Here is an 87,620-nt window from a genome sequence, read left to right on the forward strand (position 1 = left end):
GTCGGTCGTCCCGGACCAGGCATCTGCGGCTCCTTCGGTAGAGGTTCTACCCCCTGAAACCGCCCCACCCCAACCGAAATTCCCGAATCCAGCAATTATCTCACGAAACAACCTGACAGGACACTAGCGCGCCAGCGGACGCTCGGCCAGGGCGTCCAGCTTCTCCGGATTGTTCACCATCAGCACCTGGGTGATCCGGCCGTCGACGATCACCACCTGGATCGCCGAGGTGACCCGCTCGCCGAGCCGGGTCAGCCAGCCCCGGTGGCCGTTCACCATCGCATGCTCGACCAGGCCATAGGCGTTGTCGGGTGCCGATGCCGATTTGACGACCACCCCGAGCAGGAACCGGGCGACTGGATCGGATCCGTGGATCGGACGCCGGGCCGCGCTGACCAGTCCGCCGCCGTCGGAGAGCAGCACCACATCGGGGGCCAGGACGTCCATCAAGGCCTGCAGGTCGCCGCCCAGCACGCTGCGTTCGAACTCGGCGCGCACCCGGTCGGCCGTCGCGGCGTCCGCGCTGAACCGGGGGCGTCGCGCCTCGACATGGCCGCGCGCCCGATGGGCCAGCTGTCGGACGGCGGCCGGAGTGCTGTCCACCGCCTGGGCGATCTCGTCATAGCTGTAGCCGAACACCTCGCGCAGTACGAAGACCGCCCGCTCCTTCGGACCCAGCGACTCCAGCACCACCAGCAGGGCGAGCGACACCGACTCGGCCAGCACCACGTCGTCGGCGACGTCGGGGGAGGTCAGCAGCGGTTCGGGCAGCCACGGCCCCACGTAGTCCTCGCGGCGGCGGGCCAGGGTGCGCAGCCGGTTCAGCGCGAGCCGGGTGACCACCTGGACCATGTAGGCCCGTGGATGGTCGACCGGCCTCGACGGCCGTCCCGACCAGCGCAGGTAGGCGTCCTGCACCACGTCTTCGGCGTCGGCCACCGAACCCAGCAGTTCGTAGGCGATGGTGAAGAGCAGCGACCGATGGCGATCGAAGACCGCGGCGTCGTCGTTCATTCCGCCGACGGTAGCTGGCAGCTGGCCGAGAAGCCCTGGGAGACCAGGCCGAGGGTCGAGTTGAACCGCGAGCGCTGATTCTCGATCGCCACGATCATGGCGAGCTCGATCAGCCCGGCGTCGCCGAGGGTCGCGCGCAGCGGTGCCACCATCGCGTCTGTGACCTCGGTGGGCGTCCGGGTGGCGGCGACGGCGAACTCGATCACCTGCTTCTCCAGGACGGTCAGGTTCTCGGCGGTGCTCCAGTTCGGCACCGCCGCCAGCTTGGCCAGGTCGAGGCCCTCGGTGTGGGCCAGGTGGTAGCCGAAGTCGATGCACCAGGTGCAGCCGATCTCGGCGGCGGCCGCCATGGTGGCGAGCGCCTTCAGACCCGGATCGAGCCGGTCGAATTTCGCCACGCGGCGTTCGTAGGCGAAGGTGGCGAGCAGGACGCGGCGGTTGAACGCCATCGCGTGGGCGTTGTCGAGCGGTCGGCCGTACATCCGGCGGCAGGCCCAGGTGAGGAGCCGTCCGAACGGTCCGGCCGGCGGATCGATCGGGACACGGGCGAGCCGCCGCCGCGCCTCCCATTCGGTGCCAGGGCCGGGCGTGACAGAGACCAGTGGGGGAGTTGGGTGCGGTGTGGTGTTCATGACTCTGGGACACCGCGGCGTCCCTGGTTGTGACAGGTTTCGCGGCCGGTGTCGTCCGAATCGTCGCGCGGTGCGGGTAGTGGTCAGCGCTCCGTCATCGGCAGCCGAGGCACGGACGGCAGCGGGTCGTTCGGCAGCCGGCTGTAGGCGACGACGTCCAGCCGTTCGCCGTCGATCAGCAGCTTGCTGCGCTCCAGGCCCTCCTGGACGAAGCCAGCGGCACGGGCCACGGCGCCCGAGGCCGGATTGTTCACCCGATGACCCAGTTCGAGCCGATGCAGCCCGCCCTCGCCGAGCGCCCAGTCGGCGACTGTAGCGGCGGCCCGCGACGTCCAGCCTCGACCCCGGAAACGCGCATGCATCCAGTACCAGAACCAGCCGTTGCGGTTCCCGGTGTCGACCGTGACCCCGACCACGCCGACCACCTGCTCCTCGTGAACGATCGCAAAGGCAATGTGCGGCCCGGCCGCCTCGGTCAGCCGCTCGACGTACGCGAGCGCCCCCTGCGCGTCGGTCACCGACCCTTGGCGGGCCATGTCAGACGCCGCGACGAACGCGGCCAGCACGTCCGGCGCATCGGTGGTCCGCAGCCTGCGCAGCTCCGGGTCGTTCATGCCCTGTGACGCTACGCTGCGCGGCAAGCCCGGGCGATGGTGTCCACGCCGTCCGGCACCGTTTGTGCTCGGACGTGACCGGACCGCTACGCTGGTGCCCTTGCGGATGTAGCTCAATGGCAGAGCCCCAGCCTTCCAAGCTGGTCATGCGGGTTCGATTCCCGTCATCCGCTCCAATGTTCATGAGCCTAAACTCGGCGCATGAGTGTCGAGAGAACTGAGTTGCATGAACTCGTCGACCGGCTCCCTGACAACGAGTTGGCAGGCATGCTCGCCGTTGCCAGACGACGCTTGGTCGCCGTGTCGGTGGGTGCAGGCTGGCGTCCGGAGTTTTTCGGCATCATCGATGGTTCCGAGGTACCTGCGGATGTCGCCGACAATGTCGACGTGTATCTCGCCGCCGATGGGTTCGGGCAGGACTCGATGTGATCTTGTGAGATTCGGGGACCCTTATCGCCGCCGCGATCCTAAGCCAGCCCTCGTATCGCGCGTGCGTCGACCTGTTTACCGGGCTCCGGCTCGCTGGTCGGCAACTACTCGTCCCCGCCACGGTGGCCGCGGAGGTCGGGTTCATGCTCGAGAAGCTGGGTGGCGTCGAGCGGAGACGGCATTCTGCGAGCCCTCGCGAATGGTGATCTTCACCCAGTCGAAGTCACGGAGGGCGACTACGCGCGGATGGCCGATCTGGGCCAGCGGTACAGCGATCTCCCCGTGGGTACCACCGATTTGGGTACCACCGATGCCTCGGTAGTGGCGCTTGCCGAACGTCTCGGCATCACCGAGATCGCCACTCTCGATCGTCGTCACTTCACTGTCGTTCGGCCCCGCCACGCTGGTGCGTTGACCCCGCTGCCCGAGCGCCTCTGAGCACGGACGCCTCGTTGCGGGCGAGCGTTGGTGGCGGTCGAGGGTGTAGTCTGCGAGACGGTCAGACACCGAGTTCAGCGACCGATCGGCCCGCCTGGCCCCCTTCGCACGCTGGTCATGCGGTTCGTTTCCTTGTTATCCGCTCCGGTTCATGACCGCACTGAAATACCACCGATCACAGGAGCACCACGTTGCCCAGCACCGTCGAGCAACTCAGCCCGTCACGGGCGAAGCTGACCGTCGAGATTCCCTTCGCCGAGCTTCAACCTCACCTGACCAAGGCCTACCGCGAGATCGCCCAGAGCGTCACCATCCCGGGCTTCCGCAAGGGCAAGGTGCCGTCGGCGGTGATCGACCAGCGGTTCGGCCGCGGAGTCGTCCTGCAAGAGGCGATCAACGCCGCGCTGCCCAATGCCTACGGCCAGGCGGTCGAGGCCAACAAGCTGATCCCGCTGGGTGATCCCGAGGTCGAGATCACCAAGCTCGAGGACGGCGACCTGGTCGAATTCGTCGCCGAGGTGGACGTCCGCCCCGAGCTGACCCTGCCGGCCTTCGACACTCTGGCCGTCACTGTTCCGGTGCTCGCCGAGTTGGACGCCGAGGTCGACAGCCGGATCGAACTGATCCGCGAGCGGTTCGCCACCACCACCGAGGTCGACCGCCCGGCCGCCGATGGCGACGTGGTCACCATCGACCTGGTCGGCACGCGCGACGGCGAGGCGCTGCCCGACGCCACCGCCGAGGGCATCACCTACACGATCGGCTCCGACGGCATGCTGGACGGCCTGGACGAGGCCGTCACCGGTCTGTCCGCCGGCGAGTCCGCCGACTTCAGCTCCGTCCTGGTGGGCGGCCCGCTGGCCGGTGAGCAGGCCGACATCCACGTCGCCGTCAGCAAGGTGTCCGAGCGGCAGCTGCCCGAGCTGGACGATGAGTTTGCCCAGCTGGTCTCCGAGTTCGACACCGTCGAGGAGATGCGTGACGATCTGACCAAGGGCGTCGAGCAGATGCTCCGCGCCGACCAGATCAACGCGGCCCGCGACAAGGTGCTGGAAGACCTGGTCGCCACGGTCGAGTTCGAGTTGCCCGGCAAGCTGCTGGCCGCCGAGATCGAGGCCCGGCACAACCAGATCGAGGAGCAACTCAAGAGTGCCGGGCTGACCCTCGACCGCTACCTGGCGACCGCCGAGGACGAGGACGCCGGCACGCCCGAGGAGTTCTGGGCAGTCGTCGACTCCCGTGCCGAGCAGGGGCTGCGCGCGCAGATCCTGCTGGACGCCATCGCCGATCAGCAGGAGGTGGGTGTCGAGCAGCACGAACTGACCGACCTGATCGTCCGCAAGGCGCAGGCGGCCGGCTCGACGCCCGAGCAGGAACTGCAGCACATGATGGACCACGATCACATCGGTGCCTGGATGCAGGAGATCCGGCGCAACAAGGCGCTCGGCCTGATCCTGGCCGCCGCGACCGTGACCGACGAGGCCGGCGCGCCGGTCGAGGTCGCTCCGGCCGCCCCCGAGGCGGGCGCCGAGGCTGAGGAAGAGGCTTCGGCCGAAGCCTGACCGTGATTCACCCGACGGGGCCCGCGCAGCAGCGCAGGGCCCCGTCCGGCGTCTCCGAGAGCGTTGGGCTCCGGTCCGGTCACTGGGGACGGTTCTCTCGGTCAGCGGGGACGGTTGTCTTGGTCACTCCGGTGCTACCCGTGGTCTGTGCTTCGAAAGGGGACGGTTCCCGCGGTCACTCGGGGCCGTGCGGTCTGCCGTCAGCGAACAGCAGTGGGATGTTCTTAGTTTTGTCGGTGCCGTTGGATAGGTTCGCAGCGTGAACGACATGCGACCATTGCCCCCCTCGGCCGCCGCACCGATGCGCGCCGCGGCCGGTCTCAGCCCGGCCGGTATGAACGACTCGGTCTACCAGTCGCTGCTGGCCAACCGGATCATCTTCCTCGGCTCCGAGGTGCGCGACGAGAATGCCAACGCGATCTGCGCGCAGATGCTGCTGCTGAACGCCGAGGACCCGCGCTCCGACATCTACCTGTACATCAACTCTCCGGGCGGTTCGGTCGACTCCGGCATGGCGATCTTCGACACCATGCAGTGGATCAGCAACGACGTCGCGACAGTGGCGATGGGGCTGGCGGCGTCCATGGGCCAGTTCCTGCTCAGTGCCGGCACCAAGGGCAAGCGGTTCGCGCTGCCGCACAGCCGGATCATGATGCACCAGCCGTCCGGCGGCCTGGGCGGCACGGCGTCCGATATTCGTATTCAGGCCGAGCAGTCGCTGCACATCAAGAAGACGATGTCGAGCCTGATCGCCCAGCACACCGGTCAGACCGTCGAACAGATCGAGGCCGACTCCGATCGCGACCGCTGGTTCACCGCCGAGCAGGCGCTGGAATACGGCTTCATCGATCACGTCTACGAGCGTGCCGCCCAGATCAGCACGAACTCCCCGAACCAGTGAGGACCGTCATGACCACGCCCGCTCTGCCCGGTGGACTGGCCACGGCCGGTCCGTCGATGGACTACTACATTCCGCAGTGGGAGGAGCGCACCAGCTACGGCATCCGGCGCGTCGACCCCTACACCAAGCTGTTCGAAGACCGGATCATCTTCCTCGGCACCCCGATCAGCGACGACATCGCCAACGCGGTGATGGCGCAGCTGCTCTGTCTACAGTCGATGGACCCGGAACGTCCGATCAGCATCTACATCAACTCACCCGGTGGCTCGTTCACCGCGCTGACCGCGATCTACGACACGATGCGCTACATCAAGCCCGACGTGCAGACCGTGTGCCTGGGCCAGGCTGCTTCGGCGGCGGCGGTGTTGTTGGCCGCCGGCACCAAGGGCAAGCGCCTGGCGTTGCCGAACAGCCGCATCCTGATCCACCAGCCGGCCACCGAGGGCGGCTACGGGCAGTCGTCCGACCTGGAGATCCAGGCCCGCGAGATCCTGCGGATCCGCTCGCTGATGGAGGGCATGCTCGCCGAGGCCACCGGCCAAGAGGTGGAGAAGATCTCCCGCGACATCGAGCGCGACAAGTACCTGACCGCTGAGGAGGCCGTCGAATACGGCATCGTGGACGCCATCCTCACCTCGCTGAAGGACGTCGAGAGCTGACCTGCCGCGCCGGGTTGCCTCCTTGCGGAAGCGGCCCGGCGGGCTAGGGTGACTCTCATCGGAAGGAGGGGTGGCGTGGCTCGAATCGGAGAGACCTCCGAACTGCTCAAATGCTCGTTCTGCGGAAAGAGCCAGAAGCAGGTCAAGAAGCTGATCGCGGGTCCGGGTGTCTACATCTGCGATGAGTGCATCGATCTGTGCAACGAGATCATCGAGGAGGAATTCTCCGAGGCTGCTGACGTCGGCCTGCTCGACGATCTGCCGAAACCCCGCGAGATCTGCGCCTTTCTCGACTCCTATGTGATCGGCCAGGAGGTGGCCAAGAAGGCCCTTAGCGTGGCCGTCTACAACCACTACAAGCGGGTTCAGGCGCAGGCCAGCAATCCTGGCGGACGGCGCGCCGTCGAGGAAGAGTCGGTCGAACTCGGCAAGTCGAACATCCTGCTGATCGGCCCGACCGGCTGCGGCAAGACCTATCTGGCCCAGACCCTGGCGCGGATGTTGAACGTCCCGTTCGCGATGGCCGACGCCACCGCGTTGACCGAGGCCGGCTACGTTGGCGAAGACGTCGAGAACATCCTGCTCAAGCTCATCCAGGCCGCCGATTTCGACGTCAAGAAGGCCGAGACCGGCATCATCTACATCGACGAGATCGACAAGGTGGCCCGCAAGAGCGAGAACCCGTCGATCACGCGCGACGTGTCCGGCGAGGGCGTCCAACAGGCGCTGCTGAAGATCCTCGAGGGCACCACGGCGTCCGTACCGCCACAAGGTGGCCGCAAACATCCGCATCAGGACTTCATCCAGATCGACACCACGAACATCTTGTTCATCGTCGGCGGCGCCTTCGCCGGGCTGGAAGAGATCATCAACGCACGGGTCGGCAAGCGTCCGCTGGGCTTCAACAACGACGCCGCGATCCGCAAGCCGGCGTCCACCAACCCGTTCGAAGAGGTCCGTCCCGAAGACCTGCACCGCTACGGCCTGATCCCCGAGTTCATTGGCCGGCTGCCGATGATCTCCACGGTTGCCTCGCTGGACGCCGAGGCCCTGGTCCGCATTCTGGTCGAGCCGAAGAACGCGCTGATCAAGCAGTTCCGCAAGCTGTTCGAGATGGACGGCGTCGACCTACAGTTCACCGACGACGCCATCGCCGCGGTGGCCGAGATGGCGCTGCATCGGGGAATCGGCGCCCGCGGGCTGCGTTCGATCCTGGAAGAGATCCTGCTCAACGTGATGTACCACGTGCCCAGCGACGACGATGTGGCACGGGTGCTGGTCACCGACGAGGTGGTTCGCGACGGCATTGCACCCACGCTGGTCTCGCGGGCCCAGGTGGCGCGCAGCGACCGGCGCGAGAAGAGCGCCTGACCTCCCCGCCCCGGACGCCTACTCCCGTGCGGGTGTGGTAGGGCTCGACGGATAGGCGTCAACTAGGCCGTGCAGTCGTGCCAGGCTGACCGCGACCAGGCGATCGTGGACGCCGAGCTTGCGATAGATGTTGCCCAGGTGCTTGTGCACGGTTCGCGGCGACAACTGCAACCGGGACGCGATCGACGTAGCCAGCAGTCCTTCGGCGAGCAGCGCCAACACCTGGAGCTCGCGGTCGGTCATGTGGTTCTGGTCGACCGCCGCCCGCACCCAGTCCTGCGCCTGCTGGGCGCGCACCGTCCGGGTAGCGTGCGGCCAGAACGCGACCAGGGCCTCCTGCGCCCGTTCCAGCACCAGCAGATCAGTGGCGTCGTAGGGTCGGGACCGCAGGAACACGAGCACCCGTCCGAGGCCCGGCCGGCCCGGCTCGTCGAGGTCGCCCGGGCGCATCGCCAGGGACGCCACATGGCCGAGATCCCTCAGGTATTCGACGCTGGACTGCTCCTCCCCGGTGTGCAGCATCCGGCTCACCAGGATGTCGGCGATCGCCAATGCGTCCGCGGTGTCCGGCGAATAGCAGACCAACTGGACGCTGCCGTCGGCCTCGAGGGCGATGGTGGCTGCCACATCGGCGGCCAGGCCGCGCGCCAGATGCTCGCAGACCACCCGGTCGGCCGAGCAGTTCGCGCTGAGTGCCCGCATCGCCTCGCACAGCATCTCCAACACCACCGTCGAAGGCTCGACCCGCGGTGCGTCATCCTCGTTCAGTGTCACGCAGGCGTCCCTTCGGCCGATCGTGCACACATCGACAACCATGGCGGCTCCTCCCGTCGCACAAGAGGAGCCGTGGCCGGCCTCGCGAAATACGGTGGCACAACTGCGTATTGCCGCTCAAGGTTTGCGGCGGTCAGGCTATGCCGATATCTGCCCACCGCGGCGCTTTCGCCTTGATCGCCCCTATCGGGCCGCCATATATTGACTCCAGACCGCAGGCAACCCGATAGCCTTGCCGTGTCATCACCCAGGTCCTCTGGGCCATACGTACAAAGGAGTCTCCATGGCCACCCGTGAAGTAGCGATCGGTTCGTCCGTCGGTCTGCACGCCCGCCCCGCTTCCATCTTCGTCCAGGCCGCCACGGCCACCGGAATTCCGGTCACCATCGCCAAGGCCGGTGGCAACCCGGTCGACGCCCGCAGCATCCTGGGCGTGATGGCGCTCGGCGCCAAGAACGGCGAGGTCGTCACGCTGTCCGCCGACGGCGACGGTGCGGACGCCGCACTCGACTCGCTGGTCGCGCTCCTCGCGCGAGATCTGGACGCCGAATGAGCGAACTGCACTCGACGCTGAGCGGCATCGGGGTCAGTGCGGGCGTGGCGGTCGGCCCTCTGGTCATCGTCAGCCCGCCGCCCTCCCCGCCCGCGGGCGAGGCGGTCGTCACGGATGTGGCGGCGGCGTCCGAGCAGGTGCGCGACACGCTGAAGGCGGTGGCCGAGGGCTACCTGGCCAAGGCCGCCAATGCCGATGCCCACGCCAAACCGATCCTCGAAGCCGGCGCCATGATGGCCGGCGACCCGGGTCTTGCGGGCGCGATCGATACGCAGTTGCAGAGTGGCACCAAAGGCATCACCACCGCCGTGTCGGCTGCTGTCGATGAGTACTGCGCGATGTTCGAGTCACTCGGCGGCTACATGGCCGAGCGGGTCACCGACCTGCGCGACGTCCGTGACCGTACCGTGGCCCGGCTGCTCGGCCAGGCCGAGCCCGGCGTCCCGACCCTGACCACGCCGAGCGTGCTGGCCGCGGTCGATCTGGCGCCGGCCGAGACCGCCACCCTGTCGGTCGACACCTGCCTGGGCATCATCACCTCGGCGGGCGGGCCGACCAGCCACACCGCGATCCTCGCGGCGCAGCTGGGCATCCCGGCGATCGTGCAGGCCACCGGCATCCTTGATGTGCCGTTCGGCACGACGGTTGCCCTGGACGGCGGTGTCGGCGAGATCATCGTCAACCCGAGCGAAGCCGAGCAGCAGGCACTGGCCGACCGCAAGGCTCGTCGCGAGAAGGCCCTGGCGGCCGGCTCCGGCAAGGGCATGACCCGCGACGGTCACCCGGTCCAGCTGCTGGCCAACATCGGCACTGTCGGCGACGCCCACAAGGCCGCCGCTCAGGACGTCGAGGGTGCCGGACTGTTCCGGTCGGAGTTCCTGTTCCTCGACCGGGACACCGCGCCCACCGTCGAAGAGCAGACCGCGACCTACACCGAGATCCTGCAAGCCTTCGGTGACCGCAAGGTCGTCGTCCGGACTCTCGACGCCGGCGCCGACAAGCCGCTGGCGTTCGCCGATCTGGGCCACGAGGAGAACCCGGCGCTGGGTCGTCGCGGCATCCGGCTCGGTGCGGTGCGCACCGACCTGCTCGACGATCAGCTGCAGGCGCTCGCCAACGCCCACAAGGCGACCGGTGGGCAGCTGTGGGTGATGGCGCCGATGATCGCCACCCGTCAGGAGGCCCGCTGGTTCGCCGAGAAGGTGCGCGCGGTGGGTCTGCCCAAGGTCGGCGTGATGATCGAGGTTCCGGCGGCCGCGCTGCGCTCGTTCGACGTGCTCAGCGAGGTCGACTTCGCCAGCCTCGGCACCAACGACCTCGGTCAGTACACGATGGCCGCCGACCGCATGCAGGGCGAGTTGGCCGAGTTGCTGAACCCGTGGCAGCCGGCTCTGCTCGACGTCATCTACTACGCCTGCGACGGCGGCGCCAAGACCGGTCATCCGGTCGGCGTCTGCGGTGAGTCGGGCGGCGATCCGCTGATGGCGTTGGTGTTGGCCGGTCTGGGTGTCGCCAGCCTGTCGATGGCGCCGAGCAAGGTCCGGGCCGTCCGGACGGCGCTGGCCCTGCACGATCTCTCCCAGTGCCAGCAGATGGCCGCCGCCGCGCGGGCGTCCGTTGGTCCGAAGGAGGCGCGTGAGGTCGTGCTCAGCATGGCCGATCCGATCATGCTCGACCTGCTCTGATCAGGCACAGCAAACGGCGAGGGCCGGCAACCATCACGGTTGCCGGCCCTCGCCGTTGTCACAGCCCCCTCCCTAACTACTTCTGCCCTCCCACATGTGGGAGGGCAGAAGTAGTTAGGGAGGGGGCTGGTGGGCCGGGGGACGGGCGGACGCCGTAGCGGCGTCCGTTATTTGGCGACGCCCTTGAGGCTGCCGGTCACCCCGCCGTCCTTCGCGCCGGCGAGGCACAATACCTCGCGGTCGCCGGTGGCCCAGGACTCCTGGACGGGGTACAGGTAGTACATGTCGTAGCTGGAGTCCTTGGCCGCCACCCCGACGAAGGTGTTGAACTCGGCGGTGCAGAATTTGTCCGCCTGCTTGGTCACCTCGGAGTCGCCTGGGAAGTTCCCGTCGGGCAGATCGGTCTTGGCGTACGCCTCGAAGTAGTGGCTCTGATCGCACGGCATCACTTCGACGCGTCCGACATCGCCGCCGTCCTTCATCGACCCGGTGCAGTCGCCGACCACGATCTGGAACGAGTCGATGGTCGCCGGGGCGGTGATCTGGCCGGCCGAGTTCCGCGGCACACCGGCCACCGCGCAGCCAGCCAGTAGTAGGCCGGTTGCAGCCAAGCCAGCGAGAACGCCGAACGCCCGAATCACTGGTCCACCGTACTGGACGGATCGTTTGAGACTGACGAGGCGACGACCGTTGGGGGATTGGCGTTCGTGGTCACTGAGATCGGCGGGACGGCTAGCGTCATGCCGCTGACCCTAAGCGGGCCGTCGTCCACGCTGATCTCGATCTCGCCGGTGATCCGGCCGACTGCCCTCAAGTCGTCCAGCACCGGGGCCACCCGGTCCAGCGCGGCCTGCGGTCCGGAGACCGTGACGGCGGATACCCCAGTCTTCATCGAGGCCTTAGCGTTCGATTTCCTGCCACGGATGCTCATCAGCAGCCCGGCCACATCGGTGAGCACCGCCGGGTCACCGCCGACCGGGATCTCCTCGGGCACTGGCCAACGACTGAGATGAACCGACCCGGACTGCCACCACGACCACACCTCTTCGGTGACGTACGGCATGAACGGGGCGAACAACCGCAGCTGAATGCTGAGCGCCAACTGCAACGCCGCGCGGGCGGACGCCGCGGCGTCCGGGCCCTGAGCGCCGTAGGCACGCTCCTTGACCAGCTCCAGGTAGTCGTCGCAGAACGACCAGAAGAACCGCTCGGCCACCTCCAGCGCGGCGCTGTAGTCGAACGCCTCGAAGGCATCGGTGGCGCGCACCACCACCTGGCGGAGCCCGGCCAGAATGGACAGGTCCACTGCCTCGGTGATGGCCTCGGCACCGACCAGGCCGTCGCCCATGCCGAGCACGAATTTGGACGCGTTCAGCACCTTCATCGCCAGCCGGCGTCCGACCTTCATGCCGGTCTCGTCGAAGGGTGAGTCCATCCCCGGACGGGCCATCGCGGCGCGCCACCGGACGGCGTCCGCACCGAACCGCTCCAGGATGTCGGTCGGCACGATGGTGTTGCCCACCGACTTGCTCATCTTCTTGCGGTCCGGGTCGACCACGAAGCCCGAGATGGCCACCGTCTTCCACGGCGCCACATGCTCTTCGAAGTGCGCTCGCACCACCCGGCTGAACACCCAGGTGCGAATGATGTCGTGCGCCTCGGGGGCGAAATCCATCGGGAAGGTCAGGCTCCACAACTCCGGATCGGTGTCCCAGCGGCAGGCGATCTGCGGGGTCAGGGACGAGGTGGCCCAGGTGTCCATGATGTCCGGGTCGCCGACGAAGCCGCCGGCCACGCCACGCTGCTCGGCGGTGTAGCCGGGCGGGACGTCCGAGGACGGGTCGACCGGCAGGGCGTCCTCGGCGGCGAAGATCGGACGGCCATGGTCGGGCTCGCCGTCGGTGTCCACCGGGTACCAGACCGGGAACGGCACGCCGAAGAACCGCTGCCGGCTGATCAGCCAGTCGCCGTTCAGGCCGTTCACCCAGTTGGAGTAGCGGTGCCGCATGTGGTCGGGCACCCACTGCAGCTCCTCGCCTCGGGCCAGCAGGGCCTGCTTGAGGTCGTCGTCCCGTCCGCCGTTGCGGATGTACCACTGCCGGGTCGAGACGATCTCGAGCGGCTTGTCGCCCTTCTCGTAGAAATTCGCCTTCCGGGTCGTCGGCGTCGGCTCACCGTCCAGGTCACCGGATTCGCGCAGCAGCGTCACCATCGCGGCCCGCGCCGAGAACGGCGTCTTGCCGGCCAGCTCTGCATACGGCTCAGGGTTGGTCAGCCAGTCGGGGGTCTCCCGGGCGAGGCGTCCGTCGCGCTGGATGACGGTGCGGGTCGGCAGCTGCAGCTCGCGCCACCACTGCACGTCGGTGGCGTCGCCGAAGGTGCAGCACATCGCGATGCCGGCGCCCTTGTCGGGCTCGGCGGCATGATGGGCCAGTACCGGAATCTCGACGCCGAACACCGGCGAGGTGACTGTGGTGCCGAACAGGTGCTGGTAGCGCGTGTCGTCGGGATGGGCGATCAGCGCGCACACGCTCGGCAGCAGCTCGGGCCGGGTGGTCTCGATGAAGACCGTCTCGCCGTCCGGGCGGTGGAAGGCCACCCGGTGGTAATGGCCCGGGTAGTCCCGGGCCTCCTGCTCGGCCTGAGCCACCGCGGTCTGGAAGGTGACGTCCCAGACCGTCGGCGCCTCGGCCAGGTAGGCCTCACCGCGGGCGCAGTTGCGCAGGAAGGCGCGCTGCGAGACCCGGATGGCGTCGGACGAGATGGTCGCGTAGAGGTGGTTGTCCCAGTCGACGCTGAGCCCCAGCGTCCGCCACAGGTTCTCGAACGCCTGCTCATCGACCTGGGTCAGCTGGTGGCACAGTTCGATGAAGTTCATCCGGCTGATCGACACCTGCCGCTTCGGGTCCGGCTTGGCCGGCGGGGTGAAGTCTGGGTCGTACGCGATCGACGGATCGCACCGGACACCGTAGAAGTTCTGCACCCGGCGCTCGGTGGGCAGCCCGTTGTCGTCCCAGCCCATCGGGTAGAAGACGTGCTTGCCCTGCATCCGCTGGTAGCGGGCGACCAGGTCGGTGTGGGTGAAGCTGAACACGTGCCCGACGTGCAGCGACCCGGACACCGTCGGCGGGGGAGTGTCGATCGAGAACACCTGTTCGCGCGATTCGGGCCGGACGAAGGTGTAGGTGCCGTCCTGCGCCCACTTCGCGGCCCATTTGGCCTCCAAGCCCTCCAGCGCCGGGCGATCCGGCACCACTACCGCCGAGCCCGGATGCGGGGTCGCGGCGGACACGGGCGGGCGAGATGTGACGGTCATGGGCTGCATCTTACGAAAGGGCGCGGCGCGGCAACCAATCGGCGGCCGGCCGCTGATCACTGGTCACCCAGTGGGCCGAGGCGTGTCAGTCCTTGCCCTCGGTCGACAGGATCAGCTGGCGGAAGGCGTCCGGCGTGGTCGCCTTTCCGATCGTCGCGTTGTCGATCGTGGTGCCGTTGACCCGCAGGGTGGGCGTCGAGGTGACGCCGGCCTTGGCGGCCAGTTCGTTGGTGCCGGTGACGAAGGCCGCCGTGGCCTTGGAGTCATAGCAGCTCTGGAAGGTGGTCAAGGCGTCACCGGTGATTCCGGCGGTTGCCGCGAAGTCGGCCCGCAACTGCTGGGTGGTGTAACCGGTGCCCTCGGTGGCGGGCTGCCCGGCGAACACCGCATTGTGATAGGCGGAGTACTTCCCGGCGTTGTCGGCGCAGGCGGCGGCGATGCCGGCCCTGGACGACGAGTCGTTGCGCAAATTGCCGTCCATGAAGGTCAGCGTCCGGTAGACGAGTTCAATCTGGCCCTGATCGGCCATGTCGTCCAGCGTCGAGCCGAACGCGTCCTCGAACTGCTTGCAGATCGGGCACTGGTAGTCGAAGAAGAGCTCCACCTTGGGTGCGCCCTGGGCGGCCTTGCCGGGGTTCACCACGATGCCGCTGCGGTCGGAGGTCGCGTTCGGCGGGATTGCCGCCGCGTTGGCGGTGTTGCCCTTGTTGAGTTGGCTGAAGAAGATCGTGGCGAACACCCCGACCACCACGATCGCCAGCACGATGGCGCCGACGATGACGATCCGCTGGGTGCGCTTGGCCTTCGCCTGCGCCTGCTGTTTGCGGCGAAGGGCTTCGCGACGACTCTCGCTCATACTGGGGACTCCTCGAGTTCTTCTTCGGTGATGTCGGCGGGGGTACGGAACAGCCACGTGTCGAGCGACAACGGGGAACGGGGGAACAGCGCGGCCCAGATGCCGCAGGCGAACAGTCCGGTATCGCGGGCGATATCCCACGGGTATTGGGCCATGCCGTTCTCGACCTCGCCGCCACCGCCGAAGCAGCCGCAGTCGATCGACAGGCCGTGCGCCCAGACCCAGGCGATGCCGATGACGAACGCCACCATCACGGCCGCGCCGATCCAAGCGGAGATGCGGGTGAACAGGCCCAGAACCAGCAGCAGGCCCACCGCCACCTCGAGCACCGGCAGCGCATAGCCGACCGGGCGGGTGAGGTCGAAGGGCAGCAACTGGTAGGCGCGCACCGCCTGCACGGACGCCTCCGGCCAGGGCAGTTTGAGTGCACCGGCGACGATCAGCGTCCAGCCGAGAATCTGCCGCGCAGCGAAGGTCGCCCACCGCACCCAGCGGCGTCCGGCAAAGGCGTGCGGCATGGCGTGAGTATACCCGCCGTCAAACGATCAACTATCTGTGGCGGCACTAGGCTGGGCGGCACCATGCCCGAAACACATCACGAGATCGTCCAGCGCCTGATCTCCCGCTGGCCCGAACACCGGATCGCCCCGGGAACCGCGCGCGTCGAGGCGCTGTGCGAACTGCTGGGGACGCCGCAGCGGGCCTACCCGGTGATTCAGATCGCCGGCACCAACGGCAAGGGCAGCACCGCGATCATGGTGGACGCCCTACTGCGCGCGCTCGGGCTGCGCACCGGACGGTTCACCAGTCCGCACCTGATCGACCTCACCGAACGGATCTGCATCGACGGCGAGCCGATGGACGCCGACGCCTTCGACGAACTGGTCGCCCACACCCAGCCGCTGATCGACATGATCGACGCCCAGGCCATCGGCGGCGTCTCGATGACCTTCTTCGAGGTGATCACCGCACTGGCCTATGAGGCGTTTGCCGAGGCGCCGGTGGACGTGGCGGTGGTCGAGGTCGGGTTGGGCGGCGTCACCGACGCCACCAATGTGATGGATGCCCAGGTCGCGGTGATCTGCCCGGTCGACTACGACCACACCCATCTGCTCGGCGACACGCTGACCGAGATCGCCACCGAGAAGGCCGGCATCATCAAGCCGGGCTCCCAGGTGGTGATGGCCGGTCAGCAGCCCGAGGCGGCGGCGGTGCTGATCCAGCGCTGCGCCGACGTCGGCGCGAAGGTCTACCTGGAGGGTGTCGAGTTCGGGCTGCTGGAACGGACGCCGGCCGTCGGCGGCCAGGTGCTGCGGATCGACACCGCCGGCGGCCCGGTCGGCGACCTGCTGCTGCCGCTGTTCGGCGCCCACATGGCGCACAACGCGGCGCTGGCGGTGGCGGCGGTGGAGGCGTTCCTGGGCGGGAAGCCGCTGGCCCCGGACATCATCGCCGAGGGGCTGGCTGCGGTGGACGCGCCGGCCCGGCTGGAGATCGTTCGCCGCTCGCCGACGGTGGTGCTGGACACCTGCCACAACCCGCACGGAGCCCGCGCCACCATGGCGGCGGTCACCGAGGCGTTCGCCTTCACGCCGCTGATCGGCGTGGTGGCGGCGATGGCCGACAAGGACGTCACCGGCCTGCTCGAGGTATTCGCGGAGGAGATGACCACCATCGTCTGCACGACGGCGTCCGGCACCAGCCGCGCGCTCTCCGCGGAGGCGTTGGGCGAGCTGGCCGCCGGAATAGTCGGCGCCGACCGGGTGCGAGTCGCCCCGACCATGGTGGACGCCATCGAGGCTGCGGTGGCTCTCGCCGACGACGCCGGCCAGGGCGCCGGCGTCCTGATCGCCGGATCGGTGATCGCGGCGGGCGAGGCGCGGGCATTGCTGCGGCGTGAGGAGGAACGATGAGGCTGGTGCCGACGAACCCGATGAATCGGGCGCTGATGTCCATCTTGATCTTCGAGGCGATCTGCTGCGGGTTGGCGATCCCCGGGATGATCCAGGTCGGGGACGCCTCGGTCGGGCTGGCCTTCGGGCTGGGCGGGACGGCGTTGCTGCTGTGCCTGGCGGCGTCCGGGATGTTGCGGCGTCCGATCGGCTGGACGCTGGCCTGGGCCGCGCAGCTGGCCTGCGTGGCGCTGGGCTTCGCGGTGGCCATGATGTTCGCGGTCGGCGCCGTCTTCCTGGTGCTGTTCGCGATCGGCTTCGTGCTGGGCAAGCGGCTCGAAGCGACCCGCACCGCGGGCTGACCGTCCGTCGACGGCCCTGCCACTGGGGGTTATGGGCGGGTCGGGCCGGTGGTGGCGTCCTAACCTCTAAGGTGGGCGATCATGAGCGAGCGTACTTTCGTGATCATCAAGCCGGACGCGGTGCGCCGCGGCCTGGTCGGCGCGGTCCTGTCCCGATACGAGGCGAAGGGGCTGCGGATCGTCGCACTCGAGCAGCGCACCATCGACGCCGAGCTGGCCGACCGGCACTACGCCGAGCACTGCGACCAGCCCTGGTACCCGCCGTTGCGCGACTTCATCACCTCCGGTCCGCTGGTGGCCCTGATCCTCGAAGGCGACGCCGCGATCGACGCCGTTCGGATCCTGAACGGGGTGACCGACGGACGCCGCGCGGCCCCCGGATCGATCCGCGGAGACTTCTCGCTGTCGAACCGGGAGAACCTGGTCCATGCCTCCGACTCGCCCGAGTCGTCGGCCCATGAGATAGCGCTCTGGTTCCCGAGCCTGGCATGACCCAGCCCCCGGTTCAGCCGAGCGGTTCCGGCTGGCAGTCGGCCGGCCCCGGACAGTCGTGGCAGGCGGTCGGCGGGACGCCGCCGGCGTCCGGCCAAGGCCCGCACCCCTGGCTGCCCACCGTGGTGGTGGCGAAGCCGTCCGTGCTGCCGGTCGAGCCGCGCGAGTACCACGAGTTCCTGCGGACGCCGAGCTTCCGCTGGTGGCGTCCGTTGCTCGCACTGACGATGGGCGTCGCACTCTACTTCGTCGCCAGTGTGATGCTCACGCTGCCGGCGCTGTTCTACGACGTCTCGACCGGACGCACTACCTGGGCCAGTTACGGCTCGCTCACCGGCATCACGGTGACCCCGGTGCTGTTCCTGGCCAACAACCTGGCGCTGGCCGCCTGCGTGCCGATCGCGACGCTGACCCAGTGGGCCTGCTTCGGGCAGCGACCCCGGTGGCTGTCGTCGGTGACCGGACGTTTCCGCTGGCGCTGGTTCGGCGAATGCCTGCTCTGGATTCTGCCGCTCTATCTGGTCTACCTGGTCGTGGGGATGGTGCTCGGCGGGCTGGGCGATCTTCGAGTCGGTCCCGACACGGCCTTCATGATCGCCGCCATCCTGCTGACCACTCCGCTGCAGGCTGCCGGTGAGGAGTATCTGCTGCGCGGTCTCGGGCAGCGCGCGGTGGCGTCCTGGCTGCCGCGGACGGCTGGGCTGGTGGTGAGCACGGTGGTCACCGCGGTCGTCTTCATGCAGTTGCACGGCGCCGGCGACCCCTGGCTGAACGGGTTCTACCTGTTCTTCGCCGTCGTCGGCTCGGTGCTGGCCTGGCGGACGGGAGGCCTCGAGGCGGCCGTCGCGCTGCACACGGTCAACAACGTGGTCTCGATGGCGGTGCTGCCGTTCACCGACTTCTCTACGATGTTCAACCGGCAGGCGGGTGCCGGCAGCCCGGCGGTGCTGGTGCAGGCAGCGCTGCTGGCCTGCGCGCTGGTCCTGGTGCTGTGGCGGGCGCGGGTCCGCGACGTGGTCGTCCGGACCGCTCCCGGAGCGCCGAGCCCAGGCGCCCCGCCGCCGGACGGCGGGCTGCCTACGTCCGGCGGCCCCATGCCGTCCCCACCGGCATCGACGATGCCCGTCACCTGGAGGCAGGACAGTGGAAACTAAGCCGGCTGAACCGATGCGCCGGGACGCCGGGATCTCCTGGCTGGTGTCGCGGATCCGGCCGCGAGCCGGACGCACCCTAGTCGGCATCGACGGTGTGGACGGCGCCGGGAAGACGACGTTCGCCGACGATCTGGCCGCCGAACTCGCCGATTCGGGGCTGACCGTGATCAGGATCAGCCTCGACGACTTCCTGAACCCGGCCGAGGTGCGGCACGCCAAGGGACGGACCTCGCCCGAGGGCTTCCTCGCCGACAGCTACGACTACCAGCGGTTCACCGACGACGTCCTGGAGCCGCTCGGCAGCGACGGCTGTGGCCGGTATCGGGCGAAGTCCTACGACGGACTCACCGAGACGCCGGTCAGCCCGCCCTGGCAGGTCGCCCCGGACGCCGCCGTCGTCGTGGTCGACGGACTCTTCCTGCACCGCGACCGGCTGCGGAACGCCCGCGGTCGCAAGGTGTGGGATCTGTCGGTCTGGCTCGACGTCCCGTTCGAGGAGTCGGTGCGCCGGCTCGCCCAGCGCGACGGTTCGCCGTCCGATGTGGACGACCCGCGAATTCGCCGCTACGTGGAGGGCCAGCGCCGCTACATCGAGCGGTACCGTCCGGCCGAGCGCGCCGACCTGGTCATCGACAACACCTGAACCGCTGCCACCGGTAACGGAGCACCGTGCCGAGGCCGATACACTGACGAACCCCGCCCGCGATCCGACTCCTCCCATCGGTGTCGAGAGAGGGAGTCCGTGATCAGCAGCATCGTTGTCGCCCATCTGGTGGTGGCTCTGTGTGCACCCTGGCTCGCCCGCCGGATGGGTTCCAACGGCTATCTGGCGATGGCGATCGTCCCGGCCGTCGGGTTCGGCTGGCTGATCGGTCTGGCGCCGCTGATCACCTCGGGCGGCCGCTATGTCGAGACGATGCCGTGGATTCCGCAGTTGGGCGTCGAGATCCATTACCAGGTCGGCCTCTTGCAGTGGCTGCTGGCGCTGATCGTGACCGGCATCGGCGCGCTGGTCCTGTTCTACTGTCGGTGGTACTTCGAGGCCGGAGCCAACCCGCGGACGATGGGGGTGCTGACCGCGTTCGCGGCTGCGATGCTCGGTCTGGTCACCGTCGACGACCTGGTCATGCTGTACGTGTTCTGGGAGCTCACCACGGTGTTCTCCTATCTGCTGATCGGCTACGACCCGACCAGGAGGGCGAATCGGTCGGCAGCCATCACCGCCCTGGTGGTCACCACCACCGGCGGCCTGGCGATGCTGGTCGGCATCGTCGCGCTCGGCTTCACCGCCGGCACGTTCAGCCTGTCCGCGATCCTGGCCCAACCGCCGACCGGGACGCTCTCGACGGTCGCTGCGCTGTTGCTGCTGGTCGGCGCGCTGAGCAAGTCCGCCCTGGTGCCGTTCCACTTCTGGCTGCCCGGCGCGATGGCCGCCCCGACCCCGATCTCGGCCTACCTGCATGCCGCCGCCATGGTGAAGGCCGGCGTCTATCTGGTCGCGGCGATGGCGCCCGTGTTCGCCGCCGTCCCCGGCTGGCGGCTGGCGGTCGGTCTGCTCGGCGCCTGCACGATGATCGTCGGCGGCTGGCGAGCACTGCGGCAGAACGACATCAAGCTGCTGCTGGCCTACGGCACGGTCAGTCAGCTCGGCTTCATGGTGCTGCTCAGCGGCTTCGGCACCCAGGCGACCATGCTGGCCGGCCTGGCGATGGTGATCGGGCACGCCCTGTTCAAGGCGACCCTGTTCCTGATCGTCGGCGTGGTCGACCACTCCACCGGCACCCGCGACCTGACCCGCCTCACCGGCGTCGCCCAGAAGCTGCCGCTGGTCGCCGTGCTGGCCGGTGTGGCGGCGGCGTCCATGGCCGGTTTGCCGCCCACCTTGGGCTTCATCGCCAAGGAGTCGGCGCTGGAGTCGCTCAGCTATCTGGCGGACGCCGGCGACGGCACCGGGCTGACCCCGCTGGTCGCGGCGCTGATGGTCGCCGCCGTGGTGGCCGGATCGGTGCTCACCGTGGCGTATTCGGTGCGCTGGTGGTGGGGCGCCTTCGCCGACAAGGCGGGGGTGGCCGAACTGGACGTCCATCGTCCGGCCACCGGGTTCCTGGTGCCGCCCCTCGTGCTGGGGGCGGCCTGCCTGGTCGGCGGCTTCCTCGGCGGTCCGATCACCGACCTGTTGGCCCCCTACGCGGCCACCGTCGGCACCGGGCACGCCAGCCACGGCCTGGCGTTGTGGCACGGGTTCACCGTGCCGCTGGGGTTGTCGCTGCTGGCGATCGCCGGCGGCGGCGTCCTGTTCTGGCAACGGGACGCCATGGCCCGCGTCCAGGCGACGTTCCCGAAGGTGCTCGGCGCCGACGAACTGTACGCGCTGGCGATCAAGCGGGTGGACGCGATCGCGGTCGAGGTGACCGCGCGCACCCAGCGCGGTTCGCTGGCCAGCTACACCTCGATCGTGCTGGTCATGGTGGTGGTGCTGGCCGGCGGTTCGCTGTTGTTCACCACGCACTGGCCGGCGTCCGTGCAACTCTTCGACCAGCTGCCCCAGGTGCTGATCGGGGCCGCGATGATCGCCGCCGGCGTGCTGGCCGCGACCTCCCGCGGCCGGGTCCGGGCGGTACTGCTGGTGGGTGTCACCGGCTACGGCACGGCGCTGCTGTTCCTGCTGCACGGCGGACCCGATCTGGCACTGACGCAGGTGCTGGTCGAGACGGTGTCGCTGATCGTGTTCGTGATGGTGCTGCGCCGGCTGCCGAAGTACTTCACCAACCGTCCGTTGCATTCCACCCGTTGGTGGCGCACCGTGCTGGCCGCCCTGGTCGGCGGCAGCGTCACCCTGCTGGCCATCGTCTCAGCCGGGGCGCGGGTCGCGGTGCCGGTGTCGGTGGACTACTACGAGGCGTCCTACGAGTTCGGCTACGGCAAGAACATCGTCAACGTGACCCTGGTCGACACCCGAGCCTGGGACACCATCGGCGAGATCTCGGTGCTGGTGATCGCGGCCACCGGCGTGGCCAGCCTGATCTTCCTGCGCTCGCGGGTGCAACGCGTCCGGCCCCGCGAGGGGGACGCCGCCTTCGGTGCGCGCGGCCTGTGGCTGCGGGCCAGCGGGGCGCTCGATCCGGGGTCGCGCTCGCTGATCTTCGAAGTGGTCACCCGGATCATGTTCACCGTGATGATGGTGGTCTCGCTGTTCCTGCTGATCGCCGGCCACAACGCCCCCGGCGGCGGGTTCGCCGGCGGACTGGTCGCCGGCATCGCGCTGATGATCCGCTATCTGGCCGCCGGACGCCGTGAGCTGGACGACGCCGCACCGTTCGACGCCGGACGCCTGCTCGGCCTCGGCCTGGCGATCGCCGTGCTCAGCGCGATCACCCCAGCGCTGCTGGGCGGCAAGATCTTCCAGAGCTACGACCTGAAGATCGTCATTCCTGGCTGGGAACACCTCGACACCCCCTGGGGCGCCTGGACGCTGCTCGGCGAGATGCACTTGGTCAGCTCGACCGTCTTCGACGTCGGCGTCTACCTGATCGTGATCGGCGTCGTGCTCGACCTGACCCGGACGCTGGGCGCCGGCATCGACATCCAGTCCGAACAGGACCAGGCACCGGTGCCGCAGCCCGAGTCGACCCGCGCCCTGCCGGCGCTGACCCCCGAATCGGAGCAAGTCATCCGCTACACCACCGGCGGCGGAAAGGGGCACTACACATGACCCCGAACGTGACCCTGGCCATCGTCGCCGGCGCGCTGGTCGCCTGCGGCGTCTACCTGATCACCGAACGCTCGCTGAGCCGCATCCTGATGGGCGTGATGGTCGCCGGCAACGGCGTCAACCTGCTCTTCCTGGTCGCCTCCGGGGCGGCCGGCGGTCCGCCGCTGATCGGCGTGACGCCCAAGGAGGAGATGTCCGACCCACTGCCGCAGGCGATGGTGCTGACCGCGATCGTGATCGCCCTGGCCACCGCGGCATTCCTGGTCACCATGGCCTACCGGTCGTTCCAGCTGAACGGCCATGACGAGGTCGCCGACGATGTCGAGGACGCCCGGATCCGCGAGTTGGCGCGGGCCGACGAGGCGTCCGACAGCTTCGAGGAGATCAAATTCACCGACACCGGGGTGGACGTGGTGAGCGAATGAACAATCTGCTCCCGCTGCCCGTGCTGCTGCCAATGTTCGGGGCGGCGCTCACCTTGGTGCTCGGACGCCGTCCGCGGCTGCAACGCGCGGTGTCGATCCTCAGCCTGGCCGGGGTCTGCCTGGTCGCCGGCTCGTTGATCTGGATCACCGACACCTACGGCGTCCAGGCGTTGTGGGTGGGGGCATGGGCGCCGCTGGGCGTGGTGCTGGTCGCCGACCGGCTGGCCGCGCTGATGCTGACCGTCGCCTCGCTGGTCACCCTCGGCGTCCTGATCTACGCCACCGGGCAAGACCAGGAGGAGGTGCACCGGGAGACCCCGGTGTCGATCTTCCACCCGACCTTCCTGCTGCTCTCCGCCGGGGTGTCGGACGCCTTCCTGGCGGGCGACCTGTTCAATCTGTTCGTCGGCTTCGAGGTGTTGCTGTTCGCCTCGTACGTGCTGATCACGATGGGCGGAACCGGCGAGCGGATCAGCGCCGGATCGATCTACGTGGTGATCAACCTGGTCAGTTCGCTGCTCTTCCTGACCGCACTGGCGGTCACCTATGCGGCAACCGGCACGGTCAACATGGCGCAGCTCAGCCTGCGCTTCGCCGAATTGCCCGGCGACGTCACGATCGGCATCCAGCTGTTGTTACTGGTGGTCTTCTCGATCAAGGCCGCGGTCTTCCCGCTGTCGTTCTGGCTGCCCGACTCCTATCCGACCGCACCGGCCCCGGTCACCGCGGTGTTCGCCGGCCTGCTCACCAAGGTCGGCGTGTACGCGATCCTGCGCACCCAGACCGCGATCTTCCCGGACAACCCGCTGACCGATCTGCTCGGCTGGACGGCGTTGGCCACGATGGTGATCGGCATCCTCGGCGCCATCGCGCAGTCGGAGATCAAACGATTGCTGTCGTTCACCCTGGTCTCGCACATCGGCTACATGATCTTCGGTATCGCGTTGGCGACCCAGGCCGGCCTGGCCGGGGCGATCTTCTACACCGCCCACCACATCACCGTGCAGGCGGCGTTGTTCCTTGTCGCGGGCCTGATCGAGCGGGTCGGCGGATCGACCTCGATGGACCGGCTGGGCGGCCTGGCCAGCACCGCGCCGGTTCTCGGGGCGCTGTTCTTCATTCCGGCGATGAACCTGGCCGGCATCCCGCCGCTGTCCGGGTTCGTCGGCAAACTCGGCCTGTTGATGTCGGGCGTCGAGGTCGGGACGCCGCTGGCCTGGGCCCTGGTCGGCGGCAGCGTGCTGACCAGCCTGCTCACCCTGTACGCGGTGGCCAAGGTCTGGAACCGGGCGTTCTGGGGGACGCCGGTGCTCGGCCCGCAGGCCCCCGACGAGTTCACCCTGGACGACGACTCGCGGGCGGGGCGGATGCCCGGTGTGATGGTCGGGGCCACCGCGGCGTTGGTCTGTCTCGGGCTGGCGCTGACCTTCGTGGCCGGTCCGCTCTACGGCTACGTCGACCGGGCCGCCGCGGGCGTGCTGGGCAATTCCTATCTGGAGGCTGTGCTGTCGGGGGTGGCGCGATGAAGCGATCGTCGAGCCGGCGCCGGCTGCGCTGGCGGCTGCAGTGGCGGGCGATCCTGGCGCTGACCGTGATCTGGGTGATCCTCTGGGGCAACTACTCCCTGGTCGACGTCCTGGTCGGCATGCTGCTGTCCTGGCTGGTGACGGTGACTTTCCCGCTGCCCCCGATTCGCTATCACGGACGGCTCCGGCCGCTGGGCCTGCTGCGCCTGGTGGCGGCCACCGTGCGCGACCTGGCGGTGTCGTCCTGGAGGCTCGCGCTGGCGGCGTTCGGCCGGCAGATCGACTTCCAGCCCGCGGTGATCCGGGTCCGGTTGCGCAGCAACCAGGACCTGTACCAGGTCGAAACCGCCGAACTCATCTCGATCGTGCCCGGCTCGATCGTGATCGACGCCCGGCGGGCGAACCGCACCCTCTACCTGCATCTGGTGGACGCCGCCGGCCCGGACGGTGTGGAGCACGCTCGGCAGCAGGCTCTCGACGTGGAGCGGCGGGTGCTGGAGGCGGTCGCCAGCACCGAGGAGCTCGCCGAGTTCCGCCGGAAGGAGCCGAGATGACCCAGGTGCTGATCTGGCTGGCCATCGCGATGATCTCGGTCGCGGTCGTGCTGACCTTGTGGCGCATGACGACCGGCCCGTCCACCCTCGACCGGATCGTCAGTTCCGACGTCCTGGTCTCGATCGTGCTGGTGTCGATCTGCCTGGTGATCGTGGTCACCGGTGACACCAGCGCGTTGCCGATCCTGCTGGTGCTGGCCATGGTCGCCTTCACCGGCGGGGTGAGCGTGGCCCGGATGCTGACTCCCGGAGCACCGGACCGGCAACGCTACCGCCGCGACCGGGAGGAGGACCGATGAGCCCGGACGAGGTGTACGAGCTGATCGGGGCGCTGTTCCTAGTGGGCGGTGCGTTCTTCTGCCTCGGCGGCGCACTGGGTCTGGTGCGCTTCCCGGACGTCCTGGCCCGGATGCATGCCGCGACGAAACCCCAGGTGTTCGGCCTGTTGTTGGTGCTGCTCGGGGTGGCCTTCTCGATCCGCGACCCGAAGGTCTGGCTCAGCCTGCTGGTGGTGATCGTGCTGCAGATCCTGACCGCACCCGTTGCCGGGCATCTTGTCGGACGCGTCGCCTACCGCTCCGGTGCCTGGGAACCCGGCGACCTGCTGGTCGATGAGCTGGCGGACGACCTGCGCGACGCCGGTTTCACCCGCAACGAGGAATTCCGTCCGGAGCGCGGCAAGGACCGCCCGGCGCGTCCCACCGACTGAACCGCGGGGACGGTTCTCAAAGCTGCGAAAATCGTCACCGTGGGGACGGTTCTCAAGGATTCGAGAATCGCACTTTTGAGAACCGTCCCCAACGGTTCGAGAATCGCATTTCGAGAACCGTCCCCGAATCGTTGAACGGCGTTCGATCGGTCAGTTGGTGGCCAGTTCGGCCGGCGACCGCAAGATGCAGAACTCGTTGCCCTCGGGGTCGGCGAGAACCACCCAACCGGTGCCGGGTCCGGTGATGCCGCGATGATCGGCGACCAGGGTCGCGCCCAGGGCCAGTACCCGCTCGACCTCGTCGTCCCGCGATCCGGTGCCTGGCCGCAGGTCGAAGTGCATCCGGTTCTTCACGGTCTTGGGTTCGGGCACCTCGATGAACAGCACCCGGTGCCCGTGGTCGGCGGTCGATCCCGAAAATCCCCCAGTCGATTGCTCAGAGGCGGGCGACACGCCGGGCGAGGGCGATCGAGTAGGGGATTTTCGGGATGGCATGGGTTCGACGATCATGCATTCAGGGTCACCGGGGGAGTTCGGATCGTCCGGAAGGTCGATGTAACCGAGCACCTGCTTCCACCACTCCGACAGCGCGTAGGCATCGGCGCAGTCCACGCTGGTGTGGGACACGAAAGACGTCATGACGCCACCCTGCCTCGAAGCCGGTCGACGCACCAGGGTGGGCCCGGCGCTTGTGGGCGATATGTCGAACGTATGGCAGTGTCACTATGCGTATGCATAGCTGCCCTGGTGACTTCCGACGACCTCATCGATGAGGCCCTGGCCGCTATCGCGGCGTCCCGCGCACATCTCGACCCGGACTATCCGCGGTCCCACCTCGCGCCTCCGGTCGGACGTCTGAAAGACCCGAACGGCCTGGTGGTCGGCGACGGCCCTTGCCACGCCTCTATCGGTTCGGTCCGTTCTTCCCGACCCGCATCTGGACTGCCTCGACTTTCAGATCCGGACGAAGCTCGGGAAACTCGACCGGGGCTTCGAGTTCTACGCCCCACAGGTGTTCCGCCTCTCCGACCCGGCGGGCCCATTCCAGCACCGTGCCGGCCATCAGGTCGTCGGTGGCAAAAAGGCGTCCAGGGCGGCATTGAGCAACCGGGTGCGCTCCGCTCAGTGTCGGCGCGTGTCCCATGCAGTTCCAAGCAGGGCTCGGTACCCGGCTTGACCAGTGCCCGCTCGACATCTGCCGCCATCTCGTCGAAGAACGCCTGCGCCACCCGGTCCTTGGTGTGCTGGCTGAGGTAGCCGCGATTGTTCAGCACCGCGACACCGTGGTCGGAGAGAGGCCGGCGCGAGCGGCCACGTCAGAGAGGCTCGGCTCGCGTTTCGGGTTCGGCCACCTTTCATCCGCTCCACCGGGTTCTTAGGCATCCTGGCCCGCCGGCCGGCGGTCGAAACCGGCTACCGGCCGCAAAAGGGCAAGTCACGGGCCGGTTCGAGGGCGTTTCGGGCGACCGGCGGGTGCTGCCCGGTCACCAGCGGAGCCCAGCGGGACGTCACTCCCAGGGTGCCGGCAACACCTCGACGTCGTAGCGGACCCGGCTCACCGCGCCGTCCGGGGCAGCGAGTTCGACGCGCCAGGCGTCCGCGAACTGGTCGACGCCGGGCAGCATCGGAATGGTGCCGCTCATCACCACCGTTCCCGGGCGCAGCAGGCCGGCCGCGCCCATCCGCTCGATCCAGTAGTCGGGAGCGAGCAGCAGGGCGGGGGAGCCGTCCTGGATCAATTCCTCGACGCCGTCGTTGGTTACCCAGGCGCGTAGCGTGAACGAGTCGAAGGCGTCCCGGACGTCGCCCCAGCGCCAGGCCAGGTCGCCCAGGAAGTCGGGGGCCGACTGTTTACTCCAGGCCACCCCGTGCACCTCCAGGGCGCGGTCGGTGTGGTCGCAGGCGGCGGTCACCAGATAGTCGTCGGACGAGGTCGCGCCCGCGGGAATCAGCAGCGCCCACTCCGCCTCGCCGGAGGTCCGTCCGTGCGGCACCTGGACGTGATCGCCCTGCACCGCCAGCGTCCCGGACAGCGGGTAGAGGGTCGGGATCGTCGTCGGCCCGGGGACGCCGAGTTCGGCCAGTTCGTCGATGTGGTGCTGCACCTGCTCGCCGTCCCGGCCGGCGTAGCCGCCGTTGAGGGCATACCTGGTTTCGACCGGAACGGTTCCGCCGCCCGGTAGGGCGAAGTTCAGCCGCGCCATGTTTCCTCCTGAAGTCAGAACTGCCGAATCTCTTGCCTGTGCCGCCTGTATACAACGAGTATGGGGCCACGACAAGGGAGAGGGACGGATGACCGAGACAACACCCCAGACCGTGACCGAGCGGCGAAACCTGCGCAAGGCGTTCGTGGCCAGCCTGTCCGGTACTGCGCTCGAGTGGTACGACTTCGCGCTCTTCGGAGCCGTCACCGGCAGCGTGTTCAGCAAGCTCTTCTTCGACGGCTCCGACCCGGGCATGGACACGATCAAGGCGTTCCTGACCTACGGTGCGGGCTACGTCGCGCGACCGGTCGGCGGCATCTTCTTCGGACGCCTCGGCGACGTCGTCGGACGCAAGAAGGTGCTGGTCTGGACGCTGACGCTGATCGGCGTCGCCACTTTCGCGATCGGGTTGCTACCCACCTACCAGAGTGCCGGGATCTGGGCGCCGATCATGCTGGTGGTGCTGCGCTTCGCCCAGGGCGTCGGGGTCGGCGGCGAATGGGGCGGCGCGGTGCTGCTGTCCTCGGAGTTCGCCCGGCCGGGCACTCGCGGGCTCTGGGCGTCGGCGGCCCAGACCGGGGTGCCGCTGGGCAGCTTCCTGGCCAACCTGCTGCTGGTCGTGATGACGGTGTCGATGTCGAACGAGGCGTTCGTCAGCTGGGGCTGGCGGGCCGCCTTCATGCTGTCGCTGGTGCTGGTCGGGTTCGGCCTGTGGATCCGCCACCAGTTGGAGGAGACCCCGGTCTTCCAGAAGATCATGGAGCGTGGTGAGGCCCCCGAGGCGCCGGTCTCGGAGGTGTTCCGCACCCAGGGCCGGGCGCTGCTCGGCGCCGTCCTGGTCCGGTTCGGGCCGGACGTGCTGTACGCGTTCTTCGCCGTCTACGTGATCACCTGGTTGCAGGCCGGCCCTACTCCGCTGACCAACCAGCAGGCACTGACCGCCACCATGACCGCCGGGTTCGTCCAGGTGTTCACCATGCCGTTCGCGGGCTGGCTGTCCGACCGGATCGACCGCCGGCTGCTCTATGCGATCGCCACCGTGCTGGGCGCGATCTGGGCGTTCGTGTTCGTCGCGATGCAGGAGCAGCGTTCCTTCGGGATGGCTGTCTTCGGGGTGATCGTCGGGCTGATCTTTCACTCGTTCATGTACGCGCCGCAGGCCGCGCACATCGCCGAGCAGTTCCACGCCCGGCTGCGCTACACCGGCAGCTCGCTGGCCTACACCTTCGCCGGGATCTTCGCCGGCGGCCTGGCCCCGACCATGTTCGCGCTGTTCTGGGCGAACGGGCAGAACAGCTGGGCGATCGCCGGCTACATAGCCGCGGCCTGCGCGATCACCCTGGTCGGCCTGGCGATGGGCCGGGCGGTGGTCGACGAGGTGGACGAGGCGCTGCTGGAGGACTCCGCCGCGTGACGGTGGGGACGGTTCCTTTCCGGTTCAGGGGACGGTTCCTTTCCGGTTCACCGGACGCCAGTCGCAGTGTCGGGTCAGGCCCGCGAATGCCTGGTCACGGTGCGCAGCAGGTGGGCGCGCAGGGCATGCTCGACGGCTGCCTCGTCGCCGGACGCGAACGCGTCCACGATGGTCTGATGCTCGTCGATCACCTGGTGCCGGCCGTCGGGGTCGCGCTCCAGCGCGGCGACGCCGATCACCACGTGGCGCACCCGGACAGCCTCGTACATGTGGGTGATCACCGGGTTCCGGCCGGCCGCCACCAGCTGGGTGTGGAACTCCCGGTCGACGGCGATGAAATCGGGGGCCGGGCAGTCCGCCGGCAGCTCGCGTTGCCGCCGCAGGGTCGCCTGCATCTGATCGAGCGGCACGGCCAGGTTGCGCATCGCCTCGCGGGCCGCCCAGACCTCGATCACAGCGCGGGCCTGCAGAATCTGATGCACCTCTTCGGCCGACAAGGCCGGGACGAACGCGCCCCGGTTCGGGATCAGCTGCACCAGGCCCTGCGCCGACAGCAGCAGCAAGGCTTCCCGCACCGGCGTCCGGGAGACCCCGATCCGCTTGGCCAGGGTGCCCTCGTCGATGAAGGTGCCCACCATGGAGGGGTCGGTCAGCAACGCGCTGCGCAGGTGCTGATAGGCGGCCTCCCGCCCCGACCGCGGGCTCATGAGCCATGTATACCGGAGAGAAGACCATGACCACAGCACTGCGACTGGCCGCCTGCCAGTTCTCCGCCACCGCCGACTGGGCCGCCAACCTGCAGCGGCTCGGCTTGGACGCCCGGACGGCCGCCGAACGCGGCGCCCAGGTGGCCGTGTTCCCCGAGGCCGCCATGGCCCGGTTCGGCAGCGAGACAGCGGCGCTCGGCCAGGCCCTGGACGGGCCGTTCGCGGACGGCGTCCGTGCCCTCGCCGAGGAAACCGGGCTGCTGATCGTGGCCGGCATGTTCACCCCGTCCGGCGACGGCCGGGTGCGCAACACGCTGCTGGTCAGCGGTGCCGGAGTCGAGACCCGGTACGACAAGATCCACCTCTTCGACGCCTTCGGATCGCGGGAATCCGATGTGGTGGCGCCGGGGGACGCGCTGGTCACCATCAATGCGTTCGGCACCACCTTCGGGCTGGCCACCTGCTTCGACCTGCGCTTCGCCTCCCAGTTCTCTGCCCTCGGACGCCTGGGCGCCGAGGTGCTGCTGGTGCCGGCCTCCTGGGGCGAGGGTCCCGGCAAGGCCGAACAGTGGGATCTGCTGGTCCGGGCGCGGGCGATGGACGCTCAGGCTTGGCTGCTGGCCTGTGACCAGGCTTGGACTCCGCCCGCCGGCACCGACCCGTTGGGCATCGGACGCAGCGCCTGCATCGATCCGCTGGGCGGCGTCCGGGCCCGGCTGGCGGCGGGGGAGGGCATCCTGCTCGCCGATGTGGAACCGAGCCTGGCGGCCGACGTCCGGGCACGGGTTCCGGTGCTGTCCGCGGACGCCTGAACACCCTCGTCATCCCGGACCCCCGACTTGCTCCGGGATCTGGGTGGTCGCGTGGCTGGTCGGGCTGCGGGGATCCCGACGTTCGCCGGGATGACGAGGTCTGGGTAACGCGTCGGCCGCCCTGGACTACAGGCGTAGGACGCGGGACTCCCACGGCGCCAGTATGGTCCCCACGGCGTCCGGATGGGTGCCCAGCAGCAATTCGGTGTTGTCGAGGCGGGGTAGGCCGTCGGACGGGATCTCGGCCGGTTGGGAGGAGCAGTTCGCGACCACGAGCAGCGTCTCGTCGCCGAGGGTGCGGGTGAAGGCCCAGAGCTGGTGGTGGTCGGGCAGCAACAGTTGGAAGCGTCCTTCGCGTACAGTCTCGTTCTGGTGGCGCAGCCGGATGAGCTTCTGGAAGTGGGCGAACACCGAGTCGGGGTCGTGGCGGGCGGCTTCGGCGTTGATCTCGCGGTAGTTGGGGTTGACGGCGCTCCACGGGACGCCGGTGGTGAAGCCGGCGTAGGGGGTGTCGTCCCATTGGACGGGGGTGCGGGCGTGGTCGCGGCTCTTGGCGGCCAGTGAGCGCAGCACTTGTTCTTCAGAGACTCCGGCGGCGGTGGCCAGGGCGTGGTAGTTGAGGGATTCGACGTCGAGGTAGTGCCCGATCTGGGTGAGTGGGGCGTTGGTCATGCCGAACTCTTCGCCCTGGTAGATGTACGGCGTCCCTTTGTGGAGGTGCAGTACGGTGGCGAGGGTCTTGGCGGAGTTGACCCGGTGCTCGGGGGAGTCGTCGCCGAACCGGGAGACGGCGCGGGGCTGGTCGTGGTTGTCGTAGTAGAGCGAGTTCCAGCCGTTCTCGGCCAGGCCGTTCTGCCAGGCGGCGAGGTTGCCCTTCAGCTTCGGCAGTGGCAGGTCGGCCAGGTCCCATTTGCTCCAGGACGCCTGGTCGAGGTTGACGTGTTCGAAGGTGAACACCATGTTCAACTCATGCCGGGCCGGGTCGGTGACTCGTTGCGCGACCTTGATGGTGGCGCCGGGCATCTCGCCGACGGTCAGCAGGTTCTTGGCGTCGAGGCCGACCTCGCGGTTCATCTCGACCAGAAACTCGTCCAGCCGAGGACCGTTGGCCATCCGACGCAGGCTGCCCTGGCCTGGCTCAATGGGCCTACCCGAGGTCAACTCCTCGGGCTTGGCGATCAGGTTGATCACGTCCATCCGGAAGCCGTCGACACCACGGTCGACCCACCAGCGCATCATCGCGTAGACCGCCTGGCGGACCTCTTCGTTTTCCCAGTTGAGGTCGGGCTGGCCGGGGCTGAACACGCCCAGGTAGTACTGGCCGCTGGCCGGGTCGTAGGTCCAGGCCGAGGGGGCGAACGCGGCCTGGCTGTCGTCGGGTTCGGCGCCCGGCGTCCCCGGTTCGCAGCCCGGTCGGGCCGGACGCCAGAAGTACCAGTCCCGCTTGGCCGAGGACGGGTCGCGTGACTCGACGAACCAGGGGTGCTGGTCGGAGGTGTGATTCACCACCAGGTCCATCACCAGCTTGATTCCGTGCTGGTGTGCGGCGGCGATCAATGCATCCAGGTCGGCGAGGGTGCCGAACAGCGGATCGATGTCTTGGTAATCGCTGATGTCGTAGCCGTTGTCGACCTGCGGCGACCGATACACCGGCGACAGCCAGATCACGTCCACCCCCAACTCGGCCAGATAATCCAACCGGCTGGTGATGCCCGGGATATCGCCGACCCCGTCGCCGTTGGAGTCTTGGAACGAACGCGGATAGATCTGATACACGACAGCCGAACGCCACCACCCGTCGGGTCGCGTCGTGCCGTCGGATTCGACGGGGGTGGTCATGGTGGCTCTCCTCCCGGAAACGCGCACTGAGCCGTGTGCGACACGAACGTGCGGCGAAAGCAGTGTGGAATGGAATCCCGCGCCGGAGTCCAACTCTGGACTCGGGACGTCCGAAGCGGGACGGACCGCGTCAGCCTACTGGATGGCGCCTCCTCAGCGACGGCCCGAGCCGTCGTTGGCCGTCTACGGGCCAGGTGGGGGAGCGCAACCGGACGGCCAGTAGAAGCGTTTGCCCGCTGGGGTGCGGGGAGGCGGATTCGGCCGGATGCGGAGGTCCCGGCGACCGGGCCCTGGCTACACGGTCGGACGCGCGGAGACTCGCCAGAGCGGATCCCTTGACGGGGCCCCTGCCCACACCTATATTCCTCTTTGTCCAGCAACTAGATTTATCGCGATCTGGCCTGCTGCTGAGATTCCAACGGAGGAACCTGTGCCAGTGTCCCAGCCACCCTGACCTGTGGGCAGCACGACCCAGGCCAAGGGCGGACCCACGGCACAGCCGCCGCGGGCACGCCGGACATCCGCGAGCTTCCCACGCGCGATCACCTACCTTTCGTGGTCGGCGGCAGGCGGTTCCCGGACCGCACAGATTCCACGACAGCCAGCTTCCAACACCGCAAAGTTAGGAAAGTACAAGACATGGCCAACGTTTCGTTTCGAAAAGCGACACTGCAATATCCAACACTGGACCGACCGACCATCAACAAGCTCGACCTCGAGGTAGAGGACGGTGAGTTCGTCTGCGTCGTCGGCCCGTCCGGTTGCGGCAAGAGCACCACCATCCGGATGCTCGCCGGGCTGGAGTTCATCACCGGCGGCCGGGTCTACATCGGTGGCAAGGACGTCTCCGCAGTCCCGCCGCGTGACCGCGACATCGCGATGGTCTTCCAGAATTACGCCCTCTACCCGCACATGACGGTGGCCGACAACATCGGCTTCCACCTGATGCTGCAGAAGACGCCCAAGGAAGAGATCCGCAAGCGCGTCGAAGAGGCCGCCAGCCTGCTCGACCTGGGCCAGTACCTCGATCGCAAGCCGGCGAACCTCTCCGGTGGTCAGCGTCAGCGTGTCGCCATGGGCCGCGCGATCGTCCGGCACCCGCAGGTGTTCCTGATGGACGAGCCGCTGTCCAACCTGGACGCCAAGCTCCGCGTCCAGACCCGCACCCAGATCGCCAAGATCCAGCGCCGCCTCGGCGTCACCACCATGTACGTCACCCACGACCAGGTCGAGGCCATGACCATGGCCGACCGGATCGCGGTGCTCAAGGACGGCCTGCTGCAGCAGTACGCCTCGCCGGCCGAGATGTACCACCGCCCCGGCAACGTCTTCGTCGCCGGCTTCATCGGCTCGCCGTCGATGAACCTGCTCGAGTTCGACGTGGTCGGCGAAGGCCAGATCGCCTACGGCAACTTCGGCATCCAGCTCGGCCCGGCGCAGCGCGCCGCACTGACCGGCAAGAAGGTCGTGGTCGGCAGCCGCCCCGAGGCCTACTACGTGCTCGACCACGGCGAGCCCGGCGTGCACGCGATCATCGATGTCGTCGAGGATCTGGGCAACGACGTCTACCTCTACCTGTCCACCGAAGAGGCGCAGCCGCGGTCGATCACCGTGCGTCGTCCGGGTGGCTCGGTGCACCACGTCGGCGAGGGCATCACCCTGCGTCCCTCCCGGGCGGCTATGCACGTCTTCGACCAGGCCACCGGCCTGCGGCTGCCCGACTACGACGGCGACGGCAGCGACGCTGCCCTGCCCGGTGGGGCGCTCTGAGGTGGCGGGCGGATTCACCCGCAGGTCTTTCCTGCGCGGCGCAGGTGCTGCGGCCCTGTTCGCTACCGCCGGGGGAACCCTCTCGGCGTGCGGCAACAGCGGCGGGGCGACGGCGATCCGGTTCTCCGCGACCAAGCGCGAGACGGTCAAGTACTGGAACGACGTAGTCGCGGAGTACAACGCGAGCCAGTCGGAATACAAGATCATGCGCGAACTCAGCACCAATCTGGTGGCCGATTTCGTCCGCGACACGCCAGTCCCGATCGGGCTGGCTGGCTTCGACATCAAATTCGGCAGCTACGTGCAGCGGGGCGTTCTCGCAGACCAGCGCGACAACCCCATCGTGGAGACGCTGCGTCCCGACGCCATCGAGTTCTCCCGGCAGTTCGGCACCTACAAGGACGACATCAGTTCGCTGCCGTACTCGATCGCCGGACAGGGTGTGATCTACAACCGCGAGATGTTCGCCAAGGTCGGTGCGGAGATCCCCAAGACATGGAGCGACATGCTCGCCGTCTGCGAGAAGCTCAAGTCGGCCGGGATCACCCCCTTCATGGGCACCTTCACCGACCTCTGGACGATCAAGCAGGGGCCGTTCAACTACGCCTTCGGCGGCATGCTCAATGCCTCGGAGTTCTTCGCGAAGCTGAACGCGCTGGGCACTCAGGCAACGGATTCGTCCGAGGTCTCCTTCCAGAAGGACTTCAAGGCTCCGTTGGTGAAGATCAAGGAGTTGCTGCCCTACTTCAACAGCGATGCGAAGAACATCGCCTACGACCAGGGCAACCGCGACGTCGGCCAGGGCAAGGCCGCCATGCTGATGCAGGGCCCCTGGGCCTACGCCGGCATCCTCAACGCGAATCCGGACTTCAAGGGCGGCATGTTCCCGTTGCCGATGACCGACGACCCGGCCAACATCGTGGTGACCGCGAACCTCGACCTGACCGCCTTCACCCCGGCGTCGGGCAAGGGTGCCACCCGTGACGGCGCGCTGAAGTTCCTCGACTACATCTTCCGGACCGACGTGCTGCACAAGTACAACGCCGAGAACCAGGCCTTCTCGCCCGACAAGGACGCGCCCAAGCAGGAAGACCCGTTGGTTTCCGACCTGAACGAATACATGCTCAGTGGCAGGTACGTGCAGGGGCCGTCGCTCTACGTCCCGGCAGCCATCCCGCTGGAGACGTACATTCAGGAGTACTTCTACGGCGGCAGCGTCGACGAGTTCCTGTTCAAGCTCGATCGGGACTGGAGGCGGCTGGCCGTTCGGCTGGCTGCCTGAGCCGATAAGAAAGGAGTCTCACTATGTCGAATACACAAGCACCTTCGTCGGCTCAGGCCACCGAGGACTTCACCGAGTACCCACCCGGGCAGGTCGACCCGGGCCTGCCGAAGAAGAAGCCCGCGCTCGCCCACTACCTGATGGTGCTGCCGGCGTTGCTCGGCTTCACGCTGTTCATCGTCGTGCCCGCCGTCCAGGGTGCGTTCTACAGCTTCACAAACTACGCAGGCTACGGCGACTGGCACTTCATCGGCTTCGCGAACTACGTCGCGATGTTCTCGGATCCGAACGTCGGCCAGGCGTACACCTTCACCCTGATCTTCGCGATCGTGACCACGCTGCTGCTCAACGCGATCGCGCTGTTCCTGGCGGTGCTGCTCAACTCGAAGACCAAGTGGCCGAACCTGTGGAAGGGCATCTACTTCATTCCGATGGTGCTCTCCGGTCTGGTCGTCTCGTACTGCTTCCAGTACCTGATGAACCAGTCGATTCCCAAGATCATCACCTGGGGTCCGCTCGGCGAAGGAATTCTGACCAACGCCAACTGGGCCTGGCTCGGCGTCGTGTTCGTCACGATCTGGGCCAGCTTCCCCGGCACCGTGATCATCTACCTGGCCGGTCTGTCCTCGATCGGCGGGGAGGTCTACGAGGCCGGTGAGCTCGACGGCGCTACGGCCTTCGGGCAGTTCCGCCACATCACGTTGCCGCTGCTCGGATCGTTCATCGTGATCAACACGGTTCTCGGCCTGAAGAACCTGCTCAACGCCTATGACATCATCATCGGCCTCACCAACGGTGGTCCTTCGGGGGCCACCACGTCGATCGCCATGTCTATCACGTCGACAGTGAGCAGCAGCGACGTCGCCTACGGCAGCGCAAACGCGATGGTGTTCTTCGTCGTCACGATCCTGCTGTCAGTGGCGCAGCTGGGCGTCGTCAAGCTGATGGGAGAGAAGAAGTAATGACCGCAATCGCCAACCAGCCGGAGACCGAAGAGGATTTCGGCCCGGAACTGAAGCCTCCGCGCCCGTACAACCTGATGGTCACGACGGTGCTCGCCGTCGGGTCGCTGGTCGTCCTGGTGCCGCTGTACTTCATCCTCGCGATGTCGCTGAAGACCGGAGCCAACAGCGACGCCGGTGCCGGTTTCGCCTTCCCGTTCGACGCGGCCTTCGGCAACTTCGCCGCGGCCTGGGAGATGGTGAACGCGCCCGTCGCCTTCACCTGGAGCGTGATCATCAGCGCGATCGCGGTGATCGGGAACATCCTGATCCCGTCCATGTTCGCCTGGGCCGTCGTCCGCAACTGGGATCATCCACTGTTCCGGTACAGCTACGTCGCCCTGTTGGCCGGCATGTTCATCCCGTTCGTGGTGCTGGTGCTGCCGCAGATCAAACTGATGGCAGCGTTCCATCTCGACAACCCGTTCGGTGTCGCGATCCTGCACATCATGTTCGGGCTGGCGTTCAACTCGCTGATGTTCTACGCGTACATCCGCAACCTGCCAGTCGAGTTGGAAGAGAGCGCGGCGCTGGACGGCGCCACCCCGTTCACCATCTTCCGCAAGGTGGTCTTCCCGCTGCTCTCGCCGATGGCGGCGACGGTCGGTATCTTCGCGTTCCTCAACTCGTGGAACGACTACATGATGCCGTCGCTGATCATCGCCGACGTCACCCAGCAGACGCTGCCGGTGGTGCAGGCGTCGTACCGTGATGCGCTCTCGTTGAACATCAACGTCGCATTCGCGTCCTACGCCCTGGCCATGATCCCGGCCATCGTCGGCTACCTGATCGGCCAGCGCTGGATCATCGCCGGTGTCATGCGAGGCTCCATCAAGTGAGGCACGAGACGGGGTGGGCGGCCAGGACGGCGCCCACCCCGACTCATTGGCTTTCGTAAAGACGTGCGGGGCAGCGTCCCGTCGTCAGGTCGGTACCGGAACAGACCAGACCCTCGCTCCACCTCTGAGCGGCTGCACCGTGTTCGCGGAACATGGTTGGCAGCCGTTAAGCGCAATTAGTAGCCACTTAAATATAGGCAGCACAGGAAATTCTTCTCCAGGTAGGCTGCCGCAAGCTCGCACCGACGGTCAAGGGGGATGGACGGATGAACCTCGCCGACGGCCACCTGCGCTACCGGGCGAGCACGGCCGCGGTCCTCGATTTCGCGTGGGACGCCGGACCTTTCCGGGCCGACCACGTGATCGCGGCCCTCGATCTCACCCGATCGACCGCACTCACTGCGCTGGACGCCCTCATCGACCTCGGCCTGATCAGCGAGTTGCCCAGCGCCGGCCCCGAACACGGCTACCGGCTGGGACGTCCCGCTCGCCGCTTCGAATTGCGGGCCGAAGCCGGTGTGGTCGTCGGAATCGACGCCGGCGACCGTCGCTTCACCGCCACAGTCGCAGATCTGGCCGGCTGCATTCTGGCGCGGGAGCAGATCGAGGCCACCCGTAGTTGGATCGATGTCGATCCGCGCGCGGCCCACATCGACTCCTCAGAACGACCACGTGCCGCCTTCCGAGCGATCGACGCGGTGCTCGCCGCCGCCGGCCGGACCCGTGCCGACGTGATCGGCGTCGGGGTGGGCATCCCGGCCCCGGTCGATGCCGACGGTCACTCGCCGGTACATCCCAGCGGGTTCTGGCAGTACATGAACAGCGGACTCCAAGAGGTGCTGGCCGCCGAGTTCCCCGCCGTCCGGGTCGAGAACGATGCCGCGCTCGCCGCGGTGGCCGAGGGCAGTCTGGGTGAGGCTCGCGGCTACGACGACTTCATGGCGATCCTGGTCGGACGCCGGCTCGGCTCCGGCGTGTTCCTGGACGGCCGGCTGGTCCGAGGGGCACACGGCGGCGTCGGCGAGCTCGAGGGCTTCAGCTACGTCTCGGACATCGGCACCACCGAGGGCATCGGTCCCCGTGTCGAAACCTGGCTGCGCGAGGCGCATGCGCGTGGGCAGGTGCCCGCCGGTCATCCCTGGGCCAGCCTGTCCGGCGCCAACGTCACAGCGGAGGCTGCGCTTGCCGTGGCGAGCCTCGAAGACCCGGTCACGCGTCCGTTGTTGGAAGAGCTCGGCAGGAAGCTGGGGCGGATCTGCAACGTCGTGTCGCGGTTCTACGACCCCGACCTGATCGTGGTCTGCGGCGCGATGGCGGGAGCCTTGGGCGACGTGCTCGAACTGGCCCGTGGCCACGTCCAGGCCGAAGCCGATCTTCCCCCGTCTGGGATCGTCGCGTCCCGATTCGGCGGCGACATCGTGTCGTTGGGCGCGGTCTCCGCCGCCCGTGAGGCGGCGCAGGGCATCGCGCTCGCGCTCTTCTCCGCGCGCCATCGCGAGTGGGAATCGGTGCACTGACCCTCGTTCGGCGGTGACGGTAAAGACCTCGCCGGTCGAGCTCGTCGAGGCTCTGCGCCACGGTGCCGACGTCCCAACGGCCGGTGGCGTGAGTATCACTCACAGCCGGCACGCAGCTGTGTGGCATAATCACTTTCAGGACGAGTCCGCGCAGCGGACTCACTCGATCCGGCACTATCGAGGTGACAGCTCGATGATCAGCCGACCCGACCGCGACGGCGACGACCGCGGGGGTTGGCTGACGGATCTCAGTCCACAGGCTTTGCCACTCAAGTGGCTGACATCACGCGGCGCCCCCACGCCGACGAAGGGGAGCAGATGCTCGACAACGATTCGCCCGTACTCGCAACCTCTGATTCCGCCGGACAGCCGGTAGCGCCACGGCGGCGTCGCTCGGCCAGCCGTCCGGCGGGTCCCCCCCCACAGCGTGAGGTCGCGGCACCGGCCCCCGTGGAGCCGACCTCCGCCGAGGTCGCCGGCGAACTGCACGATGCGACCGCCCAGGATCACGGGGATGCCGAGAGCAGCGATGTCGTCGCGGTGGAGAGCGATCCGGCTGCTGACCTGGACGAGGCAGCGGCGGACGCCGAGGCTGAGACGTCCGAGGACGGCGAGCCCACCGACGCGGTCGAGGTTGAGGAGTCGGCGGACGCGGCTGAGCGGCCTGGTGACGCGTCTGGGGACGAGGCGCCGGTGGCCGCCGAAGACTCGGTGCCGGACGAGGCGCTTGCCGAACCTGCGTCGGCGGAGGCGTCCGTCGAGCCCGCGTTGATCGAGGCGTCCGTCGAGCCGGCGTCCAAGCCGGCCTCGCGCCGGCGGCGGGCTCGGGCGACCATCACCGAGGTCGCAGTCGAACAGTTGCCCGCCGATCCGGCGCCCGAGCCGCTCAGCCTCGACGAGTTGCCCACCCTGGACGAACTGGTCCCGAGGCCGGCCGCGCCCCACGGGCGTCGCCGGCGTCGGCAGCCCGAACCGGTCGAAGCGGCAGAGGCAGGGGCGAACGGTGCGGACACTGATCCGGTCGCGGAAAGCCTGGTGCAACTGAGCCGCACCCGCGGACGCCGACGTGCGGCGAAGACCGAGTCGGAGGCCGCGGCGGCTTTGGACGAGCTCGCCGCAGCCATCGGCAGCCAACTCGGCGCGACCGCCGACGAGCCCACCGAGGAGTCGGACGAGTCGGCGACGCCGCAAGAGGTCGAGGCGGAGGTTGTGGTCGAGGCGGACACCGAGACCGACAGCGAGGATGAAACGGACGCCGAGCAGGCCGACGCCGGTGAGGACGGCGACGAGTCGGGCGAGGGTCCGCGCCGCCGCCGGCGTCGCCGGGGCGGACGCCGCCGTCGTCGCGGGGGTGCCATCGAGACCACCGACGACGGCAGCGAGGACGCCGAAGCCGCCGATGGCGAGGGCGAGTCCGATGTCGACGGCGAAGCCGAGGCATCCGAGGGCGACGGTGAGGCGGACTCCGCGGGGGAGACGCCCGAGGGTGGCATGTCCACCCGGCGGCGTCGGCGCCGGCGTCGCCGTGGCGAGGACACCACTGGTTCCGACGACGATCCGACCGATGTCGTCGTCCGGGTGCGTCAGCCGCGCCGGTCGAAGGCCAGCGACGAGGTCACCGGTATCGACGGCTCCACCCGGATGGAGGCCAAACGGCAGCGGCGTCGCGAGGGTCGCGCGGCCGGGCGCCGCCGGGCGCCGATCCTGTCCGAGGCGGAGTTCCTGGCCCGCCGCGAGGCGGTCGACCGGAAGATGCTGATCCGCCAGGCCGACGACTACACCCAGATCGCGGTTGTCGAGGACGGCATCCTGGTCGAGCACTATGTCGACCGTGCGTCCGCCACCTCGATGATCGGCAATGTCTACCTGGGCAAGGTGCAGAACGTGCTGCCCTCGATGGAGGCGGCCTTCATCGACATCGGACGCGGCCGTAACGCCGTGCTGTACGCCGGCGAGGTCGACTGGGACGGCTTCGGCGTCACCGGTGGCGACCGCAAGATGGAGAAGGTCTTCAAGTCGGGTCAGAGTGTGCTGGTCCAGGTCAGCAAGGACCCGGTGGGCGCCAAGGGCGCCCGGCTCACCGCGCACGTGTCGATCCCGGGCCGGTACGTGGTCTACTCGCCGGGCGGTCAGCTGTCCGGCATTTCCCGCAAGCTCCCGGAGGGGGAGCGCAGCCGGCTCAAGGGCATACTCGACGATCTGGTCGGCGACACCGCGTCGGTGATCGTCCGGACTGCCGCCGAGGGGGCGTCCGAGGAGGAACTGGTCCGCGATGTCAACCGGCTGAAGGCACAGTGGGAGATCATCGAGAAGAAGGTGAAGGCCGGCAAATCGCCGACCATGCTGTACGCCGAGCCCGACCTCACCGTCCGGATCGTCCGCGACCTGTTCACCGAGGACTTCGGCCAGCTGATCGTCGACGGCAACGGGCAGGGCGAGGACGCCTGGGACACCGTGGACGCCTACGTCAGCCATGTCGCTCCACACCTGAAGGAGCGGCTGCAGCACTGGAACCGGGACGAGTCCGGCGACCTGTTCCAGGCGAACCGGATCGATGAGCAGATCGCCAAGGCGCTGGAGCGCAAGGTGTTTCTGCCCTCGGGCGGTTCGCTGATCATCGACCGCACCGAGGCGATGACCGTCATCGACGTGAACACCGGCAAATTCACCGGCACCTCGGGCAATCTCGAAGCCACCGTGACCTCCAACAACCTGGAGGCGGCCGAAGAGATCGTCCGGCAGCTGCGGCTGCGCGACATCGGCGGCATCATCGTGATCGACTTCATCGACATGGTGCTGCCGGCCAACCGCGAACTGCTGCTGCGCCGGCTGGTCGAATGCCTGGGCCGCGATCGCACCCGCCACCAGGTGGCCGAGGTCACCTCGCTGGGCCTGGTGCAGATGACCCGGAAGAAGATCGGCACCGGACTCGCTGAGGCGTTCACCGTCACCTGCGAGACCTGCCACGGACGCGGCTACCACCGCCACGACACCCCGGTCGACTCCCAAGCTCCCTCCGACGGCGGCGAGCGCGATCACGGACGCCGCCGCCGCAACTGAGGGCAGACGGTTCGGACCTGCGGAGCCCGGTCATCCCGGCGAACGCCGGGATCTCCCATCCGGCCACGCAACGACCCTCGTCGGTCTCCGGACCACCGGGATGCCACGTTCGGTCGCCGGGGACGGTTCCTTGAACGGTTCAACGAACCGTCCTCTGCGCTGGATCGGAACCGTCCCCTTCCGGTTCAGAGCGACCAGGCGCGGGCGCGGACCATCGTCGCGCGAGGCACGGACCATTGCGTCGCCGATCTTGGCGACACGGGTTGAAATGCGCTGTTCGGGACGGCGGTCGCGGTCGTAGGGTTCTCGGCTGGAAGGGAGACACCCCAATGACCGCTACCTCCGCACCGCATGCCTCGTCCCCATCGCCGGCTCCGCTCAATACGCCGGCGCGGGTGATCGCTGCCAGCCTCATCGGCACCACCATCGAGTTCTACGACTTCTACGTGTACGCCACGGCCGCTGTGCTCGTGTTCCCGCAGCTGTTCTTCCCGACCGGTAACCCGACCACCGCGCTGATCGCGTCCTTCGGTGTCTTCGGTGCTGCGATGATCGCTCGTCCGATCGGCGCGATCGTCTTCGGACACCTGGGTGACAAGCGCGGACGCAAGACCACCCTGGTGCTCAGCCTGCTGGTGATGGGCATCGCGACATTCCTGATCGGCCTGCTGCCGACCTACACGTCGGTCGGCCTGCTGGCGCCGATCCTGCTGCTGATCCTGCGGCTCGCTCAAGGCTTCGCGCTCGGCGGCGAGTGGTCCGGTGCGGCGCTGGTCGCCACCGAGAACGCCCCGGCCGGCAAGCGCGCCTGGTACGGCACGTTCCCGCAGCTCGGGGCGCCGCTCGGCTTCATCATCGCCAACGGACTCTTCCTGATCATCAACTTCGCACTGCCGCACCCCGGCGACCCGCTGCTGAAGTCGGACGCGTTCCTATCCTGGGGCTGGCGGGTGCCGTTCCTGTTCTCTGCGGTGATGGTCGCGGTCGGCCTGTGGGTGCGGCTGCGGCTGGTCGAGTCCGAGGCGTTTGTGAAGGCTGAGAAGCGCGGCGCCATCCGCAAGGTGCCGCTGGGCGCCACCTTCCGATTCCACTGGCGCGAGGTCGTGCTGGGCACATTCATCATGTTGGCCACCTACGTGCTGTTCTATCTGATGACCAGCTTCACTCTGACCTACGGCACCGCGAAGGCCACCCCAGCGCCGGGCGCACCGGGCGGACTGGGTTTCAGCTACACCGATTTCGTGTTGATGCAGATCATCGGTGTGGTGTTCTTCGGCCTGTTCACTTTGCTCTCCGGACCGGTCGCGGACGCCATCGGTCGCCGCAAGCTGCTGATCTGGACGACGGTCGCGATCATCCTGTTCGGACTCAGCTTTGCGCTCTGGTTGCGGCCGCAGGCCACTCCGGCATTCAGCGGCGCGATGACCCAGTCGTTCTTGATCTTCGGATTCCTGCTGATGGGCATCACGTTCGGCCCGATGGGCGCATTGTTGCCCGAGCTGTTCCCGACCAATGTTCGCTATACCGGTTCGGCGGTCGCCTACAACGTGTCGAGCATCCTGGGCGCCGCGCTGGCCCCGATCATTGCGGTCGCGCTGTGGAGTTGGGCAGGCGGCAGCACCTGGCCGGTCGGGGTCTACCTGGCGCTGGCCGGCGTCCTGACCCTGGTCGCGCTGCTGTTCACCCGTGAGACGAAGGACACCGACTATTCGGCGGCCTCCGCCGAGGACGAACTCGACGCGGTAACCGAGCCCGACGTGCTGCACTAGTACTGCCCGACGAAGGCACCGAGCGGGTCTTCCGGTGCCGCCGTCGTCCCGGATCAAAGTCCGAGATAACGCTGCGGCACACGGCGCAAAGGAACAACAGGGCGATGGCGTGGACGCCGATGCCGGCCACGCAGCCGACGACGGGTGCCGTTGACCCTGATGAACTCGCTGCACCGCCCGGACGGCGCGCCGTTTTCAGTTCGGACGCCCCGCGGTCAGCACGCCGTCGACCGAGGATCATCCCCTCGGGTGCCGGCCCAGGTCTGCACGAGGGCCGGCGGCCGTCGATGGCCCCCCGAGCACTGTGGGACGATGAGAGGCGGTTCCGCCACTCACGCACGCACCCGGAAAGTTCGCCATGGCCATTCCTTCTTTCGTCGACTCCGCCACCTTGACAGTGGCCGGCGGCAACGGCGGGCATGGTTGCGCGTCCATCCGCCGGGAGAAGTTCAAGCCGCTCGGCGGGCCGGACGGCGGCAACGGCGGCAACGGCGGCTCTGTCATCCTGCGGGTCGACACGGGCCTGACCACGTTGGTCGAGTATCACCGCCAGTCCCAGCGCCGCGCCGGCAACGGGCAACCCGGCAAGGGCGACAACGCCAATGGCGCGAATGCCGACGACATCGTCCTGGCGGTGCCCGACGGCACCATCGTCACCGACGCCGACACCGGCGAGACCTTGGCCGACCTGATTGGTGCCGACGCCGAGATCGTGGTGGCGGCCGGCGGACGCGGCGGCCTGGGGAACGCGGCGCTGGCGTCCGCCACCCGCAAGGCGCCCGGCTTCGCGCTGCTCGGCGAAGAGGGCGAATCGCGCCGAATCACCCTCGAACTGAAGGTGCTCGCCGACGTCGGGCTGGTCGGCTTCCCGAGCGCCGGCAAATCGTCGCTGATCGCCGCGATCAGCCGGGCTCGTCCGAAGATCGCCGACTACCCATTCACCACCCTGGTGCCGAACCTCGGCGTGGTGGTCGCCGGCGAGGTCACCTTCACCGTCGCCGACGTCCCCGGCCTGATCGAGGGGGCGTCCGAGGGACGCGGCCTGGGCCACGACTTCCTGCGGCATATCGAGCGTTGTCAGGCCATCGTCCACGTCATCGACTGCGCCACCTACGAGCCCGGACGCGACCCGGTCACCGACCTGGACGTGATCGAGGGCGAACTCTCCGCGCATGGCGGCCTCGATGACCGGCCGCGGATGATCGCCCTGAACAAGGTCGATGTGGCGGACGCCGCAGAACTGGCCGACATGGTGCGTGCCGACCTGGAGGCCCGTGGCTTGCCGGTCTTCGCGATCTCGACCAAGACAGGCGAGGGCCTGCGGGGGCTCACCTTCGCGATGGCCGACCAGGTCGTCCGGCGCCGCGCTGCAGCCCCCAAACCCGATCCGAAACGCATCGTGATCCGCCCCGCGCCGGTGGCCGGCGGTCCGGAGTTCACCATTCGCAAACAGGGCGACGGCGAGGGCGGCTTCGTCTGGCGAGTGCGCGGCGAGAAGCCGGAACGCTGGGTGCGGCAGACCGATTTCGGCAACGGCGAGGCCGTCGGCTACCTGGCCGACCGGTTCGCCCGGCTCGGCATCGAGGACGCGCTGCTGGCCCAGGGGGCACGGGCCGGGGACGCGGTGGCGATCGGATCGGGAGAGCATCCGGTGGTCTTCGACTTCGCTCCGCAGGTGGAGATCGGCGCCGAACTGCTGTCCCGTCGCGGCGAGGACCAACGGCTGTTCGACGAGCGCGAGTCGGTGAAGCGCCGCCGCCGGCTGGACGCCGAATACCACGCCGCGAAACAGGCCGAACAGTCCACCCGGATGGCCCAGGACGGCTACGCCGAACCCGCCGAGGACCTGACCGGCGACCCTGCAGGCAGCGATCAGAAGGACATCGAGGACCAGTGGTGAGCACGCGCCAACAGATCGCGGAGGCCCGGCGGGTCGTCGTCAAGGTCGGCTCCTCGTCGCTGACCGGACGCCGCGGGCTCGACACCGAACGGATGGAGCGGCTGGTCGCGACGCTGGCCGAGTTGCGGCGAGCCGGACGCGAGGTGGTGCTGGTGTCGTCCGGCGCGGTCGCGGCCGGCATGCCGGCGCTCGGCATGAGGACCCGGCCTCGCGACCTGGCCAGCCAGCAGGCGGCCGCGTCGGTGGGGCAGGGGCTGCTGATCGAGCGCTACGACGCGTTGTTCGCCACCCATTCGCTGGTGGTCGGCCAGGTGCTGCTCACCGTCGACGACCTGACTCGGCAGGCGCACTACCGCAACGCCCTGCGCACCTTCACCCGGCTGCTGCAGCTGGGCGCCGTCCCAGTGGTCAACGAGAACGACACCGTCGCCACTCACGAGATCCGGTTCGGCGACAACGACCGGCTGGCCGCCCTGGTCGCGCACCTGGTCCGCGCCGACGCCCTGATCTTGTTGTCGGACGTCGACGCCCTCTACACCCGGCACCCGTCCGAGCCCGGTGCCGAGCGCATCGCCGACGTGGCCGACGTCGACGACCTCGAGGTGGACACCTCCCGGATCGGCTCCTCGGTGGGCACCGGCGGCATGACCACCAAGCTGCAGGCGGCCCGGATCGCCACCGCCGGCGGCATCCCGGTGGTGCTGGCCCATTTCGACGACCACGCTGCGGCGCTGGCCGGCGAGGACGTCGGCACGGCCTTCCAGCCGACCGGCAAGAAGCGGTCCCGCCGGCTGATGTGGCTGGCCTACGCCTCGCAGGCGAAGGGCGACCTGGTGCTTGACGCCGGCGCGGTGAACGCCGTGCTGGAGCGCAAGGCGTCCCTGCTGCCGGCTGGCATCACCGCGGTGCACGGCGACTTCCTGGCCGGCGAGCCGGTCCGGCTGGTCGACCCTGCCGGCTCGGTGGTAGCACGCGGTCTGGTGAATTACGACGCGGCCGATCTGCCCGGCCTGCTGGGCAAGAGCACCCATCAACTGGTGGCGGAACGCGGCCCCGAGTTCGATCGCGAGGTCGTCCATCGCGACGCCCTGATCGTGAAATTTCGCCAGCACTGAGGGCGGACGCACTCATCGACTCGGCTGGCCCTGGAGATCCCGGCGTTCGCCGGGACGACGGAAGGGAAGGTTCGTCATCCCGTGCTTGCCACGGGATCTCGGTCGGGGTGACCGGGTTCCGGCGCTCGCCGGAATCCGGAATGACGGGGCTGCCGGCACTCACGGCGTCCAGAGCGAGAGTCCTTCGGGCAGCAGCGGGGGGAGCAGGCTGCCGATCAGCTCGGCGAGCTCGCCCTGGCGCTGCTCGGTCAGGCGCTCGGCGGGCATTGTGATCGAGAGGGCGGCCACGGCGTCCGGACCGCGCATCAGCGCCGCACCTAGGCAGGCGACGCCGGGCTCGTTCTCTTCCAACTCGGTGGAGAACCCGCGCGCACGGGCGGCGTTCAGAACTGCAGCCAGCTGCTCCACGGTCAGCGCGCGCTGATGCAGATAGGCGGCCAACTGGTCGTCGGGGACACCGCGGGCGGCCAGCAGCGCCCGGCCCATCGCGGACGTCGCGGCCGAGGTGCGGCGTCCGATCTCGGAGAAGACCCGGATGGCCCGTTCGGGCTCCACCTTGTCGACATACAGCACCTCGTCGCCGACCAGGACGCCGAGGTGCACCAGCTCGTCGACGGCGCGGGACAGCGTCACCAGCGCCGGATGCAGCGACTGGGCCAGGCTCTGCGGAGTGAGGAAGCGCTCGCCCAGGGTCATCGCGGCCGAACCCAGCCGGTAGTCGCCGGTGGCCTCGGACTGGGCGACGAAAGCGCGGGCGCGCATGGTCGACAGCGCGCGATAAGCGGTCGATTTGTTGACCCCGGTGACGGACGCCAACCCGGCCAATGTGGCGCCGTCCGGCCCGGCTTCGGCGAGCGCAGTCAGCAATGCCAGGGCGCGATCGATAGCCTCAATGCGTGGACCGTCCGTCATGAGGCCGATGATGCCCTGCTGTTTCGTTCCATGCAACGGGCGATTCTGTGAAGAAAACGGTTCTTGCCAAGCATCCGGACGAATGCGAGGATGTTTCAGACAACGAACCGCTGGTTTCAATGGTTGAAACGGAGCTTGCATGTCTGATCTGCTCGACGAGGTCTTGGCCCGTGGCATCGTGCCGGTCGTCGTGGTGCGCGATGCCGCGCGGGCCGCCGGGCTGGCCGACGCGCTGGTCGCCGGAAACCTGCCGGTCGCGGAGGTCACGCTGCGGACGGCGGCCGCTCCGGAGGCGATCGCCACGATGGCGAAGAATCCCGATCTGCTGGTCGGCGCCGGAACCGTACTCACCCCCGACCAGGTCGACCTCGCCGTGGACGCCGGTGCCCGGTTCCTGGTCAGCCCCGGCTTGAGCCCAGCCACCGTTGCCCGCGCGAATGAGCGGGGCGTCCCGATCGTGCCCGGCACGGTCACCCCCAGCGACGTGATGGCCGCGCTGGCGTCCGGTCTGACCACGTTGAAGTTCTTCCCCGCCTCCAACTACGGCGGTGCCGGCACCCTGAAGGCGTTCGCGTCGGTGTTCTCGGCGGCCCGGTTCGTGCCGACCGGGGGAGTGTCGGCGGGGAACCTCGGCGACTACCTGTCGCTGCCGAACGTCCCGGCGGTCGGCGGCTCCTGGATGGTGCCGGCCGATGTCGTGGACGCCGGCGACTTCGCCACCATCGAACAACTCAGCGCCGAGGCGGTCGCCGCGGCGTCCGTCGTCTGACCCGAGCCGCCGAACCCCCGATCGTCAAGGAGCATCGCATGACCGACCAGCTCACCCTGCGTCCCGCAGCCGAGTGTCGCTATGACGCGCTGGCGCTCGGCGAGGTGATGCTGCGGCTCGATCCGGGCGAGTTCCGGATCCGCACCGCGCGTAGCTTCACCGCCTGGGAGGGCGGCGGCGAGTACAACGTGGTCCGGGGCTTGAGCCGAGTGTTCGGTCAGCGGGCCGGGGTGATCACCGCGCTGGTCGACGACGAGGTCGGTCATCTGGTCGAGTCGATGATCATGGCCGGCGGAGTGGACCCGTCCCTGATTCATTGGGTGGCCTCGGACGGCGTGGGCCGCACGGTGCGCAACGGGTTGAACTTCACCGAGCGGGGGTTCGGCGTGCGGGGCGCGAAGGGCGTCAACGACCGGGGCCACACCGCGATCGCCCAATTCCGCCCCGAGCAGGTCGATTTCGAGCACATCTTCGGCGACCTGGGGGTGCGTTGGCTGCACACCGGAGGCATCTACGCGGCGCTGTCCGAGACCAGCGCCGAGACCGCGCTGGCGGCGATGAAGGCCGCCAAGAAGCACGGCACGATCGTCTCCTACGACCTCAACTACCGGCCGAGCCTGTGGAAGAGCATCGGCGGCCAATCCCGCGCACAGCAGGTGAACCGCGAACTTGCCCGCTACGTTGACGTGATGATCGGCAACGAAGAGGACTTCACCGCCGCGCTCGGTTTCGAGATCGAGGGCGTCGATGAGCACCTGACCGACTTGCCGATCGACGGTTTCGCCCGGATGATCGCCGCCGCCGCCGCGGCTTACCCGAACTTCCAGGTGATCGCCACCACCCTGCGGGCCGTGCATTCGGCGTCCGACAACGACTGGAGCGCGCTGGCCTGGTCGCCGGAAACCGGGCTGGTGCAGGCTGCCGACCGCAAGCACCTGGAGATCCTGGACCGGGTCGGCGGCGGCGACTCCTTCGCGTCCGGACTGTGCTACGGCCTGATCAGCGGCCAGGATCTGCAGACCGCCGTCGAGTACGGGGCTGCCCACGGGGCGCTGGCGATGACCACCCCCGGCGACACCACGATGGCCACGAACGCCGAAGTGCTGAAGCTGGCCGGCGGCGGCAGCGCACGGGTCGATCGGTAGCACCATGCCGGACGCCATCGAACGTGTGGAGGTGCTGGTCTCCAGCCCGTCGCGGAACTACGTGACGCTGCGGCTGACCACCCGCGACGGCATCGTCGGTCTCGGCGACGCGACGGTCAACGGACGCGAGCTCGCGGTGGCATCCTATCTGCGCGACCACGTCGGGCCGTTGTTGATCGGACGCGATCCGGGCCGCATCGAGGACGTCTGGCAGTACCTCTATCGCGGGGTCTACTGGCGTCGCGGCCCGATCGGCATGGCGGCCATCGGTGCGGTGGACGTCGCCTTGTGGGACATCCTCGGCAAGCGCACCGGCCAGCCCCTGTACACCCTGTTCGGCGGACGCGTCCGTGACCGGCTGCCCACCTATCGGCATGCCTTGGGCTGGGACCTGCCGGCCCTGCTGGAACAGGTGGACGCCCATCGCGCGGCCGGCTTCGACAACATCCGGGTGCAGTCCGGAGTGCCCGGCCTGGACATCGTCTACGGCATCTCGAACGGTCCGGTCTACGAGCCGGCCGGACGGGGCGCCGCGCCGGTCGAGGAGACCTGGGACGCCGACGCGTACCTGCGGCACATGCCCGGCGTGCTCGCCGCCGTCCGCGAACACGTCGGCGAGGGTGTGGGCCTGTTGCACGACGTCCATCACCGGCTCACCCCGATCCAGGCCGCGCGGCTGGGCAAGGCGGTCGAACCGGTCGGCCTGTACTGGCTGGAGGACGTCACCCCGGCCGAAGACCAGGAGGCGTTGCGCCTGGTCCGGCAGCACACCACCACGCCGCTGGCGATCGGCGAGGTGTTCAACACGGTGTGGGATTGCCAGCAGCTGATCAGCAACCGGCTGATCGACTACATCCGGACCGCCGTCGTGCATGCCGGTGGCATCAGCCACATTCGCAAGATCTTCGCGCTGGCCGAGGTGTACGGCGTCCAGGCCGCGCCGCACGGTCCCTCGGATGTCTCGCCGGTCTCGCTGGCGGCGTCCATTCATCTGGGCGTGGCCACTCATAATGTCGCCATCCAGGAATACATGGGCTACCCCGGCCTGGTGCACGAGGCCTTCCCGCACGCCTGGCATGTCGCCGACGGACACCTCCAACCCGGCGACCAGCCCGGCCTCGGCGTTACCCTCAACGACGATCTGCACAACTCCAACTACTACGAACCCGCCTACCTGCCCGTGGCCCGCCGCCGCGACGGCACTCTCACAGATTGGTGATCGACGATGACTCAACCACTGTCCAAGGCCAGCTACTCCGGCAGCGTGCTGGGGGCCAGCGCGCCGCCCACGCCCGGCATGCTGCATCTCGGGATCGGCAACTTCCACCGCGCCCACGCCGCCGTATACACCGCCAAGGCGATGGCGGCGAGGGGCGGTCACTGGGGCATCGTCGCTGTCGCCAACCGCTCCCGCCGGGTGGTGGACGCCCTGGCCGGGCAGGACTACCGGTACTCGATCCTGGAGCTGTCCAGCGCCGGCGAGCGGGTCGACGTGATGGACGTCCATCGCGAGACGCTGGTCGCCGCCGAGCAGACCGCCGAGCTGATGGCGCGGATCGCCAACCCGCAGATCAAGGTGGTCACCATGACGATCTCCGAGAACGGCTACTGCCGCCACGCGGTCACCGGCGACCTGGACATCGACGGTGACCTGATCAGTGCCGACCTGGCCAACCCGGACGCCCCGCGGACCAGCATCGGCCAGCTGGCCGGCGCGCTGATCCGGCGCTATCAGGCCGACGCCGCCCCGCTGACCATCCTGTCCTGCGACAACCTGGTCTCGGCCGGCCACACCGCGCACCGGATGGTCAGCCAATACCTGCAGGCCACCGCCACCCCGGACGGCTTTCACGACTGGTTCGCCAGCCAGGTCACCTTCCCGAACGCGATGGTCGACCGGATCGTGCCCGGCACCACGGACGCCACCCGCGCCCGCGTTCAGGAACTGCTCGGCGTGGCCGATGCGATCCCGGTGCCCGCCGAACGGTTCACCATGTGGGTGATCGAGGACCGGTTCGCCGCCGGGCGTCCGGCCTGGGAAGAGGCCGGCGCCATCTTCTCCGACGAGGTGGAGGCCTACGAACTGGTCAAGCTGCGGCTGCTGAACGGCTCGCATTCGCTGATCTCCTACCTGGGCGGCTTGGACGGCCAGCCGACCATCCCGTCCAGCTTCGGCCAGGACTTCGTCCGGGAATGTGTCACCGAACTGCTGAACACCGAATACCTGCCCAGCATCGCCCTGCCGTCCGGCTTCGACCCGCAGGCCTACATCGCCCAGCTGTTCGACCGGTGGAGCAACCACGCGCTGGGCGACGCCACCGCGCGGGTCGGTTCGGACGGCTCGCTGAAGCTGCTGCAGCGCGTGCCCGACCCGGCGCTGCGGATGCTCGACCTCGGCCAGGTGCCGCAGCAGCTGGCGCTGATGGTGGCCGGCTGGATCGCCTGCGTCTGCCCGCCGGAGGGCTTCGATCCGGGACCGATCGCCGCCGAGATGATCGAGCCCGCCAAGCAGCGGCTGGCCGCGGCCACCGCCGGCGCCGGATCGACACGGGCCCATGTCGAGGCCATCGTCCGCGGCGGCTTCTTCCCCGAGACGCTGGCCGGACGCGACGAGTTCACCGAGCGGGTGGCCGATTTCGTCCAGATCATCGCCAGCCACGGCGTCCGGGAGGCGGCCCGCGCCGCTCTGGACGCTGCCCAATCCTGAAGATCGCAACCCTGGAAAGGAATGTCGATGAAGACACTCAAGATTCACGCCGCCGAGAACATCACCATCGAGGACGCCCCGATCCCCGAGCCCGGCGAGGGCGAGGTGCGGGTGCGGATGCACTACGGCGGCATCTGCGGCTCTGACCTGCACTACTACTTCGAGGGACGCAACGGCGCCTTCATCGTCACCGAACCGCTGGTTCCGGGCCACGAGATGTCCGGGGTGGTCGACCTGGATCCGTCCGGACGATGGGCGGCGGGGACGCGGGTGACGATCGCGCCGGCCACCTACGGCACCCCTGAGCCGGGCATCGAGGACCGGCCCTACCTGTGGCCGAACGGCAGCTACTTCGGCTCGGCGTCCACCACCCCGCACACACAGGGCGGGATGAGCGAATACCGGGTGGTGAAGGACTTCATGATCCGCGAACTGCCCGACGGACTGGGCCTGAAGGAGGCGTCCCTGGCCGAGCCGCTGGCGGTCGGGCTGCATGCGATCGCGCTGGCCGGCGGGGTCGAGGGCAAGAAGGTGCTGGTCACCGGTTCCGGTCCGATCGGGCTGTGCCTGGCCGCTGCCGCGGTGGTCAAGGGGGCCGCCGAGGTGACCGCCACCGACGTCCTGGACGGCCCGCTGAACCGGGCCAAGTCGCTCGGCGTGCACCACACCATCAACGTCCGCGAGGGGCAGATTCCCGCGCTGGCCTACGACGTGGTGTTCGAATGCTCCGGCGTGGGTCCGGCGATCAGCCCGGCGCTGGTCGCGGCTCGCCGGGGCGGCACCGTCGCCCAGGTCGGCATGCTGCCCGACCGCGAGATCGGGGTGAACCTGGCGCCGTTCGTCTCCAAAGAGGTCACCTACGTCGGCTGCTTCCGGTTCAACGACGAGATCGGCGAGGCGATCGAACTGCTGGCCGCCTACCCGCAGCTGTCCGGCGTGATCACCCATGTGATCGATGCCGACGACATCGTCGAGGCGTTCCAGACCGCCCGCAACAGCCAGGAATCCGGCAAGGTCGTCGTCTCGCTCTGGCTCGACGAGCAGAACTGACGATCACTTGACAGAAACGGGTGGACGCCGGTTGCCGCCAGCGTCCACCCCTATCCGAGCACACCCCATCTATCGCGTAACCGAGAAGGAGTAGCAGATGACAGCAGAGAATACCGCCGCCGGCGGGCCGCCCAGTTCCAGCGGAGTAGCAGAACGCACCACGAAAGACCTTGCCAAGGCCGCCGTCTCCGGCTGGCTCGGCACGGCCCTGGAGTTCATGGACTTCCAGCTGTACTCGCTCGCCGCGGCGCTGGTGTTCAGCAAGGTCTTCTTCCCCGGCGAGGAACCCGGCGTCGCGGTGATCTCGTCCATGGCCACCTACGCCACCGGCTACCTGAGCCGTCCGCTGGGCGCCTGGTACTTCGGACGCCTCGGCGACCGGATCGGCCGCACCAAGGTGCTCTTCTACACGATCGCGCTGATGGGCATCGCCACCACCCTGATCGGCTTCCTGCCCACCTACGGCCAGGTCGGCATCATGGCTCCGATCCTGCTGGTGGTGCTGCGGCTGGCCCAGGGCTTCGGCGCGGGCGCCGAGATTGCCGGCTCGTCGGTGATGCTCACCGAGTACGCGCCGCGCAAGAGCCGCGGACTGGTCGGCTCGCTGGTGGCGCTGGGCACCAACTCGGGGACGCTCGGGGCGTCCGCGATCTGGGGTTTGCTGGTGGCCACCATGTCCACTGAGACCGTGGTCGAGTGGGGCTGGCGGATTCCGTTCATCGCCTCGGCGCTGATCATGCTGTTCGCGGTGTGGCTGCGGCGGAGCCTGAAGGAGTCGCCGGTGTTCGAGGGCCGCGCCGACGTGGTCGACGGCGAAGCGCTGAGCAAGCAGGAACTGGAGCAGAAGATCGCCGCCAGCCACGACAACGTGCTCGCCGAGGCGATGCACGAGCGCAAGGGCCGGGCGTTCTTCGAAGGCTTCTTCCTGCGCTTCGGCCAGGCCGGCAACTCGGGAATGATCCAGACCTACCTGATCAGCTACATCACCACGGTGCTGCTGCTGGCGCCGAGCATCGGCACCGGCGTGGTGATCACCTCGTCGCTGATCGGCTTCGCCACCGTGCCGATCGTCGGCTGGCTGAGCGACAAGGTCGGCCGCAAGCTGATGTACATCGTGATGTCATCGATCGCGCTGGTGCTGGCGGTGCCGATGATCTGGATGATCGCGTCCAAGGACGTCAACAGCGTCTTCGCCGGCTACATCATCATTCACCAGACCTCGGTGCTGGCGTTGGCCTCGCTGGAGAACAACACCATGTCGGAGCTCTTCGGCGCCCGCGCCCGGCTCACCCAGCTGGCCCTGGCGAAGGAGCTGGCGGCCATCGTGGCCACCGGCATCGGCCCGGTCGTGGCGGCCGCGCTGGTGGTCGCCACCGGCTCGTGGTGGCCGATCGCGATCATGATCGCCTTCTTCTCGATCTGCTCGCTGGGCGCGGCGATCATCATGCCCGAGACCGCCGGGCGCGACCTGACCGTGCTGAACGACGCCCGCAAGGGCGAGGCCATCATCGGTCCGTTCGCCCGCCGCGAGCGGGCCCAACTCGGCCTGCCGAAACCGGAGGATGTGATCTGATTCAGAGGTTCCGCAGGCAGGGCTGACGCCCAATCGACTTTCGCCTGCCTGCGGAACCTCTTGAGCCTGAAATCGACCCCAGAGTGGTGTGGCCGGGGCGACCGTCCAAGCGTGGCGGGTGCCGGAGGGACACCTACTCTGGGGTCGATTTCAGACTGATGCCCGACTACCAGGGTTCCCGGTCGGCATCCGGGTGGCACTCACCGGCGTCTGGCGGCGGATATTCTGCCGCGGTGAGCTTCATCGATCAGGCACGGGACGCCAAGCAGGCCAGCATCGCGCTGGCCACCCTGAACCGCGCGGCCAAGGACGCCGCCCTGCACGCCATGGCGGACGCGCTGGCCGACGCGGAACAAGCGGTGCTGGAGGCCAACCGTCGCGATGTCGACCGGGCCCGCGCCGAGGGAACCTCCGAGGCGCTGATCGACCGGCTGCGGCTCAACCCGCAGCGGATCGACGGCATGGTCGGCGGACTGCGCGACCTGGCCGGTCTGCCCGATCCGATCGGCGACGTGGTCCGCGGCTGGACCAACGCCAACGGTGTCCAGGTGCGTCAGGTGCGGGTGCCGTTCGGCGTGGTCGGCATCATCTACGAGGCCCGGCCGAATGTGACGGCCGATGCCGCCGGCATTTGCGTCAAGTCGGGTAATGCCGCGCTGCTGCGCGGTTCGTCGTCGGCGCTGGAGTCGAACCGGGCGGTGGTGACCGCGCTGCGGGCCGGCCTGGCGGCCTCTGGGTTGCCGGTGGACGCCGTCCAGCTCGTCGAGGGCGGACGCGAGGTGACCGAGGAGATGATGGCCGCCCGCGGCCTGGTCGACGTGCTGATCCCGCGTGGGGGAGCCGGGCTGATCAACGCCGTGGTGAACGGCAGCAAGGTGCCGGTGATCGAGACCGGCACCGGCAACTGCCACATCTTCGTCGACGCCACCGCCGACCAGGAGATGGCACTGGACATTCTGCTCAACGCGAAGGTGCAGCGGCCCAGCGTCTGCAACGCCGCCGAGACCCTACTGGTGCACGCCGCGATCGCCGACGAATTCCTGCCGAAGGCACTCGCCGCGCTGGCCGGACAAGGGGTGACGGTGCACGGCACGGACGCCGTCCGGGGCTATTCGGACGCCGTGGTGCCGGCCGGTCCGGACGAGTTCGACGGCGAATACCTGTCGCTGGACATCGCCGCCGACGTGGTCGGCTCGGTGAGCGACGCCATCGAGCACATCCGCGCGCACACCACCGGGCACTCGGAGACCATCGTCACCAACGACCGGACCGCGGCGAACCGCTTCGTGGCCGAGGTGGACGCCGCCGCGGTGCTGGTCAACGCGTCGTCGCGGTTCGTGGACGGCGGTGAGTTCGGCTTCGGTGCCGAGATCGGCATCTCCACCCAGAAGCTGCACGCCCGTGGCCCGATGGGTCTGGCCGAGATGACCTCGTCGAAGTACGTGGTCACCGGCGAGGGCCAGACCCGCGGCTGACGTCCGTCGAACGAGTCGGCGGCAAACATGCCCGCCACAGGCGGCGATGGTGGCCGGAACCGCTGCTGCCCGTTAAGATCCGCGCATGGGTTTTCTACTGGAGACGGCGGCGGCGCATGACCCGAACCTGCCGTGGTTCGTCGGGGGAACGATCTTCCTGATGCTGATGATCGGTCTGCGCGTCGTCTGGGGTGTCGGTAAGAGTCATCCGCATAGCTGATGACCAATACCGGGATTGCCTGGGCCGATGACGGTTCCAGGCATCGTCGGCTGGGTGTGATGGGCGGCACGTTCGACCCGATCCATCATGGACACCTGGTGGCCGCCAGCGAGGTGGCCGCCAAATTCGCTCTCGACGAGGTCGTCTTCGTGCCCACCGGGGAACCCTGGCAGAAGGCCGACCGCGAGGTGTCGGTGGCCGAAGACCGGTACCTGATGACAACCATCGCGACGGCGTCCAACCCGCGTTTCTCGGTGAGCCGGGTCGACATCGACCGGCCGGGCTCCACCTACACCCTCGACACACTGCGCGATCTGCGCCGCCACTACGGCGAGGACGTCGACCTGTTCTTCATCACCGGTGCGGACGCGCTCAGCCAGATCCTGACCTGGCACGGTGTCCTGGAGCTGTTCGAGTTGGCGCACTTCGTCGGAGTCAGCCGACCCGGCACCACGCTGGGTGAGCACGACATCGACCACCTGCCGCCCGACAAGGTGACCTTGCTCGAGGTGCCGGCACTGGCGATCTCGTCCACCGACTGCCGCAATCGGGTCAAGGAGCAACTGCCGATCTGGTACCTGGTGCCGGACGGTATCGTCCAGTACATCGCCAAACGAGGCCTCTACCGCTAGACCTGGGAGCCAGATGACTGCAACAGACCACGCGATCGCCCTCACCCGTGTCGCCGCACGCGCGGCGTCCGACAAGCTGGGAAGCGATCTGGTGGCCTTCGATGTGTCCGAACCGCTGGCGATCACGGACATCTTCCTGATCGTCAGCGCGTCCAACGAGCGCCAGGTCGGCGCCATTGTGGACGCTGTCGAAGAGGCGCTGCTGATCGAGGGCGCCAAGCCGGCGCGGCGCGAGGGGCACGGCGAGAACCGCTGGGTGCTGCTCGACTTCATCGACCTGGTGGTGCACGTGATGCATGCCGAAGAGCGGGCCCTGTACGCGTTGGAACGGCTGTGGCGCGACTGCCCGCGGATCTCCCTGGAAGCCCCCGCCGAGTTGGTGGACGCGGCCGCCGGCCGTCCGGAGTCGGCCGAGACCTCGCGCGTGGAGTTGTGACCGCGGCACGGGTCGTGGCCTGGCGCCACGGCGAGACCGCCTGGAATGCCGAGGGTCGCTATCAGGGCCAGGCGGACGTCGCGCTGAACCCCAAGGGTCGTGATCAGGCGCGCGCCGCGGCGGTCCGGATCGCCGCGCTGCAACCGGCCCGGATCGTCTCCTCCGATCTCAGCCGGGCCAGCGACACGGCCTGGGAGCTGGCGCGCCGCACCGGCCTGGTGGTCGAGGTCGAGCCACGCCTGCAAGAGATCAACGTCGGCGACTGGGTCGGCATGACCAACGACGAGGTGTTCGCCGCCCACCCCGACTTCGCGGCCGATCTGCGGGCCGGCCGGGACGCCCGCCGCTCGGCGACCGGTGAGACCGGCGCCCAGGCCGGGGCACGGGTCGCCGAGGCACTGCTGGATATCGCCGAGAGCAGCCCGGACGGCTCCACGGTCGTCGCCGTCGGCCACGGTTTCGCCCTTCGGGTGGCGATGGTGTTCCTGCTCGGCCTCGACTATGCCCACAACCTGACCCTGGGCGGGTTGTGGAACGCCTCCTGGTCGGTGCTGCAGCCGGGCGGCGAGAGCTGGCGGCTGGTCTCCTATAACAATGTCGCGGACGGGGCCTGACTTCGATCCGGGATCTCGGCCAGTTTGCTCATCGAGGATTGAGCCTGTCGAAATCCGGCTTGGCTAGGGTCTCGACGAGCGGCCGGGGCTAGCTCTTGTGTCGTCGCCGCCACACCACCACCGCGGTGGCGGCCGTCGTGCCGATGGCCCAGGGCAGCCAAGATGGGAGGCGACGTCCACTCGGCTCGGGTTCGTCCGATCCGTCCAGCCGGACGGTGCCGGTGCCGCCGTCCACGGTGATCATGTCGCCGGTGCGGATCCGCTTGGTGGCGTTGCCGGTACCGAGCACGGCCGGGATGCCGTACTCGCGGGCCACGATCGAGCCGTGGCTAAGCACGCCGCCGATGTCGGTCACCACGCCGGCGGCAAGGGCGAACAGCGGCGTATAGGCAGGGGTGGTGATCGAGGCGACCAGGATCTCGCCGGGCTGGAAGGCGGCGAAATCGTCTGCTCCGGCGAGCACACGGGCCGGGGCGGTGACCCGTCCGCCGGAGCCGCCGGTGCCCTTCAGCACCGGACCGGTCTGCTCGCCTTCGTGGGCCGGCATCATACTGTTCATCCAGCTGACCCAGCCGGACACCGGCAGGTACTGCGGCGGCGTGGCCAGCTGCCGGCCGCGCCACTCCCGGCGGCGCTGCTCGACGTCCGCGCTGCGATCGTCGAGTCGGTCGGCACCGCCGTCGAGGGCCGCGGACGCGGCGTCCACCTCGGCGGCGGTGAGCCAGAACACGTCGTCGGGCCGGGCAACGGCGCCCACACCCGCGAGGCGTCCACCGAGTTCGCGCAGCAGCCGACGGATCGTCGGCCAGGCCAGGCCCATCGCGGCCAGGGCGTCCTCGCGGATCGGTGCCCACTGCTGCGCCGCCTTCAGGCTGGCGGACGCCGCCCGGTGCCGGATCGGGTCGAGTCTCGACGTCAAGTCGAGGGTGAGATGGTCGCGGCGATCGGTCATCTCGCGTTGGCGCTGGGCGGAGTCGGCACCGCGTCCGGCGATGGCGTGCTTGAGGGCTTCGATTACGGGCGTCGGGTCATCGGCGGGTACCGGGTTGGCGAAGTCGAGGTTGTAGATGGTGTGGCCGAACTCGCCCAGATGGTCGCGCAGCCGGGTGGTGAACGTCGCCCAGTCGTCCGCGGCGACGCCGGCCGGGGTGGTGGTGAGGACGTCTTTCGCGACGATGCTGTCGAGCGCGTCGGCCAAGCCGGGGATGGTCCGGCACCAGGTGCCCAGGGCGTGCAGGGACTTCTCGGCGCGTAGCGGGGTCGAGTCGAATCCGAGCAGGAAGTCGGACGCCTGCGGGTCGCCCTCGCGACGCAGCAGCGCGTTGTAGAGGCCGGTCCAGGTCAGCTCGCTGGTGGCCGCCACCGGGATCACCATCTGCACATTGCTGTAGTAGACGCAGGCCGCGGCCAGCAGCTCACGTACCGCGGCCATCAGTTCGGTGGCCGGCAAGGTCGCCGGATCGCGATCGACCCAGCGGGCGACCGCGGCCTGGTAGTCGGGCAGGGCATGGTCGCGCCAGCGCTGCAGCACGACATCGTGATGAGCGATGATCTTGAAGGCGGCCGGGGTCAGTCCGATCAGCCGCTTCATCGCCTTGCGGCTGTAGTCGTAGTAGGCATACCCGTTGATGGTCGGGAAGTCCATGTCCAGGCCGACCAGGCTCTCGGCGAAGCTGGCCATCAGACGGTCCAGCCCGAGCGGCACGGCGACCCGGATCAGGTCGGCGAACAGCGGCGTCAACGGGTCGGGCAGCTGCTCGACGATGCTGGCCCGGAAGTACATGCTGTCCGGGCGGGGGAGTGGCCACTGCGTGGGCATGTCGCCGATCGGTTCGGGCAGCGCGGTGATCGGACGGGCCTGCACCAGCTGGAAGATGTCGTCGGCGAGGGTCCATTCGATGTCCTGTGGGCAGCCGAAATGGTTCTGGACGCGCTCACCCAGGGCTGCCAGCTCCAGCACCTGGGCGTCGCTGAGGGTGGCCCGGCGCGCCTCGGACGCCGGCGTGGCGACCTGCTCGGAGCCGCCGTCTGTGCGCACCGTCATCACCTTCTTCTCGGCGATCCGCCGGGATGCGAGGGGCTCCGACCGGCCGCGATCGACCACATACTCGTCGGGCTCGACAAGCCCGCCGACGATCGCCTCGCCCAGTCCCCAGGCGGCGGTGATCACGGTCTGCTCGCGGCGTCCGTTGGCCGGGTTGGCGGTGAACATGACCCCAGCGACCTCGGCGGGCACCAGGCGCTGCACCACGACCGCGATGCTCAGCCCGGCCGCGTCGTCGTGACGAGCGCGCTCGCGATACGCGACGGCGCGCTCGTTCCACAGGGACGCCCAGCAGCGCAGGACGGCGTAAAGCACCTGATCGGTGCCGGCAATGTTGAGGTAGGTGTCCTGCTGCCCGGCAAAGCTGGCTCCGGGCAGGTCCTCGGCGGTGGCCGACGACCGGACCGCCACCGCCCCTTCGCCGAGCCGACGGTAGCCCTCGGTCACGGCGTCCGCGATGTCGGCGGGCATCGTGGCGTCCCGGAACAGCGCCGCGATGGCGTCCGGCGAGGCGGCGGCCGCGAGTCGGGCGTCCAGGTCGTTGGCGGCGACGAAGGTGTCGTAGCCGGCGGTGGTAACGACGAAACCGTCCGGCACCGGGAAGCCGGCCCCGAGCAGTTCGCCAAGGTTTGCGCCCTTGCCACCGGCGATGGGCAGATCAGTGGAGGAGATCTCGCTCAGCGGGAGGACCAGAGGTGACACACACTCGGTCATGGCTTCGAGTCTAATACTCATGCTCGTTGGGGAAGCGCTGATCAATGTCTCCTCTTGGGGCTGGTCCGGGTGAGGATGCTTGGAGGGGTCGCGGGGTTGCCCGGCGGCCTTGATTGTGGCTCTTCAGCGTGGTTTCGGGGTCTTGCAGCCTGCCTACAATCCAGCCGACCGGTTCCCACAAGGCCGATCGGAAGGTCAAAGACCCCCCGAACCCAGCACCCAGGCATCGCCTGGAGTGGCACCCACCCTAAAAGCCTAGGCCGTCAACTCGGCGACTCCGTCGACGGATCTCTCTGGTATGGCCGGCGAGCAGCTGGGCGCTGTATCGAGCAGGACCGCGATGGCATGCTTGGGGTCATGTGGAGGCGAGCGTGATGAGCGGGGAGGCGACTCCGGGTGTGCTGCTGGTGGCCAGCACGGAACTCAGCGACGGCGTCTTCGATCAGAGCGTCGTGTTGGTGCTGGACGCCGACGAGTCCGGCTCGCTCGGGGTGGTGCTGAACCGCGAGGCGTCCGTCGATCTGCGCAGCGCGTTGCCGGCGTGGGCGCCGCTGGTGAGCGAACCACGGGTCCTGTTCGAGGGCGGCCCGGTCTCCCAGGAGGGGGCGATCTGTCTGGCGTCGCCGCAGAAGCCGGACGAGGAGCCGCCGGGTTGGCGGTCGTTGTTCGACGCCGTCGGCCTGCTGCATCTCGACACCCCGGTCGAGATCGCCGAGGGGGCCTACCGCGATCTGCGGATCTTCGCCGGCTACGCCGGGTGGGCGCCCGGCCAGCTGGAGAACGAGCTGGAGCAGGGCTGGTGGCATGTGGTGCGGGCCACCTACACCGATGTCTACGACCGCGATCCGGATACCTTGTGGCGCCGCGTGTTGCGCCGTCAGGGGGGTGACCTGGCCCTTTTGTCGACCTGGACCTCCACGCCCGAGCGGAACTGACTTAGACTGCCAACACGGTTGGGCGTCCGGAACAAGGGGGTGTTGTGTCGGACGGCATGCAGCGTACGCAACGCATCCTGGTGGTCGACGATGACGTCGCTCTGTCGGAAATGCTGCAACTGGTGCTTCGCGCCGATGGTTTCGACGCCTCTTGGTGCAACTCGGGCCTGCAGGCCGTCGAGGCCTTTCAACGCTATCGACCCGATCTGGTGCTGCTCGATCTGATGCTGCCAGGTCGCGACGGGGTGGACGTCTGTCGCGAGATCCGCACCATCTCGGGCGTCCCGATCGTGATGCTGACCGCGAAATCGGACACCCGTGACGTGGTCGAGGGCCTCGAGGCGGGGGCCGACGACTATGTCGCGAAGCCGTTCAAGGTCAAGGAGCTGCTGGCCCGGATCCGCACCCGGCTGCGCCGGCATGTGCCCGCCGAGGATACCGATGTGCTGCCGATCGGCGATCTGACGATCAGCGTCCGCGAGCACGTCGTGCGGCGTGGCACCGAGCAGATCGCGCTCACTCCGCTCGAATTCGACCTGCTGCTCGCGTTGGCCCGTCGTCCGCGGCACGCCTTCAGCCGTGAACTCTTGCTCCAGGAGGTCTGGGGCTATCGGCATGCCTCCGACACGCGCCTGGTCAATGTGCACGTGCAGCGGCTGCGCAGCAAGATCGAGCACGATCCGGAGCATCCCGAGATCATCGTGACCGTGCGCGGCGTCGGCTACCGGGCCGGGGAGCCTCGCGAATCGCCATGACCGACCAGCGCAGCGCGCGAACCGGACGCACACTGTGGTCCCGTTCGTTGCCGTTCCGTGTGGTGGTGACCACTCTGGTCGCGGCGTTGACGGTGCTGACCGCCACCGGGTGGTTCCTGATGGACCAGTCCTCCCGTGGCATCCTCGCCGGCAAGCGCCAGGCGAGTCTCGCCGAGGCCTCCGTTGTGCTGGATGGCATGCAGCGCGATCTGCGCAGCCTGAACCCGCGCACGGCGTCCATCAACGAGCGGCTCACCCAGCTGGCCAGGGACGCCGCCTACCGCGGCTCGGTCGGCAACCAGTACTACGTGGTGGTGGCCGGTCCGGTCTCCGACATCGGTTCGGCCGGCATCGACTACGCCAGCGTCCCCGACTCGCTGCGGCGCGCGGTGCAGGGCGTCGACGGCATCTACTCCACGTCCACCGAGATCCGGTTCGCGGACGCCCGTCCCGCCGTCCCCGGGTTGGCGATCGGGTCGGCCCTGTCGGCACCTGACGGCACCCGCTACCCGGTCTACTTCCTGTTCACCCAGCAACCCGAGGCCGAAACCCTGGCGGTCGTGCAACGGGCGACGGTGGTCGCCGGCCTGATCGTCCTGGTCGGCGTCGTGGCAACCGGCTGGATGATCGCGCTGCAGGTGTTGCGTCCGATCCGCGCTGCCCGGCTGGCTGCCGAGAGCATCGCCGCCGGCCATCTGGACGACCGGATGGCCGTCCGCGGCACCGACGACCTGGCCGGTCTGGCCCGGTCGATGAACCATCTGGCGACCGAGCTGGACCGCAAGATCACCGAGATGGAGGAACTGTCGCGGGTCCAGCAGCAGTTCGTCTCGGACGTCTCCCACGAGTTGCGGACGCCGTTGACCACGGTCCGGATGGCGGCCGACGTCTTGTACGGCCAGCGCGACGGGTTCGATCCGCTGGCCACCCGGAGCACCGAGCTGCTGTCCACCGAGCTGGACCGTTTCGAGGAGCTGTTGACCGATCTGCTGGAGATCAGCCGGTTCGACGCCGGCGCGGCCGAGTTGAGCCTGGACGAGGTGGACCTGGCCCAGATCGCCGCCGAGGAGCTGGCCGCGCAGGAACTGCTGGCCCAGCAGTACGGCATTCCGCTGCAGCTGGACGCTGCGGAACCCTGCCTGGCCGAGGTCGACCCGCGCCGGATCCGGCGCATTCTGCGCAACCTGATCGCCAATGCCATCGAGCACGGCGAGGGACGCCCGGTCAGCGTGCACGTCCGCGGCGGCGAGAGCGCGGTCGCGGTCGCCGTCCGCGACCACGGGGTCGGGTTCAGCGCCGCCGAGGCGCACAAGGTGTTCAACCGGTTCTGGCGGGCCGATCCGGCCCGGCGCCGGACGGTGGGCGGCAGCGGGCTGGGGTTGGCGATCGCATTGGGTGACGCCACGCTGCACCACGGGTGGCTGAACGCTTGGGGACGGCCCGGCCAGGGTGCCCAGTTCCGGCTGACCTTGCCGCGCAAAGCCGGGGACGACGTCATCTCGTCCCCCTGGCCGGTCATGCCGGATGACGCCGAGGTGTCCGCGTGAGGCGAGCGGCGGTGGTGGCGCTGACCGTCGTGCTGGCGCTGTCGGGCTGTGTGACGGTACCGACCAGCGGACCGGTCGAACGGCATTCCCCGGTGCAGCAGCAGGCCAACCCCGGCGTCGACATCGCGCCCGTGCCGCCCGCGCCGGGCGCTTCGCCGGGGCTGATCGTCGAGGGCTTCCTGCACGCCATGGCCACCTACCAGCCCGGTTACGCAGTGGCCCGGCAGTTCCTCACCACGGGCGCCGCCCAGGCGTGGCAACCCGAGTCGGGTGTCGAGATCTACGCCGCTGGCTATCCGCCGCAGGCCAGCGACTCCGGCGTGGTGCTGACTGCGCCGCTGGCCGGCACCCTCGACCCGCAGGGCTCCTTCACCGTCGGCGGCACCGTCTACCACCACGACTTCGGCCTGGTTCGCGACGCCGAGAGCCAGTGGCGGATCTCCCGCCCGCCGCGCGGGCTGCTGGTCTCGCAATCGCTCTTCGGCAGCACCTGGGTGCGTGCCGACGTCTGCTTGTGGGACGTCACCGGCAACTGGCTGGTGCCCGATCCGCGGTTCGTGCAGATCGGCAAACCAAGACTGGCGGCGACCGTGCGGGCTGTGCTCGGCGGGCCGAGCTCACTGGCCTCTGCCGCCTATCGGCGTCCGGTCACGGGCCTCCAGGCGTCCGCGGTGGCGCTCGGCAGCGGCGGGGTGGTGACGGTCGACATCGCCGGTGCCACCGACACCTTGGACATGGACGGGCGCCGGCGGCTGGCTGCCGAACTGGTCTGGTCGTTGACCTCGCTGAAGGGTGTGACCGGCGTGCGGGTGCGCAGCCACGGCGTGAGCTGGGAGCTGGGCGGACGCGACGGGGTGCTGACCACGGCCGAGTTCGCCGAGGGCGCGCCGGTTCCGGCGAACCCGGACGACGGCGTCTACCTGCTTCGGCAGGGCACCGTGCAACGCGCCGCCTGGGCCGATCCGACCGCGTCCCCCCGACCGCTGCCGGGTGCCGGTGCACCGCCGAGAGCGCTGGCCGTCCGCACTGACGGCGAGGTCGTCGCCCTGGTCACCGATGACGGCACCGAGGTGCGCAGTGTCGTCGTCCGGGACGGCGTCACGAAGGTTGAGCTGACCGGGGAGCGGGCCACCGGCGTCCGCTGGACTCGGCAGGGCGAGCTCTGGGCGTTGCTGGACCGGACCCGCGGGCGGCGGCTGCGCGCGGTCAAGGACGACCAGGAGGTTCCGGTGAGCACCGAGGGGCTGCCGATCGGCCAGATCCGCAGCTTCGCACCGGCGCCGGACGGCGTCCGGGTCGCCCTGGTGATCGAGAATCAGGGGCGGACCAGCCTGGGCGTGGCGGCCGTCGTCCGGACCTCGGCAGGCTTCCGCTTCGTCGGCTGGCGGGAGCTCGCCCCGTCCGCCTGGGCGCCGACCGGACAGGCGCCGATCGATGTCGGCTGGACCGGGCCGGCCGGCCTGCTCGTGCTGGTGGGCGGCAGTTCGTCGGCGCGGGTGATCAACGTCGACAGCGAGGGCGCGGTCGCGACCGAGGTGCGTCCCAACGACGCCACGGCGCTGGTGCAGTTGGTGGCCGCGTCGTCCGGGCGGGCCGTGCTCCGTGGGCCGGACGGGCAGACCTGGCGGTTCGTCGGCGGCCTCACCTGGGAGCCGTGGCTGAATCAGGTGGACGCCGTCGCCCTGCCCTGAGCTGAGGATGCGCTGATCAAAGCTCCTCCATCGTCATCCCGGACTTGATCCGACTCGATCCGGCGCCGGATCGCTCGACCGGAGCTATAGCCGCAGGCGATTCGCTGAGGCACACTCAAGGTCATGAAGTGGAGTGCATTGCTCGACGCCATGGCCGACCTGGCCTGGGGCGGTTGTTGCGCCGCCTGCGGGCAGCCTGGTCCGGTCTGCTGTCGGACGTGCGCCGACAGCGTCCGCGGACTGGTGCCGCGCCGAGTGGACGCCGGGAACGGCGTGACTCCGATCTGGGCCCGCGGGGACTATACCGACGAGTTGCGGGCGCTGATCCTGGCCTGCAAGGAGCGGCAGGGCCTCGGCCTCGTGCCCTTGCTGGGCGATCTGGTCGAAGGCAGCGTCGCCGCCGTCGTGCACGACCGCTGGCGGCGCGGCCCCGTCATGCTGGTGCCGATCCCGTCGAGCCGGGCCACGGTCGCGGCGCGAGGCTTCGATCTCACCTGGCTGCTGGCTCGCCGTGCCGCGAGCCGGCTAGGTCGGCTCGGCCTGGACATCCAGGCCCGGCGCGACCTGACCCTGGCCTCCGGCAGCCGCGATCAGGTAGGCCTCGGCGTCGAGGACCGGGCCAGCAACAGGCGCGGCGGCATCGAGGCGCTGCCGAGCCAGCCCGCGCAGATCGTGCTGTTGGACGACATCGTGACCACCGGCGCGACCCTGGCTGCCGCGGTGGATGCCCTGGAGTCGGTCGGCCATCGGCTGCTCGGTGCAGGCGTGATCGCGGCCACACCTCGCCTCGACGGACGCCCGCGCGCCGTCCGCTGACTATTGGATCGCTGGTCGAGTGACCCGCGGCGACTGAGATCCCGGCGTTCGCCGGGATGACGGTTTGCGGCTCCGTCGCGTCGTCACGAGAGCTATTCGTCATCCCGGATTCATGACCCCGGACTTGCTCCGACTTGCTCCGGGATCTCACGCCGTCACGTCAGATGATCTCTCGGGATGTCGTCGGCCGTTGGTCGAGCTTGTCGAGAACCCGGCTCTGACCACGGGTTTCGCCAAGCTCGACCAACGATGAGATGTCCGGGATCAGGCGCTCTGCTCGGCGACGGTCTCCACCTCGAGGTGGATCACGCCGTAGTCGTAGGCCCGGCGACGGTAGACGACGCTCGGGGCGCCGCTCTCGGCGTCCACGTAGAGGAAGAAGTCGTGGCCGACCAGTTCCATCTCGTCCAGCGCCTGCGCCAGGGTCAGCGGGGTGGCCTTGAACAGCTTCTCGCGGACCACCAGCGGCCCGTCGCCATGAACCTCCAGGCCGGCGATCTTGCGGATCTCGGGACGGTCCTCGTCCTTCTGCGGCACAGCCACCGGCGGCGGCGCACCGAACTGCTGGCCGGCGCGCAAGCCGCGGTGCACCTTGCGGCGGTCGGCCGCCCGGCGCAGCTGCGACTTGAGGCGGTCGAGGGCGTGCTCGAAGGCGATCAGCTTCTCGTCGGCGGTGGCCTCGGCGCGCACCACGGGACCACGGCTGCGCAGCGTGATTTCGACCGATGTGGCCTGGTCGGGTTGTCGGGCATGCGGATTGGCCGATACCTGTACCTCGACCCGGATCACCCTGTCACGCAGCTTTTCGACTCCGCTCAGGCGCTCACTCACGCGCGTACGGAAGTCGTCGCTGATCTGGCAATGCCGGCCGGTGACGAGAACGTCCACTGCAACCTCCTGGTCGTCGGGCCCGGCTCAACGAGCCGGGCGGAACCCAAATGGCGCCCGGCTTCACCCCGGATGCGGGGTACTGTGGCCCTGGCGCCATGGCTCCAACCTACTGGCGCGACCTGAGGTTTACCAGGCTCTTTCCTGTGCGTCGGCAATGCAGCTGTAACATCCTGAAATCGGGGCGTAACCGGGCTCGAACGTGGGCGAAACACCGCAGGGCGATGGTTGCCGCATGACCCTGTTAGAGCTCAACTCCGGCGACACCGCCTGGATCCTGATCAGTGCCGCCTTGGTGCTGCTCATGACCCCTGGTCTCGCCTTCTTCTATGGTGGCATGGTTCGTGCCAAGGGCGTCTTGAACATGATGATGATGAGCTTCATCTCCATGGGCGTCATCGGCGTCCTGTGGGTGCTCTTCGGATACAGCATGGCCTTCGGCAACTCCGTCGGCGGGGCCGGCATCATCGGCAACCCGCTCGAGTTCGCCGGACTGGAGAGTCTGCTCACCAACGATCCCGAGGCCAGCTACCCCGCCCTGGCGTTCGTCGCCTTCCAGGCCTGCTTCGCGATCATCACCGTCGCACTCGTCTCCGGCGCGATCGCCGACCGCGCGTCCTTCGGCGGCTGGACGCTGTTCGCCGTCCTCTGGGGCACCCTGGTCTACTTCCCGGCCGCGCACTGGGTGTTCGCCTTCAGCAACGAGGACGCGGGTGTGGTGGGCGGCTGGATCGCCAACCAGATCAAGGCCGTCGACTTCGCCGGCGGCACGGCGATCCACATCAACGCAGGCACCGCGGCCCTGGCCCTGGCCCTGGTGGTCGGACCGCGGATCGGCTTCGGCACCAAGCCGATGCGGCCGCACAACATGACCCTGGTGATGCTCGGTGCCGCTCTGCTCTGGTTCGGCTGGTTCGGCTTCAACGCCGGTTCCGCCGTCGCCGCCAACGGGCTGGCCAGCCTGGCCTGGGTGAACACGCTCGCCGCCACGGCGGCCGCGATGCTCGGCTGGCTGATCGTGGAGAAGCTGCGGGACGGGCATCCGACCTCGCTGGGCGCGGCGTCCGGAATCGTCGCGGGCCTGGTCGGGATCACCCCGGCGGCCGGTGCGGTGAGCCCGATCGGCGCCATCGTCCTCGGTCTGGTGGCCGGCGTGGCCTGCGCCTACGCGGTCGGCTTGAAGTACAAGCTCGGCTTCGACGACTCGCTCGACGTGGTCGGCGTCCACCTGGTCGGCGGTCTGGTCGGCACCCTGCTGATCGGCTTCCTGGCCGACCCGGCGGCGTCCTACCTGGCCAACCCCGACACGACCGAGCCGGTTGCCGGACTGTTCTACGGCGGCGGTTTCGATCAGCTGTGGCGGCAGGCGGTGGGTGCGTTCGCGGTGATGGCGTTCTCGTTCGTGATGAGCTACCTGATCGCCCTGGTGGTCAAGCACACCGTCGGCTGGCGGGTCTCCACCTCCGATGAGCTCGGCGGCATCGACCTGGCCGAGCACAGCGAGGCCGGCTACGACCTGAGCCCGGTCTACTACTCCAGCCGGGTCGGGCACACGCTGGTGCTGACCAAGGACGACTTCCCAGAAACCGATAAGACGGGAGCTTCGAAGTGAAGCTGGTAACCGCAATCATCCAGCCCGAGATGCTGGAACGGACCCAGAAGGCGCTCGTCCGCCACGGCGTGGGCGGCATGACCATCAGCGAGGTGTCCGGCTACGGACGTCAGCAGGGCCACGTCGAGGTCTACCGCGGCGAGGAATACACCATCGACTTCATCGTCAAGGTGCGCCTGGAGATCCTGGTCGACGATCCGGAGGTCGAAGAGGTTGTCCAGGTGATCGCCGGCGCGGCCCGCACCGGATCGGTCGGCGACGGCAAGGTCTGGGTGGTCCCGGTCGAGAACGTCGTCCGCGTCCGCACCGGCGAAAGCGGCCTCGCCGCCGTCTGATCGTCGGAACCAACAAGCCTGGGGGGACCCCGCGAAAGCGTGGTGGAAGACGGGGCTCCGAGTTCGCTCGGAGCCCCGTTTCCGCGCCTCCGGGACTTGGTTCAGGGTCGGTTCAGGTGGGTTAGGGGAGCGGGACGGGGGTCTCCGGGGGCTCACCGGCCAGCACCCGTGCGACGTTGCGGACGGCGAGCTGGCACATGTTGTCGCGGGTGGTGCCGCCGGCGCTGCCGATGTGGGGTTGCAGCACCACGTTGTCGAGTTCGCGCAAGGCCGGGTTGATCACGGGTTCGCCCTCGAAGGTGTCCAGCGCGGCACCGGCCAGGTGGCCGCTGCGCAGCGCTGCGATCAGGGCCGTCTCGTCGACGATGCCGCCGCGGGCGGCGTTGAGCAGGTACGCGCCGGGTTTCATGGACGCCAGCGCGTCCGCATCGATCAGGTGCCGGGTGTCCGGTCGCAGCGGGACGTGCAGGGTCACCACATCGGACGTCGCCAGCAGTTCCGCTTGATCGACGATCTCGACCTTGTCGAGTTGGGTGCCGACCTGGAGTCGGGGATGGCTGGCGATCACTCGCATCCCGAAGGCCTGCGCGCGGCGGGCGACGGCGCGTCCGATCCGGCCGAGGCCGATGATGCCCAGCGTCGCGCCGGCGCTGATGTCGAGGCCGACCAGCATGGTTGGGCCCCAGATCCACGGTTCGCCCGAGCGGGCGAAGCGGTCGGCCTCGACCACCCGGCGGGTGATCGCCAGCAGCATCGCGAGGGTGTGGTCCGCGGTTGCCTCGTCCAGCACGCCGGGGGTGTTGGTGATCACCACGCCGTGCCGCTTGGCCTCGGCCAGGTCGATGTTGTCGAAGCCCACCGCGACGTTGGCGACCACCCGCAACTGGGGGCCGGCGGCGTCGAAGAATGCGGCGTCGATCCGCTCGGTGAGGGTGACGATCGCGGCCGCCGCGCCGACGATGTCGGCCAGCATCCGCTCCGGCGATGGGGGAGCCACCTCGCCGACCGTCAGTTCCAGTCCGAGCGCGGGCAACTCGTCCATCACCGTGTCGGTGAGTCGTCGGGCGACGTACAGATGGCCAGCAGGCATCAGGGTCAACTCCTTGTCGATACGAGTGGGGGCAGGGCGGGCAATGGGTCGCGTCCGGTGACCTTCGACCATTCCTCACGGAACCGTAGCCACCGCTGCTTGGCCCGGGCCCGGCGCTTGGCACGGGGCTTGACCCGGCTGGTGGAAAGCCGGCTCGGAATGACGTCGTGCACCGCTTCGGCACACATGGCTGCCGCGCCGATCGCGGGCAGGTCGGGCTCGAGGGCGACGTCGTAGCTGCGTCCGGTGGCGTCCGCGAGCAGCTTCGGCAGCACCGGGTCCTCGCCGAACGCCCCGGTCAGGTAGATCGCCTGGTCGCCGGGCGGGACGGTGGCCTCCAGCACCATCCGGTCGGCGAACAGGATGCCGTCCAGCACCGCACGGGCGAGCTGGCCGCGGGTGGTCGAACGGGTCATCCCAGTCAGTCCCGAGCAGGGTTGCTCGAACCAGAACGGTCCACGCTCGGGCATCACGTGCGGAATGAAGAACGGTGCGGTTTCGGCTTCCTCCGGCGAGAGCCCGTTGGCCAGCCGGATCATCTCGCGGACGGCGGACTCCTTGCGTCCGAAACCGAGCAGCGTCGCGGCCACCGCCAGACTGTCGCCACCGTTGGTGACGCCGTTGATCAGCCACTCGCCCGGACGCAGTCCGCGCCGCTGCAGCGCCCGCGCACGCAGGTCGGGGGCCGACAGACAGCTGTTCACCACATGGGTGGTGCCCATGATCAGGAACGGGTTCGTGCCGGGCGCCGTCCCCAACGCATAGGACGCCGCCGGCGTATCGGCGCAGCCGACGATCACCGGCACGTCTCGCGGGATGCCGGCCAGTTCGGCGAAGTCGGTGCCCGCGTGGCCGAGGACGTCCATCGCCGGACGGACCGGTGGCAGCACGGACGGCTCGATGCTCAGCTCGGCGAGCGTCTTCGGCAGCCAGTCGGTGTGCCTGCCGATGGTGTTGAACACGCCGGTGTAGGACGCCTGGGTCGGGTCGAGCGCCGTCTCACCGGTGAGCTGCTGACCCAGCCAGGTGCCGGCGAAACCCAGCGTGGTCATCCGGGCGAACGCGTCCGGCTCGGCTTCGCGCAGGTAGTGGTAGGCGATCGCCGCGAACGTCGATCGAGACGGGTGGTTGCCGGTGGACCGGATCGCCTTGGTCGAACGCAGTGGGCTGTAGTGATCGAAGTACGTTGTCAGCGCAGGGTTGTCCCAGGTCACCGCGAAGGTGACCGGGTGACCGTCGTCGCCCATCGGCACGATCGTCGGGCAATGCGTGTCGAGGCCGACGCCGCTCACCTCGGCCAGCTGTGGCGCCAGCTGCCGGCACACCGCCAGGATCGACTCCTCCCAGGCGGACGGGTCGGCCCGGCCCACGCCGCCCCGCCGGGAACTCGGGTGTCGGGCGCGGGCACGGGCGATGACCCGTCCGTCCGAGGCGAGGATGACGCCCTTGGTGGCCGAGGTGCCGAGGTCGAGTCCGAGGAAGGTTCTCATCGTTGAGCTCCTTGCTGATCGTCAAGCTGCTCAGCCGAGCAGCTTGACGGCTTCGCTGGGATCGGCGCCGTCGTGGATGACGGCCTTGAGTGCGTGCACCATGGCGCCCGGATCGTCGGCACCCCAGATGTTGCGGCCGGCGGTCATCCCGGCGCCGCCGGCGTCCATCACGGCTGCGGCCTGGTTCAGCACGTCGATCGGCTTCGGGGTGGGCGCACCCCCGGCGGCCACGACCAGGGTCGGGGTGGCGTCCACGACCCTCTTGAACTCTTCGGCCGAGCCGGTGTACCAGGTCTTCACGATGTCGGTGCCACATTCGGCGGCGGCACGCGCGGCGTATATCACCGACTCGGTGCTGCCCTTGCGGTCGCCCCACAGCTCACCGCTGGGGTAGGCGTGGCAGATCACCGGCAGGCCCCACTTGTGCGCCTCCTCGGTGACCGCGCTGAGCATCTCGAGCATGGCGACCTGGTTCTCCGAGCCGGCCGAGATGCCGACCGCGATGGCGTCCGCACCGAGCCGCAGGCAGTCCGCCACCTGGGCGACCGTGGCGTCGTAGGTGAGGTGGAAGTCGACGCAGAAGGTCGATCCCTTGATGATCAGCGGCACCTGCTTGGCGCGTCCGGACAACAGGTGCCCGGCGACGCCCTTGAACACCGTGAAGGCGTCCGGCTCGGCGTCGGCGATCTTGTCGAAGACGGTCTTCAGATCGGCCAGCCGGGGCGCGACGCCGCGCGGAACCGCCTGGTCGAGTGCCACCGTCATCAGCCGGCCGTCCGCCCCGATGATCCGGCGCAGCCGGATCTCGCGGCCGAGCGCGGACGTGGTGCCGACGGGGTTCAGTTCGAAAATGCCCATGACAAATCCTTCTGTGTGGTGTGGAAAGAGCGAAGAGGCGGGAGCGGGCCTCAGGCCCATGGATCGATGCCGACCCGCAGGTCCTTGCCCGAGGCGACCAGGTCGAGCGCCCGGTGCACCTGGGCCAGCGGAAGCTGGGTGCCGACCAGGTCGGCGACCCGGAGCGTGCCGGCGGTGACCAGGTCGGCGACGGCGTGGAAGTTCTCCAGCCGGCAGGATGAGGCCCCGACGACCTCGTACTCGTTGTAGTGGATGTCGTTGGCGACGATGCTCAACACGTCGCCCGCGTTGAACCCGGCGAAGGCGGAGATCCGGGCGCCCGGAGCCAGGATGCCGAGGTAGGGGGTGAGTGCGTCCACCCGTCCGATGGCCATGATCACCACGTCGATGCCGCCGTCGGTGGCGGCCAGGATCTGCGCGGGGGTGTCCTCGCCCGGCGCCAGCACCAGATCGGCCCCGGAATCGCGGGCGATCTGGTGCCTCGCGGTGTTCGGGTCGACCGCGATCACGGTCGGGACGCCCTGGGCCTTGGCCAGCCGGATGTGCATCAGGCCCAGCGGGCCGCAGCCGGCGATCAGGACGGCGTCCGCGCCCTTCACCTTGGCGATGTTCTGACCGTTCAGGGCACAGGCCAGCGGCTCGACCAGGGCAGCCTCGGGTGCCGACACCCCCGGCAATGGCACGATGTTCTGCCGGGCATTGGCCGGCACCACGATGTACTGCGACAGCCCGCCGGCGAGCTGGTAGCCGAACGCCACCCGGTTCCGGCAGATATTGGGGTGGTTCTTGCGGCAGGCGACGCACGCGCCGCACGGCACCAGCGGGTAGACGCAGACCTGATCGCCGATCGACACGCCCTCCGGCAGCGGGCCGGCGGCGTCCACCACCTCGGCGGCGATCTCGTGGCCGAGCACCGACGGCAGGGTGACGTTCTTGGTCTTGCGGCCCGAGTAGATCCGCAGGTCGGTGCCGCACAGCAGCGCGGCGGTCACCTTGAGCAGGACCTCGCCCTCGGCAAGGGTGGGAACGTCACGTTCCTCGACCCGGAGTTCGTCGGGTCGGTACAGCACGGCTTGCTGCATGGAAATCTCACCAGTCCTCTGTGTCTAGGGGAGGGGCCAGGATGATCGAATCGGCGCCGGCCGCCCGGAGCCCGTCGAGCACCGCCGGATCGGCGGCCTCGTCGGTGACCAGGCCCCACGGATCGGGCAGCTCGGACCAGTAGTGGAAGAGGCCGTGCTCGCCCAGTTTGGACGAGTCGGCCACCACGTAGGTGCGCTGGGCGTTCTCCATCATCGCCGCCTTGAGCCTGGCCTGCGCGTAGGTGCGCGAGGTCAGGCCCCGGACGGGATCGATGGCGTCGGTGCCGACGAAGGCGTAGGTGGCCTGCACCCGGTTCAGCATCGACTCGGCGTCCGGGCCAGTGATGGTGGCGTTGATGCCGCGCAGCGCTCCACCGAGGATCGTCACGCCCACCTGGTCATTGGAGACCAGCTGGTTGGCCACCATCAGGCCGTTGGTGATCACCGAGACCGAGCGGTCGCCCAGTGCGGCGGCGATCTGCTCGGTGGTCGATCCGGAGTCGAGGATGATCAGGTCGTCGTCCTCGATCAGCGCGGCGGCGGCCCGTCCGATCGCGCGCTTCGCGTCGGCATGGGCCGACATCCGCTCACGCATGGTCAGCTCGGTGCGGGGTCGATGTTGCAGCGCCGCACCGCCGTAGGTCCGGGTGACCAGCCTGCGGCCCTGCAGATCGGCGAGGTCGCGGCGGATGGTCGCCACCGAGACCCCGAAGGTGTCTGACAGGTCGCTCACCGATACGTTCGCCTCCGGGTCTGTGGTGAGCAACTGGAGGATCTTCTGCCGCCTGCGCTGACCCTTGCTGGGCTTCGCCGGACGGCCATCCGGTTGCTCCTGGATGTCGACGGAGGATGGGCCTGACAGCTCCTGCATGGCCTCATCCTCCTGCAAATCGCGGTGGGTGGAACCCGTGGGTAACGGGTGTCGAGCAGACGGGCTCCACCTTTGGTCCACTGCTAGCCCTGGACGTCCCAGTCGTGGCCGGTCTTCGGGGTCGGAACCGGAGAATTGTTTGCGCGGTCCGATCACAAGTGGGATGTGACAATGATCGGACAGCGCAGTCTAGATGTCAAGATCCGCGCAGAATCCGTCCGATAGGCGGAAGGTGGCGATCAAAATGAGCGGACCGCTCATCTAGTGGACGGCTCGGCGAGGTGTGTCGCCGCCGTCGGCGCCCGCTGCGGCAGTCAGCCAGGAGACCCGTGGGGTCGCCGGCGTGGACCCCTGGGAGGCGCTGATCGAAGCCCCTCCATGACATGAATGATCATCGGTTCGCTAGCGCTCAGCCTGCCCCGTGGGTACTCTCTGCTCTGAGTTGGTAATCAGCCACGCTCCGGGCAGTGCAGCACGGAGGTGGCGCCCGATGTTCCAGCGCCGCGGCCGGCGCACTCGACGGAAGCGGGTGGATTCACGGCAATGCGCGGACCGTGGTCCACCGGACTTCGTTGACGGTCGCGTCCCTGGTTGGTGTCCTCGGGTCGGTCGGAGCCACCTCGCGGTATCGGTCGATGACCGTGCGCGGGGCAGATCGCCGACCCGTCTCTCGGACACTGACAACTAGGAGCACGGACACATGTCAACTTCTGCCGGCGCGACATCTTCGATGAGCGCCAACCTTCCCACCGGCCAGCCGAGCCGGTACCGCTGGGTCGTGATGTCGACGATCTTCGCCGCCTACGTGGTGTGCATGGCCGACCGCGCCAACATCGGCGCGGTGCTGCCGTTCATCAAAGAAGAGTTCCACATCGACAACTTCACCATCGGCGCGATCTCCAGCTTCTTCTTCCTTGGCTACGCCGTCTCGCAGATCCCCGCCGGCCTGATCATGGGCAAGAAGGGCACCCGTGCGGTCGTCTCGGTGGCCATCCTGGCCTTCTCTCTCGTCACTTTGGCGATGGGCTTCACCACTGGCGCCGTCATGCTGCTGGCGCTGCGGCTGTTGCTCGGCCTGACCGAGGGCCCGGCCCCGGTGGGCATGACCTCCACGGTGAACGCCTGGTTCCCGCCGCGTGAGAAGGGCACCGCGACCGGCCTCTACATCGCTTCGACCCAGTTCGCCCCGATCATCGTCCCGGCCATCGTGATCGGTCTCGCGCAGGCCCACGGCTGGCGGTGGGTGTTCATCTGGTTCTCCATCCCGGGATTCATCATGGCCGCGGTGTGGTGGTTCATCGTCCGGAACCGTCCGGAGCAGAGCAAGCACGTGAACGCCGCCGAGCTCGCGCACATCTACGACACCTCCGAGGACCCGACCAAGAAGAAGGTGACCTTCCGGCCGATCCCGTGGCTCGACAAGGTGATCCGGCTCAGGGACGCCGACACCCTCGACACCAACGGCAAGGTACTGAAGTCGTGGAACATCTGGGGCGACACCCTGGCCTACTTCTTCATGAACAACGTGAACTACGGCCTGCTCACATGGGTGCCGTTGTACCTCGTCCAGGCCCGCGGCATGAACCTGTCGGGTGTGGCGTTCATCGCCGCGGCGCCGGCCGTCGGCGGCCTGATCGGTTCGATGCTCGGCGGCGTGGTCTCGGACCGGCTCTTCCACGGACGCCGCAAGCCCACCATGCTGATCACGGCCTTCTTCGCCGCGGTGATGATCGTGATCGTCATCAACGCGCCGGACAACATTCCGGCGATCGCCGTCAGCCTGGTCGCCACCGGCTTCTTTCTGAACATCGGCTGGCCGATGTTCACCGCCTACCCGATGGGCCTGACCAACAACAAGACCTACCCGTTCGCGATCAGCCTGATCAACTCCGGCGGCAACCTCGGCGGCTTCTTCGCCCCGATCATCGTCGGCCTGCTGCTGGACTCCTCTGGTGGCAACTACTCGGTGGCGTTCAGCTACTTCGCGGTGGTCCTGGTGCTCGCCCTGCTGGTCATCTTCACCCTGGTCGAGGCCCGGCCCAAGGCGACCGAGCACGCGGTCGGCGCCAAGTGAACGGCGCGACAGCGATCAGAAGGGCGGTTGCAGGATGCCGAAGCTAGGCATCGTCGCTGACGACCTCACCGGTTCGACGACCGTCGGAGCGCTGCTGGCCAGGGTCGGCGTCGACACCGCCGTGCTGTTCTCGCTGGCCGACGTGTCGGTGCTGACCTCCGACCACGAGGCGCTGATCCTCAACTCGGATTCCCGGCCCCTGCCGGCCGCGGACGCCTACGAGCGGGTCCGGGAAGCGACGCAGGAACTGGTCGCGGCCGGGGCCCGGCAGTTCACCAAGCGGATCGACACCACCTGTCGCGGTGGCATCGGGCCTGAGGTGGAGGGCATGCTGAGCGCGCTGCCGGACGACTACATCGCCATCATGGTGCCGGCGATGCCGCAATCGAAGCGGATCGTGGTGGGCGGCTACTCGCTGATCGACTCGGTGCTGCTCTCCCGCACACCGGTGGCGCAGGACGTGCGGACGCCGGTGAAGCAGTCGCATCTGCCGACGCTGATGGCGAGCCAGTGCACCGTGTCGGTCGGTCATCTGCCGATCGGCGCGGTCATCGACGGCGCGGAACAGATCCGGGCCGGACTGGTCGCGAGCCGCGACGCGGGGGACCGGGTGATCGTGGTGGACGCGGCGTCGCTGGAGGACGTCGACCTGATCGCGACCGTGGTGGCCGAACTCGGCTGGAACGTGGTCTGCGTCGACCCGGGGCCGTTCACCGAACGGTTGGCCATCCGCAGCGGCGCGGTCGAGACTCGTCCGGTGAAGGAGCGCACGCTGCGCCTGGAGCCCGCCGACACCGACACCGGCACCGCGCTGGTGGTCGCCGGCAGCGCCATGCGGGTCACCCACCTACAGATGGTGGAGCTCTCCAAGGTGCCGGGCACAGAGGTGATCGGGGTGGACGTCGGCGACCTGATCGCCGACGAGCGGCATTACCTGCGGGAGACCCAGCGGGTCTTGGACGAGGTGGAACGCGTACTGCCGAAGAAGCCACGGGTGATCATGCTGGCGCTGGATTCGACGATCAGCGGCGACCTGGGTGACATGGCCGCCATGGAACGCCGGGCCGGCCTGCAACCAGGTGCGGGGCCGGGCCAGATCCCGCGCCGTTTCGGTGCGTTGGCCCGACGTGTCGTGGAGACCCTCGGCGACGGGGTCGCGGGCCTGTATCTCACCGGCGGTGACATCATGGTGAACACCTGCGCCGCTCTCGATGCCAACGGCATCGGCCTGGTCGACTACGTCATTCCGCAGGCCGATCAGGGCGTGCTGGTCGGTGGTCCCTGGGCCGGCCTTCCGGTGATCTGCAAGGGCGGACTCACCGGCAACGAACAGACCGCAATTCAATGTGTCAATCGGATCTTCGACGAAAAGATGGAGTGAACAGACAATGTCAGAAACCCAAATCAGGCCCGTTACCGCGATCACGATCGGCGACCCCGCCGGCATCGGCCCGGAGATCGTCGTGGACACCGTCCGGTCGGAGATGATCTACCAGGTCTGCAAGCCGTTCGTGATCGGCGCGCGGGAGCATCTCGAAGAGGCGGCCGCGGTCAAGGGCGTGGAGCTGACGATCAATGAGATCAGCGAGCCGGAGGAGGCGAAGTACGAGTTCGGCACGGTCGACCTGCTCGACACCGGCGCCGCCCCCGGCGCGAAGATCGTCTACGGCGAGGTGCAGAAGGACGCCGCCGTGCGCGCCTATTCGTACCTGGAGAAATCCATCGAGCTCGGCCTGGCCGGACGGCTCCAGGCGGTCTCCACGGCGCCGATTCACAAGGTGGCGCTGAAAGAGGCCGGCGTGGAGCACATCGGGCACACCGAGGTCTTCGAGGCGCTGACCAACTCGCCGTACGCCTTGACCATGTTCAACGTCCACAAGCTGCGGGTGTTCTTCCTGACCCGGCACGTCTCGGTGCGCAAGGCCTGCGACATGATCACCAAGGAGCGGACGCTGTCGTACCTGAAGGACATCGACCGCGAAATGCGCAGCTACGGCTTCGAGAACCCCTCGATCGCGGTGGCCGCGCTGAACCCGCACGGCGGCGACGGCGGCCTGTTCGGCACCGAGGAGATCGATCACCTCATCCCGGCCGTCGAAGAGGCGCAGGCGATGGGCATCAACGCCCGCGGACCGTTCCCCGGCGACTCGATCTTCGCCTTCGCCCTGGACGGGCATCACGACTGCATTCTGTCGCTGTACCACGACCAGGGGCACATCGCCTGCAAGACGCTGGACTTCGAGAAGGCCGTCACGATCACCATGGGGCTGCCGTTCATGCGCAGCTCGGTCGACCACGGCACCGCGTTCGACATCGCCGGCAAGGGCATTGCCAACGGTGGCAGCATGGTGGAGTCGACACGGGTGGCGGCCTACTACGCGGGCCTCAAGATGGCCCACCAGCAGAAGCTGGCGGCGTCCGCCTGAGGCGAGGGCCGGCCGGCGTCCGAATGGGGACGCCGGCGGTGCTGGCGGCTCGCACGGCGGAGACGCGGTAGCCGGGGTGGGCATGAGTGCGGCATGAAGGACGAGAGATCGGGGCCGTCCGGCCCCGGCGCAGGAACGACGAAAGGGACATGATGGGCTTCGTGGTGGCCGTCGGCGCAGACAACGCCGGCGTTGATTACAAGAACAAGATCAAGGCCGATCTGGAGGCCGATCCGCGCATCGAGAAGGTGATCGACCTCGGGGTCGGCAACACCGAGGACCAGACCGCCTACCCGCACACCGCGGTCGGGGTGGCTCGTCTGGTCGCCGACGGCAAGGCCGACCGGGCGATCCTGGTCTGCGGCACCGGCATGGGGGTCGCTATCGCCGCCAACAAGGTCAAGGGCATCCGGGCCAGCACCGCGCACGACAGCTTCTCGGTGGAGCGCCTGGTGCTGTCCAACAACGGCCAGGTGCTCTGCCTGGGCGCACGGGTGATCGGCATCGAGCTCGCTCGCCGGCTGGCGAAGGAGTTCTTCAACTACGCCTTTGATCCGTCGTCGGCGTCGGCGCCCAAAGTGGACGCGATCTGCAGCTACGAGGGCGACTGATGTTGTGGGTGGGCACCAGTTGGAAGATGAACAAGACGCTGGCGGAAGCCAGTGACTATGCGACCCGGCTCGCCGCGGCCCTGTCCGACGGCGCACCGACTGGTGTCCAGCCGTTCATCATTCCGCCGGCCACGGCGCTGACCACGGTGCGCGCGATCCTGGGCCCGGACTCGCCGGTCGAACTGGGGATCCAGAACGCGCACTGGGCCGACGCTGGGGCGTGGACCGGGGAGATCTCGGTTCCACAGGCCGCGGACGCCGGCGCGGCACTGGTCGAGATCGGACATTCCGAGCGGCGGGAGTTCTTCGCCGAGACCGATCGAACCGTCAACCTGAAGGTGAAGGCGAGCTTGAACCACGGCGTGCGTCCGCTGCTGTGCTGCGGCGAGCCGGGTGAGGTCTTCGATGCCGGCGGCAGCGTGGACCACATCATGGCGCAGGTCGCCGCGGGCCTGGACGGCGTCGACGATGTCAGCCGGGTGCTGATCGCCTACGAGCCGATCTGGGCGATCGGCGAGCACGGCCGTGAGGCGCGTCCGGAGGATATCGAGGGCGTGTTCGCGGCGCTCGATGCCGAATATGGCGAGTCGGTGGAGTGCATTCTCTACGGCGGCTCGGTGAACCAGGGCAACGCCGAGGAGACCCTGCAGGTCAAGGGCGTCAACGGCCTGTTCGTCGGCCGTTCCGCCTGGCAGGTCGACGGCTACCTCGAGTTGCTGAGGATCGCCGCGGCCCAGGTCTGACCGGCGTCACGGAGCGCACCGGCGTCCGGACTCTCTCATGGGTCCGGACGCCGATTGCTGTTCTTGCCCCGTCTCCACGGGTCCATGCGTCGTGGTGGCGGCTACTCAGCCAGGAAGGGGAGCAGTTCGGCGGTCAGTTCCACCGGGGCGTCCGCGTGCACCCAGTGGCCGGCGCCGGGAATCCGGACCAGGCGCACCTGCGGGAAGAGTTGCCGCATCCGGTCGTGGTGTTCGGGCTGGATGTAGGGGGAGTCCGAACCGCCGACCCAGAGCGCCGGGCCGGGGTAGCTGACCTCGCCGACGTTCGGCCAGGCGGCGACGTCGTCCAGATGGTCGCCCAGCAGATCGAGGTTGAGCTCCCACTGCCAGCCGTTGCGGTTCTGCGGGGTCCGGGTGTGCTTGAGGTTCTGCAGCAGGAACAGCCGCACCGCCGGATCGTCGACATCGGCGGCGAGCAGCTGCTCGGCCGCGCCACGGCTCGCGATGTCGTTCAGATCGAGCGCGCGCATCGCCTTCACCAGGGGCACCGACGTGCGGACCTGGTAGGAGATGTCGGGGGCGATGTCCACGACCACCAGACGGCGGACCAGTTCAGGGTGCTGCAACGCCATCAGCATCGCCACCTTGCCGCCCATCGAGTGCCCGACCAGCGTGACGGACGCCGCCGAGCCCAGCCGCAGCCGCAGCTCGTCGGCGACCTCGGACGCCATCGCGGGGTAGTCGAAGGTGTCGGTCCAGTGCGAACGGCCGTGATTCGGCAGATCGAACAACACGCTGGCGTGCTCGTGTTCGGCCAGCGACTTGGCGATGCCGGCCCAGTTCTTGCCGCGTCCGAACAGACCGTGCAGGAAGACCACGTCGGGACGCCCGGTCCCGATCAACTGGGTGAACAGGGACATCAACGCCTCCGGTTCCAGCAGGAGTTGTGCCAGTGTCGGCGCTCGTCTACGGCCCGGCTGGAACCCACCGTGGGCACGTGCGGCCAGACCACCACGTGCGGCGTCCCGATCGCGATCAGCTGGTCGCAGCCCGGACAGCGATACTGCTTGGTGGCGGCCTGACCCGGCATGGTCTGGGTCATCCAGCGCCCGTCCGCCTTGTCCACCGCGGACGCGAACGACGACGACAGCGGCCGCGGCGGGCGCAGGTGTTTGCTGGGTCGTTTGGGCACGGGGGCAAGCGTAGTGCCCCAGGCGCTACGGTGGCCGGGTGCGTCTGCTCGTTGCCCGTTGCCAGGTCGACTACGCCGGACGCCTGACGGCCCACCTGCCGCTGGCGACCCGGCTGATCCTCTCCAAGGCGGACGGCTCGGTGTCGATCCACGCCGACGACCGCGCCTACAAACCGCTGAACTGGATGAATCCGCCCTGCACGTTGACCGTGACCACCCCGGAGGACTCCGATTTCATCGAGGTGTGGGAGTTGCGCAACTCCGGCGCCGACACTCTGGTCATCTCGATCGCCGAGGTGCTGCACGACTCGACCCATGAGCTCGGCGTCGATCCGGGTCTGGTCAAGGACGGCGTGGAGGCCCACCTGCAGGCGTTGCTGGCCGAGCATCCGGAGACCTTCGGGCAAGGCTGGAACCTGGTCCAGCGCGAGTACCTGACCCCGATCGGACCGGTCGACCTGCTCTTCCGGGACGCCGACGGCGGCTACGTCGCGGTCGAGGTGAAGCGCCGCGGCGAGATCGACGGCGTCGAGCAGCTGACCCGCTACCTGACCCTGATGAACGCCGATCCGCTGCTCGCGCCGGTGCGCGGCGTGTTCGCCGCCCAGCTGATCAAGCCGCAGGCCAAGACCCTGGCCGGCACCCGCGGAATCTCCTGCATCAGCGTCGATTATGACCTGCTGCGAGGCCTCGACAGCGCCGACGATCGCCTGTTCTGATCAGGGCTGTTGGTATCTCGACAAGCTCAACCGGCGAGGCCGACTCAGCGGCGATTGAGCGCCGGGATCAGCACCTCGCGGTAGAGCAGCATCGCCGCCGCCATTGACGGGATCGCCAAAAGCGCACCGAGCAGCCCGTACAGCACGCCACCGGCGAGCGCGGCCAGGATCACCAACGGACCGGGCACGCTCACCGAGCGCTGGAAGACGCGCGGCTGGATGAAGTAGTTGTCGAACTGCTGGTAGGTGAGCAGGAAGGCCAGCGTGATGAAGCCCTGGGTAGGCGAGAAGGTGAAGGCCACGGTCGACACGATCAGCATCGACAGGGTCGATCCGATCAGCGGAATGATCGCGCAGAGGGCGACCACCACGGCGAGCGCCAGGGCGTACTGGCTGAGCCCGATCACGTTCAGGAACATGTACGCGACTGTGGTCGAGCAGATGATCACGATGAACAACCCGGTCACGTAGCCGCCGATCCGGCTGAACACCTCGTTGGCCAGATAGCGCACCCGTGGTCGTCGGGACGCCGGCGCCAGCTCGTAGAGCGCCTCTTTGAACGCCGGCATGGACGCCAGCAGATACACCGTCAGCACCACCGTGACCATGGTGCTGAGCACCATGCCGACGACGGCCTGGCCGGCACCCCATAGCCCGCCGAACAAGCCGCTCAGCAGTTCGCCCGAGGTGAGGAAGGTGCTGACCCGGCTGATGATGTCGTAGCGGGTGTCCCAGTCGGCGATCTGCGGATTGGCACGCAACTCCTGCAGCAGCGATGGTGCGTTCAGCAGCAACCGGTTGATCTGTTCGGCCGCCACCGGCAGGATCGCCCAGATCGCCAGCCCGAGGATGGCCAGTCCGGCCAGCGCCACCAGCAGCACCGAGATGCCGCGCCGCAAACCGTACGACGACAGCCGATCGACCAGGGGATTGAGCCCGAGCGCCAGGTACAGGGCGAGCATGACCAGCAGCACTACCGACGAGATCCGGTAGAGCCCGAACACCAGTCCGGCTGCGGTCAGGGCGCCGAGGGTGACGAAGAAGCCGATCGCGAACGGGCTGCGCCGGGCCAGGCTCACCTCGCTGCGCGGCCCGGCGCCGACCGTGTCGGCGTCCAGGTCGGCCGGCGTGGGCTGGGTCACCCGCCGGATCCGGTGCAGCCAGCCGCGTGGTCCGCTGGGTGTTGTCGGGGTCGGACGGGCGGCGGCGGACTCGGACGGGGTGAGTGCGTTCTTCTCCGGCTCCGCGCCGCCGGCACCTTCGTCCGGCAGGACACTCATCGGCTAGTGCCGTTTTCCCCCACCGGAGACGACCGCCGGCTGTACCCGGGTGGCGTCGTCGTCCTCGACATCGACGGCGGGCTGAATCGCGGTGTCGGCCTCTTCCATGTGCAGCACGGCGGTGTCGGCCTCGTCGGCGGCTCGGGCCACCTCGGACGCATGGGCCTCCGCTTCCTGGTCGCCCTGGAAGTCGGCCACGGTCGAGGTGGCCAGCGCCGACAGTCCGTGCAGCGCATCGATCAAAGCCTTCTTGCGCCGTTCGAGGCCGGTGATCTCCTGGTTGAGCTGATCGATCTTCTGCGCCTCGGCCACGCCGGCCTCGGTCATCAGCTTGGCTGCCTTGGCGCGTGCGTCGGCGACCGCGGCGCGGGCCTGCTCGGTGGCGGTGGCAACGATCTGGTCGGCCTCGGCGAGTGCCTTGTTGCGGCGCTCGTCGGCCAGTTGCGCGTCGTGAGCCATCTGGACGCCGAACTCCTCCGACTGCTGACGGGCTCGCTCAGAGAGCTCGATCAGCGTCCGGGTGACCTCGGCGTGGCGCTGCTGCATCGACTCCAGCGACTGCTCCTGCTCCTTAGCCAGAGCGGCGCGGACGTCGGCCACCTCGCGCTGGGCGACCTGGCGCAGCTGCTCGGCCTCGAGGCTGGCCTGCTCGCGGATCGCGGCGGCGTTCCGGTCGGCGTCGGCCAGCACCATCGCCCGATGGCTTTCGGCCGCCTCGCGCAGGGTGCGGGCCTGCTGCTGGGCGGCGGCGAGCTCCGCGGCGGTCTGCCCGGCCAGTTCCTCGCGCAGACGCTGCAGGTCGTCCATGCCGCTGGCCATCGCCTTCGTGGCGTCCTGATTGGCGTTCGCGGCGCGCTCGGCGGCCTCGCGCCGGGCCAACTCGATGATCTGCTCGGCCTGGAGCTGCGCCGACTGGGTGATCTCTGCGGCCTGACGTTCGGCTGCCCGGAGCAGGTCGCCGGTGTGGGCGCCTAGCCTGGAGTAGTCGGTCTCGTCGGCCTGGGCGGCGAGTTGCTTCTGCAACGAACGGACCTTGCGCTTGGCGGAACTCAACTGGCGTTCGATGTCGCGGATGTAGGCGTCGACCGCTTGCCGTTCGTAGCCCAGCATCGAGTGTGGAAAACTGCCCGCGGCACTGGCGGTCTCATCGAAAAGGTCGAGCCCGACTGTCTCTTCTGGCTGCTGGCTCACCCGAGCTCCTTTCATAGGGGGTGTATGCCCCGAATGCTACTCACTCTTGCCCCCGTTGAGCCGGGGCAACTCACCCCTTGGGTGGCTCGACCAGTTCGAGGAGGACGCCACCGGTGTCCTTGGGGTGACAGAAGTTGATCCGCGAGCCGTGGGTGCCCCGCTTGGCCTCCGGATAGAGCAGCCGGACGCCGCGCTCGCGCAGGGTGGCGCTGACGGCGTCCAGATCGGCCACCCGGTAGGCGAGCTGCTGCAGACCCGGACCGTTGCGTCCGATGAATTTGGCGATCGTGGACTGCTCGTCGAGGGGTGCGAGCAACTGGATCTGGGCGTTCTCGGGGCCCTGGTCGCCGGTGCCGATCATCGCCTCGGCGACGCCCTGTTCCTGGTTCTCTTCGCGGTGCAGGACGCGCCAGCCCATCACCTCTGTATGGAAGCGAATGGCCTCGTCCAGATCGGGTACCGCGAGGCCGACATGGTCGATGCAGACGAACAGGTCGGTGGTCATGACTTCAGCCTGGCACATCCTTCGAGTTGGCGTTGAGGGTTCGGCAATCTGGTGGCGAAGGGCGGCGTGGCGGGGTGGAGGGCCGAGATCCGGGCGGAGAATGAGAGAATGAGTAGCTATGAGCCCAGCTCGAGGAGGCAGGGATGAGCAAGTGGATCAAGACCATCGTGGTGGTGCTGGTCGTGGGCTTCTGTCTGTACTACCTCTTCAACCGGCCCGAGGACGCGGCCATGGCGGTGAAGAGCTTCTTCGGCGCGTTCGACGCGGTCGGCCGGTTCTTCGTGGAACTGGCCAAGTGAGGCGGTCGTGTCCGTCTTCGCGTCCTCGCCTCGGCGTCCGTTCAAGCTGGGCTGGTCGCGGTTCATCGACCCGCACGTCGACGATCGGCTGATCTCCGAAGAGGGGGAGTACATCCTCGAAGAGATCCGGCGGCATTGGGTGACCCGGCTGTGGCCGTGCACGTGGGTGCTGTTCGGCATGATCTGCCTCGCCGTGATGCCGCTGCTGGGCGAGGGTTGGTGGCTGGCGATGGCGGTCGGCGTGCTGGTGGGCGTCGGCGGCTTCTGGCGGATGCACAGCGAGTACATGGATCGCTTCGTGGTGACCAATCTGCGGGTGTTTCGGGTGCACGGTGTGTTCGATCAGCGCTGCGCGTCGATGCCGTTGGCGCGGGTGCTGGACATCTCGATGCAGCGTCCGTTCTGGGGGCAGATCTTCGGCTACGCCGACTTCGTCTTCGAGAACGCAGCCCAGGATCAGGGGCTGCGCGAGATCCGCTTCGTCGGCCAGCCGGACGACCGACTGCACCTGTTTCAGCGCGTGGTGATCAGCGCCGGGCTGACCGGGCGCGTCCAGAACGACATCGCCGACGGGGGATAGCGCGGTAGGGCCGGCGGCTGTCCCGTGCGTGGCGTCGGCTGTTGCGCGAGTGTTGCCCGGGATGGTTCCGCGAGGGCGGCCCCGACCGGCAACGCGCCTAGTCAAAGCGCTGAACATGGAAAGCTCCCCCGCCTGGACTCGAACCAGGAACCCTCTGATTAACAGTCAGATGCTCTGCCAATTGAGCTACAGGGGACCGCGCGGCGCGCGAGAAGAAACGTTACCAGAACCGTCAGCCGATGTCGTATTCGTCGCGCAGCCGGGCGAGTTCGGCGTCTGCCTGATCGAGTTGTGCGGCGTCGAAGCTGCCGCCGAGGCGGGTCACGGTCCACAGCAGCGGCGCGCGCTCGTCGTCGAACCGGCGCCGGGCGACGATCAGCGAGGCCCGGCCCCGGCCGAGTTCGAACCGTTCCCGGACGGCGATGCTGGCGTCCACCCGCTCCCGGAACAGGTCGGGCAGCGAGCCGGGGTCGTCCAGCCGGACGTCGTCGCCGGTGCCGTCGGTGAGTCGCCAGCGCAGGCGTCCGGTTTCGGCGTCCCAGCCGCCGGCGTCGATCTCGTGCCACGGCATCTGCCGCCAGCCGTCGGGGGAGCGACGGGCCAGCCGGTCGGCCATCCCGACCACCGGTCCGTCGGCGGCCCGCGCCCAGGCCAGCACCCGGACGCGGCGTCCGACCGCGGTGGTCAGGCTGTCGAAGTCGGCGCGCGGCAGTCCGGCACGATCGAAGAGCCCCATGCGGCCATTATCGCCACCTTTGCGGAAGCGGTTCCTTGGGGAACCGCTGATCAATCATGTCCCGGCTGCGGCGCACCCGGACGGGCGATCTGCGGCCCCCAAATCTTGCGCCGTACGTCCAGTACGCCCACAAGATCTGGGGGCCGCAGCTCATCCCGCCGGGCA

81 protein-coding genes, 2 tRNA genes and 1 pseudogene are annotated in these 87,620 nt (G+C 68.5%); 57 read left to right on the top strand and 27 right to left on the bottom strand.

Annotated elements, in window-relative coordinates; all coding sequences use genetic code 11:
* Nucleotides 1-123: 123 nt before the first annotated feature.
* The 3 genes from QM619_RS10420 to QM619_RS10430 all read right to left on the bottom strand — a co-directional run bounded on the left by QM619_RS10420 (nucleotide 124) and on the right by QM619_RS10430 (nucleotide 2,260).
* Nucleotides 124-1,014: an RNA polymerase sigma-70 factor gene (locus QM619_RS10420; RefSeq protein WP_415107887.1), complete on the bottom strand. Its 891-nt coding sequence runs from the start codon at nucleotides 1,012-1,014 to the stop codon at nucleotides 124-126.
* On the bottom strand, nucleotides 1,011-1,646 hold the full coding sequence (locus tag QM619_RS10425) for a carboxymuconolactone decarboxylase family protein (RefSeq protein ID WP_415107890.1): 636 nt from the start codon (nucleotides 1,644-1,646) through the stop codon (nucleotides 1,011-1,013). Before QM619_RS10425 ends, QM619_RS10420 begins: the two co-directional genes overlap by 4 nt.
* 83 nt (nucleotides 1,647-1,729) lie before the next feature.
* Entirely contained in the window at nucleotides 1,730-2,260 is a 531-nt protein-coding gene (locus QM619_RS10430) for a GNAT family N-acetyltransferase (RefSeq protein ID WP_415107893.1), read from the bottom strand.
* Between the two features lie 102 nt (nucleotides 2,261-2,362).
* Here QM619_RS10430 and QM619_RS10435 point away from each other — a divergent pair.
* From QM619_RS10435 to clpX, 7 genes are all read left to right on the top strand, one after another.
* Nucleotides 2,363-2,436: transfer RNA gene (locus tag QM619_RS10435), tRNA-Gly, on the top strand.
* A gap of 25 nt (nucleotides 2,437-2,461) precedes the next feature.
* Nucleotides 2,462-2,689, top strand: a complete 228-nt coding sequence (locus tag QM619_RS10440; protein ID WP_415107896.1) for a hypothetical protein — start codon at nucleotides 2,462-2,464, stop codon at nucleotides 2,687-2,689.
* Nucleotides 2,690-2,935: 246 nt separating this feature from the next.
* The gene (locus tag QM619_RS10445) at nucleotides 2,936-3,127 is read left to right on the top strand and encodes a hypothetical protein (RefSeq protein ID WP_415108107.1); all 192 of its coding nucleotides are present in this window, start codon (nucleotides 2,936-2,938) and stop codon (nucleotides 3,125-3,127) included.
* A gap of 191 nt (nucleotides 3,128-3,318) precedes the next feature.
* Complete coding sequence (tig, locus tag QM619_RS10450) at nucleotides 3,319-4,689, top strand: trigger factor (protein WP_415107899.1); 1,371 nt, start codon at nucleotides 3,319-3,321, stop codon at nucleotides 4,687-4,689.
* 268 nt (nucleotides 4,690-4,957) lie between these two features.
* Nucleotides 4,958-5,590 carry an ATP-dependent Clp protease proteolytic subunit gene (locus QM619_RS10455; RefSeq protein WP_415108110.1) on the top strand — a complete coding sequence of 211 codons (633 nt, stop codon included), beginning with the start codon at nucleotides 4,958-4,960 and terminating at the stop codon, nucleotides 5,588-5,590.
* An 8-nt stretch (nucleotides 5,591-5,598) separates the two neighbouring features.
* Nucleotides 5,599-6,249 (top strand): ATP-dependent Clp protease proteolytic subunit, encoded by a 651-nt coding sequence (locus QM619_RS10460; RefSeq protein WP_415107902.1) that lies wholly within the window; start codon nucleotides 5,599-5,601, stop codon nucleotides 6,247-6,249.
* A gap of 75 nt (nucleotides 6,250-6,324) precedes the next feature.
* A complete protein-coding gene (gene clpX, locus QM619_RS10465) occupies nucleotides 6,325-7,620 on the top strand; it encodes an ATP-dependent Clp protease ATP-binding subunit ClpX (protein ID WP_415107905.1) in 1,296 nt (431 codons plus the stop codon).
* An 18-nt stretch (nucleotides 7,621-7,638) separates the two neighbouring features.
* Here the strand turns inward: clpX and QM619_RS10470 are convergent, their stop codons facing one another.
* Nucleotides 7,639-8,394: a LuxR C-terminal-related transcriptional regulator gene (locus QM619_RS10470; RefSeq protein ID WP_415107908.1), complete on the bottom strand. Its 756-nt coding sequence runs from the start codon at nucleotides 8,392-8,394 to the stop codon at nucleotides 7,639-7,641.
* Nucleotides 8,395-8,677: 283 nt separating this feature from the next.
* Between QM619_RS10470 and QM619_RS10475 the strand changes: the two genes are divergently transcribed.
* The gene (locus QM619_RS10475; RefSeq protein ID WP_415107910.1) at nucleotides 8,678-8,947 is read left to right on the top strand and encodes an HPr family phosphocarrier protein; all 270 of its coding nucleotides are present in this window, start codon (nucleotides 8,678-8,680) and stop codon (nucleotides 8,945-8,947) included.
* Nucleotides 8,944-10,632 (top strand): phosphoenolpyruvate--protein phosphotransferase, encoded by a 1,689-nt coding sequence (gene ptsP, locus QM619_RS10480; protein WP_415107913.1) that lies wholly within the window; start codon nucleotides 8,944-8,946, stop codon nucleotides 10,630-10,632. The genes QM619_RS10475 and ptsP overlap by 4 nt, the downstream gene beginning before the upstream one ends.
* Nucleotides 10,633-10,799: 167 nt before the next feature.
* On the opposite strand, the gene QM619_RS10485 is transcribed toward ptsP, so the two are convergent.
* The 4 genes and pseudogenes from QM619_RS10485 to QM619_RS10500 all read right to left on the bottom strand — a co-directional run bounded on the left by QM619_RS10485 (nucleotide 10,800) and on the right by QM619_RS10500 (nucleotide 15,322).
* Nucleotides 10,800-11,273: a septum formation family protein gene (locus tag QM619_RS10485; RefSeq protein WP_415107916.1), complete on the bottom strand. Its 474-nt coding sequence runs from the start codon at nucleotides 11,271-11,273 to the stop codon at nucleotides 10,800-10,802.
* Nucleotides 11,274-11,428: 155 nt separating this feature from the next.
* Nucleotides 11,429-13,948, bottom strand: a pseudogene (gene valS / locus QM619_RS10490) (valine--tRNA ligase); the annotation flags it as partial.
* Between the two features lie 85 nt (nucleotides 13,949-14,033).
* Entirely contained in the window at nucleotides 14,034-14,804 is a 771-nt protein-coding gene (locus QM619_RS10495) for a DsbA family protein (protein ID WP_415107919.1), read from the bottom strand.
* A complete protein-coding gene (locus QM619_RS10500; protein WP_415107922.1) occupies nucleotides 14,801-15,322 on the bottom strand; it encodes a MauE/DoxX family redox-associated membrane protein in 522 nt (173 codons plus the stop codon). Before QM619_RS10500 ends, QM619_RS10495 begins: the two co-directional genes overlap by 4 nt.
* Nucleotides 15,323-15,385: 63 nt before the next feature.
* Between QM619_RS10500 and QM619_RS10505 the strand changes: the two genes are divergently transcribed.
* The 11 genes from QM619_RS10505 (at nucleotide 15,386) to mnhG (ending at nucleotide 25,630) form a co-directional block, all read left to right on the top strand.
* A complete protein-coding gene (locus tag QM619_RS10505) occupies nucleotides 15,386-16,717 on the top strand; it encodes a bifunctional folylpolyglutamate synthase/dihydrofolate synthase (RefSeq protein ID WP_415107925.1) in 1,332 nt (443 codons plus the stop codon).
* Entirely contained in the window at nucleotides 16,714-17,058 is a 345-nt protein-coding gene (locus tag QM619_RS10510; RefSeq protein ID WP_415107928.1) for a DUF4233 domain-containing protein, read from the top strand. Before QM619_RS10505 ends, QM619_RS10510 begins: the two co-directional genes overlap by 4 nt.
* Before the next feature lie 81 nt (nucleotides 17,059-17,139).
* Nucleotides 17,140-17,550, top strand: coding sequence for a nucleoside-diphosphate kinase (ndk, locus tag QM619_RS10515; RefSeq protein WP_415107931.1), 411 nt, complete (start codon nucleotides 17,140-17,142; stop codon nucleotides 17,548-17,550).
* Nucleotides 17,547-18,704 carry a lysostaphin resistance A-like protein gene (locus QM619_RS10520; RefSeq protein WP_415107934.1) on the top strand — a complete coding sequence of 386 codons (1,158 nt, stop codon included), beginning with the start codon at nucleotides 17,547-17,549 and terminating at the stop codon, nucleotides 18,702-18,704. The genes ndk and QM619_RS10520 overlap by 4 nt, the downstream gene beginning before the upstream one ends.
* The gene (locus QM619_RS10525; protein ID WP_415107937.1) at nucleotides 18,694-19,347 is read left to right on the top strand and encodes a uridine kinase; all 654 of its coding nucleotides are present in this window, start codon (nucleotides 18,694-18,696) and stop codon (nucleotides 19,345-19,347) included. The genes QM619_RS10520 and QM619_RS10525 overlap by 11 nt, the downstream gene beginning before the upstream one ends.
* A gap of 99 nt (nucleotides 19,348-19,446) precedes the next feature.
* The gene (locus tag QM619_RS10530; RefSeq protein WP_415107940.1) at nucleotides 19,447-22,416 is read left to right on the top strand and encodes a Na+/H+ antiporter subunit A; all 2,970 of its coding nucleotides are present in this window, start codon (nucleotides 19,447-19,449) and stop codon (nucleotides 22,414-22,416) included.
* Nucleotides 22,413-22,841, top strand: coding sequence for a Na(+)/H(+) antiporter subunit C (locus tag QM619_RS10535; protein ID WP_415107943.1), 429 nt, complete (start codon nucleotides 22,413-22,415; stop codon nucleotides 22,839-22,841). Before QM619_RS10530 ends, QM619_RS10535 begins: the two co-directional genes overlap by 4 nt.
* On the top strand, nucleotides 22,838-24,367 hold the full coding sequence (locus QM619_RS10540; protein ID WP_415107945.1) for a Na+/H+ antiporter subunit D: 1,530 nt from the start codon (nucleotides 22,838-22,840) through the stop codon (nucleotides 24,365-24,367). Before QM619_RS10535 ends, QM619_RS10540 begins: the two co-directional genes overlap by 4 nt.
* Nucleotides 24,364-24,921: a Na+/H+ antiporter subunit E gene (locus QM619_RS10545; RefSeq protein WP_415107948.1), complete on the top strand. Its 558-nt coding sequence runs from the start codon at nucleotides 24,364-24,366 to the stop codon at nucleotides 24,919-24,921. The genes QM619_RS10540 and QM619_RS10545 overlap by 4 nt, the downstream gene beginning before the upstream one ends.
* Nucleotides 24,918-25,220 (top strand): monovalent cation/H+ antiporter complex subunit F, encoded by a 303-nt coding sequence (locus QM619_RS10550; protein ID WP_415107951.1) that lies wholly within the window; start codon nucleotides 24,918-24,920, stop codon nucleotides 25,218-25,220. Before QM619_RS10545 ends, QM619_RS10550 begins: the two co-directional genes overlap by 4 nt.
* The gene (mnhG, locus tag QM619_RS10555) at nucleotides 25,217-25,630 is read left to right on the top strand and encodes a monovalent cation/H(+) antiporter subunit G (RefSeq protein WP_415107954.1); all 414 of its coding nucleotides are present in this window, start codon (nucleotides 25,217-25,219) and stop codon (nucleotides 25,628-25,630) included. Before QM619_RS10550 ends, mnhG begins: the two co-directional genes overlap by 4 nt.
* A gap of 150 nt (nucleotides 25,631-25,780) precedes the next feature.
* Here mnhG and QM619_RS10560 read toward each other — a convergent pair whose 3' ends face one another.
* Together QM619_RS10560 and QM619_RS10565 are read right to left on the bottom strand one after the other, a co-directional pair.
* Complete coding sequence (locus QM619_RS10560) at nucleotides 25,781-26,269, bottom strand: VOC family protein (RefSeq protein ID WP_415107957.1); 489 nt, start codon at nucleotides 26,267-26,269, stop codon at nucleotides 25,781-25,783.
* 869 nt (nucleotides 26,270-27,138) lie between these two features.
* Nucleotides 27,139-27,834: a DUF2848 family protein gene (locus QM619_RS10565; RefSeq protein WP_415107960.1), complete on the bottom strand. Its 696-nt coding sequence runs from the start codon at nucleotides 27,832-27,834 to the stop codon at nucleotides 27,139-27,141.
* An 88-nt stretch (nucleotides 27,835-27,922) separates the two neighbouring features.
* Between QM619_RS10565 and QM619_RS10570 the strand changes: the two genes are divergently transcribed.
* Nucleotides 27,923-29,248: an MFS transporter gene (locus tag QM619_RS10570; RefSeq protein WP_415107963.1), complete on the top strand. Its 1,326-nt coding sequence runs from the start codon at nucleotides 27,923-27,925 to the stop codon at nucleotides 29,246-29,248.
* Between the two features lie 74 nt (nucleotides 29,249-29,322).
* Here QM619_RS10570 and QM619_RS10575 read toward each other — a convergent pair whose 3' ends face one another.
* Nucleotides 29,323-29,955 (bottom strand): GntR family transcriptional regulator, encoded by a 633-nt coding sequence (locus QM619_RS10575; protein ID WP_415107966.1) that lies wholly within the window; start codon nucleotides 29,953-29,955, stop codon nucleotides 29,323-29,325.
* A gap of 26 nt (nucleotides 29,956-29,981) precedes the next feature.
* Here QM619_RS10575 and QM619_RS10580 point away from each other — a divergent pair, with 26 nt between their 5' ends.
* Nucleotides 29,982-30,767, top strand: coding sequence for a nitrilase-related carbon-nitrogen hydrolase (locus QM619_RS10580; protein ID WP_415107969.1), 786 nt, complete (start codon nucleotides 29,982-29,984; stop codon nucleotides 30,765-30,767).
* Nucleotides 30,768-30,893: 126 nt separating this feature from the next.
* Here the strand turns inward: QM619_RS10580 and QM619_RS10585 are convergent, their stop codons facing one another.
* Nucleotides 30,894-32,606, bottom strand: a complete 1,713-nt coding sequence (locus QM619_RS10585) for a glycoside hydrolase family 13 protein (protein ID WP_415107972.1) — start codon at nucleotides 32,604-32,606, stop codon at nucleotides 30,894-30,896.
* Nucleotides 32,607-33,245: 639 nt separating this feature from the next.
* Here QM619_RS10585 and QM619_RS10590 point away from each other — a divergent pair.
* The 9 genes from QM619_RS10590 to proB all read left to right on the top strand — a co-directional run bounded on the left by QM619_RS10590 (nucleotide 33,246) and on the right by proB (nucleotide 46,859).
* Entirely contained in the window at nucleotides 33,246-34,376 is a 1,131-nt protein-coding gene (locus QM619_RS10590) for an ABC transporter ATP-binding protein (protein ID WP_415107975.1), read from the top strand.
* Entirely contained in the window at nucleotides 34,363-35,658 is a 1,296-nt protein-coding gene (locus QM619_RS10595; protein WP_415107978.1) for an ABC transporter substrate-binding protein, read from the top strand. The genes QM619_RS10590 and QM619_RS10595 overlap by 14 nt, the downstream gene beginning before the upstream one ends.
* A gap of 23 nt (nucleotides 35,659-35,681) precedes the next feature.
* A complete protein-coding gene (locus tag QM619_RS10600) occupies nucleotides 35,682-36,620 on the top strand; it encodes a carbohydrate ABC transporter permease (protein ID WP_415107980.1) in 939 nt (312 codons plus the stop codon).
* On the top strand, nucleotides 36,620-37,498 hold the full coding sequence (locus QM619_RS10605) for a carbohydrate ABC transporter permease (RefSeq protein WP_415107983.1): 879 nt from the start codon (nucleotides 36,620-36,622) through the stop codon (nucleotides 37,496-37,498). The genes QM619_RS10600 and QM619_RS10605 overlap by 1 nt, the downstream gene beginning before the upstream one ends.
* A gap of 266 nt (nucleotides 37,499-37,764) precedes the next feature.
* Nucleotides 37,765-39,015 carry an ROK family protein gene (locus QM619_RS10610; protein ID WP_415107986.1) on the top strand — a complete coding sequence of 417 codons (1,251 nt, stop codon included), beginning with the start codon at nucleotides 37,765-37,767 and terminating at the stop codon, nucleotides 39,013-39,015.
* Between the two features lie 450 nt (nucleotides 39,016-39,465).
* Nucleotides 39,466-42,075 (top strand): Rne/Rng family ribonuclease, encoded by a 2,610-nt coding sequence (locus QM619_RS10615; RefSeq protein ID WP_415107988.1) that lies wholly within the window; start codon nucleotides 39,466-39,468, stop codon nucleotides 42,073-42,075.
* 329 nt (nucleotides 42,076-42,404) lie between these two features.
* Nucleotides 42,405-43,844 (top strand): MFS transporter, encoded by a 1,440-nt coding sequence (locus QM619_RS10620; protein WP_415107991.1) that lies wholly within the window; start codon nucleotides 42,405-42,407, stop codon nucleotides 43,842-43,844.
* 358 nt (nucleotides 43,845-44,202) lie between these two features.
* A complete protein-coding gene (gene obgE / locus QM619_RS10625; RefSeq protein WP_415107994.1) occupies nucleotides 44,203-45,744 on the top strand; it encodes a GTPase ObgE in 1,542 nt (513 codons plus the stop codon).
* Nucleotides 45,741-46,859, top strand: coding sequence for a glutamate 5-kinase (gene proB / locus QM619_RS10630; RefSeq protein ID WP_415107997.1), 1,119 nt, complete (start codon nucleotides 45,741-45,743; stop codon nucleotides 46,857-46,859). Before obgE ends, proB begins: the two co-directional genes overlap by 4 nt.
* Nucleotides 46,860-47,018: 159 nt before the next feature.
* On the opposite strand, the gene QM619_RS10635 is transcribed toward proB, so the two are convergent.
* Complete coding sequence (locus tag QM619_RS10635; protein WP_415108000.1) at nucleotides 47,019-47,771, bottom strand: IclR family transcriptional regulator; 753 nt, start codon at nucleotides 47,769-47,771, stop codon at nucleotides 47,019-47,021.
* Between the two features lie 139 nt (nucleotides 47,772-47,910).
* On the opposite strand from QM619_RS10635, the gene eda reads away from it, so the two are divergent.
* The 11 genes from eda to QM619_RS10690 all read left to right on the top strand — a co-directional run bounded on the left by eda (nucleotide 47,911) and on the right by QM619_RS10690 (nucleotide 58,392).
* Nucleotides 47,911-48,540: a bifunctional 4-hydroxy-2-oxoglutarate aldolase/2-dehydro-3-deoxy-phosphogluconate aldolase gene (eda, locus tag QM619_RS10640; RefSeq protein WP_415108003.1), complete on the top strand. Its 630-nt coding sequence runs from the start codon at nucleotides 47,911-47,913 to the stop codon at nucleotides 48,538-48,540.
* Between the two features lie 38 nt (nucleotides 48,541-48,578).
* A complete protein-coding gene (locus QM619_RS10645; RefSeq protein ID WP_415108006.1) occupies nucleotides 48,579-49,685 on the top strand; it encodes a sugar kinase in 1,107 nt (368 codons plus the stop codon).
* A gap of 4 nt (nucleotides 49,686-49,689) precedes the next feature.
* On the top strand, nucleotides 49,690-50,904 hold the full coding sequence (manD, locus tag QM619_RS10650) for a D-mannonate dehydratase ManD (RefSeq protein WP_415108008.1): 1,215 nt from the start codon (nucleotides 49,690-49,692) through the stop codon (nucleotides 50,902-50,904).
* 6 nt (nucleotides 50,905-50,910) lie between these two features.
* Nucleotides 50,911-52,392: a mannitol dehydrogenase family protein gene (locus QM619_RS10655; RefSeq protein ID WP_415108010.1), complete on the top strand. Its 1,482-nt coding sequence runs from the start codon at nucleotides 50,911-50,913 to the stop codon at nucleotides 52,390-52,392.
* 27 nt (nucleotides 52,393-52,419) lie between these two features.
* The gene (locus QM619_RS10660) at nucleotides 52,420-53,442 is read left to right on the top strand and encodes an L-idonate 5-dehydrogenase (RefSeq protein ID WP_415108012.1); all 1,023 of its coding nucleotides are present in this window, start codon (nucleotides 52,420-52,422) and stop codon (nucleotides 53,440-53,442) included.
* 97 nt (nucleotides 53,443-53,539) lie between these two features.
* On the top strand, nucleotides 53,540-55,015 hold the full coding sequence (locus QM619_RS10665; protein WP_415108015.1) for an MFS transporter: 1,476 nt from the start codon (nucleotides 53,540-53,542) through the stop codon (nucleotides 55,013-55,015).
* Nucleotides 55,016-55,248: 233 nt separating this feature from the next.
* Nucleotides 55,249-56,490, top strand: a complete 1,242-nt coding sequence (locus QM619_RS10670) for a glutamate-5-semialdehyde dehydrogenase (protein ID WP_415108018.1) — start codon at nucleotides 55,249-55,251, stop codon at nucleotides 56,488-56,490.
* A gap of 85 nt (nucleotides 56,491-56,575) precedes the next feature.
* On the top strand, nucleotides 56,576-56,710 hold the full coding sequence (locus tag QM619_RS10675; protein ID WP_415108021.1) for a hypothetical protein: 135 nt from the start codon (nucleotides 56,576-56,578) through the stop codon (nucleotides 56,708-56,710).
* Complete coding sequence (gene nadD / locus QM619_RS10680; protein ID WP_415108024.1) at nucleotides 56,710-57,342, top strand: nicotinate-nucleotide adenylyltransferase; 633 nt, start codon at nucleotides 56,710-56,712, stop codon at nucleotides 57,340-57,342. Before QM619_RS10675 ends, nadD begins: the two co-directional genes overlap by 1 nt.
* A 13-nt stretch (nucleotides 57,343-57,355) precedes the next feature.
* Nucleotides 57,356-57,778: a ribosome silencing factor gene (rsfS, locus tag QM619_RS10685; RefSeq protein WP_415108027.1), complete on the top strand. Its 423-nt coding sequence runs from the start codon at nucleotides 57,356-57,358 to the stop codon at nucleotides 57,776-57,778.
* Nucleotides 57,775-58,392: a histidine phosphatase family protein gene (locus QM619_RS10690; RefSeq protein ID WP_415108030.1), complete on the top strand. Its 618-nt coding sequence runs from the start codon at nucleotides 57,775-57,777 to the stop codon at nucleotides 58,390-58,392. Before rsfS ends, QM619_RS10690 begins: the two co-directional genes overlap by 4 nt.
* An 88-nt stretch (nucleotides 58,393-58,480) precedes the next feature.
* Here the strand turns inward: QM619_RS10690 and QM619_RS10695 are convergent, their stop codons facing one another.
* Nucleotides 58,481-61,150, bottom strand: a complete 2,670-nt coding sequence (locus tag QM619_RS10695; RefSeq protein ID WP_415108032.1) for a PEP/pyruvate-binding domain-containing protein — start codon at nucleotides 61,148-61,150, stop codon at nucleotides 58,481-58,483.
* 374 nt (nucleotides 61,151-61,524) lie between these two features.
* Between QM619_RS10695 and QM619_RS10700 the strand changes: the two genes are divergently transcribed.
* From QM619_RS10700 to QM619_RS10720, 5 genes are all read left to right on the top strand, one after another.
* Complete coding sequence (locus tag QM619_RS10700; RefSeq protein WP_415108035.1) at nucleotides 61,525-62,085, top strand: YqgE/AlgH family protein; 561 nt, start codon at nucleotides 61,525-61,527, stop codon at nucleotides 62,083-62,085.
* Between the two features lie 56 nt (nucleotides 62,086-62,141).
* The gene (gene mtrA / locus QM619_RS10705; protein WP_415108038.1) at nucleotides 62,142-62,840 is read left to right on the top strand and encodes an MtrAB system response regulator MtrA; all 699 of its coding nucleotides are present in this window, start codon (nucleotides 62,142-62,144) and stop codon (nucleotides 62,838-62,840) included.
* Complete coding sequence (gene mtrB / locus QM619_RS10710; protein ID WP_415108041.1) at nucleotides 62,837-64,387, top strand: MtrAB system histidine kinase MtrB; 1,551 nt, start codon at nucleotides 62,837-62,839, stop codon at nucleotides 64,385-64,387. The genes mtrA and mtrB overlap by 4 nt, the downstream gene beginning before the upstream one ends.
* Nucleotides 64,384-66,078 carry an LpqB family beta-propeller domain-containing protein gene (locus QM619_RS10715; protein ID WP_415108044.1) on the top strand — a complete coding sequence of 565 codons (1,695 nt, stop codon included), beginning with the start codon at nucleotides 64,384-64,386 and terminating at the stop codon, nucleotides 66,076-66,078. The genes mtrB and QM619_RS10715 overlap by 4 nt, the downstream gene beginning before the upstream one ends.
* A 123-nt stretch (nucleotides 66,079-66,201) precedes the next feature.
* Nucleotides 66,202-66,894, top strand: a complete 693-nt coding sequence (locus tag QM619_RS10720) for a ComF family protein (protein WP_415108046.1) — start codon at nucleotides 66,202-66,204, stop codon at nucleotides 66,892-66,894.
* A gap of 264 nt (nucleotides 66,895-67,158) precedes the next feature.
* Here the strand turns inward: QM619_RS10720 and hpf are convergent, their stop codons facing one another.
* A complete protein-coding gene (hpf, locus tag QM619_RS10725) occupies nucleotides 67,159-67,782 on the bottom strand; it encodes a ribosome hibernation-promoting factor, HPF/YfiA family (RefSeq protein ID WP_415108049.1) in 624 nt (207 codons plus the stop codon).
* A 235-nt stretch (nucleotides 67,783-68,017) separates the two neighbouring features.
* On the opposite strand from hpf, the gene QM619_RS10730 reads away from it, so the two are divergent.
* Nucleotides 68,018-69,394: an ammonium transporter gene (locus tag QM619_RS10730; RefSeq protein WP_415108052.1), complete on the top strand. Its 1,377-nt coding sequence runs from the start codon at nucleotides 68,018-68,020 to the stop codon at nucleotides 69,392-69,394.
* Nucleotides 69,391-69,729: a P-II family nitrogen regulator gene (locus tag QM619_RS10735; RefSeq protein WP_415108055.1), complete on the top strand. Its 339-nt coding sequence runs from the start codon at nucleotides 69,391-69,393 to the stop codon at nucleotides 69,727-69,729. The genes QM619_RS10730 and QM619_RS10735 overlap by 4 nt, the downstream gene beginning before the upstream one ends.
* Nucleotides 69,730-69,850: 121 nt before the next feature.
* Here the strand turns inward: QM619_RS10735 and QM619_RS10740 are convergent, their stop codons facing one another.
* Genes QM619_RS10740 through QM619_RS10760 form a run of 5 tightly spaced genes read right to left on the bottom strand, consistent with a single transcriptional unit; the run spans nucleotide 69,851 to nucleotide 75,120 of the window.
* A complete protein-coding gene (locus tag QM619_RS10740; RefSeq protein WP_415108057.1) occupies nucleotides 69,851-70,819 on the bottom strand; it encodes a 2-hydroxyacid dehydrogenase in 969 nt (322 codons plus the stop codon).
* Between the two features lie 5 nt (nucleotides 70,820-70,824).
* The gene (locus tag QM619_RS10745; protein ID WP_415108059.1) at nucleotides 70,825-72,309 is read right to left on the bottom strand and encodes a xylulokinase; all 1,485 of its coding nucleotides are present in this window, start codon (nucleotides 72,307-72,309) and stop codon (nucleotides 70,825-70,827) included.
* A 30-nt stretch (nucleotides 72,310-72,339) separates the two neighbouring features.
* Entirely contained in the window at nucleotides 72,340-73,167 is an 828-nt protein-coding gene (locus QM619_RS10750; protein WP_415108062.1) for a class I fructose-bisphosphate aldolase, read from the bottom strand.
* A 50-nt stretch (nucleotides 73,168-73,217) separates the two neighbouring features.
* Entirely contained in the window at nucleotides 73,218-74,249 is a 1,032-nt protein-coding gene (locus tag QM619_RS10755; RefSeq protein ID WP_415108065.1) for an alcohol dehydrogenase catalytic domain-containing protein, read from the bottom strand.
* Nucleotides 74,250-74,256: 7 nt separating this feature from the next.
* Nucleotides 74,257-75,120 (bottom strand): DeoR/GlpR family DNA-binding transcription regulator, encoded by an 864-nt coding sequence (locus QM619_RS10760; protein WP_415108068.1) that lies wholly within the window; start codon nucleotides 75,118-75,120, stop codon nucleotides 74,257-74,259.
* 700 nt (nucleotides 75,121-75,820) lie between these two features.
* Here QM619_RS10760 and QM619_RS10765 point away from each other — a divergent pair.
* The 5 genes from QM619_RS10765 (at nucleotide 75,821) to QM619_RS10785 (ending at nucleotide 80,974) form a co-directional block, all read left to right on the top strand.
* Nucleotides 75,821-77,194: an MFS transporter gene (locus tag QM619_RS10765; RefSeq protein ID WP_415108071.1), complete on the top strand. Its 1,374-nt coding sequence runs from the start codon at nucleotides 75,821-75,823 to the stop codon at nucleotides 77,192-77,194.
* A 34-nt stretch (nucleotides 77,195-77,228) separates the two neighbouring features.
* A complete protein-coding gene (locus QM619_RS10770) occupies nucleotides 77,229-78,575 on the top strand; it encodes a four-carbon acid sugar kinase family protein (protein WP_415108074.1) in 1,347 nt (448 codons plus the stop codon).
* A gap of 7 nt (nucleotides 78,576-78,582) precedes the next feature.
* A complete protein-coding gene (pdxA, locus tag QM619_RS10775) occupies nucleotides 78,583-79,620 on the top strand; it encodes a 4-hydroxythreonine-4-phosphate dehydrogenase PdxA (RefSeq protein WP_415108076.1) in 1,038 nt (345 codons plus the stop codon).
* A 152-nt stretch (nucleotides 79,621-79,772) separates the two neighbouring features.
* Complete coding sequence (locus QM619_RS10780) at nucleotides 79,773-80,231, top strand: ribose-5-phosphate isomerase (RefSeq protein WP_415108113.1); 459 nt, start codon at nucleotides 79,773-79,775, stop codon at nucleotides 80,229-80,231.
* Nucleotides 80,231-80,974, top strand: coding sequence for a triose-phosphate isomerase (locus tag QM619_RS10785; protein ID WP_415108079.1), 744 nt, complete (start codon nucleotides 80,231-80,233; stop codon nucleotides 80,972-80,974). Before QM619_RS10780 ends, QM619_RS10785 begins: the two co-directional genes overlap by 1 nt.
* Before the next feature lie 101 nt (nucleotides 80,975-81,075).
* Here QM619_RS10785 and QM619_RS10790 read toward each other — a convergent pair whose 3' ends face one another.
* Both QM619_RS10790 and QM619_RS10795 read right to left on the bottom strand, forming a co-directional pair.
* The gene (locus QM619_RS10790) at nucleotides 81,076-81,873 is read right to left on the bottom strand and encodes an alpha/beta fold hydrolase (RefSeq protein WP_415108082.1); all 798 of its coding nucleotides are present in this window, start codon (nucleotides 81,871-81,873) and stop codon (nucleotides 81,076-81,078) included.
* Nucleotides 81,873-82,145: a hypothetical protein gene (locus QM619_RS10795; RefSeq protein ID WP_415108085.1), complete on the bottom strand. Its 273-nt coding sequence runs from the start codon at nucleotides 82,143-82,145 to the stop codon at nucleotides 81,873-81,875. Before QM619_RS10795 ends, QM619_RS10790 begins: the two co-directional genes overlap by 1 nt.
* Before the next feature lie 38 nt (nucleotides 82,146-82,183).
* Between QM619_RS10795 and nucS the strand changes: the two genes are divergently transcribed.
* On the top strand, nucleotides 82,184-82,864 hold the full coding sequence (nucS, locus tag QM619_RS10800; protein WP_415108088.1) for an endonuclease NucS: 681 nt from the start codon (nucleotides 82,184-82,186) through the stop codon (nucleotides 82,862-82,864).
* A gap of 44 nt (nucleotides 82,865-82,908) precedes the next feature.
* Here nucS and QM619_RS10805 read toward each other — a convergent pair whose 3' ends face one another.
* The 3 genes from QM619_RS10805 to mce all read right to left on the bottom strand — a co-directional run bounded on the left by QM619_RS10805 (nucleotide 82,909) and on the right by mce (nucleotide 85,840).
* Nucleotides 82,909-84,144: an AI-2E family transporter gene (locus QM619_RS10805; protein WP_415108091.1), complete on the bottom strand. Its 1,236-nt coding sequence runs from the start codon at nucleotides 84,142-84,144 to the stop codon at nucleotides 82,909-82,911.
* A 3-nt stretch (nucleotides 84,145-84,147) separates the two neighbouring features.
* Entirely contained in the window at nucleotides 84,148-85,335 is a 1,188-nt protein-coding gene (locus QM619_RS10810; protein ID WP_415108093.1) for a DivIVA domain-containing protein, read from the bottom strand.
* Between the two features lie 70 nt (nucleotides 85,336-85,405).
* Nucleotides 85,406-85,840 carry a methylmalonyl-CoA epimerase gene (mce, locus tag QM619_RS10815; protein WP_415108096.1) on the bottom strand — a complete coding sequence of 145 codons (435 nt, stop codon included), beginning with the start codon at nucleotides 85,838-85,840 and terminating at the stop codon, nucleotides 85,406-85,408.
* Between the two features lie 143 nt (nucleotides 85,841-85,983).
* Between mce and QM619_RS10820 the strand changes: the two genes are divergently transcribed.
* Both QM619_RS10820 and QM619_RS10825 read left to right on the top strand, forming a co-directional pair.
* Nucleotides 85,984-86,139, top strand: a complete 156-nt coding sequence (locus tag QM619_RS10820) for a hypothetical protein (RefSeq protein WP_415108098.1) — start codon at nucleotides 85,984-85,986, stop codon at nucleotides 86,137-86,139.
* Between the two features lie 7 nt (nucleotides 86,140-86,146).
* Entirely contained in the window at nucleotides 86,147-86,719 is a 573-nt protein-coding gene (locus QM619_RS10825; RefSeq protein ID WP_415108101.1) for a PH domain-containing protein, read from the top strand.
* A gap of 123 nt (nucleotides 86,720-86,842) precedes the next feature.
* On the opposite strand, the gene QM619_RS10830 is transcribed toward QM619_RS10825, so the two are convergent.
* Both QM619_RS10830 and QM619_RS10835 read right to left on the bottom strand, forming a co-directional pair.
* A tRNA-Asn gene (locus tag QM619_RS10830) sits at nucleotides 86,843-86,915 on the bottom strand.
* Between the two features lie 36 nt (nucleotides 86,916-86,951).
* Nucleotides 86,952-87,455 carry a hypothetical protein gene (locus QM619_RS10835; protein WP_415108104.1) on the bottom strand — a complete coding sequence of 168 codons (504 nt, stop codon included), beginning with the start codon at nucleotides 87,453-87,455 and terminating at the stop codon, nucleotides 86,952-86,954.
* Nucleotides 87,456-87,620 lie beyond the last annotated feature (165 nt).

Source organism: Micropruina sp., assembly GCF_047606665.1.
Lineage (GTDB): Bacteria > Actinomycetota > Actinomycetes > Propionibacteriales > Propionibacteriaceae > Micropruina.

What these genes read in the sequence shown, in the direction of transcription:
- QM619_RS10755 (WP_415108065.1), bottom strand. Translation starts at nt 74,249, where the DNA reads ATGCAGCAAGCCGTGCTGTACCGACCCGACGAACTCCGGGTCGAGGAA.
- QM619_RS10785 (WP_415108079.1), top strand. Translation starts at nt 80,231, where the DNA reads ATGTTGTGGGTGGGCACCAGTTGGAAGATGAACAAGACGCTGGCGGAA.
- QM619_RS10510 (WP_415107928.1), top strand. Translation starts at nt 16,714, where the DNA reads ATGAGGCTGGTGCCGACGAACCCGATGAATCGGGCGCTGATGTCCATC.
- QM619_RS10545 (WP_415107948.1), top strand. Translation starts at nt 24,364, where the DNA reads ATGAAGCGATCGTCGAGCCGGCGCCGGCTGCGCTGGCGGCTGCAGTGG.
- QM619_RS10675 (WP_415108021.1), top strand. Translation starts at nt 56,576, where the DNA reads ATGGGTTTTCTACTGGAGACGGCGGCGGCGCATGACCCGAACCTGCCG.
- QM619_RS10565 (WP_415107960.1), bottom strand. Translation starts at nt 27,834, where the DNA reads ATGGCGCGGCTGAACTTCGCCCTACCGGGCGGCGGAACCGTTCCGGTC.
- QM619_RS10505 (WP_415107925.1), top strand. Translation starts at nt 15,386, where the DNA reads ATGCCCGAAACACATCACGAGATCGTCCAGCGCCTGATCTCCCGCTGG.
- QM619_RS10550 (WP_415107951.1), top strand. Translation starts at nt 24,918, where the DNA reads ATGACCCAGGTGCTGATCTGGCTGGCCATCGCGATGATCTCGGTCGCG.
- nadD (WP_415108024.1), top strand. Translation starts at nt 56,710, where the DNA reads ATGACCAATACCGGGATTGCCTGGGCCGATGACGGTTCCAGGCATCGT.
- QM619_RS10745 (WP_415108059.1), bottom strand. Translation starts at nt 72,309, where the DNA reads ATGAGAACCTTCCTCGGACTCGACCTCGGCACCTCGGCCACCAAGGGC.
- QM619_RS10500 (WP_415107922.1), bottom strand. Translation starts at nt 15,322, where the DNA reads ATGCCGCACGCCTTTGCCGGACGCCGCTGGGTGCGGTGGGCGACCTTC.
- QM619_RS10780 (WP_415108113.1), top strand. Translation starts at nt 79,773, where the DNA reads ATGGGCTTCGTGGTGGCCGTCGGCGCAGACAACGCCGGCGTTGATTAC.
- QM619_RS10585 (WP_415107972.1), bottom strand. Translation starts at nt 32,606, where the DNA reads ATGACCACCCCCGTCGAATCCGACGGCACGACGCGACCCGACGGGTGG.
- QM619_RS10440 (WP_415107896.1), top strand. Translation starts at nt 2,462, where the DNA reads ATGAGTGTCGAGAGAACTGAGTTGCATGAACTCGTCGACCGGCTCCCT.
- QM619_RS10575 (WP_415107966.1), bottom strand. Translation starts at nt 29,955, where the DNA reads ATGAGCCCGCGGTCGGGGCGGGAGGCCGCCTATCAGCACCTGCGCAGC.
- pdxA (WP_415108076.1), top strand. Translation starts at nt 78,583, where the DNA reads ATGTCAGAAACCCAAATCAGGCCCGTTACCGCGATCACGATCGGCGAC.
- QM619_RS10765 (WP_415108071.1), top strand. Translation starts at nt 75,821, where the DNA reads ATGTCAACTTCTGCCGGCGCGACATCTTCGATGAGCGCCAACCTTCCC.
- eda (WP_415108003.1), top strand. Translation starts at nt 47,911, where the DNA reads ATGTCTGATCTGCTCGACGAGGTCTTGGCCCGTGGCATCGTGCCGGTC.
- QM619_RS10610 (WP_415107986.1), top strand. Translation starts at nt 37,765, where the DNA reads ATGAACCTCGCCGACGGCCACCTGCGCTACCGGGCGAGCACGGCCGCG.
- QM619_RS10695 (WP_415108032.1), bottom strand. Translation starts at nt 61,150, where the DNA reads ATGACCGAGTGTGTGTCACCTCTGGTCCTCCCGCTGAGCGAGATCTCC.
- QM619_RS10605 (WP_415107983.1), top strand. Translation starts at nt 36,620, where the DNA reads ATGACCGCAATCGCCAACCAGCCGGAGACCGAAGAGGATTTCGGCCCG.
- QM619_RS10790 (WP_415108082.1), bottom strand. Translation starts at nt 81,873, where the DNA reads ATGTCCCTGTTCACCCAGTTGATCGGGACCGGGCGTCCCGACGTGGTC.
- QM619_RS10635 (WP_415108000.1), bottom strand. Translation starts at nt 47,771, where the DNA reads ATGACGGACGGTCCACGCATTGAGGCTATCGATCGCGCCCTGGCATTG.
- QM619_RS10460 (WP_415107902.1), top strand. Translation starts at nt 5,599, where the DNA reads ATGACCACGCCCGCTCTGCCCGGTGGACTGGCCACGGCCGGTCCGTCG.
- mtrA (WP_415108038.1), top strand. Translation starts at nt 62,142, where the DNA reads ATGCAGCGTACGCAACGCATCCTGGTGGTCGACGATGACGTCGCTCTG.
- QM619_RS10655 (WP_415108010.1), top strand. Translation starts at nt 50,911, where the DNA reads ATGACTCAACCACTGTCCAAGGCCAGCTACTCCGGCAGCGTGCTGGGG.
- ndk (WP_415107931.1), top strand. Translation starts at nt 17,140, where the DNA reads ATGAGCGAGCGTACTTTCGTGATCATCAAGCCGGACGCGGTGCGCCGC.
- QM619_RS10535 (WP_415107943.1), top strand. Translation starts at nt 22,413, where the DNA reads ATGACCCCGAACGTGACCCTGGCCATCGTCGCCGGCGCGCTGGTCGCC.
- QM619_RS10430 (WP_415107893.1), bottom strand. Translation starts at nt 2,260, where the DNA reads ATGAACGACCCGGAGCTGCGCAGGCTGCGGACCACCGATGCGCCGGAC.
- QM619_RS10620 (WP_415107991.1), top strand. Translation starts at nt 42,405, where the DNA reads ATGACCGCTACCTCCGCACCGCATGCCTCGTCCCCATCGCCGGCTCCG.
- QM619_RS10820 (WP_415108098.1), top strand. Translation starts at nt 85,984, where the DNA reads ATGAGCAAGTGGATCAAGACCATCGTGGTGGTGCTGGTCGTGGGCTTC.
- QM619_RS10560 (WP_415107957.1), bottom strand. Translation starts at nt 26,269, where the DNA reads ATGACGTCTTTCGTGTCCCACACCAGCGTGGACTGCGCCGATGCCTAC.
- QM619_RS10750 (WP_415108062.1), bottom strand. Translation starts at nt 73,167, where the DNA reads ATGGGCATTTTCGAACTGAACCCCGTCGGCACCACGTCCGCGCTCGGC.
- QM619_RS10475 (WP_415107910.1), top strand. Translation starts at nt 8,678, where the DNA reads ATGGCCACCCGTGAAGTAGCGATCGGTTCGTCCGTCGGTCTGCACGCC.
- QM619_RS10760 (WP_415108068.1), bottom strand. Translation starts at nt 75,120, where the DNA reads ATGCAGGAGCTGTCAGGCCCATCCTCCGTCGACATCCAGGAGCAACCG.
- QM619_RS10540 (WP_415107945.1), top strand. Translation starts at nt 22,838, where the DNA reads ATGAACAATCTGCTCCCGCTGCCCGTGCTGCTGCCAATGTTCGGGGCG.
- mtrB (WP_415108041.1), top strand. Translation starts at nt 62,837, where the DNA reads ATGACCGACCAGCGCAGCGCGCGAACCGGACGCACACTGTGGTCCCGT.
- QM619_RS10665 (WP_415108015.1), top strand. Translation starts at nt 53,540, where the DNA reads ATGACAGCAGAGAATACCGCCGCCGGCGGGCCGCCCAGTTCCAGCGGA.
- QM619_RS10835 (WP_415108104.1), bottom strand. Translation starts at nt 87,455, where the DNA reads ATGGGGCTCTTCGATCGTGCCGGACTGCCGCGCGCCGACTTCGACAGC.
- QM619_RS10770 (WP_415108074.1), top strand. Translation starts at nt 77,229, where the DNA reads ATGCCGAAGCTAGGCATCGTCGCTGACGACCTCACCGGTTCGACGACC.
- QM619_RS10600 (WP_415107980.1), top strand. Translation starts at nt 35,682, where the DNA reads ATGTCGAATACACAAGCACCTTCGTCGGCTCAGGCCACCGAGGACTTC.
- mnhG (WP_415107954.1), top strand. Translation starts at nt 25,217, where the DNA reads ATGAGCCCGGACGAGGTGTACGAGCTGATCGGGGCGCTGTTCCTAGTG.
- mce (WP_415108096.1), bottom strand. Translation starts at nt 85,840, where the DNA reads ATGACCACCGACCTGTTCGTCTGCATCGACCATGTCGGCCTCGCGGTA.
- QM619_RS10425 (WP_415107890.1), bottom strand. Translation starts at nt 1,646, where the DNA reads ATGAACACCACACCGCACCCAACTCCCCCACTGGTCTCTGTCACGCCC.
- ptsP (WP_415107913.1), top strand. Translation starts at nt 8,944, where the DNA reads ATGAGCGAACTGCACTCGACGCTGAGCGGCATCGGGGTCAGTGCGGGC.
- QM619_RS10805 (WP_415108091.1), bottom strand. Translation starts at nt 84,144, where the DNA reads ATGAGTGTCCTGCCGGACGAAGGTGCCGGCGGCGCGGAGCCGGAGAAG.
- QM619_RS10455 (WP_415108110.1), top strand. Translation starts at nt 4,958, where the DNA reads ATGCGACCATTGCCCCCCTCGGCCGCCGCACCGATGCGCGCCGCGGCC.
- QM619_RS10580 (WP_415107969.1), top strand. Translation starts at nt 29,982, where the DNA reads ATGACCACAGCACTGCGACTGGCCGCCTGCCAGTTCTCCGCCACCGCC.
- QM619_RS10730 (WP_415108052.1), top strand. Translation starts at nt 68,018, where the DNA reads ATGACCCTGTTAGAGCTCAACTCCGGCGACACCGCCTGGATCCTGATC.
- QM619_RS10495 (WP_415107919.1), bottom strand. Translation starts at nt 14,804, where the DNA reads ATGAGCGAGAGTCGTCGCGAAGCCCTTCGCCGCAAACAGCAGGCGCAG.
- QM619_RS10520 (WP_415107934.1), top strand. Translation starts at nt 17,547, where the DNA reads ATGACCCAGCCCCCGGTTCAGCCGAGCGGTTCCGGCTGGCAGTCGGCC.
- QM619_RS10570 (WP_415107963.1), top strand. Translation starts at nt 27,923, where the DNA reads ATGACCGAGACAACACCCCAGACCGTGACCGAGCGGCGAAACCTGCGC.
- QM619_RS10645 (WP_415108006.1), top strand. Translation starts at nt 48,579, where the DNA reads ATGACCGACCAGCTCACCCTGCGTCCCGCAGCCGAGTGTCGCTATGAC.
- QM619_RS10740 (WP_415108057.1), bottom strand. Translation starts at nt 70,819, where the DNA reads ATGCCTGCTGGCCATCTGTACGTCGCCCGACGACTCACCGACACGGTG.
- QM619_RS10420 (WP_415107887.1), bottom strand. Translation starts at nt 1,014, where the DNA reads ATGAACGACGACGCCGCGGTCTTCGATCGCCATCGGTCGCTGCTCTTC.
- rsfS (WP_415108027.1), top strand. Translation starts at nt 57,356, where the DNA reads ATGACTGCAACAGACCACGCGATCGCCCTCACCCGTGTCGCCGCACGC.
- QM619_RS10660 (WP_415108012.1), top strand. Translation starts at nt 52,420, where the DNA reads ATGAAGACACTCAAGATTCACGCCGCCGAGAACATCACCATCGAGGAC.
- QM619_RS10700 (WP_415108035.1), top strand. Translation starts at nt 61,525, where the DNA reads ATGAGCGGGGAGGCGACTCCGGGTGTGCTGCTGGTGGCCAGCACGGAA.
- manD (WP_415108008.1), top strand. Translation starts at nt 49,690, where the DNA reads ATGCCGGACGCCATCGAACGTGTGGAGGTGCTGGTCTCCAGCCCGTCG.
- QM619_RS10590 (WP_415107975.1), top strand. Translation starts at nt 33,246, where the DNA reads ATGGCCAACGTTTCGTTTCGAAAAGCGACACTGCAATATCCAACACTG.
- QM619_RS10445 (WP_415108107.1), top strand. Translation starts at nt 2,936, where the DNA reads ATGGCCGATCTGGGCCAGCGGTACAGCGATCTCCCCGTGGGTACCACC.
- obgE (WP_415107994.1), top strand. Translation starts at nt 44,203, where the DNA reads ATGGCCATTCCTTCTTTCGTCGACTCCGCCACCTTGACAGTGGCCGGC.
- QM619_RS10720 (WP_415108046.1), top strand. Translation starts at nt 66,202, where the DNA reads ATGAAGTGGAGTGCATTGCTCGACGCCATGGCCGACCTGGCCTGGGGC.